General features: G+C 67.1%; 111 protein-coding genes, 1 tRNA gene, 1 other RNA gene and 1 pseudogene (2 of these 114 running past the window's edge). 56 read left to right on the top strand and 58 right to left on the bottom strand.

The annotated features are described in order from the left end of the window. Nucleotides 1-721, bottom strand: partial view of a LysR family transcriptional regulator gene (locus OHA40_RS23795; protein WP_330229100.1) — the 5' portion only. It extends 119 nt beyond the left edge of the window; only the first 721 of its 840 coding nucleotides appear in the window; the start codon lies at nucleotides 719-721; the stop codon falls past the left edge of the window. A gap of 105 nt (nucleotides 722-826) precedes the next feature. On the opposite strand from OHA40_RS23795, the gene OHA40_RS23790 reads away from it, so the two are divergent. After that, a complete protein-coding gene (locus tag OHA40_RS23790; RefSeq protein ID WP_330229099.1) occupies nucleotides 827-1552 on the top strand; it encodes an SDR family NAD(P)-dependent oxidoreductase in 726 nt (241 codons plus the stop codon). Nucleotides 1553-1624: 72 nt separating this feature from the next. Then, nucleotides 1625-2548 carry an NADP-dependent oxidoreductase gene (locus OHA40_RS23785; RefSeq protein WP_330229098.1) on the top strand — a complete coding sequence of 308 codons (924 nt, stop codon included), beginning with the start codon at nucleotides 1625-1627 and terminating at the stop codon, nucleotides 2546-2548. Nucleotides 2549-2744: 196 nt separating this feature from the next. On the opposite strand, the gene OHA40_RS23780 is transcribed toward OHA40_RS23785, so the two are convergent. The 4 genes from OHA40_RS23780 to OHA40_RS23765 form a co-directional block, all read right to left on the bottom strand. Further along, nucleotides 2745-3629, bottom strand: coding sequence for a metal ABC transporter permease (locus OHA40_RS23780; RefSeq protein WP_330229097.1), 885 nt, complete (start codon nucleotides 3627-3629; stop codon nucleotides 2745-2747). A 25-nt stretch (nucleotides 3630-3654) separates the two neighbouring features. Next, a complete protein-coding gene (locus OHA40_RS23775) occupies nucleotides 3655-4389 on the bottom strand; it encodes a metal ABC transporter ATP-binding protein (protein ID WP_330229096.1) in 735 nt (244 codons plus the stop codon). Next, entirely contained in the window at nucleotides 4386-5330 is a 945-nt protein-coding gene (locus tag OHA40_RS23770; RefSeq protein ID WP_330229095.1) for a metal ABC transporter substrate-binding protein, read from the bottom strand. The genes OHA40_RS23775 and OHA40_RS23770 overlap by 4 nt, the downstream gene beginning before the upstream one ends. Nucleotides 5331-5520: 190 nt before the next feature. After that, on the bottom strand, nucleotides 5521-6777 hold the full coding sequence (locus tag OHA40_RS23765) for a cytochrome P450 (RefSeq protein ID WP_330229094.1): 1257 nt from the start codon (nucleotides 6775-6777) through the stop codon (nucleotides 5521-5523). A gap of 245 nt (nucleotides 6778-7022) precedes the next feature. On the opposite strand from OHA40_RS23765, the gene OHA40_RS23760 reads away from it, so the two are divergent. Beyond that, complete coding sequence (locus OHA40_RS23760) at nucleotides 7023-8387, top strand: flavin monoamine oxidase family protein (protein WP_330229093.1); 1365 nt, start codon at nucleotides 7023-7025, stop codon at nucleotides 8385-8387. Between the two features lie 40 nt (nucleotides 8388-8427). Here the strand turns inward: OHA40_RS23760 and OHA40_RS23755 are convergent, their stop codons facing one another. Next, nucleotides 8428-9051, bottom strand: a complete 624-nt coding sequence (locus tag OHA40_RS23755) for a DUF2867 domain-containing protein (RefSeq protein ID WP_330229092.1) — start codon at nucleotides 9049-9051, stop codon at nucleotides 8428-8430. Between the two features lie 288 nt (nucleotides 9052-9339). On the opposite strand from OHA40_RS23755, the gene OHA40_RS23750 reads away from it, so the two are divergent. Then, the gene (locus OHA40_RS23750; protein ID WP_330229091.1) at nucleotides 9340-10917 is read left to right on the top strand and encodes a lipase maturation factor family protein; all 1578 of its coding nucleotides are present in this window, start codon (nucleotides 9340-9342) and stop codon (nucleotides 10915-10917) included. 107 nt (nucleotides 10918-11024) lie between these two features. Here OHA40_RS23750 and OHA40_RS23745 read toward each other — a convergent pair whose 3' ends face one another. The 3 genes from OHA40_RS23745 to OHA40_RS23735 all read right to left on the bottom strand — a co-directional run bounded on the left by OHA40_RS23745 (nucleotide 11025) and on the right by OHA40_RS23735 (nucleotide 14575). Then, complete coding sequence (locus OHA40_RS23745) at nucleotides 11025-12023, bottom strand: alpha/beta hydrolase (protein ID WP_442943800.1); 999 nt, start codon at nucleotides 12021-12023, stop codon at nucleotides 11025-11027. 257 nt (nucleotides 12024-12280) lie between these two features. Beyond that, a complete protein-coding gene (locus OHA40_RS23740) occupies nucleotides 12281-13237 on the bottom strand; it encodes a hypothetical protein (protein ID WP_330229089.1) in 957 nt (318 codons plus the stop codon). A 525-nt stretch (nucleotides 13238-13762) separates the two neighbouring features. Continuing rightward, nucleotides 13763-14575 carry an IclR family transcriptional regulator gene (locus tag OHA40_RS23735; protein ID WP_330229088.1) on the bottom strand — a complete coding sequence of 271 codons (813 nt, stop codon included), beginning with the start codon at nucleotides 14573-14575 and terminating at the stop codon, nucleotides 13763-13765. A gap of 143 nt (nucleotides 14576-14718) precedes the next feature. Here OHA40_RS23735 and OHA40_RS23730 point away from each other — a divergent pair, with 143 nt between their 5' ends. From OHA40_RS23730 to OHA40_RS23690, 9 genes are all read left to right on the top strand, one after another. After that, nucleotides 14719-16113, top strand: a complete 1395-nt coding sequence (locus OHA40_RS23730) for an MFS transporter (RefSeq protein ID WP_330229087.1) — start codon at nucleotides 14719-14721, stop codon at nucleotides 16111-16113. Nucleotides 16114-16149: 36 nt separating this feature from the next. Further along, nucleotides 16150-16707, top strand: coding sequence for a formaldehyde-activating enzyme (gene fae, locus OHA40_RS23725; RefSeq protein WP_330229086.1), 558 nt, complete (start codon nucleotides 16150-16152; stop codon nucleotides 16705-16707). Further along, entirely contained in the window at nucleotides 16704-17810 is a 1107-nt protein-coding gene (locus OHA40_RS23720) for a mandelate racemase/muconate lactonizing enzyme family protein (protein ID WP_330229085.1), read from the top strand. The genes fae and OHA40_RS23720 overlap by 4 nt, the downstream gene beginning before the upstream one ends. After that, complete coding sequence (locus OHA40_RS23715) at nucleotides 17798-19285, top strand: aldehyde dehydrogenase (protein WP_330229084.1); 1488 nt, start codon at nucleotides 17798-17800, stop codon at nucleotides 19283-19285. Before OHA40_RS23720 ends, OHA40_RS23715 begins: the two co-directional genes overlap by 13 nt. Next, on the top strand, nucleotides 19225-20226 hold the full coding sequence (locus OHA40_RS23710) for an NAD(P)-dependent oxidoreductase (RefSeq protein ID WP_330234343.1): 1002 nt from the start codon (nucleotides 19225-19227) through the stop codon (nucleotides 20224-20226). The genes OHA40_RS23715 and OHA40_RS23710 overlap by 61 nt, the downstream gene beginning before the upstream one ends. Further along, nucleotides 20226-21404, top strand: coding sequence for an iron-containing alcohol dehydrogenase family protein (locus tag OHA40_RS23705; protein ID WP_330229083.1), 1179 nt, complete (start codon nucleotides 20226-20228; stop codon nucleotides 21402-21404). Before OHA40_RS23710 ends, OHA40_RS23705 begins: the two co-directional genes overlap by 1 nt. A 169-nt stretch (nucleotides 21405-21573) precedes the next feature. Then, nucleotides 21574-23043 (top strand): NAD-dependent succinate-semialdehyde dehydrogenase, encoded by a 1470-nt coding sequence (locus OHA40_RS23700; RefSeq protein WP_330229082.1) that lies wholly within the window; start codon nucleotides 21574-21576, stop codon nucleotides 23041-23043. 384 nt (nucleotides 23044-23427) lie between these two features. Further along, nucleotides 23428-24207: a phosphotransferase gene (locus tag OHA40_RS23695; RefSeq protein ID WP_330229081.1), complete on the top strand. Its 780-nt coding sequence runs from the start codon at nucleotides 23428-23430 to the stop codon at nucleotides 24205-24207. 25 nt (nucleotides 24208-24232) lie between these two features. Continuing rightward, complete coding sequence (locus tag OHA40_RS23690; RefSeq protein ID WP_330229080.1) at nucleotides 24233-24475, top strand: hypothetical protein; 243 nt, start codon at nucleotides 24233-24235, stop codon at nucleotides 24473-24475. Nucleotides 24476-24710: 235 nt separating this feature from the next. Here the strand turns inward: OHA40_RS23690 and OHA40_RS23685 are convergent, their stop codons facing one another. Further along, nucleotides 24711-25391 carry a TetR/AcrR family transcriptional regulator gene (locus OHA40_RS23685; RefSeq protein ID WP_330229079.1) on the bottom strand — a complete coding sequence of 227 codons (681 nt, stop codon included), beginning with the start codon at nucleotides 25389-25391 and terminating at the stop codon, nucleotides 24711-24713. A 67-nt stretch (nucleotides 25392-25458) separates the two neighbouring features. Here OHA40_RS23685 and OHA40_RS23680 point away from each other — a divergent pair, with 67 nt between their 5' ends. Next, entirely contained in the window at nucleotides 25459-26568 is a 1110-nt protein-coding gene (locus OHA40_RS23680) for an FAD-dependent oxidoreductase (protein ID WP_330229078.1), read from the top strand. A gap of 157 nt (nucleotides 26569-26725) precedes the next feature. Here OHA40_RS23680 and OHA40_RS23675 read toward each other — a convergent pair. Then, nucleotides 26726-26798 (bottom strand) — tRNA-Ala (locus OHA40_RS23675). 400 nt (nucleotides 26799-27198) lie between these two features. Further along, a complete protein-coding gene (locus OHA40_RS23670; RefSeq protein ID WP_442943799.1) occupies nucleotides 27199-27936 on the bottom strand; it encodes a DsbA family protein in 738 nt (245 codons plus the stop codon). A 104-nt stretch (nucleotides 27937-28040) separates the two neighbouring features. Here OHA40_RS23670 and OHA40_RS23665 point away from each other — a divergent pair, with 104 nt between their 5' ends. Next, nucleotides 28041-28439, top strand: a complete 399-nt coding sequence (locus OHA40_RS23665) for a GNAT family N-acetyltransferase (protein WP_330229077.1) — start codon at nucleotides 28041-28043, stop codon at nucleotides 28437-28439. Nucleotides 28440-28744: 305 nt separating this feature from the next. On the opposite strand, the pseudogene OHA40_RS23660 reads toward OHA40_RS23665, so the two are convergent. The 5 genes and pseudogenes from OHA40_RS23660 to OHA40_RS23640 all read right to left on the bottom strand — a co-directional run. Continuing rightward, nucleotides 28745-30013 (bottom strand): annotated as a pseudogene (locus tag OHA40_RS23660) (MFS transporter); the annotation flags it as partial. Further along, nucleotides 30003-31646, bottom strand: a complete 1644-nt coding sequence (gene pgm / locus OHA40_RS23655) for a phosphoglucomutase (alpha-D-glucose-1,6-bisphosphate-dependent) (protein ID WP_330229076.1) — start codon at nucleotides 31644-31646, stop codon at nucleotides 30003-30005. The gene pgm and the pseudogene OHA40_RS23660, both read right to left, overlap by 11 nt. 47 nt (nucleotides 31647-31693) lie before the next feature. Further along, nucleotides 31694-31912 (bottom strand): hypothetical protein, encoded by a 219-nt coding sequence (locus OHA40_RS23650; RefSeq protein ID WP_330229075.1) that lies wholly within the window; start codon nucleotides 31910-31912, stop codon nucleotides 31694-31696. After that, nucleotides 31909-32271 (bottom strand): DUF190 domain-containing protein, encoded by a 363-nt coding sequence (locus OHA40_RS23645; RefSeq protein WP_330229074.1) that lies wholly within the window; start codon nucleotides 32269-32271, stop codon nucleotides 31909-31911. Before OHA40_RS23645 ends, OHA40_RS23650 begins: the two co-directional genes overlap by 4 nt. Before the next feature lie 434 nt (nucleotides 32272-32705). Continuing rightward, nucleotides 32706-34205 carry an MFS transporter gene (locus OHA40_RS23640; RefSeq protein ID WP_330229073.1) on the bottom strand — a complete coding sequence of 500 codons (1500 nt, stop codon included), beginning with the start codon at nucleotides 34203-34205 and terminating at the stop codon, nucleotides 32706-32708. 118 nt (nucleotides 34206-34323) lie between these two features. Here OHA40_RS23640 and OHA40_RS23635 point away from each other — a divergent pair, with 118 nt between their 5' ends. Together OHA40_RS23635 and OHA40_RS23630 are read left to right on the top strand one after the other, a co-directional pair. Then, nucleotides 34324-35004 (top strand): TetR/AcrR family transcriptional regulator, encoded by a 681-nt coding sequence (locus OHA40_RS23635; protein ID WP_330229072.1) that lies wholly within the window; start codon nucleotides 34324-34326, stop codon nucleotides 35002-35004. A gap of 54 nt (nucleotides 35005-35058) precedes the next feature. Then, entirely contained in the window at nucleotides 35059-36357 is a 1299-nt protein-coding gene (locus tag OHA40_RS23630; protein WP_330229071.1) for a D-arabinono-1,4-lactone oxidase, read from the top strand. 39 nt (nucleotides 36358-36396) lie between these two features. Here the strand turns inward: OHA40_RS23630 and OHA40_RS23625 are convergent, their stop codons facing one another. Beyond that, nucleotides 36397-37143: an SIR2 family NAD-dependent protein deacylase gene (locus tag OHA40_RS23625; RefSeq protein WP_330229070.1), complete on the bottom strand. Its 747-nt coding sequence runs from the start codon at nucleotides 37141-37143 to the stop codon at nucleotides 36397-36399. A 605-nt stretch (nucleotides 37144-37748) separates the two neighbouring features. On the opposite strand from OHA40_RS23625, the gene OHA40_RS23620 reads away from it, so the two are divergent. Both OHA40_RS23620 and OHA40_RS23615 read left to right on the top strand, forming a co-directional pair. Beyond that, nucleotides 37749-38162, top strand: coding sequence for an arsenate reductase ArsC (locus tag OHA40_RS23620; RefSeq protein WP_330229069.1), 414 nt, complete (start codon nucleotides 37749-37751; stop codon nucleotides 38160-38162). A gap of 53 nt (nucleotides 38163-38215) precedes the next feature. Next, complete coding sequence (locus OHA40_RS23615) at nucleotides 38216-38620, top strand: VOC family protein (RefSeq protein ID WP_330229068.1); 405 nt, start codon at nucleotides 38216-38218, stop codon at nucleotides 38618-38620. A gap of 98 nt (nucleotides 38621-38718) precedes the next feature. Here the strand turns inward: OHA40_RS23615 and OHA40_RS23610 are convergent, their stop codons facing one another. Both OHA40_RS23610 and OHA40_RS23605 read right to left on the bottom strand, forming a co-directional pair. Further along, nucleotides 38719-39432: a DUF6597 domain-containing transcriptional factor gene (locus OHA40_RS23610; protein WP_330229067.1), complete on the bottom strand. Its 714-nt coding sequence runs from the start codon at nucleotides 39430-39432 to the stop codon at nucleotides 38719-38721. Between the two features lie 108 nt (nucleotides 39433-39540). After that, nucleotides 39541-40050: a hypothetical protein gene (locus OHA40_RS23605; RefSeq protein ID WP_330229066.1), complete on the bottom strand. Its 510-nt coding sequence runs from the start codon at nucleotides 40048-40050 to the stop codon at nucleotides 39541-39543. 290 nt (nucleotides 40051-40340) lie between these two features. Between OHA40_RS23605 and OHA40_RS23600 the strand changes: the two genes are divergently transcribed. From OHA40_RS23600 to OHA40_RS23585, 4 genes are all read left to right on the top strand, one after another. Continuing rightward, on the top strand, nucleotides 40341-41279 hold the full coding sequence (locus OHA40_RS23600) for a threonine/serine dehydratase (protein WP_330229065.1): 939 nt from the start codon (nucleotides 40341-40343) through the stop codon (nucleotides 41277-41279). 106 nt (nucleotides 41280-41385) lie between these two features. Continuing rightward, nucleotides 41386-41934, top strand: a complete 549-nt coding sequence (locus OHA40_RS23595) for a thioredoxin family protein (protein WP_330229064.1) — start codon at nucleotides 41386-41388, stop codon at nucleotides 41932-41934. Between the two features lie 60 nt (nucleotides 41935-41994). Then, nucleotides 41995-42510 carry an ester cyclase gene (locus OHA40_RS23590; protein ID WP_330229063.1) on the top strand — a complete coding sequence of 172 codons (516 nt, stop codon included), beginning with the start codon at nucleotides 41995-41997 and terminating at the stop codon, nucleotides 42508-42510. Nucleotides 42511-42582: 72 nt separating this feature from the next. Further along, nucleotides 42583-43503, top strand: coding sequence for a hypothetical protein (locus OHA40_RS23585; RefSeq protein ID WP_330229062.1), 921 nt, complete (start codon nucleotides 42583-42585; stop codon nucleotides 43501-43503). Here the strand turns inward: OHA40_RS23585 and OHA40_RS23580 are convergent. Next, the gene (locus tag OHA40_RS23580) at nucleotides 43500-44690 is read right to left on the bottom strand and encodes an MFS transporter (protein WP_330229061.1); all 1191 of its coding nucleotides are present in this window, start codon (nucleotides 44688-44690) and stop codon (nucleotides 43500-43502) included. The two genes, OHA40_RS23585 and OHA40_RS23580, sit on opposite strands and share 4 nt — an antisense overlap. 82 nt (nucleotides 44691-44772) lie before the next feature. Here OHA40_RS23580 and OHA40_RS23575 point away from each other — a divergent pair, with 82 nt between their 5' ends. After that, a complete protein-coding gene (locus OHA40_RS23575) occupies nucleotides 44773-45213 on the top strand; it encodes a MarR family winged helix-turn-helix transcriptional regulator (protein WP_330229060.1) in 441 nt (146 codons plus the stop codon). Between the two features lie 210 nt (nucleotides 45214-45423). Here OHA40_RS23575 and OHA40_RS23570 read toward each other — a convergent pair whose 3' ends face one another. Further along, nucleotides 45424-46386: a GlxA family transcriptional regulator gene (locus OHA40_RS23570; protein ID WP_330229059.1), complete on the bottom strand. Its 963-nt coding sequence runs from the start codon at nucleotides 46384-46386 to the stop codon at nucleotides 45424-45426. A 153-nt stretch (nucleotides 46387-46539) separates the two neighbouring features. On the opposite strand from OHA40_RS23570, the gene OHA40_RS23565 reads away from it, so the two are divergent. Further along, nucleotides 46540-46995 (top strand): hypothetical protein, encoded by a 456-nt coding sequence (locus tag OHA40_RS23565; protein ID WP_330229058.1) that lies wholly within the window; start codon nucleotides 46540-46542, stop codon nucleotides 46993-46995. Nucleotides 46996-46998: 3 nt separating this feature from the next. On the opposite strand, the gene OHA40_RS23560 is transcribed toward OHA40_RS23565, so the two are convergent. The 4 genes from OHA40_RS23560 to OHA40_RS23545 form a co-directional block, all read right to left on the bottom strand. Further along, nucleotides 46999-47904 (bottom strand): universal stress protein, encoded by a 906-nt coding sequence (locus OHA40_RS23560; protein ID WP_330229057.1) that lies wholly within the window; start codon nucleotides 47902-47904, stop codon nucleotides 46999-47001. Nucleotides 47905-47999: 95 nt separating this feature from the next. Then, nucleotides 48000-48389 carry a hypothetical protein gene (locus OHA40_RS23555; protein ID WP_330229056.1) on the bottom strand — a complete coding sequence of 130 codons (390 nt, stop codon included), beginning with the start codon at nucleotides 48387-48389 and terminating at the stop codon, nucleotides 48000-48002. Between the two features lie 155 nt (nucleotides 48390-48544). Next, entirely contained in the window at nucleotides 48545-49453 is a 909-nt protein-coding gene (locus OHA40_RS23550; protein WP_330229055.1) for an EamA family transporter, read from the bottom strand. Between the two features lie 454 nt (nucleotides 49454-49907). Continuing rightward, nucleotides 49908-50798 (bottom strand): helix-turn-helix transcriptional regulator, encoded by an 891-nt coding sequence (locus OHA40_RS23545; protein WP_330229054.1) that lies wholly within the window; start codon nucleotides 50796-50798, stop codon nucleotides 49908-49910. A gap of 101 nt (nucleotides 50799-50899) precedes the next feature. On the opposite strand from OHA40_RS23545, the gene OHA40_RS23540 reads away from it, so the two are divergent. Both OHA40_RS23540 and OHA40_RS23535 read left to right on the top strand, forming a co-directional pair. Next, nucleotides 50900-51649, top strand: coding sequence for an SDR family oxidoreductase (locus OHA40_RS23540; RefSeq protein WP_330229053.1), 750 nt, complete (start codon nucleotides 50900-50902; stop codon nucleotides 51647-51649). 32 nt (nucleotides 51650-51681) lie between these two features. Next, nucleotides 51682-52170: a GNAT family N-acetyltransferase gene (locus OHA40_RS23535; RefSeq protein WP_330229052.1), complete on the top strand. Its 489-nt coding sequence runs from the start codon at nucleotides 51682-51684 to the stop codon at nucleotides 52168-52170. Nucleotides 52171-52173: 3 nt separating this feature from the next. Here OHA40_RS23535 and OHA40_RS23530 read toward each other — a convergent pair whose 3' ends face one another. Both OHA40_RS23530 and ssrA read right to left on the bottom strand, forming a co-directional pair. After that, entirely contained in the window at nucleotides 52174-53070 is an 897-nt protein-coding gene (locus OHA40_RS23530) for an aminoglycoside phosphotransferase family protein (protein ID WP_330229051.1), read from the bottom strand. 842 nt (nucleotides 53071-53912) lie between these two features. Beyond that, nucleotides 53913-54283, bottom strand: a transfer-messenger RNA (tmRNA) gene (gene ssrA, locus OHA40_RS23525). A 548-nt stretch (nucleotides 54284-54831) separates the two neighbouring features. On the opposite strand from ssrA, the gene OHA40_RS23520 reads away from it, so the two are divergent. Both OHA40_RS23520 and OHA40_RS23515 read left to right on the top strand, forming a co-directional pair. Continuing rightward, entirely contained in the window at nucleotides 54832-56145 is a 1314-nt protein-coding gene (locus OHA40_RS23520) for an ABC transporter substrate-binding protein (RefSeq protein WP_330229050.1), read from the top strand. Between the two features lie 11 nt (nucleotides 56146-56156). Beyond that, the gene (locus OHA40_RS23515) at nucleotides 56157-57455 is read left to right on the top strand and encodes an ABC transporter substrate-binding protein (RefSeq protein ID WP_330229049.1); all 1299 of its coding nucleotides are present in this window, start codon (nucleotides 56157-56159) and stop codon (nucleotides 57453-57455) included. 267 nt (nucleotides 57456-57722) lie between these two features. Here OHA40_RS23515 and smpB read toward each other — a convergent pair whose 3' ends face one another. From smpB to recQ, 4 genes are all read right to left on the bottom strand, one after another. Then, the gene (gene smpB, locus OHA40_RS23510; RefSeq protein WP_330229048.1) at nucleotides 57723-58196 is read right to left on the bottom strand and encodes an SsrA-binding protein SmpB; all 474 of its coding nucleotides are present in this window, start codon (nucleotides 58194-58196) and stop codon (nucleotides 57723-57725) included. A gap of 56 nt (nucleotides 58197-58252) precedes the next feature. Further along, nucleotides 58253-58495 (bottom strand): hypothetical protein, encoded by a 243-nt coding sequence (locus tag OHA40_RS23505; protein ID WP_330229047.1) that lies wholly within the window; start codon nucleotides 58493-58495, stop codon nucleotides 58253-58255. A gap of 67 nt (nucleotides 58496-58562) precedes the next feature. Beyond that, complete coding sequence (locus OHA40_RS23500; RefSeq protein WP_330229046.1) at nucleotides 58563-59171, bottom strand: hypothetical protein; 609 nt, start codon at nucleotides 59169-59171, stop codon at nucleotides 58563-58565. A 288-nt stretch (nucleotides 59172-59459) separates the two neighbouring features. Continuing rightward, entirely contained in the window at nucleotides 59460-61343 is a 1884-nt protein-coding gene (gene recQ / locus OHA40_RS23495; RefSeq protein ID WP_330229045.1) for a DNA helicase RecQ, read from the bottom strand. Nucleotides 61344-61530: 187 nt separating this feature from the next. Between recQ and OHA40_RS23490 the strand changes: the two genes are divergently transcribed. Together OHA40_RS23490 and OHA40_RS23485 are read left to right on the top strand one after the other, a co-directional pair. After that, nucleotides 61531-62499, top strand: coding sequence for a hypothetical protein (locus OHA40_RS23490; RefSeq protein ID WP_330229044.1), 969 nt, complete (start codon nucleotides 61531-61533; stop codon nucleotides 62497-62499). A gap of 69 nt (nucleotides 62500-62568) precedes the next feature. Next, on the top strand, nucleotides 62569-63099 hold the full coding sequence (locus tag OHA40_RS23485) for a GNAT family N-acetyltransferase (RefSeq protein ID WP_330229043.1): 531 nt from the start codon (nucleotides 62569-62571) through the stop codon (nucleotides 63097-63099). Between the two features lie 74 nt (nucleotides 63100-63173). Here the strand turns inward: OHA40_RS23485 and hisN are convergent, their stop codons facing one another. Together hisN and OHA40_RS23475 are read right to left on the bottom strand one after the other, a co-directional pair. Then, nucleotides 63174-63959 carry a histidinol-phosphatase gene (gene hisN / locus OHA40_RS23480; RefSeq protein ID WP_330229042.1) on the bottom strand — a complete coding sequence of 262 codons (786 nt, stop codon included), beginning with the start codon at nucleotides 63957-63959 and terminating at the stop codon, nucleotides 63174-63176. 379 nt (nucleotides 63960-64338) lie between these two features. Next, entirely contained in the window at nucleotides 64339-64932 is a 594-nt protein-coding gene (locus tag OHA40_RS23475) for an NADPH-dependent FMN reductase (protein ID WP_330229041.1), read from the bottom strand. A gap of 222 nt (nucleotides 64933-65154) precedes the next feature. On the opposite strand from OHA40_RS23475, the gene OHA40_RS23470 reads away from it, so the two are divergent. The 6 genes from OHA40_RS23470 to ftsX all read left to right on the top strand — a co-directional run bounded on the left by OHA40_RS23470 (nucleotide 65155) and on the right by ftsX (nucleotide 70487). After that, the gene (locus tag OHA40_RS23470; protein WP_330229040.1) at nucleotides 65155-66015 is read left to right on the top strand and encodes a helix-turn-helix transcriptional regulator; all 861 of its coding nucleotides are present in this window, start codon (nucleotides 65155-65157) and stop codon (nucleotides 66013-66015) included. A gap of 617 nt (nucleotides 66016-66632) precedes the next feature. Further along, nucleotides 66633-67745 carry a peptide chain release factor 2 gene (gene prfB, locus OHA40_RS23465; RefSeq protein ID WP_330229039.1) on the top strand — a complete coding sequence of 371 codons (1113 nt, stop codon included), beginning with the start codon at nucleotides 66633-66635 and terminating at the stop codon, nucleotides 67743-67745. A 61-nt stretch (nucleotides 67746-67806) separates the two neighbouring features. Further along, entirely contained in the window at nucleotides 67807-68667 is an 861-nt protein-coding gene (locus tag OHA40_RS23460) for a mechanosensitive ion channel family protein (RefSeq protein ID WP_330229038.1), read from the top strand. A gap of 16 nt (nucleotides 68668-68683) precedes the next feature. Beyond that, complete coding sequence (locus OHA40_RS23455; protein WP_330229037.1) at nucleotides 68684-68809, top strand: hypothetical protein; 126 nt, start codon at nucleotides 68684-68686, stop codon at nucleotides 68807-68809. A gap of 83 nt (nucleotides 68810-68892) precedes the next feature. Further along, nucleotides 68893-69582, top strand: a complete 690-nt coding sequence (gene ftsE / locus OHA40_RS23450; protein WP_330229036.1) for a cell division ATP-binding protein FtsE — start codon at nucleotides 68893-68895, stop codon at nucleotides 69580-69582. Continuing rightward, a complete protein-coding gene (ftsX, locus tag OHA40_RS23445) occupies nucleotides 69582-70487 on the top strand; it encodes a permease-like cell division protein FtsX (protein ID WP_330229035.1) in 906 nt (301 codons plus the stop codon). Before ftsE ends, ftsX begins: the two co-directional genes overlap by 1 nt. A gap of 100 nt (nucleotides 70488-70587) precedes the next feature. Here the strand turns inward: ftsX and OHA40_RS23440 are convergent, their stop codons facing one another. After that, entirely contained in the window at nucleotides 70588-71193 is a 606-nt protein-coding gene (locus OHA40_RS23440; protein WP_330229034.1) for a Uma2 family endonuclease, read from the bottom strand. A 342-nt stretch (nucleotides 71194-71535) separates the two neighbouring features. On the opposite strand from OHA40_RS23440, the gene OHA40_RS23435 reads away from it, so the two are divergent. Beyond that, nucleotides 71536-72927, top strand: a complete 1392-nt coding sequence (locus OHA40_RS23435; protein WP_442943797.1) for an acyl-CoA dehydrogenase family protein — start codon at nucleotides 71536-71538, stop codon at nucleotides 72925-72927. A 30-nt stretch (nucleotides 72928-72957) separates the two neighbouring features. Continuing rightward, nucleotides 72958-74187 carry an acyl-CoA dehydrogenase family protein gene (locus OHA40_RS23430; protein ID WP_330229033.1) on the top strand — a complete coding sequence of 410 codons (1230 nt, stop codon included), beginning with the start codon at nucleotides 72958-72960 and terminating at the stop codon, nucleotides 74185-74187. Nucleotides 74188-74598: 411 nt separating this feature from the next. Here the strand turns inward: OHA40_RS23430 and OHA40_RS23425 are convergent, their stop codons facing one another. Continuing rightward, entirely contained in the window at nucleotides 74599-75189 is a 591-nt protein-coding gene (locus tag OHA40_RS23425) for a carboxymuconolactone decarboxylase family protein (protein WP_330229032.1), read from the bottom strand. Nucleotides 75190-75429: 240 nt separating this feature from the next. Here OHA40_RS23425 and OHA40_RS23420 point away from each other — a divergent pair, with 240 nt between their 5' ends. The 5 genes from OHA40_RS23420 to OHA40_RS23400 all read left to right on the top strand — a co-directional run bounded on the left by OHA40_RS23420 (nucleotide 75430) and on the right by OHA40_RS23400 (nucleotide 82386). Then, nucleotides 75430-77055 (top strand): acyl-CoA synthetase, encoded by a 1626-nt coding sequence (locus OHA40_RS23420; RefSeq protein ID WP_330229031.1) that lies wholly within the window; start codon nucleotides 75430-75432, stop codon nucleotides 77053-77055. A 218-nt stretch (nucleotides 77056-77273) separates the two neighbouring features. Beyond that, the gene (locus OHA40_RS23415) at nucleotides 77274-78932 is read left to right on the top strand and encodes an acyl-CoA synthetase (RefSeq protein ID WP_330229030.1); all 1659 of its coding nucleotides are present in this window, start codon (nucleotides 77274-77276) and stop codon (nucleotides 78930-78932) included. Nucleotides 78933-79093: 161 nt separating this feature from the next. Then, a complete protein-coding gene (locus OHA40_RS23410) occupies nucleotides 79094-79657 on the top strand; it encodes a hypothetical protein (RefSeq protein ID WP_330229029.1) in 564 nt (187 codons plus the stop codon). Between the two features lie 367 nt (nucleotides 79658-80024). Next, entirely contained in the window at nucleotides 80025-81500 is a 1476-nt protein-coding gene (locus OHA40_RS23405) for a PepSY-associated TM helix domain-containing protein (protein WP_330229028.1), read from the top strand. Nucleotides 81501-81600: 100 nt separating this feature from the next. After that, nucleotides 81601-82386: a hypothetical protein gene (locus OHA40_RS23400; protein ID WP_330229027.1), complete on the top strand. Its 786-nt coding sequence runs from the start codon at nucleotides 81601-81603 to the stop codon at nucleotides 82384-82386. A gap of 140 nt (nucleotides 82387-82526) precedes the next feature. Here the strand turns inward: OHA40_RS23400 and OHA40_RS23395 are convergent, their stop codons facing one another. From OHA40_RS23395 to OHA40_RS23375, 5 genes are read right to left on the bottom strand one after another with little or no spacing between them, the layout of a single operon-like run. Continuing rightward, entirely contained in the window at nucleotides 82527-83672 is a 1146-nt protein-coding gene (locus tag OHA40_RS23395) for a hypothetical protein (protein ID WP_330229026.1), read from the bottom strand. Nucleotides 83673-83699: 27 nt separating this feature from the next. Then, a complete protein-coding gene (locus OHA40_RS23390; RefSeq protein ID WP_330229025.1) occupies nucleotides 83700-84209 on the bottom strand; it encodes a hypothetical protein in 510 nt (169 codons plus the stop codon). A gap of 53 nt (nucleotides 84210-84262) precedes the next feature. Then, nucleotides 84263-84559 (bottom strand): hypothetical protein, encoded by a 297-nt coding sequence (locus tag OHA40_RS23385; RefSeq protein WP_330229024.1) that lies wholly within the window; start codon nucleotides 84557-84559, stop codon nucleotides 84263-84265. A gap of 33 nt (nucleotides 84560-84592) precedes the next feature. Beyond that, nucleotides 84593-84907: a hypothetical protein gene (locus OHA40_RS23380; RefSeq protein WP_330229023.1), complete on the bottom strand. Its 315-nt coding sequence runs from the start codon at nucleotides 84905-84907 to the stop codon at nucleotides 84593-84595. Beyond that, on the bottom strand, nucleotides 84900-85388 hold the full coding sequence (locus OHA40_RS23375; protein WP_330229022.1) for a DNA-directed RNA polymerase subunit beta: 489 nt from the start codon (nucleotides 85386-85388) through the stop codon (nucleotides 84900-84902). The genes OHA40_RS23380 and OHA40_RS23375 overlap by 8 nt, the downstream gene beginning before the upstream one ends. Before the next feature lie 237 nt (nucleotides 85389-85625). On the opposite strand from OHA40_RS23375, the gene OHA40_RS23370 reads away from it, so the two are divergent. Continuing rightward, nucleotides 85626-86819: a helix-turn-helix domain-containing protein gene (locus OHA40_RS23370; RefSeq protein ID WP_330229021.1), complete on the top strand. Its 1194-nt coding sequence runs from the start codon at nucleotides 85626-85628 to the stop codon at nucleotides 86817-86819. Nucleotides 86820-86924: 105 nt separating this feature from the next. On the opposite strand, the gene OHA40_RS23365 is transcribed toward OHA40_RS23370, so the two are convergent. The 4 genes from OHA40_RS23365 to OHA40_RS23350 form a co-directional block, all read right to left on the bottom strand. After that, the gene (locus tag OHA40_RS23365) at nucleotides 86925-87455 is read right to left on the bottom strand and encodes a class IV adenylate cyclase (protein ID WP_330229020.1); all 531 of its coding nucleotides are present in this window, start codon (nucleotides 87453-87455) and stop codon (nucleotides 86925-86927) included. Nucleotides 87456-87537: 82 nt separating this feature from the next. Continuing rightward, on the bottom strand, nucleotides 87538-88683 hold the full coding sequence (locus OHA40_RS23360) for a hypothetical protein (protein ID WP_330229019.1): 1146 nt from the start codon (nucleotides 88681-88683) through the stop codon (nucleotides 87538-87540). 31 nt (nucleotides 88684-88714) lie between these two features. After that, a complete protein-coding gene (locus tag OHA40_RS23355) occupies nucleotides 88715-89212 on the bottom strand; it encodes a hypothetical protein (protein ID WP_330229018.1) in 498 nt (165 codons plus the stop codon). Between the two features lie 89 nt (nucleotides 89213-89301). After that, nucleotides 89302-90138, bottom strand: a complete 837-nt coding sequence (locus OHA40_RS23350; protein ID WP_330229017.1) for a hypothetical protein — start codon at nucleotides 90136-90138, stop codon at nucleotides 89302-89304. Between the two features lie 371 nt (nucleotides 90139-90509). Here OHA40_RS23350 and OHA40_RS23345 point away from each other — a divergent pair, with 371 nt between their 5' ends. After that, entirely contained in the window at nucleotides 90510-91766 is a 1257-nt protein-coding gene (locus tag OHA40_RS23345; protein ID WP_330229016.1) for a helix-turn-helix domain-containing protein, read from the top strand. A 116-nt stretch (nucleotides 91767-91882) separates the two neighbouring features. Further along, entirely contained in the window at nucleotides 91883-92098 is a 216-nt protein-coding gene (locus OHA40_RS23340; RefSeq protein ID WP_330229015.1) for a hypothetical protein, read from the top strand. Nucleotides 92099-92376: 278 nt separating this feature from the next. Here the strand turns inward: OHA40_RS23340 and OHA40_RS23335 are convergent, their stop codons facing one another. From OHA40_RS23335 to OHA40_RS23310, 6 genes are all read right to left on the bottom strand, one after another. Continuing rightward, on the bottom strand, nucleotides 92377-94107 hold the full coding sequence (locus tag OHA40_RS23335; protein ID WP_330229014.1) for a BCCT family transporter: 1731 nt from the start codon (nucleotides 94105-94107) through the stop codon (nucleotides 92377-92379). A gap of 174 nt (nucleotides 94108-94281) precedes the next feature. Further along, a complete protein-coding gene (locus OHA40_RS23330; protein WP_330229013.1) occupies nucleotides 94282-94695 on the bottom strand; it encodes an arsenate reductase ArsC in 414 nt (137 codons plus the stop codon). Nucleotides 94696-94711: 16 nt separating this feature from the next. Beyond that, entirely contained in the window at nucleotides 94712-95383 is a 672-nt protein-coding gene (locus tag OHA40_RS23325; RefSeq protein ID WP_330229012.1) for an arsenate reductase ArsC, read from the bottom strand. Then, complete coding sequence (locus OHA40_RS23320; RefSeq protein ID WP_330229011.1) at nucleotides 95380-96138, bottom strand: MIP/aquaporin family protein; 759 nt, start codon at nucleotides 96136-96138, stop codon at nucleotides 95380-95382. The genes OHA40_RS23325 and OHA40_RS23320 overlap by 4 nt, the downstream gene beginning before the upstream one ends. Continuing rightward, nucleotides 96135-96500, bottom strand: coding sequence for an ArsR/SmtB family transcription factor (locus OHA40_RS23315; protein ID WP_330229010.1), 366 nt, complete (start codon nucleotides 96498-96500; stop codon nucleotides 96135-96137). Before OHA40_RS23315 ends, OHA40_RS23320 begins: the two co-directional genes overlap by 4 nt. Nucleotides 96501-96814: 314 nt before the next feature. Next, nucleotides 96815-97345, bottom strand: a complete 531-nt coding sequence (locus tag OHA40_RS23310) for an ArsI/CadI family heavy metal resistance metalloenzyme (RefSeq protein WP_330229009.1) — start codon at nucleotides 97343-97345, stop codon at nucleotides 96815-96817. 100 nt (nucleotides 97346-97445) lie between these two features. On the opposite strand from OHA40_RS23310, the gene OHA40_RS23305 reads away from it, so the two are divergent. Further along, nucleotides 97446-97805, top strand: coding sequence for an Rv2640c family ArsR-like transcriptional regulator (locus OHA40_RS23305; protein WP_330229008.1), 360 nt, complete (start codon nucleotides 97446-97448; stop codon nucleotides 97803-97805). A 293-nt stretch (nucleotides 97806-98098) separates the two neighbouring features. Here OHA40_RS23305 and OHA40_RS23300 read toward each other — a convergent pair whose 3' ends face one another. Beyond that, nucleotides 98099-98779: a hypothetical protein gene (locus tag OHA40_RS23300; protein ID WP_330229007.1), complete on the bottom strand. Its 681-nt coding sequence runs from the start codon at nucleotides 98777-98779 to the stop codon at nucleotides 98099-98101. 278 nt (nucleotides 98780-99057) lie between these two features. Continuing rightward, on the bottom strand, nucleotides 99058-99369 hold the full coding sequence (locus OHA40_RS23295; protein ID WP_330229006.1) for a hypothetical protein: 312 nt from the start codon (nucleotides 99367-99369) through the stop codon (nucleotides 99058-99060). A gap of 506 nt (nucleotides 99370-99875) precedes the next feature. Here OHA40_RS23295 and OHA40_RS23290 point away from each other — a divergent pair. After that, the gene (locus tag OHA40_RS23290; protein ID WP_330229005.1) at nucleotides 99876-100835 is read left to right on the top strand and encodes a hypothetical protein; all 960 of its coding nucleotides are present in this window, start codon (nucleotides 99876-99878) and stop codon (nucleotides 100833-100835) included. Nucleotides 100836-100977: 142 nt separating this feature from the next. Beyond that, complete coding sequence (locus tag OHA40_RS23285; RefSeq protein WP_442944073.1) at nucleotides 100978-101430, top strand: SRPBCC family protein; 453 nt, start codon at nucleotides 100978-100980, stop codon at nucleotides 101428-101430. Nucleotides 101431-101480: 50 nt separating this feature from the next. Here the strand turns inward: OHA40_RS23285 and OHA40_RS23280 are convergent, their stop codons facing one another. The 3 genes from OHA40_RS23280 to galK form a co-directional block, all read right to left on the bottom strand. Beyond that, nucleotides 101481-101735, bottom strand: coding sequence for a hypothetical protein (locus OHA40_RS23280; protein ID WP_330229003.1), 255 nt, complete (start codon nucleotides 101733-101735; stop codon nucleotides 101481-101483). 12 nt (nucleotides 101736-101747) lie between these two features. Further along, nucleotides 101748-103463, bottom strand: a complete 1716-nt coding sequence (locus OHA40_RS23275) for a sodium:solute symporter family protein (protein WP_330229002.1) — start codon at nucleotides 103461-103463, stop codon at nucleotides 101748-101750. 220 nt (nucleotides 103464-103683) lie between these two features. After that, nucleotides 103684-104811 (bottom strand): galactokinase, encoded by a 1128-nt coding sequence (galK, locus tag OHA40_RS23270; protein WP_330229001.1) that lies wholly within the window; start codon nucleotides 104809-104811, stop codon nucleotides 103684-103686. A gap of 165 nt (nucleotides 104812-104976) precedes the next feature. On the opposite strand from galK, the gene OHA40_RS23265 reads away from it, so the two are divergent. The 3 genes from OHA40_RS23265 to OHA40_RS23255 are packed head-to-tail and all read left to right on the top strand — an operon-like array spanning nucleotide 104977 to nucleotide 107650. Further along, nucleotides 104977-105531 (top strand): pyruvoyl-dependent arginine decarboxylase, encoded by a 555-nt coding sequence (locus OHA40_RS23265; RefSeq protein ID WP_330229000.1) that lies wholly within the window; start codon nucleotides 104977-104979, stop codon nucleotides 105529-105531. Further along, entirely contained in the window at nucleotides 105528-106118 is a 591-nt protein-coding gene (locus tag OHA40_RS23260; protein WP_330228999.1) for a hypothetical protein, read from the top strand. The genes OHA40_RS23265 and OHA40_RS23260 overlap by 4 nt, the downstream gene beginning before the upstream one ends. Beyond that, nucleotides 106118-107650 (top strand): GGDEF domain-containing protein, encoded by a 1533-nt coding sequence (locus OHA40_RS23255; protein WP_330228998.1) that lies wholly within the window; start codon nucleotides 106118-106120, stop codon nucleotides 107648-107650. Before OHA40_RS23260 ends, OHA40_RS23255 begins: the two co-directional genes overlap by 1 nt. A gap of 1 nt (nucleotide 107651) precedes the next feature. On the opposite strand, the gene OHA40_RS23250 is transcribed toward OHA40_RS23255, so the two are convergent. Next, entirely contained in the window at nucleotides 107652-108395 is a 744-nt protein-coding gene (locus tag OHA40_RS23250; protein WP_330228997.1) for a DUF6319 family protein, read from the bottom strand. A gap of 296 nt (nucleotides 108396-108691) precedes the next feature. On the opposite strand from OHA40_RS23250, the gene OHA40_RS23245 reads away from it, so the two are divergent. Next, nucleotides 108692-109723, top strand: a complete 1032-nt coding sequence (locus tag OHA40_RS23245; RefSeq protein ID WP_330228996.1) for a hypothetical protein — start codon at nucleotides 108692-108694, stop codon at nucleotides 109721-109723. Nucleotides 109724-109736: 13 nt separating this feature from the next. Here the strand turns inward: OHA40_RS23245 and OHA40_RS23240 are convergent, their stop codons facing one another. After that, nucleotides 109737-110357: a TetR/AcrR family transcriptional regulator gene (locus OHA40_RS23240; RefSeq protein WP_330228995.1), complete on the bottom strand. Its 621-nt coding sequence runs from the start codon at nucleotides 110355-110357 to the stop codon at nucleotides 109737-109739. Nucleotides 110358-110582: 225 nt separating this feature from the next. Between OHA40_RS23240 and OHA40_RS23235 the strand changes: the two genes are divergently transcribed. Continuing rightward, nucleotides 110583-111950 (top strand): flavin-containing monooxygenase, encoded by a 1368-nt coding sequence (locus OHA40_RS23235; protein ID WP_330228994.1) that lies wholly within the window; start codon nucleotides 110583-110585, stop codon nucleotides 111948-111950. 7 nt (nucleotides 111951-111957) lie between these two features. Next, nucleotides 111958-113033: the 5' portion of a serine hydrolase domain-containing protein gene (locus OHA40_RS23230; protein WP_330228993.1), read on the top strand. The gene runs 82 nt beyond the window's last position; the window shows 1076 of its 1158 coding nt (coding positions 1-1076); the start codon lies at nucleotides 111958-111960; the stop codon falls past the right edge of the window.

Genomic DNA, 113033 nt, shown 5'->3' with positions numbered 1-113033 from the left:
CGCGTAGCTGGGTTCGCAGCGACTCGGGCACGACCGCGCAGGCCAGTCCGAGCGCGATCAGTTGGAATAGTTGGGTATGGTCGCGCACCTGCGGGCCGGGACCGTCCGGATAGCTGCCATCCCGTCCAGGCCAGCGCGGCAGGGGCAGGTCCGTCAGGGCGGAAACCTCGGCTATCGACATGTGGGGCCGGTTGGCGAGGGGGTGCCCCGCGGGCAGGACCACGACCTGCTGTTCGGTGTGCAGATCCTCGGTGTCGAATCCGGCTGTCGTGTCGTAAGGCCGGTGGAGCAGAGCAACGTCGGCACGCCCGTTGCGCAGCAGACTTTCCGGCTGGCCCGGCCCGCACAGCATCACCTCGACTGCCACGGCGCCCGGTTCGGCGGTGTAGGCGTGCAGCAGCTTCGACAACAGTTCGCTGGACGCTCCGGCCTTGGTGGCCAGCACCACACCGGGCTGGTCGGCCGCGGCACGGCGGGTTCGCCGCTCGGCGGCTTCGACCGCGTCGAGCGCGGTCCGGGCCTCCCGCAGCAGCACCGCCCCGGCCTCGGTCAAGGCGACGGCGCGAGCGGTGCGGTGCAGCAGGACGACTCCGAGCCGCCGTTCGAGCTGCTGGATGGCTCGCGATAGTGGTGGTTGCGCGATCGCGAGCCGTTGTGCCGCCCGCCCGAAGTGCAACTCCTCGGCGACGGCGACGAAGTATCGCATCTCCCGCGTCTCCACCAGGTCATGGTATCCGGCGATGACCACGACCAATACCCGTGCGGTATCGCCGCCCACCCGATCGGTCTTGGACGCTGCACCCGGAGCCGCAGCAGGATCGGCGGTGTGAGTGAACAGACGATTGCGCTGGTGACCGGCGCGAACAAGGGAATCGGATACGAGATCGCCGCGGGCCTGGGCGCGCTCGGCTGGCGAATCGGTGTGGGCGCGCGCGATCGGCAACGCCGCGACACCGCGGTGGAGAAGCTGCGCGCGGCCGGGACCGATGCGTTCGGCGTGCCGCTCGACGTGACCGACGACGCAAGTGTGGCCGCGGCGGCCGAATTGATCGCCGACCATGCCGGAGGGCTCGATGTTCTGGTCAACAACGCCGCGATCACCGGCGGTTCGCCGCAGACACCGACCACGGTCGATCCCGCGACCGTGCGAGCTGTCGTGGAAACCAACGTGATCGGGGTCATCCGGGTCACCAACGCGATGCTGCCTATGCTGCGCGCCTCGGCCTCACCGCGGATCGTCAACATGTCCAGCAGCGTCGGCTCGCTCGCCCTGCAAACCACACCCGGCATCGACATGGGCCCGGTTCCCGCCGCCTACTTGGCCTCGAAGACCTTCCTCAACGCCCTCACTATCCAATACGTCAAGGAACTGGGTGATACCAACATCCTGATCAACTCCGGCTGTCCCGGTTTCACCGCCACCGACCTCAACGGCTTTCGCGGCGTCCGTACACCGCAACAGGGTGCGGCCATCGCAATTCACCTCGCGACCCTGCCCGACGACGGAGCGACCGGCGGATTCTTCGACGACGCCGGAACGGTGCCCTGGTGACGGGCACACCGGTGCCCACCATTCCCGTTCTCGAGGTCAGGCGCGCGCGTGCATCGGAGGAGAAGCAAGACAATGGCAAAGGCAGTCAGATACGACGAGTTCGGCGGAATCGAGGTCTTGCGGGTCGACGATGTCGACCGCCCCGTGCCTGACGACGGGCAGGTGCTGGTTCGGGTAAAGGCGGCAGGCATCAACCCCGGTGAGGCGGCCATTCGAACCGGCGCGATGGCCGGCATCTTTCCCTCGACGTTTCCGTCCGGGCAAGGCAGCGATCTCGCCGGGGTTGTCGCCGAGGTCGGCGTCGGAGTCGACCGATTCTCGGTCGGCGACGAGGTGATCGGGTTCTCCGAGAACCGGGCCGCCCAGGCCGAGTTGGTCCTGGTCGACGTCGACAACCTCACACCCAAACCGAAGAACGTCTCATGGGAGGTGGCGGGCGGCCTGTACGTCGCCGGGGTGACTGCCTGGGGGGCAGTGCATTCCGTACAGCTCGACAAGGGGGAGACCGTTGTCGTCTCCGGAGCAGCCGGAGGAGTCGGCTCGCTCGCCGTTCAGCTCGCGCGCCGTGCCGGAGCCACGGTCATCGGCCTGGCGAGCGACAGCAACCACGAGTGGCTGCAAAGCCACGGCGTGATCCCGGTCGCATACGGTGACGGCGCCATCGACCGGATCAAGGCCGCCGCACCGGGCGGCATCGATGCCTTCATCGACACCAACGGCGGCGGGTACGTCGAACTTGCCCTTGCCCTCGGCGTCGCGGTCGAGCGGATCGACACCATCGCCGATTTCGCAGCGGCCGCGAAGTACGGAGTCAAGACCGAACCCGGAACCAACGCCAGGCCGGGCGCCGAGGTACTCGCCGAATTGGCCGCCCTGATCGCCGAGGGACACCTCGAAGTTCCTATCGCGAACGTCTACCCGTTGACACAGGTCCGCCGGGCCTACACCGAACTCGAACGCCGACACACCCACGGCAAAATCGTGCTCGAGCCCTAACCTGTACCAACGCAATGCAGCCCGCTCCAAAAGACGCGGTGTTGTGGTGGATGCACAGCTGCATCGGTGGCGGGCAGGGCATCGCCGCGATCTTCGAGCGCCAGACCTGACGCTGGTTCCGGTCACGTCGCTGTCCCGTCGATGCCGCAGGAGCTCGAACCAGAGCAGGTCGGCCGAAACATGCCGACCGCAAATGTCAGACCGCGGCATCCACCGAAACGGCACTCCGGTTCCGGCGAAGCGCCGAGATACGCCGACCGATCACTCCCTGCCGGGGCGCGAACAGATACACGGCCGTGAAGGCAAGGCCCTGGACCACGACGACCATGCCGCCGGGCGCGGTGTCGAGGTGATAGCTCACGTACAGACCGGTCACAGCGCAGGAAACCGAGACGGTCGGGGCGATGATCAGCATTCGCCCGAAACGGTCGGTGAGCAGGTAGGCGGTCGCGCCCGGGATGATGAGCATGGCGACCACGAGAACGACGCCGACCGCCTGGAGAGCGACGACGGCAGTCAAGGCCAAGAGGCCGAGAAGGGCGGTGCCGAGCAGGCGAGGACTGAGACCGATGGCGTGCGCGTGCGTGGGGTCGAAGGCGTACAGCGTGAAATCGCGGCGTTTGAGGATCAGCGCGGCGAGGGTGATCGCCGCGAGAATCACGACTTGCACCAGTTCGGCGCGGCTGACGCCGAGCAGATTGCCGAACACGATGTGGTTGAGGTCGGTCTGGCTGGGTGTCACCGACACGAGCACCAGCCCGAACGCGAACAGCGTGGTGAACACGATGCCGATGGCGGCGTCCTCTTTGATCCGGCTGGTGTCACGAACCACGCCGATCAGCGCTACCGCCAAGAACCCGAACACGATCGCCCCCACCGCGAACGGCAGCCCGACGATGTAGGCCAGCACCACGCCGGGCAGGACCGCGTGGGAAACCGCGTCTCCCATCAACGACCACCCGATGAGAACCAGCCAGCAGGACAGCACCGCACACACCAATGCCGCGGTCACGGTGGTCGCCAGCGCACGCACCATGAATTCGTAGCGGAGCGGGTCCACGATGATTTCGGTCAAACTCATTGGTCTATCTCGCATTCAGCCGGGTTCACACCCGGTCCATCACGTCCAAGCCGAACGCCCTGGCCAGGTTCTCGGGCTGCAATACCGAATCGGGATCGCCGTGCGCGAGCACGGTGCGCATCAGCAGCACCGCCTCGTCGGCGAGACCGGGCAGGGCGTGCAGATCATGGGTCGACACCAGGATCGTGGCGCCGTCGGCGGCGAGATCACGCAGCAGCCTGGTGATCGTGGCCTCCGAACGTTTGTCGACGCCCGCGAACGGCTCGTCGAGCAGCAGGACGGTCGCGCCCTGTGCCAAGCCGCGCGCCACGAAGGCGCGCTTCTTCTGCCCGCCGGACAGCTGGCCGATCTGCCGGTCGGCCAGGTCGGTCAACTCCACCCGCTCCAGCGCGTGCGCGACGGCCTCGCGATCGACCTTGCGCGCGCGGCGGGTGAACCCGAGGCGGCCGTAACGGCCGGTCATCACCACGTCGCGCACCGAAAGCGGGAAGCTCCAGTCGACGTCCTCGCTCTGCGGCACATAACCGAGGACACCCGCCCGCCGCGCCGCCACCGGTGGACCGCCGTTGATCCGCACCGTCCCTCGGTCGGGCTGGACCAGACCCATGATGGACTTGAACAAGGTCGACTTGCCGGAACCGTTCATCCCGATCAAACCGCAGACCCGTCCGGAATCCACGGTGAGGTCGACTCGCTCCAGCGCAGGCACGTCGCCGTAGTGGACCGTGACGCCCTGCACCTCGATGGCCGGCGCGCTCATGGCCTGCGCCCGGTCAGCGCGGAACCGATCGTCTGCGCGTCGTGGCGGATCAGCGCCAGGTAGGTCGGCACCGGACCATCGGCCTCCGACAGCGAATCGACGTACAGCGTGCCCCCGAACGCGGCGCCGCTGGCTTCCACCACCCGCCGCATCGGCGCGTCCGACACCGTCGACTCGCAGAACACGGCGGGCACCCGATGCTGCCGGACGAAGTCGATGGCCGAGGCGATCTGCTGGGGCGTGGCCTGCTGCTCGGCGTTGACCGCCCAGATGTACTTCTCGGTGAGCCCGGCGTCGCGCGCCAGGTAGGAGAACGCGCCTTCGCACGTCACCAAGGCGCGCTCGTTGGTCGGCAGCGCGTTCAGGGTGCCGACGAGTTCGTCGCGCACCGCGCGCAGTTCCGTCTTGTACCTCTCGCCGTTGGCGCGGAAATCAGCCGCATGGGCGGGCGCGAGTTCGCTGAACGCGCGCACCATGTTGTCGACGTAGATCTGTGCGTTCTGCGGCGACATCCACGCGTGCGGATTCGGTTTGCCCTGGTAGGCATCCTCGCTGATGCCGATCGGCGCGACGCCCTCGCTGACCACGGCATGCGGCACGTGCACGTCGGAGACGAATTGGGTGAACCACGCCTCCAGGTTCAGGCCGTTGTCCAGGATCAGGTCGGCCTTCGCGGCCTTCTTGATATCGCCGGGAGTCGGCTCGTAACCGTGGATCTCCGCGCCCGCCTTGGTGATCGACTCGACGGTCAGGTGCTCGCCCGCCACGTTCCGCGCGATATCGGCGAGCACCGTGAACGTGGTGAGCACCACCGGCCGCTCGTTGCGCCCGGCCTCACTCGCCCCGCAGGCGGTGACGGCCAATGCCAGGATGCCCACTGTGGCGGCGGCGGCCAACCGGCGCGGGGGTAGAACAAGCAAACGGTGGAACCGAGCCTTCATACACGGAGATCATAATGTTCGCCTGCCCTAACTTTCAAGTTGGCATTACTGAAATCCGGCGCGCCCGCTTCCTTCCGGTACCGCCGATACCACCCAACTGAGCGCTCTGAGCAGCACATTCATCGCCCGGACCAGGACGCCGAGTAGCCCTCGTCCGGGCAGTCTCGCCGCCTCGCCAGCAGGCCTCGCGCTAGTCCACGCGGAGCGGAGGCGATGCCGGGAAGACGACCGGCAGTGCGGTCAATGCCCGGTGGAACGGACCCGGCCGCCAGGTCAGCTCGTCGGGTGGCACCGCGAGGCGAATCTCGGGAAGAGCGTCGAGCAGCTGGTCAATGGCATCCTGGGCGATCAGGTATGCCAGCGAACTAGCCGGACACACATGGGGCCCGCCGCCGAAAGCCAGATGGGCGCGATTGCCCGCCACCTGGCCCGTCCTGATCGCGGGGTCGTTATTACAGGCGGACACGCTGATCACGACCGGTTGATGGGCGGGCAGCCAGACGTCGTCGATCAGGATCGGCTGCTTCGGGAAGCTGAAACAGAAGTTCGCCATCGGCGGATCGTTGAACAACACCTCGTCGAGAGCGTCCCGCGTCGACAGGCTCCCACCCAGCACGCTGCCGCCGAACCGCTCGTCGGTGAGGATCAGGCGCAGTGTGTTGACGATCAGATTCTGCTCCGGTTCGATGCCGGCGCCGTACAGTGTGCCTATCTGATGAGCCATCTCGGCATCGGTCAGCTCGGCCGGATGCCCCAGCATCCGCGTCGTCACGTCGTCGCCTGGTTCGGTGCGCCTGAGCAGGATCAGCTCCGCCAGCGCGTCCATCAGCATCTTGTTCCCGCGTTCCGCGTCGACGCCCTCGAAGATCGCGGCCATCCCGGTCGCCGCGCGCTGCGCGATCTCGGTCGGGCAACCGAGCAGAGCATTCAGCACCGCGAAGGCGAGCGGAAACGCGTACTGCCGGACCAGATCCGCGGACCCGTCCGCGCAGAAGGAGTTGATCAGTGGGACCGCGAGCTGCGCCACGGTGTCGTGCAGGCTGTACCGATCGACCTTATCGAGACCCGCGGCATTGGCCTGCCGGTAGCGGGCATGCGCGGCCCCGTCGTTACGTCGCGCGTTCGGCCGCCACTGCATGAGCGGCAGCACCGGGCAGTCCGACGGAATGCTCTGCTGCCAGGTGCGCGGATCGGCCGGAAAATGCTCCGGGTCGTTGAAGATCCGCACTGCGGTGTAGTACCCGACCACCAACGTCGCGGTCACGCCCGGCGCCAACTCGACCGGCACCAACGACCCATACTGTTCGCGCATCGCGCGATAGGCGCCGTGCGGATCCGCCGCGAACTCCGGTGCGTACAGCGGAATTCGCGGGCCGTCGGTATCGATCGGCGAACCGTGCGGCGCGTGGCCGAACCGGCCGTGTGCCGAGGACGGAGACATCGTCATTGAGGAAACTCCAGGCTGTCGAACAACAAGCCCCGTGAGCCTAGGCAGCTTCCGAATCGTGCGCACCGAAAACGACGGGTCTGGTCACCGGCCTGACCCGATTCGAGATTTGCTATAGAATTGCCGAATATTCGACTCGTATGCCTGATCGAAGGGTGATCGCACCCGTGGTCTCTAGGGTGCGGCGATCGCGCGGCGGCCACAGGGCGGTGACGCGCAGAACTCCGACACGAGGGCGGCTTGCCATGACAGACGTCGACTATTGCGTAATCGGCGCGGGATTCGCGGGACTGACGGCGGCACTACGGCTGACACAGGCAGGTCGATCGGTAACGGTGCTGGAAGCGCGCGACCGGCTCGGCGGGCGGACATTCACCGAAGCGCGTCCGGACGGGTCCTGGATCGACCGCGGTGGCGCCTGGATCGGGCCGGGACAGGACCGGATCCAGGCCTTGATGAACGAATTCGGAGTACCGAGCTACAAGCAGTACACCGACGGTGAGGCCATGATGGTGGTCGACGGCAAACAGCACCGCTACACGGGCACGATCCCGTGGACCATGAGCCCGTGGGCGGCGATGAATCTGGGTGCGGTCATGCTCGAACTGGGGCATTTGTGCAAGTCGGTTCCCCTCGAAGCTCCGTGGGCCGCGAAGAAGGCCGACAAGTGGGATCAGATCAGCTTGGCGCATTGGCTGGATGGCAACGTCCTGTCCAAGCCCGCCCATGACCTCTTGGAGACCGCCATCGCCGGCTGCTACACCTCGGCAGCGTCGGAGGTGTCGCTACTGTTCGTGCTCTATCAGATGGCATCGGGTGGCGGGCCGAACTTCGTCCTGGGCGTGAAGGACGGCGCGCAGGACGCCCGTCCGGTCGGGGGCATGGGCGCTATCTACCGGCCGATGGCCGCCGAGATCGGCGACTCGATCCGCCTCTCGCAGCCGGTCCGGCTCATCGAGCAGGACGCCGACGGGGTGACGGTTCGTACCGATCAGTTGAGCGTGCGCGCACGCCGGGCGATCGTGGCCGTTCCACTCGCGATCGCCAGCCAGATCCGCTACGAGCCCATGTTGCCGATGGATCGCTCGTTCCTCCATCAGCGCATGCCGAGCGGCTCGATCATCAAAATTTCCGCCGTGTACGACGAACCGTTCTGGCGGCGTGACGGGTTGTCGGGTCAGTCTGCCGCGCCAGGGTCCCCCGCGACCATCACCATCGACGCCTGCACGGACACCGGGCGGCCCGGCGTCCTGTGTGTCATCGTCGAGGGGCCCATCGCACGACAGCTCGGACAACTCGACGAAGCCGAACGGCGGGCGGCGATACTCGGCGACCTCGGCGACCGATTCGGCGAAAAGGCGAGATCCCCCATCGACTACATCGAGCAGAACTGGAGCAACGAGCGCTACTCCGGTGGCGGGATGCTCAGCCACGCACCGACCGGCGTGCTCACCCAGTTCGGCCACGCCCTGCGCGAACCTTGCGGCCGCATTCATTGGGCCGGAACCGAAAGCTCCGCGGTCATGTGCGGCTGGATCGATGGAGCCATCCGCTCGGGCGAACGGGCGGCGAGCGAAGTGCTGGAACACGAAACCGCGACGGTGGGCTGAGGCTGTCCGAGTGGAGGCCGTCGCTCGGATACCTCGCGGTCTATGTCTCGCGCGGCCGAGAACCACTACCCGGCTTTTCCGCGGCGCGATCGCCTCGCCGCCATTCGCGTTCGACCTGCCGCATCAGTGCCGGGTAGACGCCCAGGTATCGGAAGGGCAGGATTCCGACCATGTAGAGCTTGCCGAGCAAGCCGTTCGGCTTGACCAGCACGGCCATCTGGCCGCGGTAGCCACCGGCGTCGTCGGGCACCCAGCCGATGTGCATGACCGTGTGCACGGTCTGGTTGGCCAGTTCCGCGGCCCATTCGGTATCGGTCAGGTAGATCGAGTGGAACGGTTTGCCCTGCATGTCCGGCCCGCGCGGACCTTCGCGAAGATCCTCTGGCAACCGCTCGCGTAGCGAGTACACGCGACGGTTGAGCCCGGCGTCTGGTTTATCCCAGCCGAGCAGGCCACCGAGCTTCCAGCGGATCGCGAAGAGCAGGCGGTAGACCATCGGGAACTGGCTGTCGTCGTCGCCGGAGGTGACCTGCCGTACGAGCCGGGGCAGTTCGTCGGGACCGCCCGGAGTAGGCAGGGCCCATACGTCCTCGACATCGAAATCGGGAGCGATGTCATGAATCCGCCACGGACGGGAGGTGTGGGCGGTCTTCGGGAGTCTCATTCCGGAGCCTCCTGTCAGCAGGGAAGAACTTCGACCAGCAGTCATCCCACTCTCCTCTCGACGGCGAGGACGGCGTCGCCCTCGTAAGCGGTCGGCAACAACTTCCAAGTATACGGCGCCGTATACTTGATTGCCAGCGTAGCCGCCCCTGGTTCGACGACGAACCGCAGTGATGAGGTGCACGCCTGATCCTTGACCGATTTCCGGAAGATTGCCGGAAAGAATATGGCCGCTTCGAGCGTTCTCTTGATACGAGGGGAGCTTCGTATCGAGCGTGGGCGACCAGCGATGTTCGGGTTCTACGATTCCGGTTATGTGCTGGCCCGGCTGATCTTCGAGCGGCTGCTGGGCCTGGTGTACCTGATCGCGTTTCTGTCGACGCTGGCCCAATTCCGGGCACTGTGCGGTGAGCGAGGCTTGCTGCCCGCGCCGCGGTATCTGCGGGCCGCCGGATTCCGGCGGTCGCCCAGTCTTTTCCACCTCCACTACTCCGACCGGCTCGCCGACGCTCTGGCCGCGCTGGGTGCGGTGCTGTCCGGCGCGGTCGTGCTCGGCCTGACCGATGTGGTGCCGCTGCCGGTGGCCATGGCGGTGTGGGCAGCGCTGTGGGTGCTGTACCTGTCGTTCGTCAATGCCGGGCAGGCGTTCTACGGCTTCGTCTGGGAGATGCTGCTGTTGGAGGCCGGCTTCCTGGCGATCTTCCTGGGAAACGCGGACACGGCCCCACCGATCGCGGCGGTGTTCCTGCTGCGCTGGCTGCTGGTGCGGCTCGAGGTGGGAGCGGGCCTGATCAAGGTCCGCAACGACCCGGCGTGGCGAGATCTCACCGCGCTCTACTACCACCACGAGACCCAACCCATCCCGAACCGGTTCAGCTGGTACTTCCACCATCTGCCCAAGCCGATCCATCGCCTGGAAGTGCTGGGAAACCATGTCGCGCAGCTGATCGTGCCGTTCGGACTGTTGTGCCCCCAGCCGATCGCGTCGGTGTCCGCCGGAATCGTCATCGTGACGCAGCTGTGGCTGATGGTCAGCGGGAACTTCGCGTGGCTGAACCTGCTTGCGGTCGCACTGGCCACACTGGCGCTCGACGGCCGGTTCCTCGCGGCACTGGTACCCATCGAGCCGACGCCGGCGCCGGATGGACCGCTGTGGTTCACGATCACGGTGACGATCCTGACGGTGGCCATGGTGCTGCTCAGCTGGGCGCCGGTCCGCAATATGGCGTCACGGCACCAGCTGATGAACGCCACCTTCAACCGGCTGTATCTGGGCAACACCTACGGGTTGTTCGGACACATCACCCGCACGCGGCTCGAACTGGTCATCGAGGGCACCGACGATCAGCCCGAGTCGGACCCGACATGGAAGGCGTACGAATTCCGAGCCAAGCCCGGGATCCTCACCCGGCGGCCGCGGCAGGTGGCGCCCTATCACCTACGGCTGGACTGGCTGATGTGGTTCGCGGCGATGTCGCCGCCGTACGCCGAAGCCTGGCTCCTGTCGCTGGTGGTCAAACTCCTGCAAGGCGACCCGGTCACCTTGCGTCTGCTGGCGACGAACCCGTTCCCCGAAGGCCCGCCGAAGTACCTGCGGATCCTGCTCTACGTCTACCGCTTCACCACGCGCGAGGAGCGCCGCAGCACCGGGGCTTGGTGGACCCGCGGCTGTGTGGGCGACTACCTGCCGCCTGCCACATTGCGGGCGACCCCGGATGCGGACCGGTCCGTACAGGCGCCTGGCTCAGCACAGCCGGACATTTCGAGTCGGGCCGCACCACCCGCCGGGAAAGCCGAGCACGACGCCCGCACCCGAGGTCGCGCCAGGCGCAACCGGCCCCCCTCGGGGCATACGACCGCAGGGTGATCAGGACCGAGACGCGCAACGGCGCGCAGGCAGGCGCGCCAACCTACGTCGACGGACCGCACGACACGTCGGGCGGTGGGGCGCCGAGTGTTTCAGTGGCAGTCGTGTCAGCGCGCGCCCAGCCCGTCGAGGATCATCGGACGCGCCGTCGCCAGCGCTTGCTGCCAATAGGGCCAGGTGTGCGTCCCGTTGACGAAGTCGATGCGAGCGGCGATTCCCAGCGCCGCGACTCGATCGCGGAACATCTGGGTGGCAGCCATCGTCATCGCCTCCAGGCTCATCGCGTTCACCGTGTTGCCGACCCCGTATGGAACGTCGAGCGGACCAGGCGCGCCATTACCCGTCGAGACGTACATCGGCAGTCCGCGCAGCAATTCGGCCTGCACAGTGGCATCGTTTCGATTCCACGCGGGATCACCGGCCGTACCCCACATGTCGTCCACATTGAAGTTGCCCTCGTCCCACATGGCCGCGCGCATCGCTTCGTTCCAGAGCGGAAACGTCGGGTGCACGAATCCGGAGAAGGATCCGGCGAACTTGAACTGGTCGCGATGATGCCCGGCCAGCGTGAGAGCGGCGTTGCCTCCCATCGAGGCCCCGACAATGGCGTTGTTGGTTCGCGATACGCCGTACCCTGCCAGGAAGGCAGGCAGCTCCCTGGTGAGGAAGGTCTCCCATTTGTACGTCGTCGACTGACGGTTGGTACTACTCGGTCGGTACCAGTCGGTGTAAAAGCTCGAGCGACCACCGACCGGGAACACCAAAGTGACGTTGTCGCCCGCGAACTGGCGCAGCGCGTCGGTATCGGTCGTCCACTGATTGTGGTCGCCCGGCGCACGAAGACCGTCGAGCACGTAGACGGCCGCGCTCCCGCCACGGGCCGCCCACTGCACCTGCACCTTGATCGGCCCCATGCTCGACGGCACGGAGAGCTCCTGATAGCCGCCCGCCGGCGCACGCAAAACCGGTGCGTAGGTCGGGACGGCAGTAGCCACCGCCGCACCGACCCACGACACCAACACGGCTGTTGCCATGACAGCACCGGTCTTCCTCAGCCAACCACGCACTCGCTGGTTCCCAGATCGCGCTGCCGCGCCCACCCGCATACCTCCTACTTTCCCCGGCAAGTCACCGAAGAGACCCGAATTCGGCTGTCGCTCGAGTCAGGGTACTTTCTTGCGAACTCGCAAGCCCGCCCACGACCGGGAAGACCAGTAGTGGTGTGCAATCGCGACCGAGCCGCCCTGAACGCCGTGACCGTGCGCAAACGGGTCGGCCGTCAGCGCGCGTACATCGGCCATGTGCAGCACATCCCTGTCCCGCTGGTAGTGCGCGCCACCGGGACGATGTTGCCGGGTTGGCCTCAGTTCATGGTGCCCTGCATCGGGATGTAGATTTCGGCGGCTTCGACGAAGGCCGAGCCGGTCAGCTCGGCAAGTGCCAGGGCTTCGTCTATCTTGCGCAGGGCCTTGCGGACGTAGGGACGGTCGTCCCACTGGTCGCCCACCGCGGCGAGCGGTTCGGCATTGAGGGACAGCCAGTTTCGCAAGGACCGGATGTTCGAGGGCGCGGCGTAGCCGCCGATCGCGTAGTTGGCGGGGATGGTCCAGTTGGATTCCCAATTCAGCGACGGGAATTCGGTGCAGAGCGACCCGAACAGTGGCGTGTTGTCGGAAAACGGCGAGCCGCCGTCGGTTGTGGCGTGTTCGGCCAGTGCGGTGGGCCACGCCTTACCGCGTTCGATCCAGCCGGGGAGCAGGGCGGCGAGGAATTCGACCAAGCAGAATTGGGCGTTGCCGGTCAGCGCGCCCGCGGCGGAGATCTCGTCGCCGTCGCCGTTGCGGATAGTCGGGAGGCCCGCGCGTACGGCCGACGCCGCCTCGCGAAGCAAGTCGAGCTTCCAGCGGAAGCCCACGGCGAGGTGTTCGTCGGCGGGCAGCGTGCCGTTCAAATCCGGTTCGACATGTTTCAGCAGGGCCGGATCGAGGAGCGCGATCTGGCTGCGGGCCAGGTCGTCAACCTCGCCTACGGTGGAATTGCAGTAGCGGACAACCGTTTCGGCGACGATCGTCGGATCGTCGGCGGTGACGAAGAAGGGCCGACCCCAGACGTAGAGGGACGTGTCGAAATCGCTGCCGTCGTACGCCTTTCGAACGCCCAGGCCCCACGCATTCGCGCGGAAGCGGACCTTCGCCTGCCTCACCGCGTCGGCGATCAGATCGTCCAGATCGTCGTCCCTGCCGTGTCCGGCCAGGAACGGAATGACCCGTTCCTCGGCCAGGCGCATGTCGACTGGGTGAAAGCTGATGTCGTAACCCATATTCGGCCCCCGTTGTAGTTGTTCTGCAGCAGTCACTGTAATGGCCGTGGCGGACATGTCGCGGTGGCGGTACCAGTCACCTCGTCGGTGTCCTTGGTGGGATTCGATCTCGTCGTGCGCTGCTGCGGACCGACAGCGGACTCGGCCCGTCGCCGAACTGCCCTCGGAACGGCGCTCTGCCGTGGGAGTGTTGGTCGATGTACTACACACCCGGTTGGGGGATGTTGGTGACTGGGTTCGTCGGCGCCGTCGGTGTGGCAGGAACACTGGCCGCCGCGTGGATCGCTCAGCACCAGACGAACGCGCGATTCGAAAGGGAGCAGGCGCAGCAGTCGAGCAGATTTACCCGAGAACGTCGCGACCGCCACTATCAGGACCAGCGCGCGGCAGTTGCGGAGGTGCTTGCTCTGGCCAATCGGGTCGCTTCCAACTGCCGGGCAATCGCCAGCAGCGTGGAGCGTGGGCGGTGGCGGCGGTGGGCCACACGGCCGCCTACTACCTCAGATCAACGAGACCACCCCATGGTCAACGGCGCGGCGCGCCCAGGGTGGCGGATAGCTGATCGGCCACCGAACGGGTGAACTCCCCAGCGGCCCGCAGGTGGCGACCCAGCCGCTGTTTCGGCGCGGACACATTGATCGCGGCCACGATATCCCCGCGGAATCCGTAAACAGGGGCGGAGACACCCACCAGGCCCGGTTCGAATTCCTCGTCCACCTGGCCATAGCCATATTTCCGGATGCCGGCGATCCGATCGAGCAGCGCATTCAGGGTCAGTGGCTGCGGATCGGCCTGTGCACCAACCGGTATTGCCGTCGCAGTGGGCAGCGTGAGCCGATCTGGAGGGAACAGCTCCCACCAGCGCGAGATCGTCTCGTCGTCCCATTCGCTCATGAGGGTGCGCCCAGCCGAGGTGGTGTAGGGGTCGACCGAGGTGCCCTCCCAGCCGACGCCGCGGAAGGCATGGGTGGCGAGTTCGCTGTGCAGCGTGAGCACCCGGTTGCCGCGCAGCACGCACAGGTGCGTGGTCTCGTTCAGGCCCGCCACAACCTTGCGCAGGAACGGCGCGCTGAGATGGGCGAGCTGAGTCTCGGTGGCGTGGGTGGCCAGGGCGAACAGCCGCCATCCTGGCCGATATGCCTTGGTGTCCTCGTCGCGCGCGACCAAACCGGCCTCGGCGAGGGTCGCCAGCGCCCGCGAGACCTGACCCTTGTCGCGCCCGGCGAGTTCGGCTATCCGGGAGACACCGAGCCCGGCCGCGGCGTCGGGCCGGGCGAGTACCTCCAGCAGTTCGATATCGCGGATCAGGCCCGAGCTGTAGGTTCGTTGGTCCGGCACGACTCACCTCCTGTTGATTATCTTGCAACAGTGGTTGCCGACATGTCAATTCGCGCGATACCTTCCGGTACATCGAAGTGCTGCGGCTCACAGCATCCCCATCTCGTGCGCCGCATCACGCTAGTGGAAGAAAGTGCATTGCTATGACGAGTGCCGAACTCCAAGACCCCGCCGAACCCGTCGTCGGGCCGGAGGCATGGCGGTTCCTGAAGCGGTTGACCGCCGTGACCGCCGGTGGAATGTTCATCGACGGCTACATCTTCGCTGTCATCGGCGTGACGATGGCGCTGCAGACGTTCAAGGACGATCTGCACCTCAGCTCGACCTGGGCGGGTCTGATCTCCTCCGCCACGCTGATCGGAATCTTCATCGGCGCAATCACTTTCGGCTACATCACCGATAAGGTCGGCCGCAAGGCGATGTTTCTTGCCGACCTGGCCGGGTTTGCGATCGCCTCGGTGCTGATGTTCTTCGTGCAGACGCCCTGGCAGATGTTCGCGCTCGGCCTGATCATGGGCCTGGCCATCGGCGCGGATTACGCGATCGGCTCACCGCTGGTCACCGAATTCTCGCCGACCACGCTGCGGGCGCGGCTCACCTCGTTCCTGCAGATCGCCTGGAACCTGGGCTATGTGGTGGCCTTCCTGATCGGCTATCTGATCACCCGCGCCTATCCGGATCAGTGGCGGCTGGTGCTGGCCTCGGCGGTCATCCCGGCGGCGGTATGCCTGATCGCCCGGCACGGACTGCCCGAGTCGCCGCGCTGGCTGCTCTCCCAGGGTCGGCGCGATGAGGCTGAAGCCGTTCTCGCACAGCTGAATTGGTCGCTGGAATCCGGCGACTTCCACGCGGAGAAGGCCGATGAGACCAAGTTCTCGGTGATCTTCTCCCGCGATTACATAGGCCGCACCCTGTTCGTCTCGCTGTTCTGGACCTGCCTGGTTCTGCCGTACTTCGCGATCATATTCTTCCAGGCGGACGTATTGGCGGCGCTGCACATGGACAATCCGGTCGCCTCGGCTCTGCTGGGCACGTTCGTCGCACTGGCCGGTGCGGTGCTGGGTTGGTTCCTGATCGAGCGGGTCGGCCGACGCAAGCTGCTGATCATTCCGCTGTGGGTCACCGGGATCGCCCTGTTCGTCGTCGCATTCGACACCTCGCTGCCGCGGCTGATCTTGGCGATCTCGTTCTTCGTCTACCTGTTCGCCTACGGCGTTGCCTCCATCCTGTGCGGTGTTTATCCGATGGAGCTTTTCCCGACCTCGGTCCGCACCAGCGGCGTCGGATTCGCCAGCTCGGTCAGCCGGATCGGCGCGGCCATCGGCACCTTCCTGCTGCCGATCGCGCTGAACCACTGGAGCATCGGCGGCACGATGGCGGTGATGGGCGCGGTCTGCATCGTCGGCGCGATCTTCTCGCAGTACATGGCGCCGGAGACCACCGGCCGCTCACTGGTCGAGGTCAGTTCCAAGGGCGCCCGCGGCGTCGTCCGCACCACCGACGCGGCGAGCGCACCGGCCGAGGCTCGCGTCGCCTGAATTCACCTTCCCCGCAACCCCTTCGGAGGTAACACCGTGTCCCGGCACACCGGCGTAGAACTCGGCGAATCGTTCATCGATCCCGGCGTCAATGCGGCGCATATCAATACCGTCCTCGGCCCGTGCGGCAGCGCCGCCGAGACGGCGTGGACCACTAGCCTCGCCACGCCGTCGGCGGGTTACGAACGCTTCGTGGTGATCATGCGCCCCGGTGTGCCGGTCCAGCCGTTCACCGTCTTCGTCTCCAAATGCGCCCCGGCCGACGACCGACACGGGGAGCTGATCTGGGGCCCGGCACAGGCCGGTGTCGCCGCCGGCGTGGCCGATGCGGTCGCCGCGGGCACCATAGCCCCGGACGAGGTGACCGATCTGCGCCTGATCGTCGCGGTCTGGGTCAACCCGAAAGCCGACGACGCCGAGGCGGTCTACCGCAACAACCGTCTCGCCACCGCCACCGCGCTGGCCAACGGCGCGGCCCACCATCCCGATGTCGACACCGTGCTGAAGACCCGCGGGCAGATCGCCAATCCGTTCTTCACCCCCGCCGACGGCGGCGCCCCCGACACCGAACCCGACCCGAAGGACTTGAAGTGAAGATCACCGCAATTCGCACCCGAAAACTCCGGCTGGTACTCGATCCGCCGTTCTTCGCCGCCTGGGATCCGATGCCGCGCAGGCATTTCGACGCCACCATCGTCGAGGTGGAGACCGATGAGGGACTCCTCGGCATCGGATCCGGTGACACCATGGACGGTTTCGCCGCCTACGAGGATCTGTTCATCGGCACCGATCCGCTGAACATCGTCGAACAGGTCAAGCGGATCGAGACCATCAACTTCCACGCCGGTCGCTTCTGGCCGCTGGAGGTCGCGTTCTGGGACATCATCGGCAAGGCCGCGAATATGCCCGTCGCGCAGCTGTTCGGTGGCGCGCAGAAGAAGGTGGCCGCCTACGCGTCCACCGGCGAGCTGCGCGATCCGGTCCAGCGCGCCGAGTCCGCGCTCGCCATCCGCGAGGCCGGATTCCAGGCGATGAAGATCCGTGTCGATCCGCATAACTTCGGTGCCGGGCTCGAGGCGGTGCGCGCGGTCCGCGAGGCGGTGGGCGATTCGCTGCGCATCATGGTCGATCTGAACCAGTCCTGGCGGATGGCAGGCGACACCCAGATGCCGCACGACTTCGTCGCTGCCCGCCGGGCCGTGGAGCAGCTGCGTGACCTGGATGTCTACTGGGTGGAGGAGCCGCTGCCCTACGCCGATCGCGACGGGTTGCGCCGCCTGCGAGCCGAGACCGGGGTGCGGGTCGCGGCCGGGGAGATGATCTCCTCGGTGTCCGAGGTCGTCGACTATCTCGAACACGACGCGCTCGATGTGTACCAGATGGATGTGGTGCTCGCGGTCGGTATGCTGAGGGCGCGGACCCTGGCGGAGCTGGCCATGCTGAAGAATCGCCGGTTCACCCCACATTCGTGGACCAACGGCATCGGAGTGCTGGCCAATCTGCATGTCGCCGCCGGTGTCAGCGGCGGGCCGTACTTCGAATTCCCCTATGACCCGCCCGGCTGGACCCCACAGCGACGCGATTTCATGCTACGCCGCCCGGTCGAAATCGACAGCGACGGATTCGTGCGGGTGCCCGATGCTCCCGGCATCGGCGCCGAACTCGACGAGGAGGCATGCCGCAAATGGGCACTGTGAACTGGCACGAGCGGGCGGCGGCGGCCGAGCTGCCGAATCAGCTGTTCATCGACGGGAAATTTGTCGATGCCGTCGGCGGGGAGACCTTCGAGAAGTATTCGCCGATCGACGGGCGACTGCAGGGAGTGGTCGCCTCCGGGCAGGCCGCCGATATCGAACTCGCGGTGACCGCGGCGCGCCGGGCCTTCGAGGACGGCCGCTGGTCCGGCCTGGATCCGGCGGTGCGCAAGGCCGCCCTGCTGCGGTTCGCCGACGAGATCGAGCGCGTCGCCGAGCGCGTGGCGCTGGCCGAAACCCTCGATGTCGGCAAACCGATCGCCAATACCCTCGCCGTCGACGCCCCCGGCGCCGCGGCCACGATCCGCTGGTACGCCGAGGCAATCGATAAGACCTACGACGAGATCGCACCCGCGCCCGCCAAGCGGCTGGCCCTGATCACCCGCGAGCCCCTCGGCGTGATCGGCGCGGTGGTGCCGTGGAACTATCCGTCGCTGATCGCCTCATGGAAGATCGGCCCGGCCTTGGCCGCGGGCAACACCTTCGTGCTCAAACCCGCGGAACAGTCCCCGCATTCGGCGCTGGTGCTGGCGGAGGCCGCGCAGCGCGCCGGACTTCCCGACGGCGTGCTGAACATCGTCACCGGCTTCGGCGAGACCGCCGGCCAAGCCCTTGGCCGCCATCCGGACGTGGACAAGATTGCCTTCACCGGATCTACCCGGGTCGGGCGGCTGTTCCAGCGGTACGCCGCCGAATCCAACGGCAAGCAGGTCGCCATCGAAGCGGGCGGCAAATCGCCGCAGCTGGTCCTGGACAGCGCAGGGGATCTGCAGCGCATCGCCGAGACCGTGGCCTGGGGCATCTACTACAACGTCGGGCAGACGTGCAATGCCGGGTCCCGACTCATCGTGCACGAATCCCTCGCGGACGAATTGGTCACGCGCATCGCTGAATTCGCGGCCGAGACGTTCGTGCCGGACGATCCGCTGGACGAGAACACCCAATTCGGCGCGATCGCCGACGCGAATCAGCTCGCCACCGTGGTCGGCTATATCGAACAGGGCCGCCGGGCCGCGCGATTGGTGACCGGCGGCAACCGGGTCCGCACCGAATCCGGCGGGTACTACGTGCAGCCAACGATCTTCGCCGAGGTGGACAACGATTCAGCGATCGCCCAAGAGGAGATCTTCGGGCCGGTGCTGACCGTCACCACCTTCGCGACCGAGGAGCAGGGTGTCGTGCTGGCCAACGACACCCGCTACGGCCTGGCCGCCTCGGTATGGACCACCGATCTGTCTGCCGCGCATCGGGTTTCGCGGCAGCTACGGGCCGGGACGGTGTGGGTCAACACCTTCGACGAGTCGAGTGTGATCACCCCGTTCGGCGGCTTCAAGGAGACCGGCCACGGGCGCGACAAATCATTGCACGCGATCGACGCCTACACCGCACTCAAGACGACCTGGATCAACTGGGAATGATGGAGATGACACAAAATTCGACCCCGCTCATCGGGTTCATCGGCCTGGGCCACATGGGCGGGCACATGTCCGCCAATCTCGTCGCCGCCGGGCATCGCCTGCTAGTACACGACCTGAACTTCGAGGCCGAACAGCGCCTGGTCGATCTCGGCGCACAGCGCGCGGACTCGATCGCCGCGATCGCCGCCTCCAGCGATGTGGTGATCACCATGCTGCCAGGACCGCCGCAGGTGGAGGCGGTCATCCGGGAGATGGCGCCGCTGCTTCAGACCGGTGCGTTGTGGGTGGATATGTCCACCTCCACCCCGGCGGCGGCACGGGTCGTCGACGAAACCCTGGCCGCACGTGGGGTTTACCGGCTCGACGCACCGGTTTCCGGTATGGCCAAGGGCGCGGCCTCGGGCATGCTGCAAATCTTCGTCGGCGGCGAGGCCGAGGTGCTGGCACGGGTTCAGCCGCTGTTCGAGGTGATGGGTGATCCCGAGCGGGTGCTGCACGTCGGCGGGCTCGGCGCCGGGTACACCGTCAAGCTGATGATCAACCAGCTGTGGTTCTCGCACCTGGTCGCGAGCGCCGAGGTACTCACTGTGGGTATGAAGGCAGGGGTGGCCCTCGACGTTTTGCACCAGTCGCTGCTGGCCAGCCCCGCCGCGAGCGCATTCCTCGCCAACGATCTGCCGTCGGTGTTCGGCGGTGACTACGACGATTCCTTCGCGATGAAACTGGCCTGCAAAGATCTGGGCCTGTCGATCGATCTGAGCCGCGACGTGGGCGTCCCGGCGCCGCTATCGGCGTTCGTCGAGCAGATCTATCGCACCGCGCTGGCCAAGTACGGTCCCGACGCCGGGGAGATGACCCCGATCCGGCTGGCCGAGGACAACGCCGCGCTGCAGCTGCGGCCTGCGGTGGTGGCGACAGAGGCAGAGGAGACGGCGGCCTGATGAGTGAACATTATTGCGGCTACGCGCATTCCGTACACACCGAGAAGTGGGATGTCAGCAGCCGCACCCAGGTGATCGCCGGCCGGGGATCGGTCGCGAGGCTGGGCCGGCTACTGCACGAGCGCGACGCCCGCCGGGTGCTGATCGTCACCGATCCGGGCCTGCGCAAGACCGGCATGGTGGACGATATCGCCGCCGCGATCGGTGCGGCTGGGCCCGCGGTGACCGTGCACAGCGAAATTCCGCCTAACCCCTCGACAGCCGCACTGGACGTGGCCACGGCCGTCGCGCGCGATGCCCGCACCGATTTCATCGTCGCGATCGGCGGCGGCTCGGCCCTGGATGCCGCGAAAGCCGTTGCGCTGCTGACCCACACCTCGATGTCCGCCGAATCGCTCGACGGCTCGGAGGAATTCGGGGCCCCGACTGTGCCGCTGGCGGCAATCCCGACCACCGCCGGCACCGGTGCGGAGACCAACGGTTTCGGCGTCATGGAGAGCGCCGACCATCGCAAGGTGTATATCGGGACCGCGGCGACCACCCCGGAGCTGGTCATCCTCGATGCCGAGCTGACCGTCGGCCTGCCCGCCCCGGTCACCGCCGCGGCTGGCTTCGACGCGATAACCCACGGCGCGGAATCGCTGCTATCCCAAGGGGCCACGTCGCTCTCACGTGCTTACGCCACCGAATCGCTGCGGCTGACCACCGCGGCCCTGGCCGATGCGGTCGCCGACGGCGGCGATATCGAGGCGCGCAGCCGCATGCTGATCGGTTCGCATCTGGCCGGGCGCGCGTTGTCGCTGAGCGGCCTAGGTCTGCTGCACGGCATCGCTCACTCGATCACCGCCACCACCGGCACCCCCCACGGCGTCGCGCTGGCCTCGATCGCGGGCCCGGCGCTGCTGTTCGGCATCGACGCCGCCCCGGCCCGGTACGCCGACCTGGTGCGTGCCCTGGATCTGGACGGCGGCGGCGATCGGGCGGCCCGGCGGATCGAGGAGATCGCCGCCACGGTCGGCCTGCCCACCAACCTGGGCGCGATCGGAGTCACCGCCGATCTGATCGACACCCTGGTCACCAAAACCCTCGACGACGCGGTCACGAACAACACCCCGCGCCGCCCGAGCCCGGAGCAGCTCACCGACCTGCTGCGGGCGAGCATGCAGGAGAGCCGATGATCCACGATCGCGACTCCATCCGGTACCCGGTCGCGCCACAGGCTCGCTGCATCACCGAGCCTTGGCGCGAATCCTCCACGGCAGCACACTTTTCCGCCCAAGGTCCGGTCGACAGCACGGTGCCGACCGAAGTTGCCTATACGAGCGCCGCACGCGCGAAGGAGAATTGATGTTCCACGATCGCAACTCCGCGCGGGAACTGGTCGCGGCCCTGCCGCGCGGGCTCTACATCGACGGAGCATGGCGCGAATCCTCCACGGGTGCATCCTTTCCCGTGCATGATCCAGCCGACGCTACGGTCCTGACCGAGGTTGCCGACGCGAGCCTCGATGATGCGATGGACGCCCTCACCGCCGCGCACGCGACCCAGGATGCCTGGGGCGCAACGACGTCGCGCTTCCGTGCCGAACTGCTGCGCCGCGCCTTCGGCCGGATCATCGAGCGTACCGAGGATTTCGCGGCGCTGATCAGCCTGGAGATGGGCAAGCCGCTGGCCGAGGCGCGCGGCGAGGTGGCCTACGGCGCAGAGTTCCTGCGCTGGTTCTCCGAGCAGGCCGCGCACCTCACCGGGTCGTACGCTCCGGCACCGAACGGCGGCTACCGGATCGTCACCACCAAGGTGCCGGTCGGTCCGTCGCTGCTGATCACCCCCTGGAACTTCCCGCTGGCCATGGCCACCCGCAAGATCGGTGCGGCCCTGGCGGCCGGATGCACCTGCGTGGTGAAGCCGGCGCCGCAGACACCGTTGACACTGGCGCTGCTGACGCAGATCTTCCATGAGCTGGAAGTACCTGCGGGCGTGGTGAATTACGTGCCGACGCTCGACGCGGCGGCACTGTCGCTCGCGCTGATGTCCGATGCTCGGCTGCGCAAGGTATCCTTCACCGGATCCACCGGAGTCGGCTCGATCCTGTTGCGCCAGGCTGCCGATCGGGTGCTGCGCACCTCGATGGAGTTGGGTGGCAACGGCCCGTTCGTCGTGTTCGACGATGCCGATCTGGATGCGGCGGTGGACGGTGCGATGCTGGCCAAGATGCGCAACGCGGGCGAATCCTGTGTCGCGGCAAATCGATTCCTCGTGCACAGCGACATCGCGGAGGAGTTCACCGTACGACTCGTGCGGCGGTTCGAGGGACTGGTCGCCGGTGATGCTTTCGATCCGGCGAGTACGGTGGGTCCGCTCATCGATGAGGCGCAGCTGGCCAAGGTCACAGACCTGGTCGACGACGCGGTCGCCCAGGGCGCCCGACTCCGCACCGGCGGCAAGACATTCGGCGGGGACGGTCACTTCTTCCAGCCAACCGTGCTGACCGATGTGCCCGATACCGCGCGTCTGGCGTACGAGGAGATCTTCGGGCCCGTCGCGGCGATCACCACCTTCGACACCGAGGAGCAAGCGCTGGCACGCGCCAATGACACCGAGTACGGCCTCGCCGGATACGTGTACACCCGCGATATCTCACGGGCACTGCGTTTCGCCGAGCGCCTCGAGACCGGCATGGTCGGAGTGAACCGCGGCCTGGTCTCCGACCCAGGCGGCCCGTTCGGCGGTGTCAAGGCCTCGGGCCAGGGTCGCGAGGGCGGTGCCACGGGGATAGAGGAGTACTTGGAAACCAAGTATCTCGCGGTAGAGATGTGAATCCCGGGGCGGATCCCGCATACCTGATGAGAAAGTGGCGCTGCCGTGTCGACGGCACGACAAATATGGATCTGGCCCGCTTTGCGTGATCTGCCCATCGGGTTATTCAGTCGCTCAGCAGGATTCGCTTTCTGATTCTCTGAATTCGTTTCTGATTTTCCGGGTGCGGGCATCCATTCGCGCTTTCCGGTGGCGCTCGGCTTTGCGCTGTTCATCGATCTCATCGGGCAGAACACCAGGGCGTCGGCGAAGGTGTAGAGGATTGTCGCGCTCCAATCCTCCCTGCTCTGATGGCGACCCTTCCGCGCGGCAACCCCCGTTCGAAGCCCGACCGGTCACTTGCACGCGATAAACCCGGCGACATCGGTGGTCATCCCCGCGATAATGGCCGACGTGGAAGAAGTCGAGGTCGTCGTCGCCCATCACGAGTGCGCGACCTTGCGCGTCGGCGACGTGTTCCTGAAAATCGACGCTGATCAGACACGCACCAGCGTCGAGGTCGAGGCGATAGCTATGGCGCCGATCCCGACTCCGGAGGTCCTGTGGCGCAAGCCGCCCGTGCTCGCGCTCGCCGCCCTCCCAGGGACGGCACTCGGCCGCCTCGGCGAGCCGTCGGCCGCGTCGTCGGTGGCGTGGGCCGCGGCGGGTGCCGCCGCACGGATGCTGCACGACGCGCCGCTGCCGCCATGGCCCGGTCGCAGCCTCGATGAGATCGCATCGCACCTCGACGGCGAATGTGTGTGGCTCGTCACGAACGGCGTTCTTCCCACCGACGTGGTCACGCACAACCGCCGGGTTGCCGAGGCTGCGCTCCGGCCGTGGACACCGGTGTTCACGCACGGCGACCTGCAGGTCGCCCACGTGTTCGTCGCCGGTGACGAGATCACCGGCGTGATCGACTGGTCCGAGGCGGCCCAGGGCGATGCCCTGTTCGACCTCGCCACCTTGACGCTCGGACACCAGGAGCACCTCGGCGACGTCGTCGCCGGCTACGGCACCGACGTCGACCTCGACGTGATTCGCGCGTGGTGGTCGTTGCGAAGCCTGCTGGGGGTCCGCTGGCTGGTCGAGCACGGCTTCGACCCGACCTCGCCAGGCTGCGAGGTCGACGTGCTGAGGACCCGGGCGATGCGAGACCAACGAGAACGAGACATCCGCTCATAGCCGCATACCGAGCTGTCCGAACGGCATGTCACAGCTCGTCGCCAACTTCGACGCCTCCTCGATCCGGTGGGCCGACGGCTCACCGATCGGTAGGGCATTCACTACCTCGCTGCGTCGCAACGGATTCCACGACGACGCCAGCAACCACCGACTCACTCGCACCGGACACGGCCTACCCCGCTGGGAGTTCCGCTATCTCGGCGCCGACACCCGCGCAGGACCGAACTACACCGGGCAAGACTGCGTCACCTCGCACTATCACCGATAACCGTCACAACTGCGCTCGACACGAAATGGCAACAGCCCCAAAGTCGGGCAACGCACAGAGATGCCGAGAACCGGATGACTCAGCCTCTGCGCCGGCATCGGCCGCCTGGCTTGGAAGTCGACGAACTACCGTCGCCTGGTATCCCGCGCAGTGTGAAGTCGCGATTCGCGTCTGTTGCTGTCGGCTATCCACCTCGACCGCTGTTTCCTCCGGGCCGTGTGCACCACGCCTCCGCCTATCGCCGCATGTGGGCTTCGATGCCGTCGAGGAGGAAGTCGAGGCCGGTGCGGAAGGTTTGGTCGGCGTCCAGGTGGGCGCCGTCGCGTATGACCGTGGACAGCGCGGGGAATCGGCCAGTTGCGAAGGTCCGCTCCAGATAAGGCCCGAAGGCGGCCTGCCACTGCTGCTTGTCCATCCCGGTGGCCCGCTCGGCGCGCTGCTCGGTGATCTCCCGGCGCACCGCGCCGATCACGTACGCATTGACCGCGTCGACCACCGGCATGACGGTGTCCACGTCGACGTCGCCCATCGCGGCCACCACAGCCTCTCCTCTGGCCAGCGCGTGCGGCCCGAGCTGGGGCCGCCCACCGATCAGGTCGGCAAGCCATTCGTGCTGGTGAGCGGCCTGCCGGGTGGTTTCGGCAAGGGACCGTAGCACCTCTCGCCAACCGTCTCCGGCCGGTCGGATCTCGGCGTAGACCGCATCGACCATCAGGTCCAGCAACTCCTCCTTGGTGGCGATGTAGCCGTACAGCCGCATCGGCCCGACGTCCAGTGCGGCGGCAACCTTACGTAGCGACACCGCCGCCAGACCGTCCTCGTCGGCCAGCCGGATCGCCGCTCGCACGATCCGCTCCCGGCTCAATGGGGCAGGCACCGGTCGATCCGGCGGCTCCGGTCTCTCCCACACCAACATGCCGCTGACGATACATCGCATCCTGCGATACAGTGTATTGAATAATTCAGTGTATCGAAGGGCGACCATGACCATCACCATCGTCGGAGCCGGACTGGGCGGCCTGACCCTCGCCAGGGTGTTGCACGTGAACGGCATCGACGCCGTCGTGTACGAACGTGAACTCTCGCGCGGCGCGCGTGGTCAGGGCGGCATGCTCGACATACATTCCGGGCAGCGAGCACTGCGTGAGGCCGGCCTGATCGACCAGTTCCACGCGATCGCCCGCGGCGAAGGGCAGGACATGCGCCTTCTGGAGCCGGACGGCACCTTGCTGCTCCAGGAGGACACGCCCGACGACGCCCCGCTCGAGCGACCCGAGGTCGACCGCGCCGATCTGCGCAACCTGCTGCTGGATTCCCTCCCCGAAGACGTGGTGCGCTGGGGGCACGCGTTCAAATCCGCCGACAACGGCCTGCTGCACTTCGCCGACGGCAGCAGTACGACGTATGACCTGCTGGTCGGCGCGGACGGCGCGCAGTCCCGGGTCCGCGCGCTGCTCACCGACGCCCGCCCGGCGCATATCGGCCAGAACGTCGTCGAGGTCGGCATTCCCGACATCGACCGCACGCACCCCGACCTCGCGGCGATGGTCGGGCGCGGCAACTACTGGGTGCTCGGCAACGGACTATCCCTGGCGGCGCAGCGCAACGGCGACGGCCGCGTTCGCATCGGCCTCAGCTTCTATAACACCGCCGAGGACTGGTTCGCTACCAGCGGGATCCCGTTCGACGACCCGGCCGCCGCCCGGGCGCGACTGATCGACCTGCTCCCCGGCTGGGACTCACGGTTCACCGCGCTGATCGCGGCCTGCGACGACACGGTCGTGCCGCGGTCGATCACCACCCTCCCGGTCGGCCTGACCTGGCCGTCGACACCAGGCGTCACGCTGCTCGGCGATGCCGCGCACCTGATGCCACCGGTGGGAGAGGGTGCCAACATGGCGCTGCTCGACGGCGCCCTGCTCGCCCTCGCGCTGGCCGCGCACCCGGACGACTTTCCCGCCGCCGTCAAAGAATACGAACGCGAGATGTTCGAACGCACCAGCGCTGCCGCCCGGATGTCCGCACACATGCAGGAAATCCTGACGTCGCCGGACGCCAGCCAGAGAATGCTCGCATTCTTCCAGCCGAGCTGAAACGTAGCCGATTTCAGTCAGACAACCGGCCGTCCGGCCAGCGCGATCACCTGCGGTTCACTCGATGCCGAACATTCCACCGTGGGGATTTCGTGGGATTGCGACAAATAAAGCAGGTCAGGCCCGGTTAAAAACCGGGCCTGACCTGTGGTTTCTGTGGAGCTAAGGGGACTCGAACCCCTGACCCCCACACTGCCAGTGTGGTGCGCTACCAGCTGCGCCATAGCCCCTGATGGGTTGCGCTCCGGGCTTACCCGCCGCGCTTGAATGAAATTACACCACCAGTGTGTCGGCGACCAAATCGCCTCGATTCGGGGGCGACAAGACCAGGCTGATGAGCTATACTCGAACACATGTTCGAGAGTTGGCGGGGCGATAGGGCATCTCGAGGTGCGGTCTCGGGTCAGGGGGCCGGGTCGTGCTGTCGAGTGCGCGGGCCGGGTGTCGGCAGGTGGAGCCGACGCCCGGCCCATTGACCAACTGAAAACTCGGTGGTGGCGATCTCGGGGGCTGGGATGTCGGATCGGCCGTCGAGTGGGCCGGGGCGTCGGCGTGGTGGAGTCGGCGTCCCGGCCTTTCGTTGGATCGAGCAGATGTCCGCGCGCCAGGGCCGGCGGATGGATCAACTGATCAGTGGGTGAGTGAAATCACCCAGTTCTCGTCGTTGGCATCGATCTTGGTCGTGCCCTCGAAGACGGCGGGGGTGGCGGCGGAGCCGCCGAGTGCCGCGCCGAGTGCGGCGGTCTGTGCCATGGCCGTGGTGCGTGCGAAGTCGACCTTTGCGCCGGTCGTGATGCATTGCAGCACCGGTTCTGGAGCTCCGGCGTCCCGGGCGATGGCGGCGAGTGCTTCGTTGCTCAGGTCGCCGCCGCCCTCGCTGGGGCGCTTCGTGGTGAACAGCTCGGTGTGGAACTTCGAGTAGACCTGGCCCGAACCTGCTTCGGCCACACACTGATTCGCGGCGACGGCGCGCGTGGAGTAGTCCTTGCTCTGAGAGCGCGCGTCGAGGAAATTCACCAGGCGGTAGCGCACCGCGAGCGCGCCCTCATCGGTCTTCTGGGCGATTTCCTGGCCGTAGATGCGTTCCAGGTTGCCGCAGCCGGGGCACAGCGGGTCCTCGAAGAGGTCGATGGTCTTCTTCGCGTCCGGGCGGCCGAGCAGGATCGAGCCGTTCTGCTCGAGCACCGACTGCACCGCCGGGTCCCGCACCGGACCGTAGCCGTCGTTGCGGACAGTCGCTTCGTCCCGCCCCCAGCGGATCGCCACGATCACGATCAAGACGATCAACGCGAGGGCAACCGCACCCAACGCATAGGTGGTCGTATTGGACATCGGCCGCGGCGTGTAGTTCGAACGAGATTCGCTCACATTGACACTTTGCCCCACCGAACCTTCCCGGCCACCGCCGGGCGGTACATCCGCAAAGGGCAGGTATGGAGATTCCATTCATCACTCCGCAGAGAGGATGCCGCATGATCGCGGAGCTCCGCATCCGCTTCCCTGTAGACGACGAGATGCTCTCGCGGCTCCACACCGACGCATTCGGCGGTGACCACGTGCTGAGCCCTTGGAAGGCGCGTCTGGAACGGCACAGCAGATCGTGGGTCGGCGCATTCGTCGGCGATCGGCTTGTCGGGTTCGTGCACGCGGTCTGGGATGGAGGTCGGCATGCCTTCCTCCTCGACACCATGGTCGACCCGGGACTCCAGCATCAGCGCATCGGAACCAGCCTGGTCACGGCCCTCGTCAGCGACCTACGCGAACTCGGTGTCGAGTGGCTGCACGTCGACTACGAACCACACCTCAACGGTTTCTACCGCGACACGTGCGGTTTCCGAACCACCGACGCGGGCCTGCTGCGACTGAACTGACATCGAGATTCGTTTCACCGGGTGCGGCCGGTTCGTGGGGCGGGCCGCCGGCGTTTGCGACGAGAGATCGCACGACGCGGAGTGGCCGGTGACGCATCCGATTCGGCAACTGCCATGCCCGGCACGGCCACTGCCGCCCGGAAATCGGCTCCTACCGCTCGGGGATCACCCCCGTGCTCACCGCCGACTGCCGCAGGCTCACCTGCCACCTCTCCGGGATCAAGCAAGGGGTCGCACGTCAGAACTCCCGAACCACGCACCGCCGTTCCGGACTCGGCTCCAATCCGCACCGGTCCCGCCGACGCACCGGACGCGTCGCTCGAGGCGTGGTCGACCGACGTCGGCTGAGGTTCACTTCCGAGCCGGTCCGATGGGGTTTCCGCGTGGACTGGACGGCGGCGCAGAGGCTCCGGGACGACCGCCCAGACGATCGCGGCTACGGCGAGCAGTGCACCGGTCGCACCGAGGGCGAGTTCGTAGGACACCTGCTGCGCGAGAGCCCCGACCGCAACCGGGCCGACGACGGTGCCGAGGTCGGCGGCCATCTGGAAACCGGCCAGCACGGGGCCGCCGCGTGCCTTGGGACCGATGATGTCGGCCACCGCGGCCTGCTGAGTCGGGGTGAACATCCCGGAACCGAGTCCGGCGAGGAACGAGGTGGCCAGCAGCAACGGCAAGCTCGTCGCCATGCCGAGCCCCGCGGTGCCCGCCGCGCACACCAGTGAGCCGACGATCACGAATGGTTTTCGGCCCCACCGATCGGACAGCCGTCCTGCGGCGAACAGCACCGCGACGTTGCCCGCCGCGAATACCGTCAGCGCGACACCCGCCATGCCCGGCGCCTGGTGCAGGACTTCCACGACGAGCAGCGGCACCAACGCCATCCGCACACCGAACACGGCCGCGCCATTGGCGAAGTTCGACAGCAGCACCGCCCGGTACTCCGGCCGCGCCCACCCCTCCCGGAACGACATCATGCGGACCCTGCCGACCGGCTCGGGCGCGGCCAACGCGGAATTCCGCAGGCTCAGGTGCACCGCGACGCTCACGACGAGCAGCGCGACCGCGTAGATCACGAACGGCCACCGCAACCCGAGGCCGGACAACCCGCCGCCGACCAGCGGACCGCTCACCGAGCCGACCAGGAAGCTGGTCGACCACAGTCCGGATACCCGGCCGCGCTGTTCCGGCGGAGACATCCGGATGACCAGTGCCAGCGACGACACGGTGAACATGGTCGACCCGATTCCCCCGAGCGACCGCAACACCATGAGCTGCCAATAACTTTGCGCCAGCGCACTCGCTCCGGTGGACAGCGCGACGATCAGCAGCCCACCGAGGTACACCGACCGCTCCCCCAGCCGCTGCACCAGTCGCCCGCTCACCGGCGCGAACAGCAACCGCATCAGGGCGAACGCGGAGACGATCGCCGAAGCGGCCGCCACGCCGACGCCGAACCCGCGCGCGAACTGCGGCAGTACCGGGGCGACCAGACCGAACCCGATGGCGATGACGAACGCGCCCCCGACCAGCACCCAGATCTCGGTGGGCAGGGGCTTGGATCTACCCGTCACCGGACAGCGCCCGCCCGACCAATTCCTCCGCGGCCGTCTGCACCTCGACCAGGTGCTCGGGGCCGTGGAACGACTCCGCGTAGATCTTGTACTTGTTCTCGGTGCCGGAGGGGCGCGCGGCGAACCACGCGTTCTCGGTGGTCACCTTGAGGCCGCCCAGGGGCGCGCCATTGCCTCGCGCCCTGGTGAGCACGGCGGTGACCGGTTCTCCGGCGATCTCCTTCGTGGTGATCATGTCCGGAGTCAACTTCGCGAGCAGCTGTTTCTGTTCCGCGGTGGCGGGTGCGTCGATGCGCGCGTAGGCGGGGCTGCCGTAGCGACGTTCGAGTTCGACGTAACGCGCCGAGGGACTCTGCCCGGTGACCGCGGCGATCTCACCCGCCAGCAGTGCCAGCAGAATGCCGTCCTTGTCGGTGGTCCACACGGTGCCGTCCATCCGCAGGAACGACGCGCCCGCGCTCTCCTCGCCGCCGAAAGCGATGCTGCCGCTGAACAACCCGGGCACGAAGAACTTGAATCCGACCGGCACCTCGTGCACGTCCCGGCCGAGCACGGAGACCACCCGGTCGATCATGGACGACGTGACCGCGGTCTTGCCGATCTTGGTCAGCGCATCCCAGCCCATCCGGTTGGCGACCAGATATTCGATGGCCACCGCCAGGAAGTGGTTCGGATTCATCAATCCGCCGTCGGGCGTGACGATGCCGTGGCGGTCGGCGTCGGCGTCGTTGCCGGTGGAGATGTCGTAGTCGTCCTTGATCGCGATCAGCGAAGCCATCGCGTAGCGCGAGGACGGGTCCATCCGGACCTTGCCGTCACTGTCGAGCGTCATGAACCGCCAGGTGGGATCCACGAACGGGTTGACCACCTCGAGTTCGAGGTCGAAGCGCTGACCGATCTCCTCCCAGTAGTCGACGCTGGCGCCGCCCATCGGGTCGGCTCCGAGCCGGATGCCCGCTCCGCGGATGGCGTCCAGGTTCAGCACATTGGGCAGATCGTCGACGTAATGGCCGAGGTAGTCGTAGCGTTCCACGCCGGTTTCCAGTGCGCGCCGCAGCGTGGTGTGTTTGACCTCGGCCAGCCCGCCCAGCAGCAGTTCGTTGGCGCGAGCGGCGATGGCGTCGGTGGCCGTGTTGTCGGCCGGGCCGCCGTGCGGCGGGTTGTATTTGAAGCCGCCGTCGCGCGGTGGGTTGTGCGACGGGGTGACCACGATGCCGTCGGCCTGGTGCCTGGCGCCGCCTCGATTGTGGCGCAGCACAGCGTGACTCAGGGCCGGGGTGGGGGTGTACCGGTTGCGCGCATCGATCACCGTGGTCACGTCGTTGGCGGCGAGCACCTCGAGCGCGGTGGTCCACGCGGGCTCGGACAGCGCATGGGTGTCCCTGGCCAGGTAGACCGGTCCGGTGATGCCGCGGGTGGCGCGGTATTCGACGATCGCCTGGGTGATCGCCAGGATGTGCGCCTCGTTGAAGGCGCTGTCCAGGCTGGAACCGCGATGTCCCGAGGTACCGAACGCCACCCGCTGGGCCGGATCCCGCACATCGGGGACGCGGCTGTAGTAGGCGGTCACCAGGTGTGCGATGTCCTCCAGATCGGTGGAACGCGCGGGACGCCCGGCTCGATCGTGGGCCATGCTCGGGTCTCCCTTCCGGATCGGCTGCGCCCGGCTCGTCATCAGAATCATGTCCACGACCGCCTGGTCGCCGCCGACCCCGCGTCGATCACGTCGGCCACCAGCCGGATCCTCTCGTAGCCCGACGTGCTGACCGTGGCGCGCCGCAGGTCAACTCTCGCGGCGCTGCGATGGCCGGGCCGCGCCGAACCGACAATGGTAACGGTCGACGGCCCTTGTGGCATCGACGCGTCGAAATCCGCTGGTACGCCGCACGGTACTGTCATCGCTCACCTTCCTGCCACAGTTCCACCGGTGCCAGCGTGACGTTGACCGACTCGAGCAGTTCGGCGTTCTGCTCAACGAACGCGCGCAGCCGTTCCGGCTCGTCCACCAGCACGAGCATCAGCGGAAGATGGTCGGCCACATCCAGGAACCGGGTGGTGTGGACGTGCGAGGACGCGCCGTATCCCTCGATGCCGCGCCACACACTGGCACCCGCGAGCCCGGCGTCCCTGGCACGCCGCACGACCTCGTGGTACAGGGGCGTGTGCCGCCACTTGTCGTCCTCATCGAGCAGCACGGTGAGCCGTGCCGCGGGCCGCCACTGTCCCGCTGCGCGAGAACCCGTTTGCGGACCATTCACTGCCTGACCCCCTTTCGTCGTGCCGTTCCCGTCGATCGCCGAGCCGAACCAGGTAGCCGCCGTGCATGCCCCGCGCCGGGCTTCGACGCCCCGGCTACGCCACCGCCACTCCCCTGGGCGGACGAGAGCGAGGAGCACCGCGCCCGATCCGAGGAGTCTACGAACCTCGCGGGTGGAGTGGAGAGGGTGGTGCCGCCGCAGCGTACGCCGGTGCCCCAGAAGGGGACGTAGCAGTCTCTTGGCTACCCACGTCGCGGCGGCCGGAATCATCGGGATTCCTATTGCAAAGCATCCCACGACAATTACGACGCGGTCGGACAGGGCCCTCTCCTGCGGCAGGACGGGACTACTCACAGACAAGCGGCCGCCGCTCCTACGACGGGGTCGCGGGAGCGGCGGCCGCTGCTGTCCGGCGCCGGATCGGCGCCCTGGCGTCAGTGGGCCAGTACCGGCTCACCCTCGGCGGGCACGGGCACCGTACTCGGCATGAGCACCGCGGTGAGGAGGCCGCCTGCCACGAAGATCGCGGTGGCCCACCAGAAACTGGTGGTGTAGCTCTCGATCGCGGACTGGGCGATGGTCAGCGGATCCGGATTCCGGGCGGACAAGTAGTCGGTGGCCGCGGAGGCGGCGATGGTGCTGAGCAGCGCCGTGCCGATCGACCCACCCACCTGCTGGCTGGTGTTGATCATGGCCGAGGCCACGCCCGCGTCCTCGTGCCGCACACCCGAGGTCGCACCTTGGAAGGCGGTGGCCATCGCGCCGCCGAGGCCGAGACCCAGCAGGATCAGGGCAGGCAGGATGTGCGTGGCGTAGCCGGTGTCCAGACCGATCCGGGTCAACCAGAGCATGCCTGCCGCCGCGATCAGGAAGCCGCCGCTGACCACGATTTTCGGTCCGATCTTCGGCAGCAGCAGCGACGGGGTGGTGGTGGACGAGGCGATCATCGCGGCGACCATCGGCAGGAACGCCACACCGGTCATGATCGGCGAGTAGCCCAGCGTCAACTGCATGTAGTAGGTGAGGAACAGGAAGATGGCGAACATCCCGATGCCCATGACGAAGACCGTCAGGTAGGACGTACCGCGCGTCCGGTCCAGCACGATCCGCACCGGAAGCAGCGGATGCGCCACCCGGGTCTCCAACCAGGCGAACACCGCGAGCAACGCGGTTCCGCCGATCAGGAAGGCGAGGGTGACACCGTTGCTCCACCCGTCCGATTCCGCGTGCGAGAACCCGTAGACGATGCCGAACAGGCCCGCGGTGACCACGACGGTGCCGGGAATGTCGAGCTTGGGCCGCTCGGTGCTCGCGTGCTTGGCCAACAGCAGGACCGCGCCGACCAAGGCGACGGCCGCGAAGGCCAGGTTGACGAACATCACCCAGCGCCAGGACGCCCACTCGGTGAGCGCGCCGCCGAGCAGCAGGCCGATGGCGCCGCCGGTACCGGCGACCGCGCCGAAGATGCCGAACGCCTTCGCCCGCTCGGACGGTTGGGTGAAGGTCACGGTGAGCAGCGACAGGGCGGCGGGCGCCAGCAGCGCGCCGAAGACGCCCTGGCCGACGCGTGCCGCGACGAGCATCTCGAAGCTGGTGGCCGCGCCACCCACCGCGGAGGCGACCGCGAAACCGACCAGGCCGACGTTGAAGGTGTTGCGCCTGCCGAACAGGTCACTGAGACGTCCGCCGAGCAGCAGAAGGCTGCCGAACGCCAGCGCGTACCCGGTGACCACCCACGAGCGGTCGCCGTCGCTGAAGCCCAGGTCTTGCTGCGCCGCGGGTAGCGCGATGTTCACCACGGTCGCATCGAGCACGACCATCAACTGTGCGACGCCGAGGACGGCGAGCACCCACCAGCGCAGCGCGTGCGAACCGCGCCTGCCGCTTCCCGTTTTCTCTGGGGCGGGCGCCCCACGGTCGATCGCGGTAGTCATATGTCCCCTTTGTCTCGAAGCCCTTCATCCGGAGGCACCACCTCCGCTTAATGTAGAAGCTATCACCATAACGGAGACAATGCCTCCACTTAATCCCGAGCATTGATAGAATGGCTATGTGAATCACGCCACGGTCGCCTCTCCACCCCGGCGCCTGCGGGCCGATGCCGCGCGCAATCAACAGCGGATCATCGCCGCAGCGCGCGAACTGTTCGCCGACCACGGACTCGAGATCACCCTCGACGACGTGGCCGAGCGCGCGGGCGTGGGCGTCGGCACGGTCTACCGCCGCTTCGCGAACAAGAAGGAACTGATCGTCGAAGTCTTCGATCAGAACCTCAGCGATTTCGCCGATGCCGCCGACGCCGCCTACCGACATCCGGATCCCTGGTTCGGACTGGTCGAGTTCTTCGAATACGCCTGTCGGCACATGGCGACCAACCGCGGGTTCAGCGAGGTGATGCTCGAACTGGAGGACGACGACACCGACCGCTTCGTCGTCGTGCGTGATCGAATCAAGCCCACCGTGGCGGCCATCTGCGCACGAGCGCGCGACGCGGGGGTCCTCGCCGAGGGCATCGAGCCGTCGGACTTCTTCGCGCTCGTGCACATGGTCGACGGCATCGCCGAGTTCGCCAAACCGGTCAATCCCGATGTATGGCAGCGATATATGGCCATCATGCTCAACGGCGCGCGCGCGGACGGCACGCCGCGCCAGCATCTCGTCGTCCCGCCGCTGACCGACGAGGAAGTCGAACAGGCCAAGCAGCATCTCACTTGCGGGAATCGCAAGCGGTAGCGAAATCACACCATAAGTAGCGCGCGTCAGGATTACTCCCGTAGAGTTGGTCACATGACCAATTCGTGGGTGAACTGGGCCGGAGATCAGCAGTGCGCGCCCGCGATCCTCGCCACGCCGCGTTCGGTCGAGGAACTGGCCGATCTGCTCGCCTGCGCCGAGACCGAAGGACAGACCGTGCGCGTGGCGGGCACCGGTCACTCGTTCACCGACACCGTCCTCACCGACGGCATGCTACTGAGCCTGGCGCGGCTGAACCGCGTTCTCGACGTCGACCGCGCGACCGGCCTCGTCCGCGTCGAGGCGGGCATCACCCTGAACGCCGCCAGCACCGCCTTGCACGAGCACGGCCTCGCTTTTCCGAACCTCGGCGACATCGACGTGCAGACCGTGGCAGGCGCCGCCGCCACGGGCACCCACGGCACCGGCGCGAAATTGCAAAACCTTTCCGCCGCCTTACATTCCGTGGAATTGATGCTCGCCGACGGCAGCCGGGTCGAGCTGAACGAGCAGACCGACCCGGACGGCTGGCGCGCGGCACGGGTCGGCCTCGGAGCCCTGGGCGTGGTCACCGCCGTGACGCTGCGAATGGTGCCCTCTTTCGTGCTGGAAGGCATCGAGCGCCCGGTTCCCCTGGAAGACGTACTCGCCGACCTCGATTCGTTCGTCGACGGCAACGAGCATTTCGAGTTCTACATGTTCGCGCACAGCAGGCTGGCGATGACCAAGCGCAACAACCGTGTGACGCTGCCCGAGCGGCCGCGCGCCAAGAGCGTCGACTGGTTCACCGACATCCTGATGTCCAACTATCTCTTCGATGCCCTGTGCAAGCTGAGCCGCAGCCGGCCGCGCCTGGTCCCGTTGATCCATCGCAGCGCCGCCTACGCCGGCAGCTACCGGCGCCAGGTGAACCGGTCCTACCGCGTGTTCGCGTCGCCGCGGCTGATCCGCTTCACCGAGATGGAGTACGCCATCCCGCGCGAGCACTCGGCCGACGCCATCCGCGAGATCAAGGAACTGGCCACGCGATTCGACACGCCGATGCCCATCGAGGTGCGGTGGGTCGCACCCGACGACGCGTTCCTCTCCCCCGCGGGCGGCCGCGAAACCTGCTACATCGCGGTACACCAGTACCGGGGCATGGAGTTCGAGTCGTACTTCCGTGCCTGTGCAGCGGTTTTCGATCGCTACCAGGGACGACCGCATTGGGGCAAGCGCCACTTCCAGACCGCCGCGACCTTACGCGACCGCTATCCCGACTGGGATCGGTTCGCCGAGGTGCGTCGTCGCCTCGACCCCAAGGGACGTTTCGCCAACTCCTACCTCGATCGGGTGCTCGGCCCGGTGGGCTGAACCGAATTCGCTGCGCACAGTCCGGTCCGGACCGCGCGATCAGGCGCCGAGTATCTCGGATACGAGGCGGGGAACGGCGATTCCGATGGGCTCGCGGATGAGCTCGGTGGCCAATTCGTCATACGGCGTCGGCTCGGCGTTGACTATGACCAGATCGGCGCCGCCCCGCACGGCGATAGCGCACATCGACGCGGCGGGCTCCACCTGCAGCGACGTTCCGATGGCCAGGAAAATATCGCTCGTCTCCGCGGTGATGGCGGCTTTGGCCATGCTGCGGCGGTCCATCTGCTGGCCGAACATGATGGTGGCCGCCTTGAGGATGCCACCGCAACCGGGACACCGCGGGTCGGGTTCGCCCGCGGCCACGCGCTCCAGCGTGGCGGCCATCGTGGTCTGGTATTCGCATTCGATGCAGACCACGTCGAACATGTTGCCGTGGATCTCGATCACCCGCTCCGGCGAGGATCCCGCCCGCTGGTGCAAGCGGTCGATGTTCTGCGTGATGATGGTGACCGCTCGGCCGGCCCGCTCCAGATCGGCCAGCGCATTGTGCGCCGGGTTGGGCACGGCCTGCCACGCCGGATTATCACGCCTGGCCAGCCAGGCGCGCTTCCGCAAGTCCGCGTCGGACACATAGTTCTGATAGGTGGAAAGCAGTTCGGCGATCGGGTCTTTCGTCCACACCCCGCGGGGGCCGCGAAAATCCGGGATTCCGGAATCGGTCGAAATTCCCGCGCCGGTGAGCACCCCGATCCGGCCGGTACGACTACGCCACTCGGTCGTCATATCTGCCAGCGTAAGGGCAGGCGCGGGACGCAGCAGGGATAGGCGATGAGAGATTGATACTGTTATCATCTCATTATCTTGAACTCGGTCGATCAAGGGAGATCACCATGACCGCAAACTCCGCGCACTCGGGTGGTCGATCGCGCGAATCGTCCCGCTGCTGCCGGAGCGGCTGCGTTACTTCCCGATCGCCTACGAAGCACGCCGCCTCGAACGCGACCGGCAACGACTGCGCAAGATGATCGATATGCGTCCGCTCTGAGCTGCCGCGCGGACGTGGACGCGCGTGCCGGACACCTCGGTACGCAAAGGCGTCAGCGACCGGCACTCGGCCGGGGCAGCAAACACCGCGACATCACCGCCCGCTCCGCCACACCGGGCGGCCGACATCTCGCAAGTGCTGTGCTGCAGCGACTTCGGGGCCGATGACCTGCGATCTTTCTGTGCTTCCTCGCGCCGACGCGCGGCCCGGGGTAACGGTGAGCGGCGCGCTGGTATACGTATTGCGTACGCTACGACAGCGTTTCGGCTCCACCACCACACCGGACGACCTGTCCGGCGGCCAGCACATGCAGGCTCCACCCTGTTCATCGAAAGGCGTTCGCATGTCCCACAAGCCCAGTGTGCTGTTCGTCTGCGTGCACAACGCGGGCCGCTCGCAGATGGCTGCCGGGTTTCTCACCGCGCTGGCCGGGGACCGGTTCGACGTGCGATCCGCGGGCAGCGAACCCGCCGAGACGCTCAACCCGACCGTGGTCGACGCCATGGCCGAGATCGGCATCGACATCTCCCGCCACACCCCCAAACCGCTCACCATGGACGCGGTCGGCATTTCCGATGTCGTGGTCACGATGGGTTGCGGGGACGCCTGCCCGTTCTTCCCCGGCATCAGCTACCGCGACTGGGTGCTGCCGGACCCTGCCGGCCAGACCATCGACGTGGTGCGCACCATCCGCGATCGCATCCGCATCCTGGTGGAGAACCTGATCGGCGAGCTGGTCCCCGCGCCCGCGCGCTGAAGCTGTCCGATTCGTTCAAGACCGTCCGTCGCACCACTGCCTACCCTGCCGGTATGACTCCACGACTCGACGTCATCGGCATCATCGTCACCGACATGGCCGCCTCGGTGGCCTTCTACCGCCGTCTCGGCCTCGACTTTCCCACGGGCGCGGAAGGCGAAGGGCACGTCGAGGCCGCCCTCCCCAATGGCCTGCGGCTCACGCTGGACACCGAGGCCGTCATCACGTCGTTCCACTCGGAGTGGACGCCGCCAACCAGCGCGGGCCGCCTCGGGATCGCGTTCCGCTGCGCCGACCCCGCGGAGGTCGACGCCGTCTACGCCGATCTCGTAGGCGCCGGGTACCACGGCGAATTGAAGCCGTGGGACGCCTTTTGGGGGCAGCGGTACGCGGTGGTGCTGGATCCCGACGGCAATGGCGTCGACCTGTACGCCGCTCTCCCGACGACTGCCGGATAACGGCCTGTCGGTGCCGCTGTCGAAAGTCCGCCCGGCTCGGTGCGCCGGTGGCTTCGATCGCGACCGTGGGCGGCCCAGCTGCGCTCGAATCGACGCGGCTAGGACCGGGCGAGCAACGCGCCCAATGGAAGCCCGGCCAGTGCGCGCACCTCCCGGGACAGGTGAGCCTGGTCGGCGAACCCGGTGAGCATCGCGGTCTCCGCGAGCGGGACGCCGCTGCGCGCCGACGCCAGCGCGCGCTGCATGCGCAGCACCCTGGCCAGGGTCTTGGGACCGTAGCCGAAAGCGGCCAGCGAGCGCCGGTACAGGGTCCGCTCGCCCAGCCCGGCCGCGTCGGCAACCGCCGCCACCGGGCAACCGGCGTTCAGCGCGGCGACCACTCGCCGCATGAGCGGATCGGCCCGTCCGGCTTCGGTCGCCCGCCGCAGCACGATCCGTTCCAGCGCCACGCCCTGATCGTCGGCGGACTCGAGCTGACCGATCAGCGACCTGACCGCCGCCGATGGCCACAGATCAGCGAGATCGACCCGCTGGTTCAGCAGGTGGTGTGCTGGGACGCCGAGCAGTGCGGGCGCGGTACCGGGAAAGAATCGGACGCCGATGTACCTGCCGCCTTTCGACTCGGCAGGGTGGTAGGCACGGGTGTCCGGACCAGCGACGATCAGGCGCCCGTTCATCCAGATCAGGTCCATGCACCCATCCGGCAGCACGGGTAGCGCCGATGTGCGGTGGTCGACGGTTCTGGTCCACAGCACAGCGCCCTCGTACCGCGACCTCCTCTCGCGGTAATCGCCCGCGGCGACATCGTTCACGCCGCCGACGCTACTCCGGCCCACCGACAGAACCACGGCACCGCGGCCAGGCTGTACCGCCCCGCCTCGGCACGGGCGGCCTGAGCGGACCGTTCGCGGTCGCTCGGATCAGCGATTCGGCGGGGGGATCGGGACGATTCCGCGTGGGACGACCCTGAGGTACGGATGGGGATGGGCCGCGGCGATTTTCGATGCCGAATCCTTGCAAGCGACGGTGACGTCGCCGTTCGGTGCGGAGGAGAACGTCCACAGCGTCATCCATTCCGTCCCGCCGACCATCTCGATCTTCTTCACGTCCGACGAACGCAGATCTTCATTCCGTCCAGAACTATCGGTAACCGTGCAGCGAATACCGTTGGCGGCCTGACCCCACGCGGCTGGCGCCCGGATATCGAGCACTGCGTCGGCGGGCACCGCGATCTTCTTCGTGTCACCGAGCAAAACCCGGACCACGCCACCCGGTTCATCGTGGTCGCGCGCGGCTGTCGTCGTCGCCGTGCCGCTCGCGGCAGCGATCGCGCTCGTCGATGTCGATACCTCGCTCGCAGGCGTGTCGTCGGAACACCCCGCCGCGGTGACGGCCAACAGCGCGGGAAGCGCCAGCCAGCTCAGTTTCACGGTCAGACCTCTCGTCGCGCCCCTCGCCAGGCGATTGGTTCGGATCAGCCAGAGCACTGAGCATGACAACGTCGACAGGGAAAATCCTGCCTACACGCCGAGTGAATCGGCAATTGGACCGCAATCGTCCGAATCCGCATCGGGATCGCGCTTTTCCCGCGACTCGTTCCGCCGCGGCCACGCGCGCTCCGAGAAGGCATTGCCCCTGGCGTCGCCGGGTCCGCATAGTGTGTCGAGGCCCGCGCCACCTCGCACGACGGCGGCGGCGAGACCGTATCCCGAGGAGCGTTATGGAACTGACCCACAGCGACGTGAAAGCCGCGGCCGAACGACTGACGGGCCGGGTCAGACCGGTCGCCCTGGCGCAGGCGGACAGTACCGGCGAGCTGTGGTTCGCGCTGGAGTTCCTGCAGCACACCGGAAGCTTCAAAGCCAGGGGCGCGCTCAACTTCCTGCTCACCCACCGGGAGAACGGCACGCTGCCGCCGGTGGGCGTGACGATCGCCTCGGGCGGCAACGCCGGGCTGGCCTGCGCGTGGGCGGCCCGCGATCAGGGGATTGGAGCGACTGTGTTCCTGCCGACCACGGCGCCACGGGTCAAGGTGGACCGACTCACCTCCTATGGCGCCGAAGTCCGGCTGGTGGGTACTCAATACGCGGACGCGCTCGCCGCCAGCCGTGAGTTCGCCGACGCAACGGGCGCGCTGCTCTCGCACGCCTATGACAACCCGCTCATCGCGGCAGGCGCAGGGACGCTCATGACGGAGATCCACGAGCGGATCCCGGATCTCGGCACCGTCGCCGTGGCGGTCGGCGGAGGCGGGTTGTTCTCCGGAGTCGCCACCGCCGCCGATCGCCACGGCGTCCGCACCGTCGCCGTGGAGCCCGCCCGATGCTGTGCTCTGCACGCCGCGATCACGGCGGGACAGGTCGTCGACGTGGAGGTCGACTCGATCGCCGCCGACTCGCTCGGCGCACGGCGGGCCTCGCAGATGGCGCTGGCGGCCGCGCGGCAATACAACGTGGTCTCGGTGCTGGTCGAGGACGCCGCGATCGTCGCGGCCCGGCGCCTCCTGTGGCAGGAGCGCCGTCTCGCGGTCGAGCACGGCGCCGCGACCGCTCTGGCCGCGATTCTGGGCGATGAACCGGCGTTCCGGCGCGCCCCCGGCGAGCGGGTGTGCGTAGTCCTGTGCGGGGCGAACACCGATCCCTCGGACCTGGCCGGGTAGGATCGTCCGCCACGCCGAGCGACGGTTCATCGGCGTATTTCCGACGAATCGGACGACACGGGGTTAGGCTCCCGCTGTCGTCTTCGATCCCGACGGAAGGCACACCATGGCGCATACCTCTCTCATGGTGCCCCTAGGCACCGCACTACCCGATTTCTCGCTTCCCGACCTCGACCAGCGGATCTACTCCCGCGAGGACTTCGCGGGCGGACCGGGTCTGCTGGTGGTCTTCGCCTGCAACCACTGCCCCTACGTCAAGCACATCGAGGCGGCGCTCGGCGAACTGGTCGACTCGCTGCCGTCCATGCCGACCGTGGCGATCTGCAGCAACGACGCGGCCGCGTACCCGGACGACGCGCCGCTGCGGCTGCGCGACCAAGCGATCAGGGCCGGCTGGACCTTCCCCTACCTCGTCGACGAGGACCAGCAGGTCGGACGGGCATTTCGCGCAGCATGCACGCCGGACTTCTTCCTCTACGACGCGAACCTCGAACTCGCCTACCGCGGCGCCTTCGACGAATCGACCCCGGGCAACGAAAAACCGTTGACCGGCAACGACTTGCGTGCCGCTGTCGAGGCCGTGCTGGACGGCAAGCCCGTCCCGGAACCGCACCGGCCCAGCATGGGTTGCTCGATCAAATGGCGGGACGCCTGAAACCCTTCCTGCCCGGCCGAGATGTGCAAGCGCAACCGCATCACGAAGGGATGACCGCCGGTGACGAATCCAGCTGACCCGGGCACAGTCGCGCGCCGCTACATCGAGGCGATCGGCGCGCAGGACTGGGAGACCGTCGCGCAGTGCTGGCAACCCGGCGCGCCGGACGTGTTCGTCGGCGTCGCGGACCTGCGCGCTCCCGACGAGATCGTGGCCTTCTTCCGCGATGTCCACGCCGCGCTGCCCGACCTGACCATGGACATCCTCTCGGTCACCGCGCAGGACGAGCGCGCCGTGGTGCACTGGCGGATGTGGGGCCGATTCGACGGCACCGCGCCGCTCATCGGGCTGGCACCGAACGGAAGGCGGCTGGACATCCTCGGCACCGATGTTTTCGTCGTTCGCGACGGGCTGATCGTGTCGAACACCGCGATCGTCAACGGACTCGACCTCGCCCGGCAGCTCGCCGTTCTTCCCGCGCAGCACTCGATCGCCGAGCGAGTGCTGTTCGGGCTCGCCAATTCGATTGCCCCACTGGGCAAAGCGATCCGCGCCCGGAACCGGCCCGGAAGTTAGTCCTACCGCTGCCGATTCGGCCGCGATGAGGGACACTGTCGAAGACACCGGGGACACGGAAGGGGTGGGACGTTGGCGACGATCGTCCTCGTACACGGCATCGCGCAGGAACAGGAATCGGCCGACACGCTGGAGGCGCGCTGGCTGCCCGGACTCGCGGGCGGAGTGCGCAACCACGGCGCACCGGAACTCGCGGATCGGTTGTGGCGCAACGACTCTCCCGGGGACATCACGACCCGGATGGCGTTCTACGGCAACATGTTCCTGACCGAGGGCGCCCAGGGCACCGGGGCCGAGCTCGACGACGCGCAACTCGACCTGATGGAGGCACTCGCCGCCGAATGGCTGGCGACGGCGGCCGTGCACGCCGGCGACGCACGCGACCGCGCGACCGCCCGCCGGCTCGGCACTCCCCCGCCGCCGGACGCCGTGGCGCAGGGAGCGCAGGCAACACTGCGGCCCGCGCTCAACGCGCTGATGCGTTTGCGCTGGTTCGCGCCGTTCGGTTTCGGGCTGGCGCAGAAGTTCGTCGTGCGGGCCCTGTCCCAGGTCGCCTGCTATTTCACCGACGACGCGGTCCGGGCGTATGCCCAGCAGCAGGTGCTCGATCGCGTCGGTCCCGACACCCAGCTGGTCATCGCGCATTCCCTCGGCAGCGTGGTCGCCTACGAGGCCCTGCACCGCACCGACCACCCGGTGACCCTGCTGACCATGGGGTCGCCACTCGGGCTGCGTACCGTCATCTACGACAGGTTGCGCCCGCAGCCGTGCACCGTGCCGAAACCGGTCACGGGCTGGCACAACTTGGTCGACGAGGACGACCTCGTGGCCGCTCACCTCGACCTCGCCCAGTTCTTTCCGCCTTATCCCGGCTCGGCCGTCACCCCCGTCACCGAGCAGCACTTCGACAACGGCGCGTCGCCGCACGACTCCACCAACTATCTGACGAAAGCCGTCACGGGCGGCATCGTCGCCAAAGCTCTTGGGCATTAACGGTTCTCGAATTCCGGCTGCCCGGCTGGTTCACCGTGCGACTCGACCCGACGGTCGCGCCACAACAGATACCCGGCCACCGCCACCCCGCAGCCGGTCATCGCCGCACCCACCGGATAGAGCGAGCGCAGGCCCGCGCCATCGCCGATCACCCAGCCACCGATCCGGCCCGCACCCGCCGCGGCGAGCTGGAATGCCGACGCGTTCACGGCGACCGCCAAGGTCGGCGCGGCCGCGGCCGTGGCCACTACCCGCGCCTGCATGCCGGGAATGATCGCGAAGGCCAGTGCGCCGAGAACGAAAGTCAATGCGGCACCGGCGATCCGGTTTCCACCCGCCAGCCAGAACAGGATCAGCACCCCGGCGAGTGCGGCCAGCAGCCCGGTCACCGAAGGCAGCAACGCCCGGTCGGCGAGCTTGCCACCGACCTGGTTGCCGAGAACGGCGCCGAGGCCGTAAACCAGCAGCAGAATCGGCACCGCGCCCGCGGTGAAGCCTCCGACCTCGGTCAGCAGCGGCGTGATGTAGGTGAAGACCATGACGACACCGACATTTCCGACAGCGGTGAGCGCGATCGCCCCCAGCACGTCACGATCGGTGAAAACGCGCAATTCACTTCCGACCGAACTCGCCGCGGAACCCGGCTGCTTCGGCATGAAGCGCAGCACCAGCGGCAGCGCGGCAGCGGCGCAAAGCGCGACGGCAATGAAAGTCGCTCGCCAGCCCAGACTTTGACCGATGGCCGCACCGAGCGGAGTGCCGAGCACGATGCCCAGATTCATGCCGAGAGCGACGCGCGCCACCGCGGTGGCCTCGGCGCCCGGCTGGGCGCTCGACACCGCGGTGGCGATCGCGACCGCGAAGAAGGTGGCGACGACCGACCCCGCCGCAGCACGCATGGCAAGCAGCACAACGTAATTCGGTGCGAGAGCCGAGCCTAGATTGGCCAGTATCGAGATCGACACCAACCCGACGACCAATGGCTTGCGCGCCACCTTCGCGGTCAGCACCGTCACCACCGGACCACCGATGATCATGCCGATCGCATACGCCGTCACCAACGTCCCCGCGGACGCAACGGAAACCGCCAAACCGCCCGCGACCTCGGGCAGGATGCCCGCGATCACGAACTCGCCGGTGGTGAGGCTGAACACCACGAGCATCAAGGAAAACACCGCGGACCGCATCACACGCCTTCCAGATAGTTATAACTCGAATGATTTGAATTAGAACTATCACAGTTCGAATCGAAGCGCTAGACTCGGAGCAATGACGCGGCAGCCCGATCCCGTGGTGGACACCGACCTCGACCGCGACGTGTGCAAACTGGTGCACCAGTTCACTCACCGGCTCGACGTGCACGTCCGCCGCGTCGCCGAACAGCTCGAACTCACTCCCTCGCAGGTGATCGCGCTGCGCGAACTGTCCGAGCCGATCACCGCCAGGGAGCTGGCGGCGCGGATGGCATGCGAGCCCTCCAACGCGACATTCGTGCTGGACCGGCTGGAGCAGCAGACCTTGATTCGCCGCGAGCCACACCCCACCGACCGCCGCGCCAAGCAAATCGTGCTGACCCCAGCCGGTCAGCGCCGACGCGATGACGCGCTCGAATTGCTCGGCGCGAACTCCCCCTTGATCTCGCTCACCGAATCTCAGCAGCAGGCGCTACGCGATCTGTTGCTCACCATGGCCGCCGACACCAAGGGCTGACCGGGAAGCCCGACCCGCATCGGTCCGTGACGGCCCTGACCGCGCCTCGGCGCGCCCCTCCGGACGGCTAATGGTCATCCTGCGACAGGTGGGCTTTCGCGTCCTCGTAGGTCCCGATGGGCGCCGCCTCGGCGCGGGTGTAGACCAGGGTGGAGCGCGCCGGTTCCGAAGGTCCGCGAGAACGCCTCGGCCCCCACCGGTTTCGTGCACCTACCCCGGGCGGTCCGCGCCGGAGCCGTGGAAGGCCGCTCGGTAGCTGTGCGGACTGGTGCCGACCACCCGTTTGAAGCGATCGCGGAACGCGGTCGGTGAGCCGAATCCGACCTGGCCCGCGATCCGGTCGACCGGGTGGCTGGTGGCTTCCAGCAGGTGCTGGGCCTGCCGGATACGCGCACGCAGCAGCCACTGCAACGGCGTCGTTCCGGTGTGCTCGCGGAAGCGGCGGTTCAGCGTGCGGGTGCTCATCCCGGCGTGCGCGGCGATGTCGTCGAGGGACAGATCCTTCGCGGCGTTGTCCTGGATCCACCGCAGCACCGGCTCCAGTGCCGAACCGCGCGGCGCCGGCGGCTGGTCGTGCACGATGAATTGCGCCTGTCCCCCTTCCCGCTCCAGCGGGACGACCGACTTCCTGGCCGCGTCGGCGGCGACCGCCGAGCCGTAGTCGCGGCGAACCAAGTGCAGGCACATGTCGATGCCCGCCGCCGCCCCCGCCGAGGTGAGCAGCGATCCGTTGTCCACGTACAGCACGTCGGGGTCCACCTCGATGTCCGGATAGCGGGCGGCGAGTTCCGCCGCGGCGAGCCAGTGCGTTGTCGCGCGGTGACCGTCCAGCAACCCGGTCGCGGCGAGGATGAACGCGCCGGAGCAGATCGAGGCGAGGCGGGTGCCCGCGGCCGCGGCCCGGCGCAACGCATCGATCACCTCGTCCGGCACCGGCAGGCCGAGGTTCGCGCAACCGGGCAGAATGATCGTGTCCGCCTCGGGCAGAGCCCCGAGTCCCCAGGGCGCCCGCAATGTGAACACTCCCGCGTCGACCGTCGATCGAGCCGCGCAGACCCGCACGCGATAGGCGGGCCGACCATCTGGGAGCTGGGTGCGACCGAACACCTCGACGGGCGTGGCCAGATCGAACGCGATCACCTGGTCAAGGGCTAGCACGGCCACGGTATGCATGGCCATAGCATAGTTATTCGGTCGATTCCAGCCAATGTCTTCCAGCTGGCATCCTGCAATATCCCCCAGTTCATAGCCGTTGGCGAGAATTGACCGATATGTGGCAGTTCCGCCAGTTCCTCTGGCACGTCGTTCTGGCTATTCTCGACCGCCGTGACGAAGTTCCTACTCTCGGTTCATGTGCTCGCCGCGATCATCGCGGTCGGCCCGGTGACGGTGGCGGCCAGCATGTTTCCGGCCACCACTCGCCGTGCGCTCGCCGCCACCGCAACCGACCACAGCCCCGCCGTCCTCGGCACCTTGCATCGCATCTGCCGGGTCTATGCCCTGATCGGCATCGTTGTTCCGGCGTTCGGTCTGCTCACCGGGCTCAGCCTCGGCGTGCTCGGCGACGCCTGGGTGATGGTGTCGATCGGGTTGACCGCGGCGGCGGCGGGCGTGCTCGCGCTGCTCGTGCTGCCTGGCCAGCAGAAGATCCTCGCCGACCTCACCGGCACCACCCCGGCACTGATCCGCCGCCTCGCCATGGACACCGGAGTGTTCAACCTGCTGTGGGCGGTGGTCACCGTCCTGATGATCGTGCGTCCTGGCTCGACGACCGGGGCGTGAGGCTCAGTCGGGCAAGTGCAGGATCGGTATCGTGAGGTCGCGAACGATCATGATCGGACACTCCACCGACAGCAGCAGCGCCTGACTCGTCGAGCCGAAGAGCATGCTGGCGAACCCGCCGCGACCCCGGCTGCCGACCACGAGCAGCTGCGCCTGCTCGGAACGGTCGAGCAAACAGCGTTCGGGGCGATCGGTCACTATCTCGCGGTGGATCTCGACATCGGGAAACCGCTCCTGCCATCCGGCCAGGCTTTCCGCGAGCACGATCTGTTTCTCGGCATCGGCCGCGAGATCGCCGCCCGCCACCGGCAGTTCGACACCGGTCCACACATGCAACGCCAGCAGCGGCACGCCTCGCGCCGACGCCTCGTGCAGCGCCGCTTCGATGGCGGGTTCGCTGATTTCGGTGCCGTCGACGCCGACGACGATCGGCTGCTTCCTGGCTTCCCGCGTGAGTGGCGCGCCCTCCCGGACCACGACCAGCGGGCAGTGCGCCCGCCGGGCCAGCGCCGCGCTGACCGAGCCGAGCAGGGCGCGCCGCATAGTGCCGCGCTCGCGGGTACCGACCACCATCATCCGTGCCCCGCCGGTGCGGTCCAGCAGTGCCGGACCGACCGGTTCGTGCACCAATTCGGTGGTGACCTCGATATCGCGCAGGCCGCGGACCGCGATCAGCGCCTCCTGGGTGGCCGTGTCCAGGACCCAGCGCCCATGGCCTTCCATTCGCGCGTAGTCGGTGCTCGTCAGCGGTTCGGTGATGCCGGGCCCGTAATCGGCGACGGGATCGAGGACGTGTACGAGGCGCAGCGGCGCCCGATGCTGCGCGGCAGCCTGCGCCGCCCACGCGACCGCCGCCGCCGATCCAGCGGACCCGTCCACACCGGCCACGATCGGTCCATTGGTTCGCATGATCACTTCCTTCCGGGAGGAAAGGTCGAGCTCAGCACCGCCCAATCGACACTACCGGGGCGTAGGGCATGGAGGGAGCGAGCCGCAGGGCTCGGTCAACCGCCGAAAACGGCGCAGGCGTAGCCCAGGTGGACTCCGTTGCCCACCTCGAGATCAATGCTCGCCACGAAGGGCGCGTCCGGCTCCTGCACCGCACTGACGGTGTGCCGGCCGGGAGTGGCGGGCACCCAGGTGATCAGAGCGACGCCCCCGGAGGGGCTGACCACGCCGAAGGGAACACCGTTGTCGTAGAAGACGACCGGTGCGACGACGTCGGTCACGGTTGCCCGCGCGGTGTACGTGCAACCCGTTCCATAGTTCGTCGCCAACCCGAAGTTGATGCCCGGATACATCCCGACCTGCGTCACCGTGGCTCCCGCCGCAGGCATGGCACCTATCGTGACGGCCGCCCCGAATACCGCCGCCGCGGCAACTCGCACTCGCATCCGGTGGTCCTACCCTTCGCTCTCGGTTCTGCGCCGGGCACGCGCACCGGCGAGACACACTTAGATCCTCACTCTCCCGCACCCCCGGCGGGGTGCGAACCGCCGAACACGGACCGAACATCGACCTCCGCCTCGGCCGTGGCGGGCGACGCGGTTCAATTCTTCGCGTCGGTCCGCGTCGCACCCGCGGACGCCGCGACCACGCACGCCACGCCCGCCCACTGTCCGAGGTTCATGACCTGGCCCAGCACGACCAAGCCCGCGACTGCCGCGACCGCGGGCTCCAAGCTCATCAGCACGCCGAACACGCGGGGTGAAATCCGCCGCAACGCTTCCAACTCCACGGAGTACGGCAGCACCGACGACAGCATTGCCACCGCGAACCCGGCGGCGAGCACGGCCGGCTGCAACAGCGCGGTCCCCGCATCCAGAATGCCGACCGGCAGCATGATCACCCCACCGAACGCCATGGCCAGCGCCAGCCCGCCCCCGCCGACGGTTCGCTCGCCGAGGGCGGCGCTGAGCAGGATGTATCCCGCCCAGCACGCCGCGGCGGCCAGCGCGAACAGCACTCCGACCCAATCCACGTCGCCGTCCGCCCTGGTCAGCAGCAGCACACCGGCACCGGCCAGCACCGCCCACACCGGATCGATCCAGCGCCGCGACCCCGCCAGGGCGACCGTCAGCGGTCCGAGGAACTCGATCGTCACGGCCATTCCGAGCGGAATCCGATCTATCGCCGCATAGAACGAGAGATTCATCAGTGCCAGGACCGCCCCGTACCCCAGAACCACCGGCAGCGCGCCGCGCTCGACTCGCAGCGACGAGCGCCAAGCCAGCAACAGGACGACTCCGGCGAACACCAGCCGCAGCGTGACCGCTCCGCCCGCGCCGGTCACCGAGAACAGCTGCTTCGCCAGCGCCGCCCCCACCTGGACACTGACGATCCCCGCCAGCACCAGTGCCGTCGGCGGCACGCCACCCAGCCCCTGCGCGGTGACCGAACGCCAGACCGACCCCCGTGTGATCCCGCGCCCTGCCCGCTCGAAGTCGATCGCTACCACGCCCACCTCCGTCGTACTCGGCCAAGACTTCCAGCACACCCGATCACGCGGGTACGACAGGACCAACCGCGTTGTGCCCAGGCCGGAAGACCTCGTTCGTCGAAGCCTCGCAGGCCCGGCATCAGCTGCCTCGAAGCTATGCGATTCGGAAAGCGCGGACGCCGGTATCGAGTTCGTCGGTCTCGGACAGCGTGATCCGCACCCTGGCCCGTGCTGCATCTACCCAGTAGAGACAACTCGAGCTGGTTGCCGGGCTCGATTCGAGCCTGTTGCGCTCGACCGCAATTCCAGCGCCCTTGCTCGTCGGCAGCCGCCGGGACCAGCTGCCACGACGCCAACTCCGGACTGCGGCGACCCGCGGACCAGTGACAACGATCGGCGACCACAACACCGACAAAGTCGGGTGCGCCCGGCTCCGCTCGCACGGCGACAGCGCGGCGAATTGCCCTTCAGCTCAGTGCTTTTGGTCGTAGGCGCCGAGTTGCCCGGCGGCACGTTGCTCGTCCCCGGCCTCGTCGGAGGCACTATCCGCGATCAGGCTGCCGAGCAAAACCAGGGAACGTTCGGAGGGGGAGCCCGGTTCCGCGTGGTAGGCGATGAGCAATTGCCCCGGCGCGCCGTTCACCGTGAGCGTTTCGTAGGAGAGGGTCAGCTCGCCGACCATCGGGTTACGGAACCCTTTCACCCCCGCGGTCTTCACCCGGACGTCGTGACGCGCCCAGAGCTGCCGGAACTCCTCGCTCTTCAGCGACAATTCCCCGACCAGTTCGGTCAGGCGCGGATCGTCCAGGTCGGCTCCCGCGGTCGCCCGCAGGCTCGCCACCGTATCGGCGGCGATGGTGGGCCAGTCGGAGTAGATGTCGCGCGCCGCGGGATCGAGGAAAATCATGCGCACCTGGTTGACCCCGGGAACCGAGCACGAGTTGACGGCCTCGGCCAGCGGGTTCGCCGCCAGCACGTCCAGGTACCTGCCGAGCACCAGTGCGGGCGTGTGCGGCCACGCGTTCATCAAGCGCAGCAACCCGGGCGCGACGCGTTCGGGACGGCGCGGCCCTCTGGTCCGTTTGACCATGGGCCGCGCCAGCTCACGCAGATGCGCGGTGCCTTCCTCGTCCAGCGCGAATACCCTTGCCAGCGCCGCGATGACCTGCTCGGACGGGTGCCTGTCGCGCCCCTGCTCCAGCCGCACGTAGTAGTCGGCGCTCACGCCCGCGAGCAGGGCGATCTCCTCGCGACGCAGCCCGGCGACCCGCCGCTGACCGCCGCCGGACATCCCGAAGTCCTCCGGTCGGGCCAGCTCGCGGCGCGCCCGCAAGAACGCGCCCAGTCGATTGTCGGAGTCCATGATCCGAGCGTAGGCGAGCCGCGCGGCGGCTGGGTGGCCCCGCGACTACCAGGAAGTCCGCGACCTGGCAGGCAATCGCGGCGGAGCCGAACGTAGAGGACATGACGAACAACATCACCGGCCGCGTCGCGGTCATCACCGGAGCATCGAGTGGAATCGGCGCCGCCACTGCGCGGCAGCTCGCGCACAACGGCGCCAAGGTCGCCCTGCTGGGCAGGCGTAAGGATCGCATCGAAGAACTTGCCGCCGAGATCGGCGGGGACGTGCTCGCCGTGGTCGCCGACGTCGCCGACCAGCAGTCCGTCCGCGACGCCGCCGCCACGGTGCGGGCGGCCTTCGGCCCCGTCGACTTGGTCGTCGCGAACGCGGGCGTCATGCTGGCCGCGCCGTTCGAGTCCGCGCTGACCGACGAGTGGGATGAGATGGTCGGCACCAACATCAATGGCTTGCTCTACACCGGACGCGCTTTCATCGGCGACCTGCTCGCGGCGGCGAGCGAGGGCAAGCAGGCGGATCTGGTGCTGGTCGGATCGATCGGCGGGCACATGGTCTTCCCCCACTACGCCGTGTACACCGCCACCAAGGCCGCGGTCGCGCATCTGACCCGTAACCTGCGGGCCGAGTTCGGGCCGCGCGGCGTCCGGGTGAAGAACATCGAACCCGGCTTCGTCGGCACCGAACTCGGCGCGGGGATGCAGGACGAGCAACAGCGCGCCGGGCTGGAGCAGTGGCGCACAGAGATCGAGATTCTGGAACCCGGCGACATCGCCGATGCCATCGCCTACGCCGTTGCCGCGCCCCGGCGCGTCAACGTGGCCGAGTTGATCGTGGTCCCGACTCCGCAGGGCTGACCACCGGCGCAACCGCTGCTACAGTCCGGCGGATGACGGACGTTGCCCCGATTCTGCGCCCAGCCCGACCCGAGGACGTGTCGGCGATCGCCGAGATCTGGTACCACGGCTGGCGCGAGGCTCACTTGGGCAATGTCCCTGACACCCTACTGGCCGTCCGGCCGCGCGACTCGTTCGACGTTCGCGCGGCCGACCGGGTCGCCGACACCACCGTCGCCGCTCTGCACGGCACGGTCGCGGGATTCGTCATGGTCGACGAGGACGAGGTCGACCAGGTCTACGTAGCCGCCGAACACCGCGGCGGCGGCGTGGCCGCACTCCTGCTCACCGCAGCCGAAGAGCGCATCCGCGCCAACGGCCACGACAGTGCCTGGCTCGCCGTCGTGGCCGGCAACACCCGGGCGCGCCGGTTCTACGGCAACCGTGGCTGGATCGACGAGGGCGCCTTCACCCATGCGGCTCCCGGCCCGACCGGCCCCGTCGCGGTACCCGCCCACCGCTATGTCAAGCACCTGCGCTAAGTGCTAGTCCAGCTCCGCCCACCCCGGCCACGGACGCATGCCCTTGTCGCCACGGACGTAGGCGAGGCGGCGCAGCGCTTGCCCCTGGTAGGCGGGGTTGACGGTGGCGCCGCGCAGCGATTGCAGCGCCATCCGGAATTCCTGGATATCGCGCAGCAGGTAGAACCCGTCCCAGCGCATCACGTCGCGGCCGTACCCGGCGCAGAAGTCGGCGTACTCGGTGGCGGTGATCGCGGCGGCCGTCCAGCATTCGATGGCCACGTGCACCAGGTCCCACTCCGGCGGGCCGACCACCGCCTCGCCCAAACCGACCAGGATCAGGTCGCCGTCGTCGCCGACCACCACGTTCTCGGCCCAGTCGGCGCCTTGGATCACCGACCACGGCACGCCCGCGGGCCGCGTCTTCCAGCGACCTCGTAGCTCCTCCAGATGGGCGCGCAGCCAACGTCGGTCCTGCTCGGTCACGGTCTGCGCGGCGGCGATCTCCTCCTCCAGCCGAGCCAGAGGCATCATCCGGCGCAGCTCGAACCCCGGCAGCGGCAGCCGGTGGAGCTGCCCCAACCCTTTGGCGACATCGGCGGGCGTCCCAGGATGATGCGGCGGCAAGTCCTGCCAGAACGTCACCGCGCGACGGTCCACCACCACCGGCTGCGGGATGTCCGGCACCAGGCGCGCCGCGGGCACCCCACACGTCTCCAGCCATCGGGCCACGGCAACCTCCCGCCCGACCGCCAGCTTCTCCCCCCGCCCGCCGATACGCGCCACAATGCCGTCGTGCAGCCGGTACACCGTTTGCGATCCGATGGGCTCGGCGCCGCCGGCGTCGATCCCGACGCTCACACAAGCCGCCCGCAAGATCGACGGCATCCCGTTCTCGGCGACCCCCGCAGTCCCAGTCATGACAACCCCCCATGCCCCCGCCGACCCTCGCCCCCGCTTCGGGAGCGATAGCACCGCATCTCGGCTTCGAGCGTCATAGCAGCCATCCAGATACCAGGGGGCTAACAGCCCATTTGCCCTGCTCAGTTGACGTTATCACCGGTATTCCACCACTTCTGGCAACCAAACAGAATCCGATGGATTCGCCCGATTCCTCCCATTCCCGATCCTGCGCCAGTCCCTCCACACCGCACACATGCCCCGCCATCAACAAGGCAAACACGACATGCGTGAGACGTACAGCCGCACTCCCACAGGTCTTGCGACTACGCCCGGCCGGATATCAGCTCGCGCGCCCGAGTCGGACGCGCTCGCATCGGTCGGTCGGCCGCCGCCGTAGACCAAGATCGACCGCACTGCGCGTGGCGCGGGGGCCCGGGCACCGCAGTGGGTACGGCGCGCAGCCGTCCTTGCGAACTGGCAAGAACGGCCGTGCGGGCCGCGAACCACCCCCGCCTGACGCAACTCACCATCACAGGGCCCAGCGGCGAAGCCCGCCGGGCAGGGCGTAGGGGTAAGTAGTGCCCCACCCAACGCAACCACCGACACGGGGATCCAGGGGCGAAGCCCGCCGGGCGGGGCGTAGGGGTAGGTAGCGCCCCACCCAACGCAACCACCGACACGGGGGTCCGGGGGCGAAGCCCGCCGCGCGCGGCATGGGGTAGGTAGCGCCCACCTGACGCAACCACCGACACGGGGGTCCGGGGGCGGAGCCCGCCGGGCGGGGCGTGGGGGTTGCACCCCCACAAAACACACAGCGGAACGAGCGAGGCCCATGCCCTCTGTGGGCATGGGCCTCGCACTCGTGGAGCTGCCGGGAATCGAACCCGGGTCCTCCGCCGCGTCTTCAGGGCTTCTCCGTGTGCAGTCCGCTGTGTCTCTACTCGGATCTCCGGGTCCCGCGAACAAGCCCGGATGACGATCCCAGTCGCTGTTCGATGTCCCGTCCTACTCCGCGACCGAGCCGGACGGTGAGCCCTCTAGCTGATGCCGGCACCGGAGCCGAGGGCATGCCCCGGGCCGACAGAGACGCTCTGCTGATTAGGCAGCGAGAGCGTACTCGCGCTGATGAGAATCGGCGCTTAATTGGTTGCAACGACGCTTACGGTGGTCTCTTGCCTGCACCGACACGCTTCCCCTGAATCTACGTACGCAGTCGAAACCGTTCAGCCCCGTACGCCCCGGCACCTTGCCGGGCTGTCCATGTTAACACCGCGCCGACCCCGGATCATCCCGATAAAACGGCGGTGGCCGGGCGCCACACCTGGGCAGATCCGCGGCAGGCAGGTAGGCCGGGTGAGATGGACCCTTCGCCCGGCGGGTGACGCTGTCCGGGCCGCGGCCGCGTTCGCTCGTGCGAACAGCGTCGATGACGGCTTGCGCGCCCAGCTGCGGCGGCGGTCCGGTTGCCACTGAAGCCATGTTTGTCGGCGATCACCGGCCGCCGCCCGATCGCGAGTCGCGGCATCCCGCCGGACGCGGCCCGCTCGCGGTAGTCGACCACCGGAGTCTGGGGCCAGCTCATTGCGCCGCGCTGTCCAGCGACCGGGCCGATTCTCGCCGCGTTCCTCGTCCTCCGAGCACCGCCGACCGGAGAACACCCGAGGCTTCCCGGATGCTGGTAGCCAATTCTCCCGGGCCGGAGCCGAACCCGACTTACACTGCACGAGCCGTAGGATCGGCTCTGAGCAGCGGATCTCGATTTCAGACTAAGGAAACACTTTGGCAGTTCGCACCATTCGGGACAGGTTGCTGCGTCTGTCCGCCCTCGCCGTCATAGCCGGGGTCGTCTTGTCCGGCTGCTCGGCCGTGCGGGACAGATCGACCCGGGCCATGGAACCGGGTGTCACCTCCGATCCGTGCCCGAACGCGGTCGACTCCCGTAAGGGTTGTATCTATCTCGGCGTGCTATCCGATCTGACGAGTGGGCCGTTCGCCGCGCTGGGCAAGGACATTCACAATGGCCAGCTGGCGTTCTGGAAGGCGGTGAACGAGGCGGGCGGGATCGGTGGCAAGTACGAGGTGGATATCACCACCTACACCGAAGACACCGCCTACGATCTGCAGAAGCACGCCGAGGCGTATGAGCGGGTCGAACCGCATGTGCTGGCGCTATCGATGAGTCTCGGCACCGTGCAGACGCAAAGGGTGCTTGCCAGGATGGACGCGGCGAACATGGTCGCCATCGCCGGAACCCTCTGGTCGGGCTGGCAATTCGAGAACAGCGACAAGGGCCTGCTCCTGGAATCCGGCTATTCGTACTGTTCCGAGGCGATCATCGCCCTGGACTGGATCGCGGAGCACCAGGCGAAACCGAGCTCCCTCGCGACGGTGAGCTACCAGGGCGATTACGGCGGCGACTATTCCACCGGCGCGAAGAAGTGGGCCTCCGCCAACCGCGTCGACGTGGTGGCGCAGATCGACACCGAGCCCAACACGCGGATCGGTAATCAGGATGCCGCGGTCGCCAAGATCCTTGCCGCCAAAGCGGATCTCGTGCTGCTGGCCACGGGTCCGGCGGAGGCGGGCGAGATCATGGGCAAGGCGGCGCTGGCCGGCTACCACGGCAGGTTCCTCGGCTCGGGTCCGACCTGGAACGGCGGCCTGCTGAAAAGCCCTGCGGCGACGGCGATCACGGCGCGATACAACATGACCTCGCCGCTCGACGGCTGGGACGGCGTGAGCGCGGGCGCCAAGAAGGCGCGCGCCTCGGCCACCCGGGAACCCTCGACCTGGGGTTACAGCGCGGGCTGGATGTTCTCCTACCCGATGAAGGCGCTGCTGACCAGAGCGGTGGTCGAAGGCAAGCTGACCAGAAGGGGTGTCCGCCAATCGGTGCAGGGCCTGCGCGTCGATTACGAGGGCGCGATTCCCGAATACACTTACGGCGCACCAAAACCCGACCTTTCCCGGCAGCGGGCGATCATCGAGGTGCCCGACCAGACCGCACCACTCGGCGCGAAGACCCTGGCATCCGGATACCACGGCCCGACCCAGGACCGAATCACCCTCACCGAGCCCTGCGTCCAGCCGTAAGCGAGCAAGACATGCGATTCCACAGCAATTTTCGTCGCCTCTTTCGACTGGTGGCCGCCCCGCTGGCACTCGCACTCGTGCTGACCGGCGCGTGTTCGACCTCGTCCCCGGCCGCGACACCCGGCGTCACCCGCGAGCCCTGTCCGAGCGCGATACACCGCGACAAGGGCTGCATCTACCTCGGCGTCCTTTCCGACCTGAACAACGGCCCCTTCGCCCCGCTCGGCAAGTCCCTGCAGGATGGACAACTCGCCTTCTGGAACGAAGTGAACAAGCAGGGCGGTATCGGCGGCTACGAGATCGACATCGCGACCTACAGCCGCGACACCGCCTACGACCCACGCAGACACGTCACGGAGTTCGAGAACGTAGCGCCGCACGTATTGGCCCTCGCGATGAGTTTCGGTACCGCGCAGACGCTCGCGGTCCTGCACGAGATGGATGAGGCGGACCTGGTGACCGGCGCAGGCACGCTCTGGTCGGGCTGGCAGTATCGCTCCACCGACCGTGATCTGGTGCTGGACGACGGCTATTCCTACTGCACCGAAGCCGTGCTCGGCCTGGACTGGTTCGCGCAGAACCATTATCAGCCGCACACGCTCGGCGTGGTCGCCTACCGCGGCAACTACGGCGGTGACTACGCCAGCGGCGCGCTCAAGTGGGCGCTGGACAACGGAGCGAGAATCACCTCGCGCATCGACACCGGACCCAATGCCGAGGTCGGCAACCAGGACTACCCGGTCGCCGAGATCATGGCGAACCCGCCCGATCTGGTCCTGCTGGCCACCGGCCCGGCCGAAAGCGCCGAAATCGTCGGCAAACTCGCCAGATCCGGCTACACCGGACGGTTCCTCGGCTCCACCCCGACGTGGAACAGCGCGCTACTGAAGTCGCCGGCCGCGCCTGCCCTCATCTCGCTGTACAACTACACCTCACCGTTCGACGGCTGGGACGGCAAGAGCATCGGAGCCAAGCGCGCCAGGATGGCCGCCACGAGCGAACCGACCAATTTCGGCTACAACCTGGGCTTTGCCATCTCGTATCCGATGAAGGCGCTGCTGACCAAAGCCGCGGAGACGGGCCGCCTCGACCGCGCTGCCCTGCGCAAGTCCATCGCCGGGCTCACCGTGGACTCCGAAGGGATGGCGGCGCCACAGGTCTACGGGCGTGAAGAACCCGACGTCGCGGCACAACGCGCGGTGATCAACGCGCCCGATCCGACCACATCGTTGGGTTCGCACACGGTAACCGCCGATTACCGTAGCCCCACGCTCGAGCGAATCTCGATGCACGAACCCTGCACCAGGTGATCCGCGGGATCGGCGGGCGATAGCGGCGAAGGCGCGCGAAGACACAGACTGGCGCGGCGGGCAGTCCGGACGGCTCCCGCCGCACCCGTCGGCCTGTTCACGAAGCAGACAGCTCCCAGAACGCGCAGGGATCGGCAGTGCCTTCGAAGCCGGGCGAGGGACAGGGGGCACCGCGGCGAGCAATGCCCGACCGAGGGCCGTGTGCAGCACGCTCGCCTGCCGCCGCAGACATTGCTCGCCACGGTCACCACCGCGAGTAGGCGACGATCAGTGCATGCCTTTCACCCGGCGTCCCAGTTCACGGGTGACCTCTCGTTCTGCGGTCCGCCGGGCCAGGTCCTGGCGCTTGTCGTAGTCCTGCTTGCCCTTGGCGAGAGCCAGCTCGACCTTCACCTTGCCGTCGGAGAAGTACATCGACAAGGGCACCAGCGTTTGGTTGCCCTCGCGCGACTTGCCGACCAGCCGCTCGATCTCACGCTTGTGCAGTAGCAGCTTGCGCACCCGGCGCGGAGAGTGGTTGGTCCAGGTGCCGTGGCTGAACTCGGGGATGTGCAGCCCGCGCAGCCACACCTCGCCGTTGTCCACCGTCGCGAAGGCGTCCACGAGGGAGGCCTTGCCCTCACGCAGGCTCTTCACCTCGGTGCCGACCAGCGCGATCCCGGCCTCATAGATGTCCAGGATCGTGTAGTTGTGCCGCGCCCGGCGGTTGGTCGCGATGACCTTGCGCCCCGTCTCCTTCATAACGGTCCACTCTAATTGACGCGGCAATCGGATTATTCCCGCAGGTCGTGGCCCCGCTAGCGGCCGTGGCCCAGCGCGATGTAGAGCGCGAGGATGCCGAAGAACGCGACGAGCAGCACTACCGTCGAAATCCGCGGCACGCCGGGGCGGTCCGGCGGCCGGCGGCGCCGCAGCCACACGCCGTCCACCGACGGATCCAAACTGTTGCGGGCATTCGTCGGCGCGTCCGGTGTTTCGCCGCCCGACGAGCCGGAGGAAACATCGGCGCCCTCATCGCTGGAACCCTCACCCGGTGCCATAGCCAGCACGGTAGCCGCCGCGACGGCGACGCGCCGCAATTCCCCCTCCCCGCAACACGGTTGGAACTCAGGCCAGGCGGCGACGGAACGCCTCGGTGGCAGCGCCGGACGCCAGGTCCACGGTGTGGACGCGCAGATCGACCGCGTCCGGGGTGAGCTCGAGAACCATGAAACCGAGCTCGTGGAAGTTCTCGTACAGCGCGCCGAGGCCCGCGTCCGGCGTGCTGCGCGGCTTGGCGCCGACCGTTTTCGCCGCGGCGCCGGACACGATCTGCCTGGTGCCCTTCGATGCCGCGGTCGGTTCGAGCACCTGCAGGGAGTGGTCGTGCCCCGACAGGACGAACTGGCACCTGCCGATCACTTGGTCCTCGATGAAGTGCTTCACGTGCACGCCGTTGATCGGAGCGATCGATAGGCCCTCGTAGCGGCCCGCGCTGCCGTGCGGCCCGTTGTTCAGGTAGGGGTGGTGGGTGCAGGCGATCTTCCAGGTCGCGGGCGACTCGTCGAGGGCGCGGTCCAGCCAGTCGCGCTGCTCGTTCATGAACTGGCCGTCGACCGCCCAATAGGGTGCGAAGACCGGCAGCAGGTAGGCGGCCAGCGGGTTGAGGTCGAGCACGAAGAACCCGACCACTGGGTTCTGCTCCGGAATTCGCACCGAGTAGTAGCGGCTCGGCATCCACCAGCGCCGTGCTGACTCCGGGTGCCGGTGCCCGCGTCGCCGGTGACCAGCACCCGCACCCGCCGGTCGGTGGGGAGGAGGAACTTGGTGACGCCCTCCGCGACCGGCACGGCTCGCGCGGGGGTGCGGCCGACCAGCGTCGCACCGGTCGCGAGGGTGGCCGCACCGGCCAGGAAACCGTGCCGCCCGATCGTGTCGCTGTTATTCACGCTGTCCTCTACAGTGTTTCGCCGCCCAGCCCGGCGACCGGCCTCGCCCATCCGTGCATTGTGCACGGGCGGTGGCTCACGCGTCGGCGAGTACTTCGAGCACCTGCTCGCCGTACTTCGCGAGTTTGTTCTCGCCGACACCGCCGATCTTGCCCAGTTCGGCCAGGTTCGCGGGCTTGCGTGCCGCGATCTCACGCAAGGTGGCGTCGTGGAAGACGACGTAGGCGGGAAAACCCTGTTCCTTGGCTGTGGCAGCACGCCATTCGCGAAGCTTCTCGAACAGCGGCAGGTCGGCGGGCGCCAGGTCGGCGGCTACCGACTTGGCGGCCTTCGCGGCGCGGGCGGGCTTGGTCACCCGCTCGGGTTCCCGGCGCAGCAGCACCTGGCGTCCGTCGAACAGCACGTCGCTGCTGGCCTCGGTGAGCATCAGCACGCCATAGTCGCCGTGCACGGCCAGCAGGCCGCGGGCCAGCAATTGCCGCACCACGCCACGCCATTCCGTATCCCGCAGGTCGGTACCGACGCCGAAGACCTTCAGCTCGTGATGGTCGTACTGCAGGACCTTCGGGTTCTTCTTGCCTAGCAGGATGTCCACGATGTGGCCTGCGCCGAAGCTCTGACCACGTTCGCGCTTCAGCCGCAGCACCGCCGAGAGCAGCTTTTGCGCGGCCACCGTGCCGTCCCAGGATTGCGGCGGGGACAGGCAGGTATCGCAGTTTCCGCAGGGCAGGCCGGGCTCGCCGAAGTAGGCGAGGAGCTGGGTGCGGCGGCAGCTCACCGTCTCGCACAGCGCCAGCATCGCGTCCAGATGCAGTTGAAGCTGGCGGCGGTGCGCGGCGTCGCCCTCGGAGGCATCGATCAGTTTGCGCTGTTGCACCACGTCACTGAGTCCGTACACCATCCACGCGGTCGAGGGCAGACCGTCCCGGCCCGCGCGACCGGTCTCTTGGTAGTAGCCCTCGACGGACTTCGGTAGGTCGAGGTGGGCCACGAAACGCACGTCGGGCTTATCGATGCCCATGCCGAAAGCGATGGTCGCCACAACGACCAGGCCGTCTTCGCGCAGGAACCGCGATTGGTTCGTCGCGCGCGTGCGATTGTCCAGGCCCGCGTGATAGGGCACCGCGGTGACGCCGTTCTCGGTGAGGAAGGCGGCAGTCTTCTCCACCGAGTTGCGCGAGAGGCAGTAGACGATGCCCGCGGCCCCCGGATGTTCGGTGCGGATGAATTCCAGCAGCTGGCGCTCGGGCCGGTTCTTCGGTTCGATCCGGTACTGGATATTGGGGCGGTCGAAGCTGGACACGAAGCGACGGGCCGCGCCGAGGTCGAGGCGCTGGATGATTTCGTCCCGGGTCTTCTCGGTGGCGGTCGCGGTCAGCGCGATCCGCGGTACGTCGGGCCACCGCTCGTGCAGCATGGAAAGGCCCAGGTAATCGGGCCGGAAGTCGTGGCCCCACTGGGAGACGCAGTGCGCCTCGTCGATGGCGAACAGTGCGACCCGGCCCCGATCCAGCAGCTGCGCGGTGGATTCCAGGCGCAACCGCTCCGGCGCCAGGTACAGCAGATCGAGTTCGCCCGCGACGAATTGTGCCTCCATCATGCGACGCTCGTCGGGATACTGCGTGGAGTTGAGGAAGCCCGCGCGCACGCCCAAAGCGCTGAGCGCGTCCACCTGGTCCTGCATGAGCGCGATCAGCGGCGAGATCACCACGCCGACGCCGGGTCGCACCAGGGCGGGCACCTGGTAGCACAGCGACTTACCGCCGCCGGTCGGCATGAGCACCAGCGCGTCGCCGCCGGCGATCACGCGCTCCACGATGGCATGCTGGTCGCCGCGGAAGCTGTCGTAACCGAAGACTCGGCGTAGAACCTGTTGCGCCGCATCGGATCCGGCGTCCGCACCGGACGCGTCGTCGATCGCTACGGCCGCGAAATCATCGGGGGGAGTCACCCGGCCCATCCTACGAGCGCCCGGACCCGGCGGTACCGGTACGGTTCGGCGTTCGCCCTGCTCGGCAGGCGAGTTCTGCACATGGGGATAACTGGATCCGACTTCCCCGGCCGCGAACCGCTGACATGCGGATTTCCAGGACCGGCCGGAAATCGCCGACCTTCCCGCTGGGCGCGGCGCTGCTATGTTGTCGCTCATGGCAACAGGGATTGGAAGCCGGACGCGAGCGGCACTGCTCACCGCCGCCGTCGTCGCCGGGGTCGCCGCCGCGATGCCGACAGCGCGGGCGGAGACATTTGCCGCGACGTGTTCGGACGGGTGGGAAGTCAGCACCGTGGTCGAGGGTGTCGGCAATCTCGAGAACCTCGATTCCGATGGAAACGGTGGCTTCTACGTCACCGGGCTGATGGATGGGTACCTTGCGCACGTCGACCGCACCGGACGAATGGAGAAGCTGGTCACCGACTTGCACCGGCCCGCGGGCGTGCGCGTCGCGGGGCGGTACGTCTACTTCCTCACCGGTGACGGACTCAGCGAGCCGCCGGGCACACTCCAGCGCTACGACATCGAGACCGGCGCGGTGCGCATCCTGCTGACCGGGCTGAACGGTCCGAACGGTCTGCTGTTGCTGCCCGACGGCAGCCTGCTGTTCACCACCATCGGCCTCGCCGGTCCGAACGGCATCTCGCGCTACTGGCCCGAGACGAACGAGTACGAGCGGGACTGGTCGAGCCTGCCGCCCGCCAATGGCATCGCGTTGGCCGCCGATGGTGAGTCGGTCTATGTCGACACCATGACGCTGCAGATCCTCCGCGTCCGGCTGGCCGACCCCGCCCACCCCACGCTCGTCTCGGGCATCCCGGAACTGATCGCACTGCCGGACGATATGGAGGCCACCCGCGCGGGCACGCTCTTCGTCGCCGATCACCTTCTCGGCGCCGTCTACCAGGTGGATACCGCCACCGGTGCCACCTGCGCGATCATCACCGGCTTGATCAAACCCGGTCCCTTCCGCAACCCGCCCGACGGTGCCACATCGGTCCGCATCGACCGCGACGGGGACTCATGGGCGCTGTTCGTCACCAGCATGGACGGCACCCTGCGCCGCCTGCGCCCACCAGCAGGGGTCGATCTCACCCCGGCGACGCCCCGCCGGGCCGGATAGGCCCGGGGGTCTCCGACACTCCGGATCCGGCTTCGTAGCCGGATGTGCACACCCGCGGAAAGGACGATCGTGGTCGAATCCGCGCCCATGGTGGCGGCTACCGCGGCCGACGCCGACGATGTCGCGCGGCTGCGCGACCTGCTGGCGCAGTGGATGATCGACAACGGCATCGGCCAGTGGGTGCCGGGTGAATATCCGGCAGCGACCGTGGCCGAGGAAGTGGAGCGGGGTGAGTGGTATGTGTGGCGCGAGAAGCCCGAGACCCTCGTGGCCGCCGTTCGCCTGATCTGGCGGGACCCGGAGTTCTGGGGTGCGGACGACGACACCGACGCCGGTTACATCCATGGTCTGATGGTCGCGCCGGAACACCGCGGCCGCGCCCTCGGTCCGCGAATCCTCCAGTTCTGCGCCGACCACACCCTCGCCCGCGGCATCACCCGGCAACGACTGGATACCGCCTCGGACAACCTGGCTCTCCGAAAATATTACGCCGCACAGGGTTTCACCGAGCTCCGGGAAGCAACGCTGCCACCCCGGTTCCACGGCACCACCCACGTCATCCTGATGGAGAAAACCCTGAGCACACCGGCCCAGAGGTAATCGAGAGGGCGATTGTGCGCCTAGCGGGTCGAAGCCGAACAACAGGATGCGGCGCCGTTCAGGGACGGAATCGGTCAGCTGCGTAGACGGTGCAGAACCTCGTCGTGCAGCAGGCCGTTGGTGGCGATGGCATCGCCACCGTGGGGACCAGGTTTGCCATCCAGGGAGGAGAAGCGGCCGCCTGCTTCGCGGACGAGAATGTCCAAGGCCGCCAGGTCCCACAGGGATACTTCCGGTTCGGTGGCGATGTCGACGCCGCCTTCGGCGAGCAGGCAGTAGCTCAGGAAATCGCCGTAACCACGCACGCGCCACACCTCGTCGGTCAGCGCGATGAACTCGTCACGTAGGTCGCGCTCGCGCCAGCCGGACAGGCTGGAAAACGCCAGGCTGGCCGCGCCCAGCTCACCGACGGCGGAGACCGAGATCTCCTTGGGCGGCTGCGCTTCGAAGCTCGACCACGCCCCCGAGCCCGCCGCAGCCCACCAGCGCCGGGCCAGCGCGGGCGCGCTCACCACTCCGACGACCGGCTCCCCGTCCTCCAGCAGCGCGATCAGCGTCGCCCAGATCGGCACCCCGCGCACGAAGTTCTTGGTGCCGTCGATCGGGTCGACCACCCACTGCCGTCCGGTGAATTCGGCGGCGCCGCCGAATTCCTCACCGAGCACCGAGTCCTCCGGCCTGGCCTCGGACAGCACCTGCCGAATCGCCTTCTCCACGGCCAGATCGGCGTCCGACACCGGCGTCAGGTCCGGCTTGGCGTCGACCTTCAGGTCCAGCGCACCGAAGCGGGCCCGGGTGATGGCGTCGGCCGCGTCGGCCAGCCGCAGGGCAAGTTCGAGATCGGAGGAGTACACAGCCACGCCCCGCACCCTATCGGCTGACCCGACCACCCCAACCGCCCTCCCGGTGCGGTGATCGTCCAGAGCCGAAGACCGAATTCACCGAAGTCGCCGACCCCATCGGCCCGCCGGGCTGCTCCGCACCGCCCGCGGACCGACCGTGGCTTCGCGGGCTCCTAGTCCAGCCCTGTGGCTGCGCGTGCGAACAGATCGGCCCGCCGGGCGATAGGTGACGCCATCTCGGCGCAGCGCGCCGAACATCACGAACGTCTCGAAGAAGCCTTGCTGTCGCCGCATGGCGCACCGAACTGCCGCCGGGCCGCTCACCACCCGTGAGATTCCTGCCGCTCCGCGACCACGGCAGGTGCGGCTCCGGACAGCGGCGGTACCGGCCCGGCACTCACGCGACCGGCACAGACCTGGCGGCAGCCAATGTGCTTGCCCACCAGTGCAACTGGTCGAGCATCGCCGCCGCGGCGGCCGCGGGCTCATCGGGTTCCAGCAGTCGGCCCTCGCCGTCGAAGAGCAGGTAGTAGCGCGGGAACGACACGTAATTGCGCACCGTGTGCGCGTTGAGTTCGTTGAAGATCTGGCGCAGGTGCTCGATTGCGAGCAGGCCGCCGCTGGCTCCGCTGTAGCCGACGAACCCGATCGCCTTGGCGTCCCACTGGCTGAAGTGCCAGTCGATGGCGGCCTTGAGCGAGGCGGGGACGCTGCGGTTGTAGTCCGGCGTGACGATGACGAAGGCGTCGGCCGCCGCGAGCCGACGGGTGAGGTCGGTCATCCCCTCAGGGCGCTCCGGGTCGGGCTCGAGCGCCGGCGGCGTCGCGGGCAGCTCCAGCGGGAGCTGCGCCTCGGCCAGATCGATGACGTCCACCTCGAACAATCCGTGCCGCCGCACCTCCTCGGTGAACCAGGTGGCCACGACGGGCCCGAAGCGTCCCTCCCGGACGCTGCCGATGATCACAGCCAGCTTCAATGGGGCGTTGGACATGCTGTTCCTCCTCGGATCACGCAGCGACCCGGCTGGGCCGCTGGTCCCAATCTCCCGACCGCCGCCCAGGCCAGGGAGACCGCCGTAAGAGTGGTAGTGGCAGGGACACCCTCCAGCCGTTTCGCCTTGTTAGGTTCGAGTTGTGAACGAGCGTCAGCGAGTGAACCGAGGACACAGTGCGCCCTCGCGTACGACGGAGCCGAGCGCCGGCGGGGTGCAGTCGTGAGCGAGAACGAGCTCGGACTTTTCCTGCGCACCCGCCGCGAAGCGGTGACACCCGCCCAGGTCGGCCTGCCCACCGGCCCGCGGCGGCGCACTCCCGGGTTGCGCCGCGCCGAACTGGCCACGCTGGCCGGCGTGAGCGTGGAGTACGTGACCCGCCTCGAGCAGGGCCGGGACCGTCATCCGTCGCCGCCGGTGCTGGCCGCGCTGGCCGACGCGTTGCGGCTGAGCCCCGCCGAGCGCATCCACCTGCACCGCCTGAGCAAGTCGGTCGACAGTGGGTTCAGCTGCATGGGCGACGCGCAGCCGCTGCGCGACGTGCGGCCGACGGTGCGCGCGATCCTGGACCGTCTCGAACCCGCCCCTGCCGTGGTGGTCAATCGCCTCATCGAAGTCCTCGCCTACACCGATGGCTACCACCGGCTGATGGCGCCGACCGGCCTCTTCGCCGGACCCGACACCCCGCCCAACCTGGCGCGTTTCGTGTTCCGCGGCGCGGACGCGCGGACTTTCTACGCAGACTGGGAGCACGTCGCCGATGACACGGTCGCCACGTTGAAACAAGGCCCGTTCCGCGCCGACCCGCATATCGCCGCCCTCGCCGACGAACTCACCGTCACCGTCGGCCCCGCGTTCACCGACCGCGTCGCCACTGTGCCCAGCTTGGCCGCCGCCACCGGCGTCACCCGGCTCGCCCATCCCGACGCCGGTCCGCTCCGCCTGGCCTACGAGGTTCTCGAACTTTCCGCCGACGACGACCAGCGGGTGATCGTCTACCTCCCGGCGGACGACGCCACCGCCGCCGCCCTCGACACCCTCACGGGCCGCCGTCCCGGCGCACTACGCGCCGTGTCCGGCTGACCAGGCGCCATCCCTCCGGGAACACGACAGCGGAACATCGACAGCGTTCGGTCGCCGACCCGACCACCACAGTGGGCATTCGCGTACTGAGTGGCGATGATGCTCCGCACAACGGTCCACCTTTCCCGCGGAGTCCTCGAAATCCGCCAGAAAGTGGTCGGCAGGATTGCGCGATGAGAACCCGGCGGCGTGCTGCACCCCTGGGACTCGCACCGAACTGGGAGTTGGCTCACATCACGCCGAGCACATACCGCCGCACGCAGGACGGAACCGATCCTGGCGGAGTTCGACAAAGATACCCATCACCGAATGAATTCGGCTGCTGGTGGCCGCATCGCTGATCAGCGGCGACCGAGCACCCGCCGAGCACCACGGCCGGAGCGTCAAATTCCAAACACCAACTGCGCCAAGCGCGGTCGACGTTTAGGGTAGGAACCCATGAGGCGTCCATCACACCGCACCCGCGCGCTGCCGGGTGAGGGGCGAGCGCGGCACCTCCCGGCGATCCGCCCGCTCGGACCGCCATCGAGGCCGCTCAGCCGCGCCGGTGCCGTACCGCGTCACCCTGCGCATACTCGTGTGCTGCGCTCGTCGAGGGGCAGCTAGGCTTGACGATCGTGCATCCTGACGTTTCCGCTGATCTCGCCGAACTCGACGCCACACTCAAGACGGTCGAATCGGTCCTCGACATCGACGAGCTCCGCCGTCGTATCGACGAGCTCGAGCATCAGGCCGCCGACCCCGACCTGTGGAACGACCAGGACCACGCCCAACGGGTCACCAGTGAGCTCTCGCACGCCCAAGGCGAACTGCGCCGGGTCGAGGACCTGCGCCAGCGGCTCGACGACCTGCCGGTGCTCTACGAGCTGGCCGAGGAGGAAGAGGGCGAGGCCAAGGCCGCCGCGATCACCGAAGCCGACGCCGAGCGCGCCGCGCTGCACGGTGACGTGGAGGCGATGGAGGTCCGCACGCTGCTATCGGGTGAATACGACAAGCGCGACGCGCTGGTGAACATCCGTTCCGGCGCCGGCGGCGTGGACGCCGCCGACTGGGCCGAGATGCTGATGCGCATGTACATCCGCTGGGCGGACCGGCACAAGTACTCGGTCGAGGTCTACGACACCTCCTACGCCGAAGAGGCGGGCATCAAGAGCGCCACCTTCGCGGTGAAGACGCCGTATGCCTATGGCACCTTGTCGGTGGAGATGGGCACCCACCGCCTCGTGCGGATCAGCCCGTTCGACAACCAGGCCCGCCGCCAGACCTCTTTCGCCGAGGTCGAGGTGCTGCCCGTGGTCGAGACCACCGACCACATCGAGGTGCCCGAGACGGAGATCCGCGTCGACGTGTACCGCTCGTCGGGTCCGGGTGGCCAGAGCGTCAACACCACCGACTCCGCGGTCCGCATCACCCACATTCCCACCGGCATCGTGGTCACCTGCCAGAACGAGAAATCGCAGCTGCAGAACAAGATCTCGGCCATGCGCGTGCTGCAGGCCAAGCTCTTGGAGCGCAAGCGACAGGAGGAGCGCGCCGAGATGGACGCGCTGAAGACCAACGAGGGCGCGTCCTGGGGCAATCAGATGCGCTCCTACGTGCTGCACCCGTACCAGATGGTCAAGGATCTGCGGACGAATCACGAGGTCAACAATCCGTCGGCGGTGCTCGACGGTGACATCGACGGATTCATCGAGTCCGGTATCCGGTGGCGGATGAGGGAAAGCGGATAAAGCGATGGGTTGCTTCAGAAGTCGCGGTATCCGCTGGCGAATGCGAGAGCGGGCGAGCTAGATGAATGTCGCGGGAATCCAGGCGATCGCCTCCACCGGTTTCACCACGTGGCTACGCGGTTCGGGCCTGGAGATCGTGCTGCTCATTCTCGGGGCCGTGCTGTTCAGCCGGTTCGCCACCTACGTCAGGGACCGGGTCACCCGCAAGATCGACGCCGGATTCCGCAGCAGCGACGCACTGGTGCGCACCGAGGCGGCCAAGCACCGGCATGCGCTTGCCCAGGTGATCACGTGGGTGGTGCTGACCATCGTCTACGTGCTGATCACCATGGAGGTGCTGCGTCGGCTCGGTTTCGCCGTCACCGGGTTGGTCGCGCCCGCCGCCGTGCTCGGCGCGGCGCTCGGTTTCGGCGCGCAGCGCATCGTGCAGGACATCCTGGCCGGGTTCTTCCTGATCACCGAGCGGCAGTACGGATTCGGCGATGTGGTCCGCATCGCGGTGACTGGAGCCGCGGAGCAGGCCGAGGGTACGGTCGAGGACGTCACGCTGCGGATCACCACGTTGCGTAACGCGGACGGTGAGGTGATCACCGTGCCCAACGGGCAGATCGTGAAAGTCACGAATCTGTCGAAGGATTGGGCGCGCGCCGCGATCGACGTGCCGGTGGCCGCGCGCGCGGACATCACCAGGGTCAACGAGATCCTGCACGAGGTCGGTACAAAGGCGTACCAAGACGCTCGCCTGAAGCCACTGCTGCTGGACGAGCCCACCGTCATGGGTGTCGAAGACCTCACCGTAGACCAGATGAACATCCGAATGGTTGCCCGAACATTGCCAGGCAAACAATTCGAAGTCGGACGCGAACTGCGAGTGCGTGTCGCCGCAGCCTTGCGCCGGGAGGGAATCAGTGAGACCGCGTAGATCTACGGCGATCCTCATGGCCACCTGGGTCGCCACCTTCGTGCTGTACGTATTCGTCAAACCAGATGAAACAACCACCGTGCCGACCACACTGGTCAACGCCGTTCCGGCGGCGGTGCTCACCGATGAGCCGAGCCGCTGATCCGGGCGGACCGGCCGCCGCCACGCTGTCACCCACGGTTGACGACGCAGGCCGAGCGAAGTTGCTGGTTACACTGGCTCCCCGTGATAACCATGCGGAACGTGACCAAGTCGTACCCGACCTCGACGCGACCCGCGCTGGACAACATCACCGTCGATGTGGGCAAGGGCGAGTTCGTCTTCATCATCGGACCGTCCGGCTCGGGTAAGTCCACCTTCATGCGTTTGCTGCTCAAGGAGGAGTCGCCCACGTCCGGCGAGATCAGAGTCGCCGACTTCCGGGTCGACCGGTTGCCCGGCCGCAAGGTGCCCAAGCTGCGCCAGCGCATGGGGTGCGTCTTCCAGGACTTCCGGCTGCTGCAGCAGAAGACGGTCTACGAGAACGTGGCGTTCGCGCTGGAGGTGATCGGCAAACGGCGCCAGGTCATCCAGCGCACCGTCCCCGAGGTACTCGACATGGTCGGCCTGGGCGGTAAGGCCGATCGGCTGCCGACCGAACTGTCCGGCGGCGAGCAGCAGCGGGTGGCGATCGCGCGCGCGTTCGTGAACCGGCCGCTGGTGCTACTGGCCGACGAACCGACCGGCAATCTCGACCCCGACACCAGCGCCGACATCATGATGCTGCTGGAGCGGATCAACCGCGTCGGCACCACGGTGGTGATGGCCACCCACGACAACCACATCGTCGACGCGATGCGCAGGCGGGTGGTGGAGCTCGATCACGGCCGCCTGGTACGCGACGAGGCGACCGGCGTTTACGGGGTGGGCCGGTAATGCGCGCGAGTTTCCTCTTCGGCGAGGTCGCAGCCGGTCTACGCCGCAACGTCACGATGACCATCGCGATGATCCTGACCACCGCGGTCTCGCTCACCATGCTCGGTGGCGGTCTGCTCGCGGTGCGCATCGCGGACAAGACCGAGCAGTACTTCCTCGACCGCCTCGAGGTGCGGCTGTATCTCACCGAGGACGTCTCGGCCAACGACCCGGACTGCTCGCAGGACCCGTGCCGATCGCTGATGACCGATCTCAAGGCGACCGGCGGCGTGGAATCGGTCCAGTTCCTCAACCGGGACGAGGCCATCCGCGAGGCCAAGGAGAAGACCTTCAAAGACCAGCCAGAGCTGGCCAAATACGTCAGCGAGACACCGCTGCCCGCGTCGCTGCGCGTGAAGATGGAGAACGCGCAGCTGTACCCGACGATCTACGAGAAGTTCTACGATCGGCCCGGCGTCGGCATGGTGCGCAACGACAAGGACATCGTGGACCGGCTGGTCAGCCTGTTCGACGGGTTACGCAACGCGGCGTTCGGCTTGGCCGTGCTGCAAGCGCTGGCCGCGTTGCTGCTGATCGCGAACATGGTGCAGATCGCCGCGTTCACCCGGCGCACCGAGGTCGGCATCATGCGGTTGGTCGGCGCGACACGCTGGTATACCCAGCTCCCCTTCCTGCTCGAGGCCATGGCCGCGGCGCTGGCCGGCTCGGCGCTCGCGATGCTCGGCCTGCTCGCCGCCCGCCCCTTGGTGATCGACCGCGCCCTCGGCGACCTGTTCGCCAGCAAGGTCTTCCCACGCATCACCGGCGAGGACATCGCGACGACCGCGCTGGTCATCGCCCCGGTCGGCATCGTGTTCGCCGCGCTGACGGCATACGGGACGTTGCGGTACTACGTGCGCGAGTAGTCGTCCGAGCCGGAACTCGCTCGAGTTGCTCGACCCACCTCCAGGCGGCGAGGACAGTTGGGGCGACCGGACTGCCGGGAACGTCACAGCACGAGGTCGGTCAGCTGGTCCAGTCGAGTTGGATCCGGATCGGGAGATCAACGGCGAACGCGGTGCCGGGCTTGAGGACGCGGGCGAGTCGGTAGTGGCCGACGCTGTGGTCGAGGCCATAGGTCTCGATCGAGGTTACGTCGGTGTCCGACACGCTGACCAGCCAGTACCAGGGGATTCCGGCAGCGGCGTATTCGCCCATCTTCTCGAGCCGGTCGGTTTTGACGTGGCTCGGCGAGATGACCTCGACTGCGATCTTCAGATGTCGCGCGGGCACCGGTCGGACCTCTGCCGGTAGGCAATCGAACAACGCGACGTCGGGGCGTCGTATGGTCGCTCGGGGCACCTCCCAGAGGACGACATCGAAATCGTGGTTGGCGTCCAGGCAGGCCGACGGGTCTTCGCTCATATATTCGCGGGCCGCCGTCTCCAGCATCGCGAGGAGCCGGTGGACGGCCTTCTGGTGTGCCCGGGTGGGTGATTCGCAGCGGACCGCATCTCCGTTCACCACCTCCACCAAGCGGCAGAACTCCTCGGAAAGCTCGCGCCAGATGTCGACCGTGATCGGCTCGGGCTGGACGTTGTCCGGCCGGGCCCAGTCGAAGATCGCTGACATGAGTCGAATACTAGCCCCGACAATGCCGTCGGCCGCGAGTCAACCCGAACTGCAAGAGCACGAACAAGACCGGCGAATCCGAAGCCCCCGACGACCCGCCTGCGATGGCCCGGCTCATCTCTCACTGCTGCCAGCCGTTGCGCGCGTGCGAGACCAGTTACGGCAAACCAGACCACCAGCGCGATGCCGACCGCCGCCGCGACTATGGGCACATGTCCAGCCTGACCCCGGATTTGCCGCGTATTCTGCACCTCGACGCACTTCTTACTCTGAAGTAAGATAGCCTTACTCAAGAGTAAGATTGCTGGGGACAGACCGCACCACCCTTCCGAGAACAGGTAGATGATGAGCACTCGAGACAGCGCAACGAAGCGACGTCCAGACACGTCCGCGGTCGGCCTGAGCCAACCCAAGCGGGATTGGATGGGCGCGGCGATGCGAGTCATGACGACCATTACCGGGTCGGAACTGGCCGAGAAGTACAACCTGCGCAAGCCGATCGAGCGCGTCACCTACGAGGGCACCAAGACCGGCTTCCGCACGCTCGGCGCCGCGACCCGCGCCTTCGCCAAGGTCGCCGGTACCGGCGCGCCCAAGCGTCTGGCGGCGAACGAGGCGAAGACCAAGAACTATTTCGACCTCACCCCGACCGATGAGCAGCAGATGATCGTCGAGACGGTACGGGAATTCGCCGCCGAGATTTTGCGCCCGGCCGCCTACGAGGCCGACAACGCCGCCAAGGCGCCGCGCGACCTGCTGGAGCGGGCCGCCGAGCTGGGCATCACCCTGATCAACGTTCCGGAGGAACTCGAGGGCGCGGCTTCGGAGCGCGGTGCGGTCACCAACTCGATGGTCGCCGAGGCGCTGGCGCACGGTGACATGGGCCTGGCCCTGCCCATCCTGGCGCCCAGCGGCGTCGCGGTCGCGCTCGCGCAGTGGGGCAGCGACGCGCAGCAGAAGACCTACCTGCCCTCGTTCACCGGGGAGAACGTGCCGCAGGCGTCGGTCGTGATCAGCGAGCCGCGCGCCCTGTTCGACCCATTCGCGCTGCAGACGAAGGCGGTGCGCTCGCCGAGCGGCTACCGCATCTCGGGGGTGAAGTCCCTGGTGCCTGCCGCCGCCGACGCCGAACTGTTCCTGGTCGCCGCCGAGCTGGACGGCCGCCCCGCGCTGTTCATCATCGAGTCGGACGCCCCCGGCCTGGTCGTCGAGGCCGACCCGAGCATGGGTTTGCGCGCCGCTGGACTGGGACGGCTGATCCTGGACAACGTCGCGGTCGGCGCCGACGCCATCCTGGGCGACGGTGACGCCAACTCCCGCGCCGAGGAGTACGCCGACGCGGTGCGCCTGGCCCGGCTCGGGTGGGCCTCGCTCGCCGCGGGCACCGGGCAGGCCGTGCTGGACTACGTGATCCCGTACGTGAACGAGCGGGAAGCGTTCGGCGAGCCGATCTCGCACCGTCAGGCGGTCGCGTTCATGGTCGCCAATATCGCGATCGAACTCGACGGTCTGCGGCTGGTGACCCTGCGCGGCGCGTCGCGGGCGGAGCAGGGCCTGTCCTTCGGCCGGGAGGCGGCGCTGGCCCGCAAGCTCGCGACCGACAAGGGCATGCAGATCGGCCTCGACGGCGTGCAACTGCTCGGCGGCCACGGCTACACCAAGGAACACCCGGTCGAGCGCTGGTACCGCGACCTGCGGGCCATCGGCGTCGCCGAAGGCGTCGTGCTCGTCTAACCGCCCGTTCGTTTCCCAGGAGACCCACCCATGATCAACCTCGAACTCCCCAAGAAGCTGCGGGCCAGCGCGAACCAGGCCCACCAGGTCGCCAAGGAGATCTTCCGCCCGATCTCGCGCAAGTACGACCTCGGCGAGCACGACTACCCGGTCGAGCTGGACGCCATGGCCGCCATGGTCGAAGGTCTGGCCGACTCCGGCACCCAGAAGATCGGCGGCGCCGCCGGTGGCCGTTCGGACGACAGCGAGAGCGACCGCCACGCCACCGAGCTGCTCGGAAACACCAACGGCGGCAACATGTCCGCGCTGCTCAACGCGCTGGAGACGTCGTGGGGCGACGTCGGCCTGATGCTGTCGATTCCCTACCAGGGGCTGGGCAACGCGGCGATCGCCGCCGTCGCCACCGACGAGCAATTGAAGCGCTTCGGCAAGGTCTGGGCCTCGATGGCGATCACCGAGCCGTCCTTCGGCTCCGATTCCGCCGCCGTGTCCACCACCGCCGTCCTCGACGGCGACGAGTGGGTGCTCAACGGCGAGAAGATCTTCGTCACCGCGGGGCAGCGCTCGACCCACATCGTGGTGTGGGCGTCGCTGGACAAGAGCCTCGGCCGCGCGGCGATAAAGTCGTTCGTCGTCCCGCGTGACGCCCCGGGCCTGTCGGTGGCGCGGCTCGAGCACAAGCTCGGCATCAAGGCCTCCGACACCGCCGTGCTGCTGCTGCAGGACTGCCGGATTCCGAAGGACAATATCCTCGGCAGCCCGGAAGTCAACGTGGAGAAGGGTTTCGCGGGGGTCATGCAGACCTTCGACAACACCCGTCCGCTCGTCGCCGCGATGGCGGTCGGCGTCGCGCGCGCCGCACTCGAGGAACTGCGTGCGATCCTGACCGCGGCGGGCGTGGAGATCTCCTACGACACCCCGGCCAACAACCAGCACGCTGCCGCCGCCGAATTCCTGCGGATGGAAGCTGATTACGAGGCCGCCTACCTGCTCGCCCTGCGCGCGGCGTGGATGGCCGACAACAAGAAGCCCAACTCGCTCGAGGCGTCCATGTCCAAGGCGAAGGCGGGCCGCACCGGCACCGACGTCACCCTCAAGGCCGTCGAACTGGCCGGCGCCATCGGCTACTCGCAGCGCACACTGCTGGAGAAATGGGGCCGCGACTCGAAGATTCTCGACATCTTCGAAGGCACCCAGCAGATCCAGCAACTCATCGTCGCGCGCCGCGTGCTGGACAAGACCAGCGCCGAACTGAAGTGATGCTGAATTAGACGGTCGGACACGAAATCCGGTGCGAGCCTCGGACTCGCACCGGATTTCTGTCCGGGCAGCCAACACCGGAGCGGCAGCGCTTTCGCAAACACAGGCCCCGGTCATCCGCGGAATGAAGTGGCCAGGCTTCGCGCAGCACTTTCACACTGGACTCGCACCGAAATCGGAGACGGTCCGAATGCGAAGAGATCAACCATATTTCGCGCTCCCGCGACTATGGACCTGGAGCCATATGCTCCGTAGCCTTCGCACACATGTGGAGCATCGCCGTCATCGCCGTCGTCAGCTGTGTTGTGATCGCAGCGGGATTCGCCTGGGGGCTGCCCTGACGACCGACCCCGACCCGGCCGGACAGCACCCGTGGCGGCCGATACGGGGTACCGGCCGCCGCGTGGTTGCTTACTGGTCGCCCTCAGCAGCGCCCTGCGCCGCTCCGGCGGAAACATATCCGGCGGTGGCGAGCAGCCCGCCGATCTGCTCGTAGGTAGCCCGCTCCCGTGGCGCGACCGTCGCGAGGCCGTCCACGTAGCGGTTGAACATGCAGAACGCGGCGGCGACCAGGACCGCGTCGTGGATGTCCTCATCCTTGGCGCCCGCCGCGCGGGCGTTCTCGACATCCTCGGGGGTGACGTCGAGGCCCGACTGGCGCACCTTGTCCGCGATCCGAAGCAGCGCACGCAGTTTCGGATCGATGGCCGCGGAATCCACGTCCTCGATGACGGCGTCGATCGCGTCGCGACCGCCCTCGAACAGCAGCGCAGCGGTCGCCGCGTGCGATTGCGTGCAGAAGTACGTCTTGTTGCGCGACGACACGAACGCGGCGATGGTTTCGCGCTCCCCCGGGCTGAGCGGCGACGACCCGCGCAGCAGGGTCTGCGCGAATTCGCTCAGCGCCGCGCCGGTTTCGGGTTTGAAGGCGAACAGACCCCGGATACCGGGCAAATCGCCGGGAACATCGATGAACGGTTCACGGTCCTTCGGATCGGACATTGGCCGCGTCTCCCTTCGAGCGGTCTCGAGACGTTGCGAGGGTAACGCGCCGATCTCGGCCACACCGGACGAAAAGGACGGAATCGAGTTCACCAGCGGTGCCCGTAACCCATCTGGGACTGATTTGTCTGCTTTCACTGTGACCTGTCACACTCCGCACTGCTACGGTGGCGGTCAACACGCCGTACTGGTTCGCTAGGTCGAGTACCGACGCGAGGGTTTTGTGGAGGTTTTGTCGACATGAACGTGGCCCACACGCTGGAAATTGTGAAGGCGCTAGGGGTACTGCGGAGCCGGGGCGTCAGTGATCCCCGGAAGCCGCTCGAGACGCTGCGGACAATGAAGGAGTCGAAGATCCTCGGCCCGCAGGCGACGCTGATCCGGCACTCCGCGCGGGTGGCTCCGGACGCGCCCGGTCTCGTCGACGAGGCAGGCACGCTGACCTACCGCGAGCTGGACGAACAGTCCACCGCGATCGCGCGTGGGCTGCAGGCCGCCGGCATCAGCGAGGGCATGGTGATCGCCGTCCTGGCGCGTGACCACCGCGGCCTGATCCTGTCCATGGCCGCCGCGGGCAAGCTCGGCGTGCGGGTGGCGCTGATGAACACCGGGTTCGCCAAACCGCAGTTCGCCGAGGTCTGCCAGCGCGAGAAGGTCAAGGCCGTGCTGCACGACAGCGAGTTCCTCGGCCTGCTCGACGCCCTGCCGGCCGACCTGCCGCGCTACCTCACCTGGGTCGACGAGGGCACCGCGCTGCCCGCGGGCTCGCAGACGCTCGACGACCTGGTCGCCGCCAACTCGACCGCACCGCTGCCCGCGCCGAGCAAGCCCGGTGGCTTCATCATCCTGACCAGCGGTACCACCGGCCTGCCCAAGGGCGCTCCGCGCACCAAGGTCACCCCGCTGTCCACCGCGCAGTTCGTCGATCGCATCCCGTTCCCGCAGCGGGGCACCCAGGTGATCGTGTCGCCGATCTTCCACAGCACCGGACTGGCCACCTGGCTCGTCGGCGCGGCCCTGGCCAACAAGATCGTGGTGCGCCGCCGCTTCGACGCCGAGGCGACGCTGAAGCTGATCGCCGACCACCAGGCCGACATGCTGGTGGCGGTGCCGACCATGCTGCACCGGATGGCCGAACTCGACCCGGCGATCCGGGCGAAGTACGACACCTCCTCGCTGAAGGTGATCATGCTGGCCGGTTCGGCGCTGTCCCCCGAGCTCACGATCAAGGCCACCGAGGCGTTCGGGCCGGTGCTCTACAACCTCTACGGCTCGACCGAATGCGCGGTCGCGACCGTGGCCAACCCGGAGGACCTCGCCCTCGCGCCCGGCACCGTCGGACGCCCGCCGATCACCTGCGAGGTGCGCCTGTACGACGACAATGACCAGCAGGTCACCGCCATCAACACGACCGCGCGCATCTTCATCCGCAGCGGCGCGCCCTTCGAGGGCTACACCGACGGCCGCACCAAGCAGGTCATCGACGGCTACATGTCCAGCGGCGATGTCGGCCACTTCGACGAGAACGGCCTGCTCATGGTGGACGGCCGCGACGACGACATGATCGTCTCCGGCGGCGAGAACGTCTTCCCGCAGGAAGTGGAGAACCTGCTGCTGGAGCGGCCGGACATCTTCGACGTGGCGCTGATCGGCGTAGACGACGTGGAGTTCGGAAAGCGGCTGCGCGCCTTCGTCGTCCCGGAGCCCGGCCAGACGCCGGACCCCGAGGAGATCAAGGCGTACGTCAAGAACAATCTGGCCCGCTACAAGGTGCCGCGCGACGTCGTCTTCCTCGACGATCTCCCCCGCAACGCGACCGGCAAGCTGCTGCGCCGCGTGCTGGTGGACTACGAGGTCAAGGCCTGACCGACGGCGGAGGCAGGTGGGATCGCGCAACAGCGATCCCACCTGTTTTCTGTCCGAGCCGCAATCGAACAGAGTCCGTTACCCGCGGGTAGGAATTCACGAGATACGTGACACATCCGGTCACAGAAGCTTGCTACTGTTAGCGGCAGCACTGGCTCTCGAAAATGCGGCCCGCACCACTCGGAGGACCGCCGGGTTGCGCCGCCGGAAGGTTGTCGATGTCTCTCTCCCTCCCCCCATTGGCCGGCACCGCCCGCAAGGCGGGTGATCTAGCCGTTGGCGTGAACGTGATGGTCAAGCGGCGGCTGTTCAATCCGCTGCGCCCGGACCACGCGGCACGGTCGGCGCGCAACGTGCTGAAATTCGGCCCGTTCGCCGGTGTCGTCATGCACGCCGCGCAGACCAGGCCGCACGCCGCCGCCATCGTCGACGAGCGCGGCGAAGTGACCTTCGGCCAGCTCAACGAGCGATCCAACGCCCTGGCCCGAGGCCTGCAAGCCCAAGGCATCAATCCGGGTGACGTGGTGGCGATCCTGGCCCGCGACCACCGCGGCATGGTGCTGAGCCTGCTGGCCACCGGCAAACTCGGCGTGCGCGCGGTGCTGATGAACACCGGTTTCGCCAAGCCGCAGTTCGCCGACGTGGCCGAGCGCGAGCATGTGAAGGCGGTGCTGCACGACAGCGAGTTCGTCGACCTGATGAGCGCCATCCCCGCCGCGATCCCGCGCATCCTCACCTGGGTCGACGCGACCGACAACGCCGATCCGTCGATTCCGACCATCGATACGCTGAGCTCGGCTCGTTCCACCGCGCCGCTGCCCGCGCCCGTCAAGCCCGGTGGCATGGTGATCCTGACCAGCGGCACCACCGGGACCCCGAAGGGCGCGCCCCGGGACCGGGTGAGCCCGTTCGCCTCCGCGCAGTTCGTCGACCGGGTGCCGCTGCCCAACAACGGCACCATGATCATGGCGGCGCCGATCTTCCACGGCACCGGACTGTCCCAGTTCACCCTCGGTCTCGCCCTCGGCAACCGGGTGATCTTCCAGCAGCGCCGGTTCAATCCCGAGCAGACCCTGGCCAATATCGCCCAATACAAGGCGGATTCGCTGGTCGTGGTGCCCACCATGCTGCAGCGCATCCTGGACCTGGGCGAAGACGTGCTGGCCGAGTACGACGTCAGCACCATCAAGGTGATCTTCGCGGCGGGCTCGGCCATCGCGCCGGACGTGGTGACCCGCACGCTGGACTACTTCAACGACAGCCTCTACAACCTCTACGGCTCCACCGAATGCGCCGTCATGACGGTCGCCACCCCCGAGGACCTGCGCAAGGCGCCGACCACCGCCGGTAAGGCCCCGGTCGGCATCCGGATCGTGCTGCTGGACGAGAACCGCAAGCCGATCACCGAGCCGAACGTCACCGGAACCATCTTCGTGGACAACGGGTTCGCCTTCACCGGCTACACCGACGGGCGCACCAAGGAGATCGTCGACGGCATGATGTCCAGCGGCGACGTCGGGCATTTCGACGCCGACGGCCTGCTCTATATCGACGGCCGCGACGACGACATGATCGTCTCCGGCGGCGAGAACGTCTTCCCGCTCGAGGTGGAGAACCTCATCGCGGGCCGCGACGACATCTTCGAAGCCGCGGTGGTCGGCGTGGACGACCGCGAGTACGGCAAGCGGCTGCGGGCCGTCGTCGTGCCCGGCCCCGACTCCAAACGCGACCCGCAAGAGATCAAGGATTACGTCAGGGCGAACCTGGCGCGCTACAAGGTGCCGCGCGAGGTGATCTTCCTCGACGAACTGCCCCGCAACGCCACCGGCAAGCTGCTGCGCAAGCCGCTGATCGAGATGGAGGTCGACGCGGGCTGATCGGCGCACGTCCACAAGGCCTTCCGGGGCGGCATGCTCCGCACTGCGGTGCTCGCTCCGGAAGGCCGAATTGTTTCCACCTGGAAACTGCACGTCGTACTGCTTTTCCGGCGCCTGCCGATGCCGTCGATCGCGTGCAATTCGTCGGCTATCATCAGCGGGTGAGTTTCGAGTTCGACCGGCCTACCGCGGGACGACGCGGCGCCGTCGCGCGACTGCGCGGTGGTTCGGCCGGTGCGATCTCAGGTGCCATTTCCGTTGCGGCACACGGGTGGGCGTCCGGCGGAATGCCGCCGAATACCACCACGCTGGCGCTGCTGGCCGCCGCCTCCACCGTTGTCGGCGCCTTGGTGGCCGGGCTGGCTCCGCTGCGCGATTCCTCGGCCGGGCTGGTCGCGGCGCTGGTGGCCGGACAGCTACTCGGTCACTTCACCATGGGTATCAGCTCGGGCCACGTGCATCACGGTGATGCCCAGCTGACCCCGGCCATGCTCACGGCACATCTTGTCGCGGCGGTCGCGGCATCTGTTGTGATCCGTGGCGCGGAGGCCGCGTACCGGATCGGGACAGCGGTGCTGTCCCGGGTGCTGCCGGTACGCCACATTCCGCCCGTCGTCGCGGATCGCGCGCCCCTGCGCACGGTCTATCGCGACCGCGTCGTCCTGCGCGTGCTCGCCGCCGAGTTGCTGCGCACACGCGGTCCGCCACTTCCGGTCGCCCTCTGATCTTTCCCACACCCGGTGCGAGAAACGCCGTGGCGTGAGTATTGCTCATGTCTACGGTCTTTCACCGTGCAGCACAGCGTCACCCGCACCTCGTGCCCACGTCTGAGCGTGCGGAGACGCCGTTGCGTAGGTTCGCACGGCAAACTTCCGCGTACCGCGGCGAGATCGCGCCTCCGCAAGGTGAGCGCGCCCGCGGCCGTTCACCTCGGCCGAGACGTTCGTCGCCGAACCTAGTTCCGCGCGCGCACATCGGCCGGATGCGAGGTACGCGCTGTCCACCGTCGGCAGGAGCGCCCCGTGCGCATCAGCTACCAGGACAACGGCCTGCTTGCCCGACCGGGTTCCCGACGTCAGAAACGAAACGACCGTGAGTACAGCAGAAATAACCACTTCCGACTCCGGCGCCGACTTACCGGAGCCGTCGGACGCGCCCGCCGCCAGACGCCGAACCGGCCTATCCGCGCTCACCATGCGGCTGCACTTCTACGCAGGCGTGTTCGTCGGACCGTTCATCCTGATCGCGGCCCTCACCGGCGCGCTCTACGCGATCTCGCCGACGCTCGAGTCGGTCATGTCGCGCGACCTGCTGACTGTCACGCAGAACGGAACACCGAAGCCGCTCTCGGATCAGGTCAGCGCCGCCGTCGTCACCCAGCTCGCCATCCAGCCGGACCTGCAACTGGTCGCGGTCGCTCCGGCGGCGGGCCCAGAGGACACCACCCGCGTGCTGTTCAGCGATCCTTCGCTGGGCGAGTCCGAGCGACGCGCGGTATTCGTCGATCCGTATACCGCACTGCCGATTGGCGATTCCGTGGTGTACGGCAGCTCGGGAGCGCTGCCGATGCGCACCTGGATCGACCAGCTGCACCGGGATCTGCACCTGGGTGAGCCAGGCCGGATCTACAGCGAGCTCGCCGCGTCCTGGCTGTGGATCGTGGGACTGGCCGGTCTGGTCATCTGGGTGCGGCGCGTGCGCAGTCGGCGTGCCCGCAACGGCTGGGGCTGGTTGTTCGCGGCCGACCGGTCGCAACGCGCGCGCGGACGCACCCTGAATTGGCACGGCGCGATCGGCATGTGGGTGCTTCCCCTGGCGTTGCTGCTGTCGGCGACCGGCATGACCTGGTCGACGTACGCGGGTGAGAACATCACCGAGCTGCGTCAGCAGCTGAGCTGGACGACCCCTTCGGTCAGCACCACGCTACCCGGAAGCGCTGCGCCCGTGCATGATTCGGGCTCCGATCATCACGGCGGCGGCCATGCCGAGCACGCGCCCGCCGACCCGGCCGACCGGATCGCCCAGCTGGACCGGGTGTACGCGACCGCACGCGCCGAGGGCATCACCCAAGCTGTCGAGATCGCCATGCCGGGCGCACCAGGGAAGGCATTCGGGGTGAAGGAACGCCGGATGCCCGGCACCTACACCGTCGACGCGGTCGCGGTTGACGGCGCCACCGGCTCGGTCACCGACCGGCTCCCCTACGCCGACTGGCCGCTGATGGCCAAGCTCACCAACTGGGGCATTCAGTTCCACATGGGTCTGATGTTCGGGCTGCTCAACCAGCTGTTGCTGCTCGCGGCGATGATCGGCCTGATCACCGTGATCGCGCGCGGCTACCTCCTGTGGTGGCGCAGGCGACCGACTCGCGACGCGGGACGGTTCGCCATGGGCCGGGCCCCTCGGCGCGGCGCGTTGCGGCAGACCTCACCGTGGTTGGTCGTTCCCCTGCTGGCCGCCGCACTGCTGGTCGGCTGGTTCGTCCCGCTGGTCGGGTTGAGCCTGCTCGCCTTCCTCGCCGTCGACATCCTGATCGGCCTAGTCGGACGGGTACGCGCCGCCTCGTAGTTCACACATCCCCCGGGCGAAGGCCCGTTACTCCCACGACCTACCAAACGTCATAGGTATGGCCGTCGTACCGCCATGCCTCGAAAACCGAGGAATCCTCATGCAGATCACGAAACTAGCCCTGGCCGCCGCGTTCACCACCGCTGCGGTGAGCATCGCCACGGGCACGAGCTCCGCCGCTCCCGAGGTCGCACCCGCCGAAGCCACGTCCGTCGAGGCCACCGGCGAAGGCACGTCCGTCGAGGCTGGTTCCGGCGAGGCCGAAGCCGTCGGCTTCACCGCCTACGCCACCGAAACCTCCAGCATCATCACCACCGACGCCGGTTCGCTGGTGGTCGAGGACCAGATGCTGAAGCTCAAAGCCGCCGACGGCGCCATCGTCGCGGGCGCGCCCCTGACCTTCCGCATCGATGACTTCGAATTCCCCATCGCCGCCGAGATTTCCGACCGCACCGCCACGCTGACCCCGCAGTTCGACCTCGCCCACGCCACCTACAAGCCGGTCGCCCTTCCGTTCGAGGACAAGGCCCCCTGGAAGACCGAATACGACCGCGAGCAGGCCGCTTGGTCCCGCATGACCAGCACCATCGGGATGGGCGCCTCCATCGGCACTCTGGTCGGCGGCATCGGCGGCGCGTCCGTCGGTTGCATCCTCGGCGGCATCGCCGGAGCCACCGTCGCCGCCGCCACCATCGTCGGCATGTTCGGCCCGTTCATCCCGGCCGCCGCCGTCGGCTGCCTCGGCGGCATCCTGGCGGTCGGCGCACTGGGCACGGTCGCCGGTCAGATCCTGGTGACCGCACCGGTCGCCATCGGCGCGGCCATCCAGTACTTCAGCACGGTCAACGCGCCCATGCCGACCAAGCCGACCGAGCCGCAGAAGTAACGCATGCCCGGCGAGCAGCCGGGTTCTACCTTCATATACCCCAATGGCCCTCGGTGCCGAGACCGCGCATATCTCGGACCGGGGGCCACCGCCTATCCAGACGTGACGCCTCGCGTCTCGCGGACGTCATGGAAATGCTGTCAGCGGTCGCGGTTGATTCCGCGGCTTCGTTCCGGTCCGTAGCCGTGACCGCGTTCGACTCGGGGCGCTTGGCCGTCCGGGTCACGCTGGACGGCGGCCGAAGGTGCTTCGGCTTGGCCTAGTCCGAGAATCTTCACGACTTCACCAGGGATGCCTTGCTGTTGGAGGCGGGCGAGGTATTCGGCGCGTTCCTTCTCCGCGGCTTCACGGGCGGCCCGCTCTTGCTCGCGGGCTTGCTCGGCGGCCTCGGAGGCGGCGCGGGCCTGGTCCTCGCGTTCGACCGTGGCTGCGATCGCCTCGATACCCTGTACCACGTCCTTACGCTGGTCCTCCCGCCCCTGCTCGAGCACCGTTTCCATGGCCTGGATCTGCTGCGGGGTGTGCCCGGCCGCCTGGAGCATTTCGCGGGCTTGCTCGCGCTCGGCCTCACGGATCTTCTCGAGGTCTCCGAGCATCTTCGCGTGCGCCGCGCGCAGCGGTTCGACCTCGACACCGCGCCCACGTTCGCGCGCTTCTTGCAGCTGGCGGGCTTGTTCTTCGACCTGCTTGCGTAGTTCGGCCTTCTTGGATTCGAGCTGCTTGCCCGCTTCGATGTTGCGAGCTATCTCGTTCTCGCGGGCTTTCTGGAGCTGTTGCGCCTCGCGGCTCTTCGCGAGTTCCTTGCCGATCTCGATCGCCCGTGCGAACTGCTCGCGAGAGATGACTATGAGCTGAAACTGGTCTGGGTATTTTGTTTTCAGTTCCTGTATTTTGTCGGCCGCTTCTCGGCTGATCGTGGATGTCGGCGCGATGTACCATTCGATCGTGCGGCCGATCTTGAGGCCGTGTTCGTCTTTTTCGAGCTGCCGTACGGCGTCAAGGCCGAGTTTCCCGGCTTTGAATTCCATGGAGTGGGCTAGCTTTTTGTGTGCCGAGTCGTCGTAGCGTCGACCTTTGTCGGTTGCTCGGTATACCTCGGTTTTCCACCCTCGGTCCTCGGTGCGGCCGAGAAGCTGAGTCATGCCATCGCGGAACAGGTTTCCGAATTTGCGCGCGTTGCCTCGTCGCTTACTTTCTTTCCGCCAGTTCTCGATCGAGCGTGCTCGTTTTCCTTTGAACCATTGGCGGATGACATACTTCTTGTAGCGTTCCTGCTCGTCGTACACGACGATTCCCCCTGCTCACGGCAGTGCTCACCCTTGCGGGGAGGTTCTCCCGGCTTTCCATGTTTCGTAGTCTTCGGCTTGGTAGCCGAATATCCGGCTCCATTGGCTTCCGGTCCGCCGGAACATGGTGGCGGTCAGTAGCTGGAAGACGGCCAAATACTCGGGGTTGTATGGCAATCGGATAACTGGCCCGAATCCCTTCGGGTGATCGTCATCGTCGTAGTCCGGCACGTTGCGCCATTCGCCTTCGAAGTTCCGGCGGAATACCTCACCGATGTAGCTGTGGAACTGGTCGGAGATGTCGCGGTTTTCCGGCAGATCAACTGATTCCATGGTCGGGAAGATTCGAAGCGCGGCGGCTTCGGCGTGATTCAACCCTTCGTCGGACCACGGGTTGTCCGGCATGTCGGGCACGGTGACGTTAAGGAATTGGTCGATTCGTTCGGACATGTGGCTCAACCATTCCATCCAGTGCGGGTCTTGCTGGTCCGCTGCGATCCGTTCGAGTTCTGCTGCGGTGTAGGGCCGTTCGCTCATGGTTTCCTCTCGGCTGTCCCCTTGGCCCGGTGTGGGCAGGTCAGTGTCTCAGGTCACGGTTGCACATACAGCCGCTCATTGGGCAAGCACGGGTATGTGTGCGTGTCGTGCAGGTCGATGGTCACATCGTCGGCGTAGCGGTGGGCCTGCTGTTCGTTCACGAATTCCAGTGCGGAACTCAGGCATGCGGCGAAGTCGAATCGTATGCCGTGCAGCGAGATCGCCCGGTGCACGACCGGATCCTCGGGATGCGGGGATCGGTGGGCGGTGCGGTCTGGGTGGATCGGGTCGCTGGCTCGCTGTGTCCTGGTGAGACGCGTGCGGCTATCGATGATGCGGGCACCGGTCATCGGCGGCGGCACGCTCGGCGTCCTGGTCACCGGTCATCGGGCGGCCTGCGGCGGTTGATCCGGCGCGAGAACGCTACTCGGGGCACGGTCGTCGACGACGCGGATACCGATCCAGGGGCATTTCTGACCACCGAATGCGATGCCTGCGGGGAAATCGTGATCGGTCATGCGGCCGTTGATGATCGGCACCATCTGCCCGCAGCACAAGTACGACGGGCATTTCACCGACAACAGGTCACCGGTTTTGTTATCGAAAGCGAAGACACCGCAATGACTTACGCTGATCCACGGCTCACACTCCGGACCGCAACCGTACGCTGCAAAACCGGTTGTGGTGTTTTCAGGCATACGCCACCACCCGCCGACGATGCCGCGCGTGCTGGCGGGCGCATCCGCGAATGGCCTCGATCACGATCCGCCCCGGCGGGCGGTAGGCATCGTGGGGTGGTTGCACCCATGCCCGGAACAGGCCGGGACGCTGACCGGGACCGGGCAGCGCGATATCTCCTGCGCGCACGATGGACACGCTCAGCCGCGACATCTCCGCGAACAACCGGATATCTTCGGGCAGGTCAGGGCCGGTCAGGAACGTCCAGCGCTGCGAACGAGGATGCGTCAGTACCGGCTCGGCCTGGTGGCCGTGCCGCTGCATCCACGCTTTGACTTCCGACCCGATGAACGCGGGCATCATCAACCCACACACCCGGCCCGCTCGCAGGGTGATGCGTCCCAGATGAGCTGGGTCCACCTCAGCGGGCAGGTCACACACCTGCCGGTAGAAGTGGCATACCGACAACGGCGTGTCCTCAGGCTGTTTCGGTGAATCCATAAGCGTCTCCCCTCGCTCGAACGATTGGTGTGCACCCGACGCCGAGGTCAATCCGCCGACTGCGCATCATCGGGCAGTCAGTGGGCCGGGATTAGGAACCGGCGACACCCGACGTCGGGGCTGAATCCAGCCTCAGCGTTCGCCTGGAGCGTCACAATGGCAGTAGTGAACAGGGGCGTTGCAAACTACCAATTCGGAGGTCTCTCGGAGTCCGTTGAGCCCGCGTACCGTTGGCGTATGGGCGCACAACTAGGGGACCGCCTGCGCAGTATTCGCAAACGGCGCGGGCTCACTCAGACCGAGCTTGCAGAACGATCCGGTGTATCAGTCCAGCTGATCAGGCTGCTCGAGCAGGGCGGGCAGGAATCGACTAGGACCGAGACAGCGCGTCGGTTGGCGAGCGCGCTTCGAGTCGAAACATCTGCCTTGATCGTCAAGCCGGATGCGGCTGATCCCGACGTGACAGATGTCGAGTTGTGGGCGGAAGTCCGTCAAGCGTTAGCTGGTATCTACCCGGTTGATGAGTTCAGCGAGCCACCGACTGTCGCCGGTGTCAGTGCGACATTCGCGGAAGTAAAGCCGCTGTTCCGCGGTGGTCGCTTCGCTGAGCTTGCCCCTCAGCTCGTGCCAATGTTGCGCGACGCGGATTATCTAGTGTCTGCGGCGGATTCAGGGACGACCGATGCACGAAGACTGCGATCCCGGATTCGCCAGATGGTGGCATGGCAAATGTGTCTGACCTGGCAGTTCGATGCGGCAGATCACGCCATCGCGTTGGCACTCGATGATGCGCCCGACCTGCGTGCATCTGCGCCGCTGGCAGATGCGGATTGCTGGCGCTGGATTCGCAAGGGGGATCTGGCGAAGGCGCGGGAGGTAGCGACCAAGTGGGCCGATGATCTCGAACCGCGCCGGATATCCAAGGCGTCGCGGGAAGATCTCGCCAGTTGGGGACTGATGCTGCAACGTGTCTCCACAGCGGCGATACGTGACAACCGACCCGGTGAGGCCGATGACGCGCTGGCGTTCGCCCGTGTCGCCGGCATGGCGATCCGACATGGCGAACACGACTCCAAAGATGGCCTGCTGCACGCATTCGGCCCGGTCACGGTACAAATGCTGGCGGCGGAGAACGCCATGGTCATCGACAAACCACAAGTGACACTGGCGATTGCGACACAACTGGCGGGGACGAAATACCCACTCCCGTGGCCGTGGCAGCGTCACCGCCTCGACGTCGCAGCAGCACACGCAGCTATGCGGCAATACCCCGAAGCGCTGGCCGTGCTCCAGCAGATCCGGCGAGAGCTGCCGGAATGGCTCGTGAAACAAAGGTTTGCGCGTGACATCCTCGCAGGGATGATCGAGAAACGGCGGACGCTGACGGCAGAGGTCCGCGACCTAGCCGACTTCGTTCAGGTTCCTTACTGAGCAGTCTGATCTGACCTGCGCAACGCAAATCGCCCTGACCCGCAGGACTGGACGGACACCGGGTTCTGCCGTTCGGCGCTCGCGACAAGACACCGGAAGACCCGCTCAGAAACGTAGTTCGCGGACGGTGTTGAGGTCGATGCCGTGCCGAGCGTAGATCTTGATCGTGTTCTCGCCGGTGAGGTCGGCTTCGGTGTAGCCGAGTAGTTCGGCGATCCTGATCACTTCATCCTTCGTCGCGGCTTCGATCTCCAGGTACGACGGGATCTGCGGCCAGGTGTCGATCTCGAGCTGTGCGCCGTTGAGTACGAAGCTGATCCGCTTGGTTTCCTGGTAGGACTTCGGGGTGAAGCCCAGCATCTCGAGCAGGGCATTGGTGGCGGCGAAGTCGTCGACGCCCACCTCCAATTCGCGGGTGCCGTCGATGGCGTCGCTAGTGATCTGCTTGACCGCGAGCGTGGTTCCGTTCCCGTTGTCACGCAGTCTGATCCACTTCGATTCATCGCCCGGCGTGATGTCGTAGACGTAGCGGCGCATGAACCGCTCGCCGAGTTTCTGCCCGCCCTTGTCCACGATGTGTTGTTCGATGGTGTCGGGGTCGACGCCGAGGATCTTGGCTTCGTGCTCGATAGGCACTGCTGGCTCCTGTTCAGGTTGGTCGGTCGGCTCAACCTATCCGGCGCGCCGGGTGCCGAGCCGCTGATACTCGCGGGCGTCGTCAGCGGTCGCGGTTGATTCCGCGGCTTCGCTCGGGTCCGTAGCCGTGACCGCGTTCGACTCGGGGCGCTTGGCCATCCGGATCACGTCGAACGGCGGCCGAAGGTGCTTCGGCTTGGCCCAGTCCGAGGATCTTCACGACTTCGCCAGGGATGCCTTGTCGCTGGAGGCGGGAGAGGTATTCGGCGCGTTCCTTCTCCGCGGCTTCACGGGCGGCCCGCTCTTGCTCGCGGGCTTGCTCGGCGGCCTCGGAGGCGGCGCGGGCCTGGTCCTCGCGTTCGACCGTGGCTGCGATCGCCTCGATACCCAGTACGACGTCTTTCCGCTGATCCTCCCGCCCCTGCTCGAGCACCGTTTCCATGGCCTGGATCTGCTGCGGGGTGTGCCCGGCCGCCTGGAGCATTTCGCGGGCTTGCTCGCGCTCGGCCTCACGGATCTTCTCGAGGTCTCCGAGCATCTTCGCGTGCGCCGCGCGCAGTGGCTCGACCTCGACACCGCGCCCACGTTCGCGCGCCTCTTGCAGTTGGCGGGCTTGTTCTTCGACCTGCTTGCGTAGTTCGGCTTTCTCGGCTTCGAGCTGCTTGCCCGCTTCGAGGTTGCGGGCTATCTCGTTCTCGCGGGCTTTCTGGAGCTGTTGCGCTTCGCGATTCTTCGCCAGCTCCTTGCCGATGGCTATCGCCTGGGCGAATTGTTCTTTGGTGACTTCGACTACCGTGAACTGGCCGGGGAATTTCTGGGTCAGTTCGCGCATCTTGTCTACTACGGCGGAATCTATGCGGGCACCGGCCACTGTGAACCACTCGATAGTCCAGCCGTCACGGAGCGCGCGAGCATCTTTTTTGAGCTGTTTCAGCGCATCTTCGCCGACACGTCCGGCTTTGAACTCCATGGCGTGCTGCACAACATGGTGCGCTGCGTCATGAAAGCGTTTACCGGCTTCGCTCTTGTAGTAGTTCTCGGTCGTCCAGCCGGTTTCCTGAGTGCGGCCGAGCATTTGGCACATGCCATCGCGGAACTGGTTCCCGAACTCACGGGATTTCGACCATTTATCTCGCTCGCGCTCCCAGGCTTCCGGCGGTCGGGCGGGTTTCCCTTCGAACCATTTGCCGCCCACATAGCGGGAGTACTCGTCTCTGTCGTAGGCCACAACACACCCCCGGACATGGCACGTGGACTACTCAGTCCGCGTCCCGGATCTTCATCCATTCGTCCAATGACGGACGGCCAGCGCTTTGCCAGTCCGCGTAGTCCTCGGCGGAAAACTCGAAAATTCGCGACCATTCTGTGCCCGTGCGCCTGTACATCGCGGCCGTTAGTTGAGATACGACAGTAAAATACAATTCATTGAACGGTCGGCGGACAACCGGGCCGAAACCACGCGTCCGTTGTGGGTCGTCGTGTTCGGGAACGTTGTACCACTCACCCTCGAAATTGCGGCGGAACACTTCGCCGAGGTAGCGATGGAACTGGTCTGCAAGATGACGGTTCTCCGGCAGATCGACCGATTCCATCGTCGGGAAGATTCGCAGCGCTACGGCTTCGGCATGCCTCAATCCCTCAGCGGTCCAGGGGCTTTCAGGCATGTCCGGCACCGTGATGGTGAGAAAGTGGTTGATTTCATCGGTCATGCGATCGAGCCACCGCACCCAGCGTGGGTCTTGCTGATCGCTATCCATGCGTGCGCGTTCGGTCGGAGTGTACGGTCGCTCGCTATCCATTCGTGTCATCCCCTCATGTCGTGTTCGGAGCAGGCAAGTGTGTCAGGTCAGGGTTGCAGGAACAGCCGCTCGTTGGGTAGGCGCGGAAAGCTGCGCGTGTCGTCCAGCTCGATGGTGACGCTGTCGGCGTAGTGGTGGGTTTGCTGCTCGTGCACGAATTCCAATGCGGCCGACAGGCATGCGGTGAAGTCGAACTGTATGCCGTGCAGCGAGATTGCCAGATGCACGTCTGGTTCCTCCGGACGTGGGGAGCGCCATACGGAGCCGGTCGGGTACGTGGCGTTCTCGGGTGCTGCGGTGGTGAGGAGGTTGCAGTCGTCGATGACTGTCGTGTCCGACCACACAACTTGGGAGCGTCGGGCAGCGACCAAAGGGAAGTCGGCATCGGGGTCGGTGAGCCCGTCGAGGACAGCGAGCAAGGTTTGCATGCCGGGGGCGTCGGGCACTGGCAGTTCGGCGTCTAGCGCTGGGAACGTAAGGCCACGGGCTGCGGCACGCTCACGGGGTGTGTTGACCGGCGGGACAATTTTGCCTGCTCGTACGAGGCAGCTGAGCGCGGTGGCCTTTAGCGGACAAGTCACCGCACGACATGCCATGTGCTGCTGCATGATCCGAAACGACTCAGAAACGGTCAGCGGGTGGTCGGGGTGGCTGTGCGCTGGGTCGATCCGAGTCGGCAGCACAGCTGCCCATGTGGTCGGTGGGCTCACTGTTTCCAGGTCGCAGAACTCGCATACCCGGGCGGGTGTGTGGTCGACGATGGCCAAGTCGTAGACGACCAATGCGGCGGCGCGCACATCGAGGGCGATTCCGAGCGCGTATCCGATTGGATCGATGCCCCGGTCGACCGGCGGACGCACTGTGTACAGGTATTGGTAGCCCAATTGTTCTGCATGACGGCGTATCTCGATCGCTTGCGCGGGTACGTCCAGGCCGGATATGTCGGTCCGGGCCAGACCTACCGCCTTTGGGTTGTTCGCGTTGTGACGTGGCCGGCCTGCAGGGGGCGGCGGGTGCTGGTGGTGCATGGGGTCTGTCGCTTCCTGTTTCGTTTGTTCGGTGAGGCGCCCGCCGCCGGGGAGCTTTCGCCACCAACCAGGCGTCGTCGTAGGTCGGTGTGCCGATGCGGGGCATGGCATCGACCCGGCGGCGGGGCCTGGGGAAATGCTTCCGTTCTGCCGCAGGACATTTCCGGACATGACCGGACAAGAACCGGCTAAAGTTGCGGTCACCACTTCCGCCGCAGGGGGCTGTGATGGTTATCGTCTCGACATGGACCAACGAGGATTGCGTCGCGCTGCGCCGCGCCTATGGAATGAAACAGGCCAGGTTCGCGCAGGCGCTCGGCGTGGCGGAACGATCCGTCAGGCGCTGGGAGAAGGGCGCGGCACCGATCGGCGGTCTCGGCCAGACCACCTACGGAACGATGCTCGCGAAGGCACCGAAGGATGTTGCGGACCGGTTTGAGCAACTCCGGCTGAATGAGGATGACGACGTGAAGCGGCGGCAGCTATTCAAGGCCGGTGCCATGGGCGCGGGCGCGTTGGCGACGTTGGGACTAGGCGACGCGGCCGAGCGAGCCGCGTGGTTGATGTCCGGCGCAGGTCGCCCGGATTCTGCCGCGGTATCTGTGGTGCGGTCGACGCTGTATCAGGCGATGCAACTCGATGACATGCTCGGTTCTCCGGCCGCACAGGGCATGGTCATTGCGCAGCAGCAGGTCACTGAGGCGATGCTGCGCGACTGCCCGGCGGCGCTACGGGCCGACCTACTTTCGCTCTACGCAGAGTGGACCGGCCTCGCGGGGTCTCTGGCATGGGATGCACGGGACTACACGACGGCCGCGCGGCTCTACACCGAAGCGCGTGAGAACGCGCATGAGGCCGAAGACTCCGATCTCGGCGCGTACATGTTGTGTCACCTCTCGCAACTGGAGACCTGGCAGCGTCGACCACGTATCGCTGTCGACTACGCGGTCGCGGCGCGCAGCTGGGTAATGCAGTCGGAGGACAGGCACCTGCGAGCCTACGTCGCGATCCGCAATGCCGAGGCCGCAGCGATCGCGGGGCAGCGCCCGGCATGCTTGCAGGCGCTCGAAGAGGCCGACGCAGCACTCATCGGCATAGTGCCGTGCCATCCATCGCAGAGCCGCGCTTACTTCATGGGCGCGGGAATACAGGAAAGCTACCGCGGCAACTGCCTCGCGATCCTGGGCGACGCAGGTCCGGCGGCCGAGGCGTCCCGGCACGCCCTTGCGATGATGCAGCCGAACTATGTGCGGGACCGAGCGGTCACGCTGCTGGAGTTGGAGCGCGCACTGATTCAGCTCGATGAAATCGAGGAAGCGGCGAGCGCGGTTGGTGAAGCGGCGGCACTAGCAGAGCAGAACCGGTCGCCAAGACTGGCCGCAGCGATTATCGAGGGACGGCAGCAGCTGTCACCGTGGGCGGATACACGGACGGTCCAGGAGCTGGATGCCGCGCTCGCTGCCCGCGATATCGTGTTTGCATGACTACCGATCGCGAATCAGAGGTGATGTCGCGACTCGAGCGCGCTCGCGCTCGCCTCGTTGCGACAGGTGAACTCGACGCGCGGGGCTCTGAAGGCCGGACTCCCCCGAGATCGGAGATGTTCAATCGGACAAAGGCCGAAATCCACGCCGCCGAGCGAGCGCGCAATCGATTGCTCGTAGAGCTGGTCGGCGACGCCGATACCGTGCCGTTGGATCTGGCGCGACGTCTTGGCCTGACCGGACGTGAGGCGGCACACATCGTTGACACGGCACGTAAGGGGTCGCGACGGCTGCGCGAGCATGTGCTCGGGCATCTCTGGCTGATCAAATAGTCAACCGGGCCGCAGGAATTGCCGAGGCTATCCTGCCGGGTTTCGTAGCGCATTACTGAACGGGCAGCGACCGGCATTCAGCGAAGAACGGGCCGAGTTCTCGCGGGATCGAAACGAGCGCGTCTGATCGAGAGCCCGGAATCGACTGTGAGAGTTCCGCTGTCGGTGATTTGCCTTTGTCCAGCCACAACGCGCCGACTCCAGTTGTGTGCGGGTGGACGTCGGGCCGCAGGTGCTGAGAAAAACAGGGCCGGGACAGCAGCCGCCCCGGCGTCGGATCAGTCGGCCGACTGGTCCGGCGTTGTGGTTCGGGGCTCACTCACCGGCCCTGTGAGGAGCTCGAAATCGGTGTCGTGTCGTTCCTCGCCCTGCACTACCGCGCCTTCGATGAGCTCGGTGCCGCGTTCTTCACGCAGGATGATCGGATCCGAACGCATGTCCTTGTACAGCGACACGCACAGCAATCCCATCACCATCACGAAGGGCAGCGACACCACTGTGGTCAGGGCCTGTAGCCCGGTCAGCGCGCCACCGAGGTCGCCTGGGTCGGCGATGACGAGCATGATGGCGGCGACCGCGCCGGTCGCGGCTCCCCAGAAGATCACCGTCGCCTTGGACGGGTCGATGTTGCCCTTCTCCGACAACGTACCCATCACGATGGATGCGGCGTCGGCACCGGAGACAAAGAAGATGCCGACAAGGATCATCACCAGGACGGCGGTCACCGAGGCGATGGGATAGTGATCGAGCAGGTGGAACAGCGCGAAGTTCTCGTTGACGGATCCGTTCGCCTCGGTCAGGTCACCGGTCTGGCCCTGCTGGAAGACACCGGCTCCACCGAAGATCACGAACCAGACCAGGCTGACGATGCTCGGCACCAGCAGGACACCGGTGACGAACTGACGGATCGTGCGTCCGCGGCTGATCCGGGCGATGAACATTCCGACGAACGGCGTCCACGAGATCCACCATGCCCAGTAGAAGACCGTCCACCTCGACAGCCATTCCTTCATTTCCTCGCCGCCGCTGACACCCGTACGCGAGGCCATCTCGGGCAACGTGGCGACGTAATCTCCCAGCGCGGCGGGCAGGAGGTTGAGCATGAACAGGGTTGGGCCGACGACGAATACGAAGGCCGCGATGAGCAGGGCAAGCACCATGTTGATGTTCGACAGCCACTGGATACCGCGGTCGATACCGGAGACGGCCGACACGATGAAAGCCATCGTCAGGCCGGTGATGATGACGACCAGACCCGTCTTGCCGATCGAGTCGGCCCACCCGTTGAACTCGATGCCCGCGCCGATCTGCAGTGCGCCCAAGCCGAGCGACGCCGCCGAACCGAACAGCGTCGCGAAGATCGCCATCATGTTGATCGCGCGTCCGCCGATGCCGTCGGAGTGCCGCCCGAGAATCGGCCGGAACATCGACGAGATCAGCTGTGACCGTCCCTTGCGGAACGTGCCGTAGGCGATCGCCAAGCCGACTACGGCATAGATCGCCCACGGGTGCAAAGTCCAATGGAACAACGTCGTTGCCATCGCGACTTCGGCAGCCTCGGAACTCCTTGGCTCGGTCGTCCCCGGCGGCGGGCTCATATAGTGCGACAACGGTTCTGCGACGCCCCAGAAGATCAGACCGATACCCATGCCGGCACTGAACATCATCGCGATCCACGACGTGGTGCGGAATTCGGGCTCCTCGTCGTCGGCGCCGAGCGGAATCCGGCCGTATCGGCCTGCCGCCAACCAGATGACGTACACGACAAAAGCCGAAGCGATCAGCACGAACAGCCAACCGGTATTCGTGATCACCCATGACTGTGCATCGGCCGATGCGGAGCCGAGGCCGGCGTGATCGACGATGCCCCAAGCCACGAAAGCCAAAGAGCCGATTGCTGTGGCGCCGAAGACCAGCCGATCGAGCCCAGGCTTCGTCGGCCGCTTTCCGGCCGGATCCTCGGTGCTCTCGTCTGGTTCATCGGAGTGTCGGCCGGTGTCCGTAGACATCAGATCCGAGTCCTTTCAGGATCGCGGAAGCACGCCTCAGAGAAGCCCCTTGCTACACCCGGGCAACCGTACACGTATCAGCTCGTGGGCACCGAGCCGGGAAAGGTTCAGCGCTGCGTGGAGACCAGTGCGAACTCTCCCGGAGGACAGTCTGTTGTCTTCGAGAGCTGCTGGTCAGGCAAGCGATTTGATGCCGAGCTCATCGAGCAGGTCGCGGATGCGTTTTTCGATCTGGTCACGGATCGGGCGGACCGCTTCGAGGCCCTGGCCAGCCGGGTCGTCGAGTTTCCAGTCCAGATACCGCTTTCCGGGGAAATAGGGGCAGGCGTCGCCGCAACCCATGGTGATCACTACATCGGACGCGTGGACTGCCTCCGTGGTGAGCACCTTCGGCACCTCCGCGGACATATCGACGCCGATCTCGCGCATCGCCTCCACCGCAACCGGATTGATCTGGTCGGCTGGTGCGGAGCCTGCCGAGCGGACCTCGACGCGGTCGCCGGCGAGGTGGGTGAGGAAGGCGGCGGCCATCTGGGAGCGGCCCGCGTTGTGGACGCAGACGAAGAGGACACTGGGTTTGGAAACCATTGGCGGGGGCGGCCTTTCAGCGGGCGGGAGCGTCTAGTTCGGTGAGCAGGGTGCGGACGCGGGTTTCGATCTGGTCGCGGATCGAGCGGACGACCTCGAGAGGCTGGTTGTCGGGGTCGGGCAGTTCCCAGTTCTCGTAGCGGCATCCGGGGTAGATCGGACAGGCGTCGCCGCAACCCATGGTGACGATGACGTCGGCGGCCCGCAGGATTTCCTCGGTCCAGGGTTTGGGGTATTCGCGGGCGATGTCGATGCCGATCTCGGCCATCGCCTCGATGGCGACAGGGTTGATCTCCTCGCCGGGCTCGGAGCCGCCGGACCACGCAACTGCCGCGTCGCCGGCGAGGTGGTCGAAGAAACCGAGCGCCATCTGGGAGCGACCGGCGTTGTGGGTGCACAGGAACAGCACGGTCGGCTTGCCGGTGAGCGCCTTGCCCTCGACCTTTGCCAGCGCCTGGAGCCGCTGGCGGGCGAACCGCTCGGCCAGCAGCGGCAGGAAGGTGAGAACTGTTGCGCGGGCCGCGAATTGGTCGTAACTGGAGTGCAGGAAACGCTCGATGGTTTCGACGCCGAAGGTGTCGGCGAACTCGGACTGTAGCCGGGTAGCTGCGGTCTTCACAGCGAGTTGCTGATCGATGGTGAGGGTCTCGCGCGCGTGCTCGATGGGTGCGAGCGGGCTGTCTGTCATTGGGGTCTCCGGGTTGCAGCGGGAATCGAGTGGTCGGAGTCGGTGCCGTGCGGGATGACGACGTTGTCGGCAGCCGCTGCGGTGGCCGGATACAGGACGACGACCAGGGCCAGCCCGATAAGGGCGCCTGCGATCTGGGCGGCGATGAATCCGGGCGCCGAGGCCGGGGCGATACCGGCGAAGGTGTCGGAGAAGACGCGGCCGATCGTGACGGCAGGGTTGGCGAACGACGTGGAGCTGGTGAACCAGTAAGCCGCCCCGATGTACGCGCCGACCGCCGCCGCTGACAGGGCGGTTCGGCCGCTGCGGGCGAGGGAGAATACGACTGCGATCAGTCCGGCGGTGGCGACGATCTCGCCGACCAGGTGACCGCTGGTGATGCGGTGGTGGGTGGAGATCTGTAGCGCGAACTGGTCGAACATGATGTTGGCCAGCACCGCTCCCACGACTCCCCCGCCGACTTGGGCGATGAGATAGCCGCCGAGATCGCGGCCGGTCAGGCCGGTGCCGTGGCGGCGACCCAGCAGCCAGTCGGCCGCGGAGACGACGGGATTGAAGTGGGCGCCGGAGACCGGCCCGAAGACGAGGATCAGCACGGCCAGCCCGAACACGGTCGCGGTCGAGTTCTCCAGCAATTGGAGACCGACGTCGTGCGGGGAGAGCTGCTGGGCGGCGATGCCGGAGCCGACCACGACGGTGACCAGTAACGCGGTGCCGATGAATTCGGCGATCAGCCGCCGCGCGAGATCGTTCATCGGGCGACCGCGATGTCGAGCAGCTGCGAGAGCTGCCGCAGGGCGGCGGGTTCGACGCGATAGTAGACCCACGATCCGCGCCGCTCACTGCTGAGCAATCCGGCTTCGCGCAGGACCTTCAGGTGGTGGGAGATGGTCGGCTGGCTGATGTCGAACCCTGCCGACAGGTCGCAGACGCAGGCTTCCTGTCCGGCATGGCTCGCCACGACGGACAGCAGCCGCAGCCGGACCGGGTCCGCCAACGCCTTGAACACACCGGCCAGGTCGGCGGCGGCTTCGGCGGTCAGCGGTTGGCGGATCAGGGGCGTGACCTCGCACGACGGCGAGGTCACGCCCGTCAGCGGCAGCTTTGATATCGACACACATCGATATTGACGTCCATCGAATCCAGGAGCAAGCGAACACCAGGTGAACAACCCGGCGGCGAACCGGCCTCGGCGACCGCCGTCACCAGCCGACCGGCGTTCAGTGTGGCGACCACTCGCCGCATGGAGCGGATCGGCCAGTTGGGCATCAATCGGCCGCCACGGCACGATCCATTCCAGCGCCACGCCCTGGTCGTGGGAGGACTCAGAGCCGACCGCTCAGTGACCGGACCCGCCGCCCAAGGCCACACATGCGTGAGCAGCGGATGGGCCCGCACATGCCGCCCGAGCCTCGCTGCGCGGAACGCACGTCAGCTGCAGCAGCTGGCACCGGAGGCGATGGCTTCCTTCTTCGCGGTGGTGCTGCAGCAAGACCCCTCGGCCGCGGCATCTTCGGCGGTGCCGCAGCATGCCTGGACCGCTTCGGCGTCACCGAGTTCGGGTGCATCACCGAGTTCGGGTGCGGTGCCGAAGGTTTCGCTGTCCGCGAGGACGGTGTAGACCTCCCAGCGCTCCTGGTCCGGCGCGGTCACCCAGACCTTGTCCTGGGTGGCGAAGCAACAGGTGGTCGCGATCTGCTCTTCGGTGAACAGTCCCGCCTCCGAGAGGCGTGTGATCTCGGCATGGACTTGGTCCGAAGTGTCGACCTCGACGCCCAGGTGGTTGACGCTGCCGCCCTGGCCGGGGCTCTCGATCAACACCAGTTTCAGTGGCGGCTCGGTGATGGCGAAGTTGGCGTAGCCGGGCTTGCGCTTGGCCGGTTCGGCATGGAACAGGGTCGAGTAGAACTGCACGGCCTGCTCGATGTCGTCGACATTGAGGGCGAGCTGGATGCGGGACATGATGACAACCTCCACTTGTGAGACATATATCGAAGAACTGACGCTGTCGAGTCTGGTCACCTTTTCGACATATGTCAATGCCGCAGGTAGTGTTGATCCCATGCCCAAGACGTTGCCCGTGATCGATATGTCCGCTCCGGTCTGCTGCCCGCCGGTCGCGGCCGGGCCGGTGGACGAGAACGCCGCCCTGGAGGTGGCGCTGCGATTGAAGGCGATCGCCGATCCGGTGCGTGTCCGCCTGCTGTCGCTGCTGCTGACCAGCACGGACGGGCAGGAGAACGGCGGCGATCTCGCGACGGCGGTCGGGTTGTCGGAATCGACGGTCAGCCATCACCTCGGCCAACTCCGCAAGGCGGGCCTGGTCGAATCCGAACGCCGCGGCATGAATACCTTCCACCGCGCTCGCCGCGATGCCCTTGCCGCGCTATGCGTAGTGCTGGACCCCAACTGCTGCCGCTGAATTCGGTGGTCGCCTCGCCAGGGTGATCCGACCCATCGAAAACCGAGGCGCACGCGGTCAGGTTCTGGCCACCGGTCGCGCGGGGTGATCATGAGCGCTGCCGACTCCCGCCTCGCGGATGGTGCGCAGCGCACGGAACCGAGACTGCGACGGTCCGGCGTGCGAACTGGTCTCGCGCGGACGCCGGACTGCCACGTGGCTCTGGATCTGCCCGTGCCCTGGGGGCGGGTGCGGCCGCCCCCAGGGCAACTACGCGATGTCGGCGTGCTCGAGCGCCGGGCCGGGAGGATTGCTCATCGTGGTAGTACGGTGATGCACTGATACCGATGGTTTTCCCAGGAACCGAACGGCGCGACATTCCACAGCATTCCGGAATCCTGCAGGTCGGGAGTGTACACTTCACTTCCCCCGCTGTTGAAGTAACCATATGAGGTTCCAGCCGACGCGTGACCGGATGCGCTCAAAGCGTTGGACATCGCGTCGACGAACGCGGAGAAACGCGCTGAGTCACTGGTTTCCTCGTCCGCCGCGGCGGCCGCATTCTGCGACCAGTCACTGTACTGATCGATCAGCGAATCGGCGGGCGTAGGCACATCGGGCGGTAGAGCGATGGCCTCGTAGGCGCGGGGCCTGTCGCTGAACCCCGTCGCCGCCCAATAGATCGAAGATGCATCTCCCCGATCGACACCGTAGGGACCGTAGGTCGGGTAGTAAACGCCGTAACCGTGGATTTTCACATTCAAGCCGAATTGGCTCGTCCAGCTCGGCAGCGCGTTCTGGAAGATGTTCAGGCATTGTTCGTCGTCGTTCGCGCCCTCTTCGGCCTCGGTGGCAGCCAGCATGCAGGCGAATTGGAAGGTGTCGTTCGCGTCGTCACGACCTCCGTCGACGGCCGATAAGTATTTCTTCAGGGCCTCGGACGGGTTTCGCAGGTCATCGCGGGTGGGCATCTCGAATTTCTCGATCGTCTTCATTTCCGTAGTCCTCCTCGACTTGATAGCTTGCGTGCTCGCCATTACCGGGGACTGTGAAACGCGGCATGACACGGTGTCGCGGAAGTAGGCAGTGATCACGGATCGGTTCATTCTGCGTACGAATTGTATCAACGAACATTCTTGTCTTGCTGTGCTTCTCCTGCAACGGATCCCGAGCATGCTGCGGATCACGTCGCCGGCGAATGGTCTTCGCACAATACGGGTGACCCTTGCGCACGCCGCGAGACATCGGCGGAGCCGAGCGAATGCCGGGAAGGTCAGGATTCGTTCGTGATGTGGCGGGCCACGAGCACCGGCACCAACAGGTCCAGGATGGAGAGTTCGTCGGCGGCCGGGGCGTCGTCGATGACCGAATCGAGGATCGGCGCCGCGTACAGGCGTCCGCCGTCGGGGCCGACCACCGTGCGAGCGCTGACGATCAGCTCGTACAGCACTACGGCGAAGAGATGTGCGCGCCGGGCACCGGGATGCCGGTCGCGGCAAGCGGCATCGGCCAAGGCGGTGTCGATCGCCGTGATGAGGTCGGCGAGAACAGCGATCTCGGCCAAGGCTCGATGGTCGTAGTTCATGAGGCCGCCTGTGGTCGCGGGGAACGGATTTCGGCTCTCATCGTGGTGGGTGTCCCGGAACCGGGGCGCGGGGGTACGCCATCCGCGTCTATGCGTCGTGCACGATTCGGATGTCCCGTCACATAGGGGTTCGGTTGTGCGACAGGGTTTCCCGGTTCCGGGTACGCATATCAGCATGCCGGGTCACAATGCCTCGTGGAAGGTAACGAACACGCAGCCTTCAGCAATCGGCAGCAATGACCGTCCGAACAGTGCAAGGGGGCACCGTGGCAGATGTGGTGACGATGTGGACCGGCGCGGATGTGAAGGCGCTTCGAGATGCGTGCAGGTTGACTCAGAGCGAGCTGGCCGAGCTGCTGCGTTGTGGTCAGCGAACAGTCAGCTTTTGGGAGAGCCGACTGTACCGTCAAGTGAGTGTCGGCTTCCAGGCGCGGCTGGACAGAGTTCTCGAAGATACGGACCATAGGGCACACAAGCGTTTCCGAGCGTTGATTGGAGACTTGGACGTGAACCGGCGAGACTTCATCGCCGCGACCGGTGCGGTCGTCGGCGCTTCCGCACTGAGCAAGAGTGGCTCTCCGACTGTCACGCCGGACGCGATCGGCCACTTGCGAAGTACCGTGCACACGGCGCAGCTATTGGACGATCAGCTGGGCTCCGATGCGGCTCGACCGATCATCGAAGCTCAAGCCCAGACGTGCGCGGCGCTGCTGCGGGAGTGTCCCGCGGCATTGCGTCCGGCGTTGCAATCATTGACCGGCGAGGCCACGGCGAGCAGCGCGTGGGCTGCGTGGGATCAGGGCGACCTGGCGCGGGCCGACCAACTGTTCCGGATCGCCTACCAGCACGCGGAGGAATCCGGTGCCGCCGACATCGCGACCGGCATCCTCTGCCACCGCACCCAACTGGCGGTCGAGCTGCGTCAGTTTCGCACCGCCGCGGACATCGCGGATAGCATGCTGCGACTGCCTGTCCAGGACGGTCGTGTCGACGATTTCCGAAAGCTCTGCGCCGCACAGGCCTTCGCGTCCGATGGACGGAATTATGATGCGTGGCTACAGCTCTACCGAGTGACCGACGACTTCGCCGAGCAGACGACACCGGATGAGTCGTACTGCTACTACCAGAGCGCGTGGACGACGGGCGCCATGACTGCCCGGTGCCTCGAGACCGGGGGCGAGGTGGGTGCGGCGGCCGACACGATCGAGAAGGTGCTGAGTCTCATCCCCGCCCACGCGACTCGCGACCGCGCACTGTGGAGTCTCAGCCTCGCGCAGCTGGCGGTTGCGCACGATATCGACCGTGCGTGCGAAGCCGCCAGGAATGCGCTGGAACTGGCCGCGCAGAACACCTCGCCACGTGTGCGGCAGGCGTACGCGGAGACGCGAGCGAAGTTCGAACCGTGGGCCTCGACGCATCCCGTGCGCGAACTGGATTCCTACGCGGCGCGCGTGTCGGTGGTGTAGCCGTCCGGCGCTTGTTTGTCCACACGCTGCCCGGGTACGCGGCCAATGTCCCGAGGCGCCCCTGAGGGAGCGCTTGTCAACCGAGGACGCCTGTCCGTGCGATTGCGCGGGCGGGCGAGAAATGGGGTAGCAAGTGAGCACAATGGCCGCCACGGTGGACGTCGAGGTCCCGGTTCGCACCGCCTACGATCAGTGGACGCAGTTCGAGTCGTTTCCGCAGTTCATGGAGGGTGTGGAAGCGGTCGACCAGCTCGACGACCGGCACACGCACTGGCGTATCCATGTCGGCCCGTCGACGCGGGAGTTCGACGCGACCATCACCGAGCAGCATCCAGACGAACGCGTCGCGTGGAGATCCGACAGCGGGCCCAACCACGCGGGCGTCGTCACGTTCCATCGGCTCGACGACACCCACACCAGGGTGACCGCACAGATGGATGTCGACCCGGAAGGGTTCGTGGAGAACGTCGCCGACAAACTCGGCGTCCTGAAGCACCGCGTGAACGGTGATTTGCAGCGCTTCAAGCACTTCATCGAGGGTCAAGGCCACGAAACCGGCGCCTGGCGCGGTGACATACCCCGCCCGGACGCCTGATCCGCGTGACAATCGGCGGCGCCACCCGCACGGGGTGGCGCCGCCGATATTCAGGCGGCGTCCGTGCCCGCGGCGGTGTGGTCCGCGGGCACGTGCGGTTCGGGCACCTGGACCGGACGCAGCAGTACCCAGGCCACGAACGCCAGCGCCACCACACCCATGCCGATCCCGGACCACAGATTCACGTTGAGGCCACCGGTCTTGGCCTGCTCGGCCGCCGTGTCGTGCACCAGGCCGGTGACGACGAGGACGACCGCGTAACAGCCGAGTAGCGCGCCGACAATGGTGCGGATATCGAAAAGCATTGCGGCAGCTCCCTATCCGAAGAAGATGTTGAGGGCGATCACGAGCACCAGCGCGATGCCCGCCAGCAGGACCGGACGCTGATACCAGGGCAGCGTGTCGGCCTCGGGGTCGGTGCGCACTTCCTTCGGGGTCTCCGAGTACACCAGCCCGATCAGCTCGGCCGCCGGTTTCGGCCGGGTCACCTGGGTGACCGCGACGCTGACCACGATATCGACCACGAACGCGACACCGGCGGCGACGAAACTCGATCCCTGGCCGGACAATTCGAACACCTTGGCCTCGTGCAAGATGAAGACGAGCACCGCGGATCCGGTTCCGCAGACCAAGCCCATCCAGCCCGCCGCCGGGGTCATCCGCTTCCAGAACATGCCGAGGATGAACGTGGCGAACAGCGGCGCGTTGAAGAAGCTGAACAGGGTTTGTAGGTAGTCCATCATGTTGCTGAACCCGGAGGCGATGAACGCGGTGAAGATCGCGGCCACGGTCGCCCCGACAGTCGCCAGCCTGCCCACGCCGAGGTAGTAGCCATCCGACTGCTCGCGCCGCACGTACTGCTGCCACAGGTCGTAGCTGAAGACGGTGTTGAAGGCGGAGACGTTGGCCGCCATGCCCGCCATGAACGCCGCGAGCAGACCGGCGAGCCCCACGCCGAGCAGACCGTTGGGCAGCACGTCTTTCATCAGGTACAGCAGTGCCTGGTTGTAGGTGGTGTCGCTCTGGACGTCCGGATTCGCGGTCTCGGCCGCCTTGTACTCGGCCATCTGCGGCACCAGCACCGCGCTGATCATGCCGGGAATCACCACGATGAGCGGGATGAACATCTTCGGATAGGCGCCGATGATCGGGGTGCGCCGCGCCGCCGAGATGGAGTGTGTCGCCATCGCGCGCTGGACCTCGACGAAGTTCGTGGTCCAGTACCCGAACGAGAGCACGAATCCGAGTCCGAACACGATGCCGAGCACCGAGAGGAAGTTGTCGCCGAACCCGCTCAACTCGTTGCCCGGCCAGGAGTCCAACTGTTGCGCGCCGCCCGGCGACGCGGTGATCTTGTCCCGCAACCCGTCCCAGCCACCGACTTTGTGCAGTCCGACCAGGGTGAGCGGCAGCAACGCGGCCACGATGACGAAGAACTGCAGCACCTCGTTGTAGATCGCGGCCGAGAGACCGCCGAGGGTGATGTAGGACAGCACGATCGCCGCGGCGACGATCACCGAGACCCACAGCGGCCAGCCCAGCAGCACGTTCACGATGGAGCCGAGCAGATACAGGTTGACGCCCGCGATGAGGATCTGCGCGACGGCGAAGCTCAGCGCGTTGACCAGGTGAGCACCGGTGCCGAAACGCCTGCGCATGAACTCCGGCACACTGCGCACCTTGGACCCGTAGTAGAACGGCATCATCACCACGCCGAGGAACAGCATCGCCGGTATCGCGCCGATCCAGAAATAGTGAAAGGTCGGGAAGCCGTACTCGGCGCCATTGGCCGACATGCCCATGATCTCGACCGCGCCGAGGTTGGCGGAGATGAATGCCAGGCCGGTCACCCAGGCGGGCAGCGAGCGGCCGGACAGGAAGAAGTCGATGCTGGAGGACACCCGCTGCCTGGCCAGCAGGCCGATGCCGAGCACGAACACGAAATACAGGGCGACCAGCGCGTAATCGACCGGCTGCGCGTCCAGCCGTAGGGTCTCCGCGGCTTCGAGCCGCGTGGTCGATGCGACCGGCACGGCAGCCAGTATGAATGGATCGGCAAGCGGCACAGCGTCCCTCCTGGCGGTCGAACCCGGCGTCGAGCGAGATCGTTCGTCGTGCGAGATCGTGCGTCGTGCTGGTCCTGCCCGGCGCCCGCGACCTCCTCGTCGCCCACCGATGGTGTCGGCTGACACCTACTGTGCGTGATCGTGTCCCACTCGCGTGGCACATTGGCGCAGAAATCTGGACGGTCGCTCAGTCGATGCGGTGCGCTCCAGCCGCCGGGACGACCACGAACGTGCGTGGATCGGGAAGGCCCGCGTCGGTGAAACGTCTTCGCGCCGACTCCACCACGACCTCGGTCCGCTCGCGATCGACCAGCGCGATGACGCTCCCGCCGAATCCGCCGCCGACCATACGCGCGCCGTGCGCGCCCGCAGCCAGCGCGGCGTCGACCGCGACGTCCAACGCCGGGGTGGACACCTCGAAATCATCCCGCAACGAGGCGTGCCCCTCGGTCAGGATCGGGCCGATCTCGCGCGGGTCGAGGCCATCTCGCAATTTCTCGGCAACCGCAAGCACTCTGGCGTTCTCGGTCACCACGTGCCTGGCCCGGCGGCGCAGCACGTCATCGGCGATCCGGTCGGCGTCCGCCGCGGACGCGACATCGCGCAAGGCGGTGACGCCGAGTGCGGCGGCCGCCGCCGCGCATTGGTCGCGGCGCTCGGCGTAATGGCCGTCGACCAGCTCGTGCGGCTGCCCGGTATCTATCACCAGCAGCTCGAGTCCGAAGCGGGCCAGGTCGAACGGGATCTGCTCATGTGCGACACCGCGGGCAGCGGTGGCGTCGGCGATGAAACCACGCACATCGAGCAACAGCGCGTGCCCGGCTGTGCACAGAATCGCGGCCGACTGGTCGAGCAGGCCGGTCGGCGCACCGACGTAATCGTTCTCGGCGGCCCGGGCCACATCGATCAATTCGCGGTCGGTCGAGCCGGGCGCGAACAGATCCCGCAGCGCGACGGCCACCGCGCACGACAGCGCCGCCGACGACGACAACCCCGCGCCGATCGGCACCGCACCGTCCAGCTCGAGGTCGACGCCCGGAATCCGGACCCCGCGCCGGGCGAACTCGGCGACCACACCGAGGGGATAACGTGACCATCCCGGCACCCGCGCCCGCTGCGCGGTGAGTTCGGACACCGCGACGAGCACCGGCTCGCCGGGCCGCTGCCGCGAGCCGACGCGCACCCGGCCATCGGTGCGCCCCGCCGCCGTGCAGCGCACCACCAGCGGCAGCGCGATCGGCAGGACGTAGCCCTCGTTGTAGTCGGTGTGCTCACCGATGATGTTGACCCGGCCCGGCGCCACCCATGTCCGCAAACTCGTACCTCGCTGTCCTCGTCGCTCGTGCCAGGGTACGAGACACGCCGTAGGAGCAGCGCTTTCGGCGCGCATCAGTGCGCGATCGGCGTTCGTCCCGCACAGTCGATTTTGACGGAAGGCGGGCCTGCAAATCTTGTGGCGGGGCCTTATCGGGAGGGCATCATGATTCACGACACCCCGCGCGGCGAACTCCACGCACTGCCATGGACCGATCGTTTTCGTCCGATTCCGGCGCCACTGACGATCGAGATAGGCGCGGCGACCGGCGCGGGGCCGACGGCTATGTCCGCGTTCGACGCGGCGCTGCGCGGCCTCGGCGTGGGTGACGCCAATTTGATCCGGCTGTCGTCGGTCATTCCGCCGCGCGCCACTGTCGAACGCATCGGCAGGGTGCGCAAACCGATCCCGTGGGGCGACCGCCTGTACTGCGTGTACGCCGTGGGGCACGTGCACGAACCCGGGACGAGCGCCGCGGCGGGCATCGGCTGGGCGCTGCGCGAGGACGACTCCGGCGCGGGGCTTTTCGTGGAGCACGAGGCCGCGACCGTCGACGAGGTGACCGCCCTGATCCGGGCCAGCTTGGCCGACATGACCCGGCACCGCGGCGACGGCTTCGGCCCGGTCCAGCTGTGCACCGTCGACACCACCTGCGACCGCGACCCGGCCTGCGCGCTGGTCCTCGCGGCCTACCACACCAGCCCATGGGATCCGCGATGAGCGAGCGAACAACGGACACAGCCGAGATCTCCGTGACCGTGGAGACGATGATCCCGGGCGAACGCATCGAGATGTTCCATCAGCTGTACGAGGAGGCGTTCGGCCCGCTGCGTGCGAAGGCCATCGCACGGCAGGTGCTGTATCCCGACGAGTTCCGTGCGGAGATGAGCGATCCGCGCGTGCAGAAGCACGTGGCGCGAACCCGCTCCGGCGATCCCATCGGCGTGACCACTCTGACCAGGCATCTCGAGACCGTGCCGTGGATCAGCCCGGACTATTTCGCCGCCCGCTACCCCGAACACGCGGCCCGCGACGCGATCTATTACGCGGGTTTCATCCTTGTTGCGCCAACTGCCCGACAAGGAGCCGCGTTCCATGCCATGATCAAATCAGTTGTCCAGGTTTTGGTTGCCGAGCGCGCGGCGGTCGGTTGGGACATCTGCTCGTACAACAACACTCGGTTCTCGTTCGCCGACAGTATTCGGGCAGTGCTCGACGAACAGGCGAACGTCGAAGTCGCGGTGGAGGATTCACAGATCTACTACGCGGCCCGGTTCACCGGGGATGGAGCGACCAAGGGGGGCTGATGACACCCAGCGAACAGCCGCAGAACAGCTGGCGGCAGCACCTCGGATTTCGCTGGTACGCGGTACTTCTGGGCGGCAGCGCGGCCGCGATCGCGATACACCTGGCGATCGACTCGCGGCTGGTGTCGTTCGTGACGATGGTCGTCATCGTGGGCGAGACGCTCGCCATGATCGGCGTCGGTCTGCACACGCACCGGCCCGCGCACCCGCTGCCGTGGTATCTGCTGTCGGGCTCCGCGGTGCTGTTCGCGACCGGCACCGCGCTGCGTGGCGCGCCCGGTCATCCGGCCCATCCGATCGATGACGCGTTCACCCTGCTCGGCTATCTCGGTCTCGGCCTCGCCGCGCTGATCTGGCTGTGGCCGCGCCAGGTGCACGGCGACTACGACCTGCTGCTCGACTCCGCGCTGATCGGGCTCGGCGCGCTCCTCGCCTCCTGGACCTTCCTCATCTCGCCGATCCTGCAATCGGCCGATACCGGGGTGGACGTCCTGGTCGCGGCGACCTACCCGGTGCTCGACGCGCTGCTGCTCACCCTGGTCGCGCACTCGATGGCCACCTCCACCCGCGCGGAGACCTCGCTGTGGTTGCTGCACGCCGGGTTCATCGCGGTGCTGCTCGGCGATCTGGGCTACAGCTTGGAGACCGCGGGCGCCACCGTGCTCGGGCGCGAGGTTCTGCTGGCTCCGCTGCTGGCCGCCTACGCCACCGTCGGCGCCGCGGCGCTGCACCCCACCATGGCGACGCTCGGCTCGCCGCGGCGCATCCACCCGCATCACTCCAGGCAGCGGGCCAGCCTCATCGCGATCGCGCTGATCGTGGCCTCGTTGGTGCCAGTGGTCGGGTCCAGGCTCGACCCGCTCGACCGCGTGGTGGTGTCGTCCCTGTTCGCGCTGCTGCTGATCGGCATGCTGGTGCGCAGCGAACGTGCCATCGTGCGCAGCGCGCGCAGCGAACGGCGCGCGCAGTATCAGGCCGACCACGACATGCTCACCGGACTGCTGAACCGCGCCGCGCTGCTGCGCGCGCTGCGGCAGCGTCGCGAACGATGGGCCGAGCAACCGCTCTGCCTGCTGTTCATCGACTTGGACGGTTTCAAGCGGGTCAACGACAGCTACGGACACGCGGTGGGCGACGAGCTGATCGCGACGGCGGCGGGCCGGATCCGGCGCGTGGTGCGCCGCGAGGACGTGGTGTCCCGCTACGGCGGCGACGAGTTCGTCGTGCTGACCCCGCTCGCACGTCCGGAGGCATCCGTGCTGGCCGAGCGGCTGATCGGCGCGTTCGTCCGGCCGTTCGGGCTGAGCGCGGGCGAGATCCCGATCACCGCGAGCGTCGGCATCGCGTGCACGGGTCCGCGCGGCTGCGACACCGCCGTGCACAGCCTGATCCGGGACGCGGACGCCGCCATGTACCACGCGAAGCAGTACTCGCTGGGTTACGCGTTCCACGAGGACGCTCGCCGTACATCCGCCGACAGCGAGCACCGGATCTGGCGCTCGGCGCCGCGGTCCACCAGCACCGCGGTGTGACTCAGTCGGTCAATTCCTCGAGCAGGCGCTTGGCCTGCTCGAGCTCCGCCTGCAACTGCTGCACCTTGGCCTCCTGCGCACCACGCAACGTCTCCATGATCCCCGCGACCACCTCGGCGACCTCCGGGTGGAGGATCTTGGCCGCCTGCGCGACCGCGGAACTGGGCACCGGAAGACCGCGCACCGTGCGCTTCTTGCCGCTCACCACGTCGACCGACCACTCGCCGTCGGCGGTGCCGTTCAGGGTCACCGTGACCTCGGGCGCCTTCGACTTGCGTGCGGCGGGAGCTTTCGCGGCCTTTGCCGCCGGGGCCTGCCTGGCGCCTTTGGCCGCGCTGTCGGGTTCGCTCGCTTGCGGGGTGCTCGCCGGCGGCTTCGGGGTGGGGGCGCTCGCGGGCGCTGTCGCGGTGCTCGTCACGGTCGACGGCTGGGTCACAGCGGATTCCTTCCTGGTTGTCGACTTCGGCTGGGCGGTGGAACCCGCCGCCCCTCGCGGCGGCTTGGTCAATGTCACCTCGGTCGGCGAGAAGGACAGTACATCCTTCGATCCGGTCGGCCGGATCTGCAGGAAGTCCCCGTCGGCGGGGTCGCCGAGCGCGATCACCTTGCCCGAACGCCCTTCCGGGACGCCCACCGCGGCCGCGGTGAACCAGACAATGGGCGGGTGGCCTCCGGCGATGTCCGTGGCGATCTGCTGAATCTCGCTGTCCGACAAGGGCTGCGGCTTTGTTCGTGGCGACGGCATGGTTACTCCGAGCAATGTTCGTGGTTGGCTGCGTGCACAGATGATGCCGCACCGCGCCGACAGATTCTCACGGCAGGCGGCTATCCAGTCGGCGGACACCCAGTTCCACGCCGACAGCGAACTCCTGGCTACATTCACTGTCGCCCCGGTGCCCGCGTTCGGCGACCCGCTTTGACACCCGTGCGGGCGGCATGATCTGATTCCGGCGAATCGGTTTGCCAGCACCGGTGATCCGGCGGCGACCCGCGGCGGTCCGCCCCGAACCGGTAGCTGGAACGAGGCAACCAGGGGGGCATATGACCCATGCGCGGCATTCGGCGGTGCTCGCCGCCGCACCACTACACACCGGACTGCTGTTCGGCGCGGTCACCGTCACCGTTCTCGCGGCGGGCGTGATCGTCCTCGCGATGATCGCCGGAAACCGCAGGCCGCAACCGCCTTTCGGCACGGAATATCGGACCGGCACGCGACCGCAGCCGCACCGCGGGCCACGGTCGCGTCCCGGGCACCGTCCGCGCTCCGCGGCAACGCCGGTGACAAGCCCACCGCCGCACGACTTTTCGCGGACCGAGCCCACACCCACTGAGGCTGCACCGCCCGCACCACCTACCAGCGCTCCACCACGTCTCGAACCACCGCTGATGGCGGGTCCGTCGCGACTTCCGAAGGCCGAGTGCCCACCCATGGACGCTGCATCGCCGACCACGCTGCCAACGCGACTCGGACCGGATCCGGGTGGACCACCACGTCCGTCGCACACGAACGCGCGCGACATACCGTTCCTGGTCGGCGCCGCGGCGGGCGTCGTGGCGCTGCTCGGGGGAATCTCCTGCCTGGTCCTGATCGCGCCGGTGGCAACCGAAGACGACATCCCTGTGGAAGCCCCCGATCTGCTATCCGCGACACTGCCGGGCGATTGCGTGGCGATTCCCGCGCCGCACGCATCCGGTGGCGTCCCCGCCACCGTCGTACCCGTGCCCTGCGACACGCTGCCCGCCAACTTCCGCGTGCTCCAGACCGGAACCTGCACGGACCCGCGAGTCGACCGGGAGCATCGGCGCACCGACCGCGCCGGACGCGACCGGGACTACCTGTGCCTCACGCCCGATTGGCGAGCGGGCACGTGCTACGACGTCACCGACTGGCATCTGCCACGAAAGGTGGACTGCGCCAGAGCGGGCAAAAAGATCATTCGAATCACCGCCGTCCTGCCCCGTCCCGCCGATGCAGCCGCCTGCCCGCGCGACGCCGAGGGCGCCACCGCGGTCGACTGGCCGAAGTGGGGAGCCACCCTCTGCATGCGCGGTTTCGACCGGCCCGACGAATAGGCCGCGACGCCCCTCAGTTCGGCGCGGTCGGCGCCTGTAGTGCCGGAAACCAGATATCGGTGAGCACCTCGGCGGCCTGCTCCGCCGAGACGTCGATGGTGCCCTGCATCGCCCATCGGGTGAAGAACCGCTCCAGTTGCGCCACAAGCAGTTCCACGCGCAGTCGCGCTTCGTCCTTGCGGTCGGCCGGCCAGGCGGCGAGGTAGGCCGTCATCGCGTTGGGCAGTGCGAGAATGCCGTTGCGGGCGACCTCGCGGAACTCCGGCTCCAGCGTGGTCGCCTCGTCCCAGGCGGGCAGCAGGTCCTTGTACTCGTGGAACCATTCGATCGCGCGGGTCACCCAGCCGACGAACTCGGCGCGCGAACCCGCCTCCAGCACCCGGTCGAGATCCTGATAGAAGTGCAGCGCGCTGGGCGCGGTGCCCTGCTCGGCGATCGCGCGCAGGATCTCCAGCTTTCCCGCGAAATGCAGATAGAAGGTGGCGCGGCTGCAGCCGACCGCTGCGGCGATGTCGTCCACCCGCACGGCCGCGTAGCCGCGGGCGGTGAACAACTCCTTGGCGGCTTCCATCAGCCGGGCCCTGGTTTGCAGCTTCTGCTCGTCCCGCAGGCTGGTGTTCGCGTTCGTTCGCATGGTGAACAGGTACCTCGCGTTCGGTGAAAAGTGTGCTGACGTGCGACTTCGCTGAGAGAGTCTACGTCCGGCGACCGGACGAGCGCTTTCACTAGACACTACGTCATTCACTAGACGCCATGTCAACCGAGTGTTACCTTGTTGCCTACGTCACTCCGGCGCCCGTAGGCACCGGACGGTTCGGCCCGGCATCGCACGCGGTGCCGCCCAGCACGAGGACAATGAATGACGTCAACCGCACTTCCCCGGGTCTGCGTGATCGGCGCGGGACCCTCCGGGATCACCGTCGCCAAGCGCCTACAGGACCACGGCATCCCGTTCGACTGCTACGAGGCGTCCGACGAAGTCGGCGGCAACTGGTACTTCAAGAACCCCAACGGCATGTCGGCCTGCTACCAGAGCCTGCACATCGACACGTCCAAGTTCCGCTTGGCTTTCGAGGACTTTCCGCCGCCCGAGGAATGGCCGGACTTTCCGCACCATTCGCAGCTGTTCCAGTACTTCCGCGATTACGTCGACCATTTCGGCGTCCGCGACCGAATCATGTTCAACACCACAGTGATCGGCGCAGAGCGCGGCGAGGACGGCCGCTGGCTGATCACCACCAGCGATGGACATACCAGGGACTACGACGCGTTGGTCGTCTGCAACGGCCACCACTGGGACCCTCGAATTCCGGACTACCCCGGTGAATTCGACGGCACGCTGCTGCACAGCCACGCCTACAACGACCCGTTCGACCCCGTGGACATGCGCGGCAAGCGCGTCGTGGTGGTCGGCATGGGCAATTCCGGCCTGGACATCGCCTCCGAACTGTCCCAGCGCTTCCTTGCCGCGAAACTGTACGTCTCCGCCCGCCGCGGAGTTTGGGTGCTGCCGAAGTACGTCAACGGCAAGGTGGGCGACAAGCGCTCGATGCCGCGGTGGATCCCACCGACGGTGGCGCTCAAGCTCAAGCAGCGGTTCGTCCGCAAGTTCCGGGGCAACATGGCGAACTACGGCCTGCCCGAGCCCGACCACCTGCCGTTCGAGGCGCATCCATCGGCCAGCGAGGAGTTCCTGCACCGGGCCGGCTGCGGCGATATCGCGTTCAAGCCCGCGATCACCGCGCTGGAGGGGCCGCGGGTGCGTTTCGCCGACGGCAGCGCCGAGGAGGTGGACGTGATCGTCTGCGCCACGGGCTACCGCATCTCCTTCCCGTTCTTCGCCGAACCAGACTTGTTGCCCGACAGCGAGAATCGCTTCCCGCTGTTCAAGCAGATGATGAAGCCGGGCATCGACAACCTGTTCTTCCTCGGCTTGGCCCAGCCGTTGCCGACGCTGGTGAACTTCGCCGAGCAGCAGAGCAAGTTGGTCGCGGCCTATCTCACCGGCCGCTACCACCCGCCGACAGCGCAGGAGATGGCGGCGGCCATCCGGTCTGCGGAGTCGGCCAGGAAGGGCCGCTACTACGACTCGCCGCGGCACACTATCCAGATCGAGTTCGAGCCGTATGTGCGGGACATGCGGCGCGAACTGACGCATGGCGCGAAAAGGGCTGCAGCCGCAGGGAATTCGCTTCCGGTCCCGGCCCAGGCGATGCAGAATGTGTGAGGCGACGATGACCACCACGACAAGCACCACCACTTCGGGATTCTGTGCCGAGCGATTCGCGCGGGTGCGAACGGAACTGGAGAGCCGGCTCGCGTCCGGCGACGAACTCGGCGCGTCGATCTGCGTCACGATCGATGGTGAACCGGTCGTCGACCTGTGGGGCGGCTACCGCGATCCCGAGCGCACCACGCCGTGGACCGACGACACCTTGGTCAACGTCTTCTCCCTCACCAAGACCATGACCGCGCTCTGCGCGCTGCTGCTGGTCGAGCGCGGCGAACTGGACGTGCACGCGAAGGTGGCCAGGTACTGGCCGGAGTTCGCGGCGAACGGCAAGGGCGACATCGAGATTCGTCATCTGCTCGCGCACACCTCCGGCGTCTCGGGCTGGCAGCAGCCGATCGCGCTGGCCGATATCTATGACGCGGAGGCGTCCGCCGCCCGCCTCGCGAGCCAGCCGCCGTGGTGGGAGCCGGGCACCGCCTCGGGGTATCACGCGCTCGACTACGGCCACCTGATCGGCGCGGTCATCCGCCGGGTCACCGGATGTTCGCTGGGCGAGTTCTTCGCCGAGGAGCTCGCCGGGCCGCTGGACGCCGATTTCCACATCGGCACCGCGCCCGAACACCACGGGCGGATCGCCACGCTGATTCCCCCCGCGGTACCGGAATTCGACCTGGCAGCGCTCGACCAGGGCAGCATCCTGGTCAAGACGCTCACCAGCCCGCTGCTCGACATCGCCGAAACGGCCGGCGCGGCGTGGCGGCAAGCCGAGATCGGCGCGGTGAACGGGCACGGCAACGCGCGCTCGGTGGCACGGGTGCAATCGCTGGTGTCCTGCGGCGGCGAACTGGGCGGCCGGAGACTGTTGTCGGACGAGACGATCGATCTGATCTTCCAGCAGCAGTCCGATGGGGTGGATCTCGCGCTGCTGGTGCCGCTGCGATTCGGCATCGGCTACGGTCTGCCGCAGCCGCAGACCGCCCCGGAGGTGCCCGACGGGCGGGTGTGCTGGTGGGCCGGGTACGGCGGTGCGATGGTGGTCAACGACCTGGACCACCGGCTCACCTTCGCCTACACCAT

The organism is Nocardia sp. NBC_00508, assembly GCF_036346875.1.
Taxonomy (GTDB): domain Bacteria; phylum Actinomycetota; class Actinomycetes; order Mycobacteriales; family Mycobacteriaceae; genus Nocardia.
Note: the sequence above shows the minus strand (reverse complement) of the source record. Positions and strands in the feature narration are given on the sequence as shown.

Bases quoted from the DNA above. Each gene is read 5' to 3' on its own strand.
- OHA40_RS23785 (WP_330229098.1), top strand. From the start codon at position 1,625: ATGGCAAAGGCAGTCAGATACGACGAGTTCGGCGGAATCGAGGTCTTG.
- OHA40_RS23780 (WP_330229097.1), bottom strand. From the start codon at position 3,629: ATGAGTTTGACCGAAATCATCGTGGACCCGCTCCGCTACGAATTCATG.
- OHA40_RS23775 (WP_330229096.1), bottom strand. From the start codon at position 4,389: ATGAGCGCGCCGGCCATCGAGGTGCAGGGCGTCACGGTCCACTACGGC.
- OHA40_RS23770 (WP_330229095.1), bottom strand. From the start codon at position 5,330: ATGAAGGCTCGGTTCCACCGTTTGCTTGTTCTACCCCCGCGCCGGTTG.
- OHA40_RS23765 (WP_330229094.1), bottom strand. From the start codon at position 6,777: ATGACGATGTCTCCGTCCTCGGCACACGGCCGGTTCGGCCACGCGCCG.
- OHA40_RS23760 (WP_330229093.1), top strand. From the start codon at position 7,023: ATGACAGACGTCGACTATTGCGTAATCGGCGCGGGATTCGCGGGACTG.
- OHA40_RS23755 (WP_330229092.1), bottom strand. From the start codon at position 9,051: ATGAGACTCCCGAAGACCGCCCACACCTCCCGTCCGTGGCGGATTCAT.
- OHA40_RS23750 (WP_330229091.1), top strand. From the start codon at position 9,340: ATGTTCGGGTTCTACGATTCCGGTTATGTGCTGGCCCGGCTGATCTTC.
- OHA40_RS23745 (WP_442943800.1), bottom strand. From the start codon at position 12,023: ATGCGGGTGGGCGCGGCAGCGCGATCTGGGAACCAGCGAGTGCGTGGT.
- OHA40_RS23740 (WP_330229089.1), bottom strand. From the start codon at position 13,237: ATGGGTTACGACATCAGCTTTCACCCAGTCGACATGCGCCTGGCCGAG.
- OHA40_RS23730 (WP_330229087.1), top strand. From the start codon at position 14,719: ATGACGAGTGCCGAACTCCAAGACCCCGCCGAACCCGTCGTCGGGCCG.
- OHA40_RS23715 (WP_330229084.1), top strand. From the start codon at position 17,798: ATGGGCACTGTGAACTGGCACGAGCGGGCGGCGGCGGCCGAGCTGCCG.
- OHA40_RS23705 (WP_330229083.1), top strand. From the start codon at position 20,226: ATGAGTGAACATTATTGCGGCTACGCGCATTCCGTACACACCGAGAAG.
- OHA40_RS23700 (WP_330229082.1), top strand. From the start codon at position 21,574: ATGTTCCACGATCGCAACTCCGCGCGGGAACTGGTCGCGGCCCTGCCG.
- OHA40_RS23695 (WP_330229081.1), top strand. From the start codon at position 23,428: ATGGCCGACGTGGAAGAAGTCGAGGTCGTCGTCGCCCATCACGAGTGC.
- OHA40_RS23690 (WP_330229080.1), top strand. From the start codon at position 24,233: ATGTCACAGCTCGTCGCCAACTTCGACGCCTCCTCGATCCGGTGGGCC.
- OHA40_RS23685 (WP_330229079.1), bottom strand. From the start codon at position 25,391: ATGTTGGTGTGGGAGAGACCGGAGCCGCCGGATCGACCGGTGCCTGCC.
- OHA40_RS23680 (WP_330229078.1), top strand. From the start codon at position 25,459: ATGACCATCACCATCGTCGGAGCCGGACTGGGCGGCCTGACCCTCGCC.
- OHA40_RS23665 (WP_330229077.1), top strand. From the start codon at position 28,041: ATGATCGCGGAGCTCCGCATCCGCTTCCCTGTAGACGACGAGATGCTC.
- pgm (WP_330229076.1), bottom strand. From the start codon at position 31,646: ATGGCCCACGATCGAGCCGGGCGTCCCGCGCGTTCCACCGATCTGGAG.
- OHA40_RS23650 (WP_330229075.1), bottom strand. From the start codon at position 31,912: ATGACAGTACCGTGCGGCGTACCAGCGGATTTCGACGCGTCGATGCCA.
- OHA40_RS23640 (WP_330229073.1), bottom strand. From the start codon at position 34,205: ATGACTACCGCGATCGACCGTGGGGCGCCCGCCCCAGAGAAAACGGGA.
- OHA40_RS23630 (WP_330229071.1), top strand. From the start codon at position 35,059: ATGACCAATTCGTGGGTGAACTGGGCCGGAGATCAGCAGTGCGCGCCC.
- OHA40_RS23625 (WP_330229070.1), bottom strand. From the start codon at position 37,143: ATGACGACCGAGTGGCGTAGTCGTACCGGCCGGATCGGGGTGCTCACC.
- OHA40_RS23620 (WP_330229069.1), top strand. From the start codon at position 37,749: ATGTCCCACAAGCCCAGTGTGCTGTTCGTCTGCGTGCACAACGCGGGC.
- OHA40_RS23615 (WP_330229068.1), top strand. From the start codon at position 38,216: ATGACTCCACGACTCGACGTCATCGGCATCATCGTCACCGACATGGCC.
- OHA40_RS23600 (WP_330229065.1), top strand. From the start codon at position 40,341: ATGGAACTGACCCACAGCGACGTGAAAGCCGCGGCCGAACGACTGACG.
- OHA40_RS23595 (WP_330229064.1), top strand. From the start codon at position 41,386: ATGGCGCATACCTCTCTCATGGTGCCCCTAGGCACCGCACTACCCGAT.
- OHA40_RS23580 (WP_330229061.1), bottom strand. From the start codon at position 44,690: ATGCGGTCCGCGGTGTTTTCCTTGATGCTCGTGGTGTTCAGCCTCACC.
- OHA40_RS23575 (WP_330229060.1), top strand. From the start codon at position 44,773: ATGACGCGGCAGCCCGATCCCGTGGTGGACACCGACCTCGACCGCGAC.
- OHA40_RS23570 (WP_330229059.1), bottom strand. From the start codon at position 46,386: ATGCATACCGTGGCCGTGCTAGCCCTTGACCAGGTGATCGCGTTCGAT.
- OHA40_RS23560 (WP_330229057.1), bottom strand. From the start codon at position 47,904: ATGCGAACCAATGGACCGATCGTGGCCGGTGTGGACGGGTCCGCTGGA.
- OHA40_RS23555 (WP_330229056.1), bottom strand. From the start codon at position 48,389: ATGCGAGTGCGAGTTGCCGCGGCGGCGGTATTCGGGGCGGCCGTCACG.
- OHA40_RS23545 (WP_330229054.1), bottom strand. From the start codon at position 50,798: ATGGACTCCGACAATCGACTGGGCGCGTTCTTGCGGGCGCGCCGCGAG.
- OHA40_RS23540 (WP_330229053.1), top strand. From the start codon at position 50,900: ATGACGAACAACATCACCGGCCGCGTCGCGGTCATCACCGGAGCATCG.
- OHA40_RS23535 (WP_330229052.1), top strand. From the start codon at position 51,682: ATGACGGACGTTGCCCCGATTCTGCGCCCAGCCCGACCCGAGGACGTG.
- OHA40_RS23530 (WP_330229051.1), bottom strand. From the start codon at position 53,070: ATGACTGGGACTGCGGGGGTCGCCGAGAACGGGATGCCGTCGATCTTG.
- OHA40_RS23515 (WP_330229049.1), top strand. From the start codon at position 56,157: ATGCGATTCCACAGCAATTTTCGTCGCCTCTTTCGACTGGTGGCCGCC.
- smpB (WP_330229048.1), bottom strand. From the start codon at position 58,196: ATGAAGGAGACGGGGCGCAAGGTCATCGCGACCAACCGCCGGGCGCGG.
- OHA40_RS23505 (WP_330229047.1), bottom strand. From the start codon at position 58,495: ATGGCACCGGGTGAGGGTTCCAGCGATGAGGGCGCCGATGTTTCCTCC.
- OHA40_RS23500 (WP_330229046.1), bottom strand. From the start codon at position 59,171: ATGCCGAGCCGCTACTACTCGGTGCGAATTCCGGAGCAGAACCCAGTG.
- recQ (WP_330229045.1), bottom strand. From the start codon at position 61,343: ATGGGCCGGGTGACTCCCCCCGATGATTTCGCGGCCGTAGCGATCGAC.
- OHA40_RS23490 (WP_330229044.1), top strand. From the start codon at position 61,531: ATGGCAACAGGGATTGGAAGCCGGACGCGAGCGGCACTGCTCACCGCC.
- OHA40_RS23475 (WP_330229041.1), bottom strand. From the start codon at position 64,932: ATGTCCAACGCCCCATTGAAGCTGGCTGTGATCATCGGCAGCGTCCGG.
- OHA40_RS23460 (WP_330229038.1), top strand. From the start codon at position 67,807: ATGAATGTCGCGGGAATCCAGGCGATCGCCTCCACCGGTTTCACCACG.
- OHA40_RS23455 (WP_330229037.1), top strand. From the start codon at position 68,684: ATGGCCACCTGGGTCGCCACCTTCGTGCTGTACGTATTCGTCAAACCA.
- ftsX (WP_330229035.1), top strand. From the start codon at position 69,582: ATGCGCGCGAGTTTCCTCTTCGGCGAGGTCGCAGCCGGTCTACGCCGC.
- OHA40_RS23440 (WP_330229034.1), bottom strand. From the start codon at position 71,193: ATGTCAGCGATCTTCGACTGGGCCCGGCCGGACAACGTCCAGCCCGAG.
- OHA40_RS23435 (WP_442943797.1), top strand. From the start codon at position 71,536: ATGATGAGCACTCGAGACAGCGCAACGAAGCGACGTCCAGACACGTCC.
- OHA40_RS23430 (WP_330229033.1), top strand. From the start codon at position 72,958: ATGATCAACCTCGAACTCCCCAAGAAGCTGCGGGCCAGCGCGAACCAG.
- OHA40_RS23425 (WP_330229032.1), bottom strand. From the start codon at position 75,189: ATGTCCGATCCGAAGGACCGTGAACCGTTCATCGATGTTCCCGGCGAT.
- OHA40_RS23420 (WP_330229031.1), top strand. From the start codon at position 75,430: ATGAACGTGGCCCACACGCTGGAAATTGTGAAGGCGCTAGGGGTACTG.
- OHA40_RS23415 (WP_330229030.1), top strand. From the start codon at position 77,274: ATGTCTCTCTCCCTCCCCCCATTGGCCGGCACCGCCCGCAAGGCGGGT.
- OHA40_RS23400 (WP_330229027.1), top strand. From the start codon at position 81,601: ATGCAGATCACGAAACTAGCCCTGGCCGCCGCGTTCACCACCGCTGCG.
- OHA40_RS23390 (WP_330229025.1), bottom strand. From the start codon at position 84,209: ATGAGCGAACGGCCCTACACCGCAGCAGAACTCGAACGGATCGCAGCG.
- OHA40_RS23385 (WP_330229024.1), bottom strand. From the start codon at position 84,559: ATGACCGGTGCCCGCATCATCGATAGCCGCACGCGTCTCACCAGGACA.
- OHA40_RS23380 (WP_330229023.1), bottom strand. From the start codon at position 84,907: ATGCCTGAAAACACCACAACCGGTTTTGCAGCGTACGGTTGCGGTCCG.
- OHA40_RS23375 (WP_330229022.1), bottom strand. From the start codon at position 85,388: ATGGATTCACCGAAACAGCCTGAGGACACGCCGTTGTCGGTATGCCAC.
- OHA40_RS23370 (WP_330229021.1), top strand. From the start codon at position 85,626: ATGGGCGCACAACTAGGGGACCGCCTGCGCAGTATTCGCAAACGGCGC.
- OHA40_RS23355 (WP_330229018.1), bottom strand. From the start codon at position 89,212: ATGGATAGCGATCAGCAAGACCCACGCTGGGTGCGGTGGCTCGATCGC.
- OHA40_RS23345 (WP_330229016.1), top strand. From the start codon at position 90,510: ATGGTTATCGTCTCGACATGGACCAACGAGGATTGCGTCGCGCTGCGC.
- OHA40_RS23340 (WP_330229015.1), top strand. From the start codon at position 91,883: ATGTTCAATCGGACAAAGGCCGAAATCCACGCCGCCGAGCGAGCGCGC.
- OHA40_RS23335 (WP_330229014.1), bottom strand. From the start codon at position 94,107: ATGTCTACGGACACCGGCCGACACTCCGATGAACCAGACGAGAGCACC.
- OHA40_RS23330 (WP_330229013.1), bottom strand. From the start codon at position 94,695: ATGGTTTCCAAACCCAGTGTCCTCTTCGTCTGCGTCCACAACGCGGGC.
- OHA40_RS23325 (WP_330229012.1), bottom strand. From the start codon at position 95,383: ATGACAGACAGCCCGCTCGCACCCATCGAGCACGCGCGCGAGACCCTC.
- OHA40_RS23320 (WP_330229011.1), bottom strand. From the start codon at position 96,138: ATGAACGATCTCGCGCGGCGGCTGATCGCCGAATTCATCGGCACCGCG.
- OHA40_RS23310 (WP_330229009.1), bottom strand. From the start codon at position 97,345: ATGTCCCGCATCCAGCTCGCCCTCAATGTCGACGACATCGAGCAGGCC.
- OHA40_RS23305 (WP_330229008.1), top strand. From the start codon at position 97,446: ATGCCCAAGACGTTGCCCGTGATCGATATGTCCGCTCCGGTCTGCTGC.
- OHA40_RS23300 (WP_330229007.1), bottom strand. From the start codon at position 98,779: ATGAAGACGATCGAGAAATTCGAGATGCCCACCCGCGATGACCTGCGA.
- OHA40_RS23295 (WP_330229006.1), bottom strand. From the start codon at position 99,369: ATGAACTACGACCATCGAGCCTTGGCCGAGATCGCTGTTCTCGCCGAC.
- OHA40_RS23285 (WP_442944073.1), top strand. From the start codon at position 100,978: ATGGCCGCCACGGTGGACGTCGAGGTCCCGGTTCGCACCGCCTACGAT.
- OHA40_RS23280 (WP_330229003.1), bottom strand. From the start codon at position 101,735: ATGCTTTTCGATATCCGCACCATTGTCGGCGCGCTACTCGGCTGTTAC.
- OHA40_RS23265 (WP_330229000.1), top strand. From the start codon at position 104,977: ATGATTCACGACACCCCGCGCGGCGAACTCCACGCACTGCCATGGACC.
- OHA40_RS23260 (WP_330228999.1), top strand. From the start codon at position 105,528: ATGAGCGAGCGAACAACGGACACAGCCGAGATCTCCGTGACCGTGGAG.
- OHA40_RS23255 (WP_330228998.1), top strand. From the start codon at position 106,118: ATGACACCCAGCGAACAGCCGCAGAACAGCTGGCGGCAGCACCTCGGA.
- OHA40_RS23250 (WP_330228997.1), bottom strand. From the start codon at position 108,395: ATGCCGTCGCCACGAACAAAGCCGCAGCCCTTGTCGGACAGCGAGATT.
- OHA40_RS23245 (WP_330228996.1), top strand. From the start codon at position 108,692: ATGACCCATGCGCGGCATTCGGCGGTGCTCGCCGCCGCACCACTACAC.
- OHA40_RS23240 (WP_330228995.1), bottom strand. From the start codon at position 110,357: ATGCGAACGAACGCGAACACCAGCCTGCGGGACGAGCAGAAGCTGCAA.
- OHA40_RS23235 (WP_330228994.1), top strand. From the start codon at position 110,583: ATGACGTCAACCGCACTTCCCCGGGTCTGCGTGATCGGCGCGGGACCC.